98 protein-coding genes and 1 tRNA gene (1 of these 99 running past the window's edge) are annotated in these 115,343 nt (G+C 55.2%); 49 read left to right on the top strand and 50 right to left on the bottom strand.

The window, feature by feature from the left end; all coding sequences use genetic code 11:
* The 3 genes from NC979_RS21150 to ntcA form a co-directional block, all read right to left on the bottom strand.
* A protein-coding gene (locus NC979_RS21150) for a PadR family transcriptional regulator (RefSeq protein WP_190521409.1) crosses the window boundary here: on the bottom strand, positions 1–209 show its 5' portion. 181 nt of this gene lie to the left of the window's left edge; the window shows 209 of its 390 coding nt (coding positions 1–209); its start codon is at positions 207–209; its stop codon lies beyond the left edge, outside the window.
* A 241-nt stretch (positions 210–450) separates the two neighbouring features.
* Positions 451–1,854 carry a DUF3084 family protein gene (locus NC979_RS21145; protein WP_190521407.1) on the bottom strand — a complete coding sequence of 468 codons (1,404 nt, stop codon included), beginning with the start codon at positions 1,852–1,854 and terminating at the stop codon, positions 451–453.
* Between the two features lie 117 nt (positions 1,855–1,971).
* Positions 1,972–2,643: a global nitrogen regulator NtcA gene (gene ntcA / locus NC979_RS21140; protein WP_073607508.1), complete on the bottom strand. Its 672-nt coding sequence runs from the start codon at positions 2,641–2,643 to the stop codon at positions 1,972–1,974.
* 500 nt (positions 2,644–3,143) lie between these two features.
* On the opposite strand from ntcA, the gene thrC reads away from it, so the two are divergent.
* Positions 3,144–4,448 (top strand): threonine synthase, encoded by a 1,305-nt coding sequence (thrC, locus tag NC979_RS21135; RefSeq protein ID WP_190521405.1) that lies wholly within the window; start codon positions 3,144–3,146, stop codon positions 4,446–4,448.
* Positions 4,449–4,566: 118 nt separating this feature from the next.
* Positions 4,567–4,842, top strand: coding sequence for a MoaD/ThiS family protein (locus NC979_RS21130; RefSeq protein WP_073607741.1), 276 nt, complete (start codon positions 4,567–4,569; stop codon positions 4,840–4,842).
* Positions 4,843–5,278: 436 nt separating this feature from the next.
* On the opposite strand, the gene NC979_RS21125 is transcribed toward NC979_RS21130, so the two are convergent.
* Positions 5,279–5,821, bottom strand: a complete 543-nt coding sequence (locus NC979_RS21125; protein WP_190521402.1) for a type IV pilin-like G/H family protein — start codon at positions 5,819–5,821, stop codon at positions 5,279–5,281.
* Positions 5,822–5,905: 84 nt separating this feature from the next.
* A complete protein-coding gene (locus NC979_RS21120) occupies positions 5,906–8,464 on the bottom strand; it encodes an O-antigen ligase family protein (RefSeq protein ID WP_190521400.1) in 2,559 nt (852 codons plus the stop codon).
* 154 nt (positions 8,465–8,618) lie between these two features.
* On the opposite strand from NC979_RS21120, the gene NC979_RS21115 reads away from it, so the two are divergent.
* Entirely contained in the window at positions 8,619–9,428 is an 810-nt protein-coding gene (locus tag NC979_RS21115) for a hypothetical protein (protein WP_242024103.1), read from the top strand.
* A 7-nt stretch (positions 9,429–9,435) separates the two neighbouring features.
* Here NC979_RS21115 and NC979_RS21110 read toward each other — a convergent pair whose 3' ends face one another.
* Together NC979_RS21110 and pruA are read right to left on the bottom strand one after the other, a co-directional pair.
* Positions 9,436–9,960: a peptidylprolyl isomerase gene (locus NC979_RS21110; protein WP_190521398.1), complete on the bottom strand. Its 525-nt coding sequence runs from the start codon at positions 9,958–9,960 to the stop codon at positions 9,436–9,438.
* Positions 9,961–10,347: 387 nt separating this feature from the next.
* On the bottom strand, positions 10,348–13,350 hold the full coding sequence (gene pruA / locus NC979_RS21105) for an L-glutamate gamma-semialdehyde dehydrogenase (protein WP_190521396.1): 3,003 nt from the start codon (positions 13,348–13,350) through the stop codon (positions 10,348–10,350).
* 151 nt (positions 13,351–13,501) lie between these two features.
* Here pruA and NC979_RS25435 point away from each other — a divergent pair, with 151 nt between their 5' ends.
* From NC979_RS25435 to NC979_RS21080, 6 genes are all read left to right on the top strand, one after another.
* Positions 13,502–13,837, top strand: coding sequence for a Uma2 family endonuclease (locus tag NC979_RS25435; RefSeq protein ID WP_431191104.1), 336 nt, complete (start codon positions 13,502–13,504; stop codon positions 13,835–13,837).
* A complete protein-coding gene (locus tag NC979_RS25430) occupies positions 13,740–14,102 on the top strand; it encodes a Uma2 family endonuclease (RefSeq protein ID WP_431191102.1) in 363 nt (120 codons plus the stop codon). Before NC979_RS25435 ends, NC979_RS25430 begins: the two co-directional genes overlap by 98 nt.
* A gap of 69 nt (positions 14,103–14,171) precedes the next feature.
* A complete protein-coding gene (locus NC979_RS21095) occupies positions 14,172–14,702 on the top strand; it encodes a tetratricopeptide repeat protein (protein ID WP_190521395.1) in 531 nt (176 codons plus the stop codon).
* Between the two features lie 109 nt (positions 14,703–14,811).
* Positions 14,812–15,762, top strand: coding sequence for a putative selenate ABC transporter substrate-binding protein (locus tag NC979_RS21090; protein WP_190521393.1), 951 nt, complete (start codon positions 14,812–14,814; stop codon positions 15,760–15,762).
* Between the two features lie 8 nt (positions 15,763–15,770).
* Positions 15,771–16,517: a phosphonate ABC transporter ATP-binding protein gene (locus NC979_RS21085; RefSeq protein WP_190521391.1), complete on the top strand. Its 747-nt coding sequence runs from the start codon at positions 15,771–15,773 to the stop codon at positions 16,515–16,517.
* 143 nt (positions 16,518–16,660) lie between these two features.
* Positions 16,661–17,398 (top strand): endonuclease/exonuclease/phosphatase family protein, encoded by a 738-nt coding sequence (locus NC979_RS21080; protein WP_190521389.1) that lies wholly within the window; start codon positions 16,661–16,663, stop codon positions 17,396–17,398.
* A gap of 3 nt (positions 17,399–17,401) precedes the next feature.
* Here NC979_RS21080 and surE read toward each other — a convergent pair whose 3' ends face one another.
* Positions 17,402–18,085 carry a 5'/3'-nucleotidase SurE gene (surE, locus tag NC979_RS21075; RefSeq protein WP_190521387.1) on the bottom strand — a complete coding sequence of 228 codons (684 nt, stop codon included), beginning with the start codon at positions 18,083–18,085 and terminating at the stop codon, positions 17,402–17,404.
* Between the two features lie 144 nt (positions 18,086–18,229).
* On the bottom strand, positions 18,230–19,210 hold the full coding sequence (gene hemB, locus NC979_RS21070; RefSeq protein WP_190521384.1) for a porphobilinogen synthase: 981 nt from the start codon (positions 19,208–19,210) through the stop codon (positions 18,230–18,232).
* Between the two features lie 352 nt (positions 19,211–19,562).
* Between hemB and NC979_RS21065 the strand changes: the two genes are divergently transcribed.
* From NC979_RS21065 to NC979_RS21055, 3 genes are all read left to right on the top strand, one after another.
* Positions 19,563–19,634 (top strand) — tRNA-Lys (locus NC979_RS21065).
* 248 nt (positions 19,635–19,882) lie between these two features.
* Positions 19,883–20,962 carry a class II fructose-bisphosphate aldolase gene (fba, locus tag NC979_RS21060; protein ID WP_190521382.1) on the top strand — a complete coding sequence of 360 codons (1,080 nt, stop codon included), beginning with the start codon at positions 19,883–19,885 and terminating at the stop codon, positions 20,960–20,962.
* A gap of 212 nt (positions 20,963–21,174) precedes the next feature.
* On the top strand, positions 21,175–22,053 hold the full coding sequence (locus tag NC979_RS21055) for an inositol monophosphatase family protein (protein WP_190521381.1): 879 nt from the start codon (positions 21,175–21,177) through the stop codon (positions 22,051–22,053).
* Positions 22,054–22,125: 72 nt separating this feature from the next.
* Here the strand turns inward: NC979_RS21055 and NC979_RS21050 are convergent, their stop codons facing one another.
* The 3 genes from NC979_RS21050 to NC979_RS21040 all read right to left on the bottom strand — a co-directional run bounded on the left by NC979_RS21050 (position 22,126) and on the right by NC979_RS21040 (position 28,174).
* Positions 22,126–26,067: a hypothetical protein gene (locus NC979_RS21050; protein ID WP_190521379.1), complete on the bottom strand. Its 3,942-nt coding sequence runs from the start codon at positions 26,065–26,067 to the stop codon at positions 22,126–22,128.
* 88 nt (positions 26,068–26,155) lie between these two features.
* Positions 26,156–27,121, bottom strand: coding sequence for a hormogonium polysaccharide biosynthesis glycosyltransferase HpsN (gene hpsN, locus NC979_RS21045; RefSeq protein ID WP_190521377.1), 966 nt, complete (start codon positions 27,119–27,121; stop codon positions 26,156–26,158).
* A 135-nt stretch (positions 27,122–27,256) separates the two neighbouring features.
* On the bottom strand, positions 27,257–28,174 hold the full coding sequence (locus NC979_RS21040; RefSeq protein WP_190521375.1) for an NAD(+) kinase: 918 nt from the start codon (positions 28,172–28,174) through the stop codon (positions 27,257–27,259).
* 295 nt (positions 28,175–28,469) lie between these two features.
* Between NC979_RS21040 and NC979_RS21035 the strand changes: the two genes are divergently transcribed.
* Positions 28,470–28,730: a DUF3146 family protein gene (locus tag NC979_RS21035; RefSeq protein ID WP_190521372.1), complete on the top strand. Its 261-nt coding sequence runs from the start codon at positions 28,470–28,472 to the stop codon at positions 28,728–28,730.
* Positions 28,731–28,750: 20 nt separating this feature from the next.
* On the opposite strand, the gene NC979_RS21030 is transcribed toward NC979_RS21035, so the two are convergent.
* Positions 28,751–29,188: a RuvC family protein gene (locus NC979_RS21030; RefSeq protein ID WP_431191101.1), complete on the bottom strand. Its 438-nt coding sequence runs from the start codon at positions 29,186–29,188 to the stop codon at positions 28,751–28,753.
* Positions 29,189–29,460: 272 nt separating this feature from the next.
* On the opposite strand from NC979_RS21030, the gene smc reads away from it, so the two are divergent.
* The gene (smc, locus tag NC979_RS21025; protein WP_190521370.1) at positions 29,461–33,162 is read left to right on the top strand and encodes a chromosome segregation protein SMC; all 3,702 of its coding nucleotides are present in this window, start codon (positions 29,461–29,463) and stop codon (positions 33,160–33,162) included.
* A 269-nt stretch (positions 33,163–33,431) separates the two neighbouring features.
* Positions 33,432–34,355 (top strand): PRC-barrel domain-containing protein, encoded by a 924-nt coding sequence (locus tag NC979_RS21020; RefSeq protein WP_190521368.1) that lies wholly within the window; start codon positions 33,432–33,434, stop codon positions 34,353–34,355.
* A gap of 53 nt (positions 34,356–34,408) precedes the next feature.
* Here the strand turns inward: NC979_RS21020 and NC979_RS21015 are convergent, their stop codons facing one another.
* The 3 genes from NC979_RS21015 to bchD all read right to left on the bottom strand — a co-directional run bounded on the left by NC979_RS21015 (position 34,409) and on the right by bchD (position 39,485).
* Entirely contained in the window at positions 34,409–35,401 is a 993-nt protein-coding gene (locus NC979_RS21015) for a pentapeptide repeat-containing protein (protein ID WP_190521366.1), read from the bottom strand.
* A 17-nt stretch (positions 35,402–35,418) separates the two neighbouring features.
* The gene (locus NC979_RS21010; RefSeq protein WP_190521363.1) at positions 35,419–37,311 is read right to left on the bottom strand and encodes an adenylate/guanylate cyclase domain-containing protein; all 1,893 of its coding nucleotides are present in this window, start codon (positions 37,309–37,311) and stop codon (positions 35,419–35,421) included.
* A 131-nt stretch (positions 37,312–37,442) separates the two neighbouring features.
* On the bottom strand, positions 37,443–39,485 hold the full coding sequence (bchD, locus tag NC979_RS21005; protein ID WP_431191100.1) for a magnesium chelatase ATPase subunit D: 2,043 nt from the start codon (positions 39,483–39,485) through the stop codon (positions 37,443–37,445).
* 338 nt (positions 39,486–39,823) lie between these two features.
* Here bchD and NC979_RS21000 point away from each other — a divergent pair, with 338 nt between their 5' ends.
* Positions 39,824–40,423: a hypothetical protein gene (locus NC979_RS21000; protein WP_190521358.1), complete on the top strand. Its 600-nt coding sequence runs from the start codon at positions 39,824–39,826 to the stop codon at positions 40,421–40,423.
* 107 nt (positions 40,424–40,530) lie between these two features.
* Complete coding sequence (locus NC979_RS20995) at positions 40,531–40,929, top strand: allophanate hydrolase-related protein (protein WP_190521356.1); 399 nt, start codon at positions 40,531–40,533, stop codon at positions 40,927–40,929.
* Between the two features lie 80 nt (positions 40,930–41,009).
* On the opposite strand, the gene selD is transcribed toward NC979_RS20995, so the two are convergent.
* Positions 41,010–43,283 (bottom strand): selenide, water dikinase SelD, encoded by a 2,274-nt coding sequence (gene selD, locus NC979_RS20990; RefSeq protein ID WP_190521354.1) that lies wholly within the window; start codon positions 43,281–43,283, stop codon positions 41,010–41,012.
* A 187-nt stretch (positions 43,284–43,470) separates the two neighbouring features.
* On the opposite strand from selD, the gene NC979_RS20985 reads away from it, so the two are divergent.
* On the top strand, positions 43,471–44,118 hold the full coding sequence (locus tag NC979_RS20985) for a PRC-barrel domain-containing protein (protein WP_199308925.1): 648 nt from the start codon (positions 43,471–43,473) through the stop codon (positions 44,116–44,118).
* 190 nt (positions 44,119–44,308) lie between these two features.
* Here the strand turns inward: NC979_RS20985 and NC979_RS20980 are convergent, their stop codons facing one another.
* The gene (locus NC979_RS20980) at positions 44,309–45,439 is read right to left on the bottom strand and encodes a cob(I)yrinic acid a,c-diamide adenosyltransferase (protein ID WP_190521350.1); all 1,131 of its coding nucleotides are present in this window, start codon (positions 45,437–45,439) and stop codon (positions 44,309–44,311) included.
* Between the two features lie 146 nt (positions 45,440–45,585).
* On the opposite strand from NC979_RS20980, the gene fraC reads away from it, so the two are divergent.
* From fraC to NC979_RS20965, 3 genes are read left to right on the top strand one after another with little or no spacing between them, the layout of a single operon-like run.
* Complete coding sequence (gene fraC / locus NC979_RS20975) at positions 45,586–46,179, top strand: filament integrity protein FraC (RefSeq protein ID WP_190521348.1); 594 nt, start codon at positions 45,586–45,588, stop codon at positions 46,177–46,179.
* Positions 46,173–47,195 (top strand): DUF5357 family protein, encoded by a 1,023-nt coding sequence (locus NC979_RS20970; RefSeq protein ID WP_190521346.1) that lies wholly within the window; start codon positions 46,173–46,175, stop codon positions 47,193–47,195. Before fraC ends, NC979_RS20970 begins: the two co-directional genes overlap by 7 nt.
* Positions 47,196–47,212: 17 nt before the next feature.
* Entirely contained in the window at positions 47,213–48,004 is a 792-nt protein-coding gene (locus NC979_RS20965) for an ABC transporter permease (protein WP_431191099.1), read from the top strand.
* Positions 48,005–48,161: 157 nt separating this feature from the next.
* On the opposite strand, the gene NC979_RS20960 is transcribed toward NC979_RS20965, so the two are convergent.
* From NC979_RS20960 to NC979_RS20950, 3 genes are all read right to left on the bottom strand, one after another.
* Complete coding sequence (locus NC979_RS20960) at positions 48,162–48,653, bottom strand: hypothetical protein (protein WP_190521343.1); 492 nt, start codon at positions 48,651–48,653, stop codon at positions 48,162–48,164.
* A gap of 441 nt (positions 48,654–49,094) precedes the next feature.
* Entirely contained in the window at positions 49,095–49,496 is a 402-nt protein-coding gene (locus NC979_RS20955) for a DoxX family protein (RefSeq protein ID WP_190521341.1), read from the bottom strand.
* Between the two features lie 101 nt (positions 49,497–49,597).
* The gene (locus NC979_RS20950; RefSeq protein WP_242024102.1) at positions 49,598–49,885 is read right to left on the bottom strand and encodes an acetyltransferase; all 288 of its coding nucleotides are present in this window, start codon (positions 49,883–49,885) and stop codon (positions 49,598–49,600) included.
* 208 nt (positions 49,886–50,093) lie between these two features.
* Here NC979_RS20950 and NC979_RS20945 point away from each other — a divergent pair, with 208 nt between their 5' ends.
* A complete protein-coding gene (locus NC979_RS20945) occupies positions 50,094–51,077 on the top strand; it encodes an SDR family NAD(P)-dependent oxidoreductase (protein WP_190521339.1) in 984 nt (327 codons plus the stop codon).
* A gap of 314 nt (positions 51,078–51,391) precedes the next feature.
* Positions 51,392–51,859 carry a DUF3592 domain-containing protein gene (locus NC979_RS20940; RefSeq protein ID WP_206755267.1) on the top strand — a complete coding sequence of 156 codons (468 nt, stop codon included), beginning with the start codon at positions 51,392–51,394 and terminating at the stop codon, positions 51,857–51,859.
* An 11-nt stretch (positions 51,860–51,870) separates the two neighbouring features.
* Here the strand turns inward: NC979_RS20940 and NC979_RS20935 are convergent, their stop codons facing one another.
* From NC979_RS20935 to NC979_RS20915, 4 genes are all read right to left on the bottom strand, one after another.
* On the bottom strand, positions 51,871–52,926 hold the full coding sequence (locus NC979_RS20935) for an NAD(P)-dependent alcohol dehydrogenase (protein ID WP_190521335.1): 1,056 nt from the start codon (positions 52,924–52,926) through the stop codon (positions 51,871–51,873).
* A gap of 389 nt (positions 52,927–53,315) precedes the next feature.
* The gene (locus tag NC979_RS20925; protein WP_190521333.1) at positions 53,316–54,092 is read right to left on the bottom strand and encodes an SDR family oxidoreductase; all 777 of its coding nucleotides are present in this window, start codon (positions 54,090–54,092) and stop codon (positions 53,316–53,318) included.
* Between the two features lie 33 nt (positions 54,093–54,125).
* Positions 54,126–55,214: an alpha/beta hydrolase gene (locus tag NC979_RS20920; protein ID WP_190521331.1), complete on the bottom strand. Its 1,089-nt coding sequence runs from the start codon at positions 55,212–55,214 to the stop codon at positions 54,126–54,128.
* 96 nt (positions 55,215–55,310) lie between these two features.
* The gene (locus tag NC979_RS20915) at positions 55,311–55,814 is read right to left on the bottom strand and encodes a (R)-mandelonitrile lyase (protein ID WP_190521330.1); all 504 of its coding nucleotides are present in this window, start codon (positions 55,812–55,814) and stop codon (positions 55,311–55,313) included.
* Positions 55,815–56,166: 352 nt separating this feature from the next.
* On the opposite strand from NC979_RS20915, the gene NC979_RS20910 reads away from it, so the two are divergent.
* From NC979_RS20910 to NC979_RS20880, 7 genes are all read left to right on the top strand, one after another.
* Entirely contained in the window at positions 56,167–57,150 is a 984-nt protein-coding gene (locus NC979_RS20910; protein WP_190521329.1) for an AraC family transcriptional regulator, read from the top strand.
* Between the two features lie 371 nt (positions 57,151–57,521).
* The gene (locus NC979_RS20905; protein ID WP_190521328.1) at positions 57,522–60,311 is read left to right on the top strand and encodes a hybrid sensor histidine kinase/response regulator; all 2,790 of its coding nucleotides are present in this window, start codon (positions 57,522–57,524) and stop codon (positions 60,309–60,311) included.
* The gene (locus tag NC979_RS20900; RefSeq protein WP_190521327.1) at positions 60,286–62,934 is read left to right on the top strand and encodes a two-component system response regulator; all 2,649 of its coding nucleotides are present in this window, start codon (positions 60,286–60,288) and stop codon (positions 62,932–62,934) included. Before NC979_RS20905 ends, NC979_RS20900 begins: the two co-directional genes overlap by 26 nt.
* A gap of 266 nt (positions 62,935–63,200) precedes the next feature.
* Entirely contained in the window at positions 63,201–63,443 is a 243-nt protein-coding gene (gene nrtS, locus NC979_RS20895) for a nitrate/nitrite transporter NrtS (protein WP_190521326.1), read from the top strand.
* Positions 63,444–63,472: 29 nt separating this feature from the next.
* Positions 63,473–64,015 (top strand): GNAT family N-acetyltransferase, encoded by a 543-nt coding sequence (locus NC979_RS20890; protein WP_190521324.1) that lies wholly within the window; start codon positions 63,473–63,475, stop codon positions 64,013–64,015.
* Positions 64,016–64,081: 66 nt separating this feature from the next.
* Positions 64,082–64,690, top strand: coding sequence for a Uma2 family endonuclease (locus NC979_RS20885; protein ID WP_190521322.1), 609 nt, complete (start codon positions 64,082–64,084; stop codon positions 64,688–64,690).
* A 418-nt stretch (positions 64,691–65,108) separates the two neighbouring features.
* Positions 65,109–66,230, top strand: coding sequence for an SNIPE associated domain-containing protein (locus NC979_RS20880; RefSeq protein WP_190521320.1), 1,122 nt, complete (start codon positions 65,109–65,111; stop codon positions 66,228–66,230).
* A gap of 145 nt (positions 66,231–66,375) precedes the next feature.
* Here the strand turns inward: NC979_RS20880 and NC979_RS20875 are convergent, their stop codons facing one another.
* The 4 genes from NC979_RS20875 to NC979_RS20860 form a co-directional block, all read right to left on the bottom strand.
* Positions 66,376–68,430 carry an SUMF1/EgtB/PvdO family nonheme iron enzyme gene (locus NC979_RS20875; protein ID WP_190521318.1) on the bottom strand — a complete coding sequence of 685 codons (2,055 nt, stop codon included), beginning with the start codon at positions 68,428–68,430 and terminating at the stop codon, positions 66,376–66,378.
* Positions 68,431–68,432: 2 nt separating this feature from the next.
* The gene (locus tag NC979_RS20870) at positions 68,433–68,804 is read right to left on the bottom strand and encodes a Pepco domain-containing protein (protein ID WP_190521308.1); all 372 of its coding nucleotides are present in this window, start codon (positions 68,802–68,804) and stop codon (positions 68,433–68,435) included.
* A gap of 227 nt (positions 68,805–69,031) precedes the next feature.
* A complete protein-coding gene (locus NC979_RS20865) occupies positions 69,032–69,616 on the bottom strand; it encodes a Uma2 family endonuclease (protein WP_190521306.1) in 585 nt (194 codons plus the stop codon).
* Positions 69,617–69,749: 133 nt separating this feature from the next.
* A complete protein-coding gene (locus tag NC979_RS20860; protein ID WP_190521304.1) occupies positions 69,750–70,034 on the bottom strand; it encodes a hypothetical protein in 285 nt (94 codons plus the stop codon).
* Positions 70,035–70,997: 963 nt separating this feature from the next.
* On the opposite strand from NC979_RS20860, the gene NC979_RS20855 reads away from it, so the two are divergent.
* The 3 genes from NC979_RS20855 (at position 70,998) to NC979_RS20845 (ending at position 77,051) form a co-directional block, all read left to right on the top strand.
* Positions 70,998–71,357, top strand: a complete 360-nt coding sequence (locus NC979_RS20855) for a hypothetical protein (protein ID WP_190521302.1) — start codon at positions 70,998–71,000, stop codon at positions 71,355–71,357.
* A gap of 343 nt (positions 71,358–71,700) precedes the next feature.
* Positions 71,701–74,106, top strand: coding sequence for an alpha/beta hydrolase family protein (locus tag NC979_RS20850; protein ID WP_190521300.1), 2,406 nt, complete (start codon positions 71,701–71,703; stop codon positions 74,104–74,106).
* Between the two features lie 392 nt (positions 74,107–74,498).
* Positions 74,499–77,051 carry a glycogen/starch/alpha-glucan phosphorylase gene (locus tag NC979_RS20845; protein ID WP_190521298.1) on the top strand — a complete coding sequence of 851 codons (2,553 nt, stop codon included), beginning with the start codon at positions 74,499–74,501 and terminating at the stop codon, positions 77,049–77,051.
* Positions 77,052–77,092: 41 nt separating this feature from the next.
* Here NC979_RS20845 and NC979_RS20840 read toward each other — a convergent pair whose 3' ends face one another.
* Entirely contained in the window at positions 77,093–77,560 is a 468-nt protein-coding gene (locus tag NC979_RS20840) for a PIN domain-containing protein (protein ID WP_190521296.1), read from the bottom strand.
* Positions 77,544–77,807: a UPF0175 family protein gene (locus tag NC979_RS20835; RefSeq protein ID WP_242024100.1), complete on the bottom strand. Its 264-nt coding sequence runs from the start codon at positions 77,805–77,807 to the stop codon at positions 77,544–77,546. Before NC979_RS20835 ends, NC979_RS20840 begins: the two co-directional genes overlap by 17 nt.
* On the opposite strand from NC979_RS20835, the gene NC979_RS20830 reads away from it, so the two are divergent.
* The gene (locus NC979_RS20830; RefSeq protein WP_190521294.1) at positions 77,791–78,327 is read left to right on the top strand and encodes an AAA family ATPase; all 537 of its coding nucleotides are present in this window, start codon (positions 77,791–77,793) and stop codon (positions 78,325–78,327) included. The genes NC979_RS20835 and NC979_RS20830 overlap by 17 nt on opposite strands.
* A gap of 46 nt (positions 78,328–78,373) precedes the next feature.
* Here NC979_RS20830 and guaA read toward each other — a convergent pair whose 3' ends face one another.
* The 3 genes from guaA to NC979_RS20815 form a co-directional block, all read right to left on the bottom strand.
* Positions 78,374–79,987, bottom strand: coding sequence for a glutamine-hydrolyzing GMP synthase (gene guaA / locus NC979_RS20825; protein WP_431191098.1), 1,614 nt, complete (start codon positions 79,985–79,987; stop codon positions 78,374–78,376).
* A 302-nt stretch (positions 79,988–80,289) separates the two neighbouring features.
* Positions 80,290–81,414: a cobalt-precorrin-5B (C(1))-methyltransferase CbiD gene (gene cbiD, locus NC979_RS20820; RefSeq protein ID WP_190521291.1), complete on the bottom strand. Its 1,125-nt coding sequence runs from the start codon at positions 81,412–81,414 to the stop codon at positions 80,290–80,292.
* Positions 81,411–82,421, bottom strand: a complete 1,011-nt coding sequence (locus tag NC979_RS20815; RefSeq protein WP_190521289.1) for a hypothetical protein — start codon at positions 82,419–82,421, stop codon at positions 81,411–81,413. Before NC979_RS20815 ends, cbiD begins: the two co-directional genes overlap by 4 nt.
* Before the next feature lie 50 nt (positions 82,422–82,471).
* Between NC979_RS20815 and NC979_RS20810 the strand changes: the two genes are divergently transcribed.
* Positions 82,472–83,032 (top strand): hypothetical protein, encoded by a 561-nt coding sequence (locus NC979_RS20810; protein ID WP_199308924.1) that lies wholly within the window; start codon positions 82,472–82,474, stop codon positions 83,030–83,032.
* Positions 83,033–83,116: 84 nt separating this feature from the next.
* Here NC979_RS20810 and NC979_RS20805 read toward each other — a convergent pair whose 3' ends face one another.
* Together NC979_RS20805 and NC979_RS20800 are read right to left on the bottom strand one after the other, a co-directional pair.
* Positions 83,117–84,460 (bottom strand): TldD/PmbA family protein, encoded by a 1,344-nt coding sequence (locus NC979_RS20805; protein WP_190521287.1) that lies wholly within the window; start codon positions 84,458–84,460, stop codon positions 83,117–83,119.
* Between the two features lie 153 nt (positions 84,461–84,613).
* The gene (locus NC979_RS20800) at positions 84,614–86,098 is read right to left on the bottom strand and encodes a TldD/PmbA family protein (protein WP_190521286.1); all 1,485 of its coding nucleotides are present in this window, start codon (positions 86,096–86,098) and stop codon (positions 84,614–84,616) included.
* A 420-nt stretch (positions 86,099–86,518) separates the two neighbouring features.
* On the opposite strand from NC979_RS20800, the gene NC979_RS20795 reads away from it, so the two are divergent.
* Positions 86,519–86,947 carry a response regulator gene (locus NC979_RS20795; RefSeq protein ID WP_313887248.1) on the top strand — a complete coding sequence of 143 codons (429 nt, stop codon included), beginning with the start codon at positions 86,519–86,521 and terminating at the stop codon, positions 86,945–86,947.
* Between the two features lie 12 nt (positions 86,948–86,959).
* Here NC979_RS20795 and NC979_RS20790 read toward each other — a convergent pair whose 3' ends face one another.
* Positions 86,960–87,355, bottom strand: a complete 396-nt coding sequence (locus NC979_RS20790; RefSeq protein WP_190521284.1) for a Na-translocating system protein MpsC family protein — start codon at positions 87,353–87,355, stop codon at positions 86,960–86,962.
* Positions 87,356–87,470: 115 nt separating this feature from the next.
* Positions 87,471–88,187: a response regulator gene (locus NC979_RS20785; RefSeq protein WP_190521282.1), complete on the bottom strand. Its 717-nt coding sequence runs from the start codon at positions 88,185–88,187 to the stop codon at positions 87,471–87,473.
* A gap of 217 nt (positions 88,188–88,404) precedes the next feature.
* Here NC979_RS20785 and NC979_RS20780 point away from each other — a divergent pair, with 217 nt between their 5' ends.
* The 4 genes from NC979_RS20780 to NC979_RS20765 all read left to right on the top strand — a co-directional run bounded on the left by NC979_RS20780 (position 88,405) and on the right by NC979_RS20765 (position 93,418).
* The gene (locus NC979_RS20780) at positions 88,405–90,576 is read left to right on the top strand and encodes a PAS domain-containing sensor histidine kinase (RefSeq protein WP_190521280.1); all 2,172 of its coding nucleotides are present in this window, start codon (positions 88,405–88,407) and stop codon (positions 90,574–90,576) included.
* Between the two features lie 212 nt (positions 90,577–90,788).
* Positions 90,789–91,397: a CPBP family intramembrane glutamic endopeptidase gene (locus tag NC979_RS20775; protein ID WP_190521278.1), complete on the top strand. Its 609-nt coding sequence runs from the start codon at positions 90,789–90,791 to the stop codon at positions 91,395–91,397.
* A 364-nt stretch (positions 91,398–91,761) separates the two neighbouring features.
* Positions 91,762–92,247, top strand: a complete 486-nt coding sequence (locus NC979_RS20770; RefSeq protein ID WP_190521275.1) for a GNAT family N-acetyltransferase — start codon at positions 91,762–91,764, stop codon at positions 92,245–92,247.
* Positions 92,248–92,347: 100 nt separating this feature from the next.
* The gene (locus tag NC979_RS20765) at positions 92,348–93,418 is read left to right on the top strand and encodes a 3-deoxy-7-phosphoheptulonate synthase (RefSeq protein ID WP_190521273.1); all 1,071 of its coding nucleotides are present in this window, start codon (positions 92,348–92,350) and stop codon (positions 93,416–93,418) included.
* 218 nt (positions 93,419–93,636) lie between these two features.
* Here the strand turns inward: NC979_RS20765 and NC979_RS20760 are convergent, their stop codons facing one another.
* The 7 genes from NC979_RS20760 to NC979_RS20730 form a co-directional block, all read right to left on the bottom strand.
* Entirely contained in the window at positions 93,637–94,704 is a 1,068-nt protein-coding gene (locus NC979_RS20760; protein WP_190521271.1) for a hypothetical protein, read from the bottom strand.
* Between the two features lie 386 nt (positions 94,705–95,090).
* Positions 95,091–95,372 (bottom strand): hypothetical protein, encoded by a 282-nt coding sequence (locus tag NC979_RS20755; RefSeq protein WP_190521269.1) that lies wholly within the window; start codon positions 95,370–95,372, stop codon positions 95,091–95,093.
* 66 nt (positions 95,373–95,438) lie between these two features.
* The gene (locus NC979_RS20750; RefSeq protein ID WP_190521267.1) at positions 95,439–96,404 is read right to left on the bottom strand and encodes an aldose epimerase family protein; all 966 of its coding nucleotides are present in this window, start codon (positions 96,402–96,404) and stop codon (positions 95,439–95,441) included.
* 110 nt (positions 96,405–96,514) lie between these two features.
* Positions 96,515–97,249, bottom strand: coding sequence for a phosphonate ABC transporter ATP-binding protein (gene phnC, locus NC979_RS20745; RefSeq protein ID WP_190521265.1), 735 nt, complete (start codon positions 97,247–97,249; stop codon positions 96,515–96,517).
* 4 nt (positions 97,250–97,253) lie between these two features.
* Entirely contained in the window at positions 97,254–98,096 is an 843-nt protein-coding gene (phnE, locus tag NC979_RS20740) for a phosphonate ABC transporter, permease protein PhnE (RefSeq protein ID WP_190521263.1), read from the bottom strand.
* Entirely contained in the window at positions 98,096–99,031 is a 936-nt protein-coding gene (locus NC979_RS20735) for a phosphate/phosphite/phosphonate ABC transporter substrate-binding protein (RefSeq protein WP_199308923.1), read from the bottom strand. The genes phnE and NC979_RS20735 overlap by 1 nt, the downstream gene beginning before the upstream one ends.
* Before the next feature lie 172 nt (positions 99,032–99,203).
* Positions 99,204–99,545: a cupin domain-containing protein gene (locus NC979_RS20730; protein WP_190521261.1), complete on the bottom strand. Its 342-nt coding sequence runs from the start codon at positions 99,543–99,545 to the stop codon at positions 99,204–99,206.
* Positions 99,546–100,233: 688 nt separating this feature from the next.
* Between NC979_RS20730 and NC979_RS20725 the strand changes: the two genes are divergently transcribed.
* Complete coding sequence (locus NC979_RS20725) at positions 100,234–101,346, top strand: alpha/beta fold hydrolase (protein ID WP_190521259.1); 1,113 nt, start codon at positions 100,234–100,236, stop codon at positions 101,344–101,346.
* Between the two features lie 321 nt (positions 101,347–101,667).
* Here the strand turns inward: NC979_RS20725 and NC979_RS20720 are convergent, their stop codons facing one another.
* Positions 101,668–103,647: an acetate--CoA ligase family protein gene (locus NC979_RS20720; protein ID WP_190521256.1), complete on the bottom strand. Its 1,980-nt coding sequence runs from the start codon at positions 103,645–103,647 to the stop codon at positions 101,668–101,670.
* A gap of 271 nt (positions 103,648–103,918) precedes the next feature.
* On the opposite strand from NC979_RS20720, the gene NC979_RS20715 reads away from it, so the two are divergent.
* Positions 103,919–104,188 carry a hypothetical protein gene (locus NC979_RS20715; protein ID WP_190521255.1) on the top strand — a complete coding sequence of 90 codons (270 nt, stop codon included), beginning with the start codon at positions 103,919–103,921 and terminating at the stop codon, positions 104,186–104,188.
* Between the two features lie 121 nt (positions 104,189–104,309).
* A complete protein-coding gene (locus tag NC979_RS20710) occupies positions 104,310–104,999 on the top strand; it encodes a phytanoyl-CoA dioxygenase family protein (protein WP_190521254.1) in 690 nt (229 codons plus the stop codon).
* A 93-nt stretch (positions 105,000–105,092) separates the two neighbouring features.
* On the opposite strand, the gene NC979_RS20705 is transcribed toward NC979_RS20710, so the two are convergent.
* Positions 105,093–106,103 (bottom strand): carbon starvation CstA family protein, encoded by a 1,011-nt coding sequence (locus NC979_RS20705; RefSeq protein WP_348253806.1) that lies wholly within the window; start codon positions 106,101–106,103, stop codon positions 105,093–105,095.
* A 322-nt stretch (positions 106,104–106,425) separates the two neighbouring features.
* Here NC979_RS20705 and NC979_RS25425 point away from each other — a divergent pair, with 322 nt between their 5' ends.
* Entirely contained in the window at positions 106,426–106,569 is a 144-nt protein-coding gene (locus tag NC979_RS25425; protein ID WP_431191103.1) for a DUF6891 domain-containing protein, read from the top strand.
* Positions 106,570–106,695: 126 nt separating this feature from the next.
* Here NC979_RS25425 and NC979_RS20700 read toward each other — a convergent pair whose 3' ends face one another.
* Together NC979_RS20700 and NC979_RS20695 are read right to left on the bottom strand one after the other, a co-directional pair.
* Positions 106,696–108,051: a chloride channel protein gene (locus tag NC979_RS20700; RefSeq protein WP_190521252.1), complete on the bottom strand. Its 1,356-nt coding sequence runs from the start codon at positions 108,049–108,051 to the stop codon at positions 106,696–106,698.
* 137 nt (positions 108,052–108,188) lie between these two features.
* Positions 108,189–109,712 carry a NarK family nitrate/nitrite MFS transporter gene (locus NC979_RS20695; protein ID WP_190521248.1) on the bottom strand — a complete coding sequence of 508 codons (1,524 nt, stop codon included), beginning with the start codon at positions 109,710–109,712 and terminating at the stop codon, positions 108,189–108,191.
* Between the two features lie 445 nt (positions 109,713–110,157).
* On the opposite strand from NC979_RS20695, the gene NC979_RS20690 reads away from it, so the two are divergent.
* Together NC979_RS20690 and NC979_RS20685 are read left to right on the top strand one after the other, a co-directional pair.
* Entirely contained in the window at positions 110,158–110,361 is a 204-nt protein-coding gene (locus NC979_RS20690) for a hypothetical protein (protein ID WP_190521247.1), read from the top strand.
* Positions 110,362–110,462: 101 nt separating this feature from the next.
* Positions 110,463–110,876: an MAPEG family protein gene (locus tag NC979_RS20685; protein WP_242024099.1), complete on the top strand. Its 414-nt coding sequence runs from the start codon at positions 110,463–110,465 to the stop codon at positions 110,874–110,876.
* Between the two features lie 112 nt (positions 110,877–110,988).
* Here NC979_RS20685 and dinB read toward each other — a convergent pair whose 3' ends face one another.
* The gene (gene dinB, locus NC979_RS20680; RefSeq protein WP_190521246.1) at positions 110,989–112,083 is read right to left on the bottom strand and encodes a DNA polymerase IV; all 1,095 of its coding nucleotides are present in this window, start codon (positions 112,081–112,083) and stop codon (positions 110,989–110,991) included.
* Positions 112,084–112,212: 129 nt separating this feature from the next.
* Between dinB and NC979_RS20675 the strand changes: the two genes are divergently transcribed.
* The 3 genes from NC979_RS20675 to NC979_RS20665 all read left to right on the top strand — a co-directional run bounded on the left by NC979_RS20675 (position 112,213) and on the right by NC979_RS20665 (position 115,031).
* Positions 112,213–112,719, top strand: a complete 507-nt coding sequence (locus tag NC979_RS20675; protein WP_190521243.1) for an Hsp20/alpha crystallin family protein — start codon at positions 112,213–112,215, stop codon at positions 112,717–112,719.
* Between the two features lie 90 nt (positions 112,720–112,809).
* On the top strand, positions 112,810–113,163 hold the full coding sequence (locus NC979_RS20670) for an antibiotic biosynthesis monooxygenase (RefSeq protein WP_190521241.1): 354 nt from the start codon (positions 112,810–112,812) through the stop codon (positions 113,161–113,163).
* 764 nt (positions 113,164–113,927) lie between these two features.
* Positions 113,928–115,031 (top strand): C2 domain-containing protein, encoded by a 1,104-nt coding sequence (locus NC979_RS20665; RefSeq protein ID WP_190521233.1) that lies wholly within the window; start codon positions 113,928–113,930, stop codon positions 115,029–115,031.
* The last annotated feature ends 312 nt before the right edge of the window (positions 115,032–115,343 follow it).

The raw sequence follows: 115,343 nt of genomic DNA, 5'->3' as shown, positions 1-115,343 counted from the left end.
TTTTCGTCTTCCAAAAACTTAAGTGCTCCGTAAAGCACCGTATCTGATAGACGATAGTGGGGATACTGATGGGTTAACCGCTGGATCAATTCGGTGCCGTAGGAATCTTGCTGGAGCAATACCGACAACACGTAGCAAACGGCAAGCTCTTTGTTCAGGTAAATTGGCGGTGGATCCTCGAAGAACTGATAAATATCCTCAAATTTCATGGGATCGCTCCAGGTGTATTTAAAGTTTGCCTGCCTTGAGACAAGCCAGAGTTAAAAGCAACCTATTAGCAGCCGACAGATTTGTAGGTTAATTCTAAGCACAGGTGATCCCCACAGTATCGAAGTAGGGGCAGATGGTAACTATCTGCAAATTTTTTTAGACATTATTAAATATTCGCCACCAAAGTTAATTCGACCTGGATCCTTTTTACTTAATTTTCTTGAGAGAAAGTGCTCCAAGCTATTCGCTTAGTAAGTCAGTGCTATCGTCCAAAGGATTATTGAATTCACTCGTTTGAAACAGAATGCGCCCGTCGCGCACTGCTGCTAGATGAATTTGAACCGGCCCTACCGTGAAAATATCAGTGGCAGCAATAGCCTGAAGATCGACAGCCTGCCCCGATTGCTGAACAGTCTCTAAGAAGTTGAGCACCGTTTCAGGCCGGTTATCGGCTACTTGTAGCGTGTCGCTGACAACGCCGTCCTGTCGGGCCCGAAATTGGGCGGCTGCCAACAGAAGGTTGAGTCGCTCAACTAGCTGGCGATCGCCCAAAGGAGGGGGATCTAGCGTAACCGTTGCCAATCGCTCGCCCAGGGCATAAACCTGTTGATTAGGGGTGGCATCGATAAAGACCTGCACACAGGGTTCACCCTGCTGCACCACGCAGGGCTCGCCCGTTACATAGTTAGCCGCAGACAGCAGGCGCACTACGTAATCTTCACCCGTGGACAGACGCTCAATCAACGCCTCGACCTCGCGATTACCAATCAGCAAAATTTGCTGGTCGATCAAAGCCCCGGGGGCAATAGCTCGAGACACCAAGCGGTTGGCCTCAAGTAAAAAGCCTGTGACAAACTCTTCTGCCTGCTCTCGATTTTCGGCACGACCTTGACCGACTAGAATCTCTTGGTTGCGGTTGAGGGCAATATTGCCCCGAAACAACCCTTGATACTGCGTTTGCAGAACGGCTACCTGCTGCTCTAAAAAGTCTTGCTCGCCCTCTAGGCTAGCCAGCCGCTGCTCTCGCTGGGCGATCGCCCGATCGCGACTGGCAATCTCCTCATCTAAGTTGGCAATTGCCCGATCGCGGTCGGCAATCTGTTTGCCAATAGTGGCTTGCTGCGCCAGCAGGTTATCACGCTGAACCCGCAGAGCGTCCGTCGATTGGCGCAGCGCGGCAGCCTGCTGTGATACGGCATCTAGCTGGCCTAGAGTTTGGCGTAGTTCACCCTCAGTCGCTTCCTGCTGAACCACCGCCTGGTTGAGCGATTGGTTAATTTCTTGTAATCGAGCTAGCGCCCGCTGCCGTTCGTTAGTCGCCGACTCCAGATCGGTCTCTACGCTCTCTTGGGTAGATTGAGCCTGGGCCAAATCAGCCTCGGCGTTGGCTAAATCAGCCTGAATTTTACTCAACTCGAACACCCCAGTGCGCAGCTGACTGCTCACTCCAAATAGCAGGGCCAGTGTAGAGGCTGAAATGACGCTACCCGTGGCAATGCTGACTAAGGTAGCCGTTTGCCGGGGGCGTAGATTGAACAAGCTTAGACGTGCTTTGCCCACCCGCGTGCCGACGCGATCGCCGAGGGTAGCAATAAAGCCCCCCAAAATTAAGACCGCCAAAATCAGTACGTAACCAGAAACCATGCACCAGCCACAGGGGAGTTTGCACTTACTCTACTGCATGGGTTGAAGCCTCGTACGCCCCAATATTGTCGATTGCTGGTTTGGCTACCAAAACCACCCCACCTAGCCAAACCTAAACTAAGTAAACTGCTGACTCAGATTGACCGGATCATGCACAGTAATCTTCTTTTTGTAGATGGAGATCATACCTTCCTGGCGCAAATCTCCCAGCAGGCGAGTCACAGTCACCCGAGTGGAGCCGATGGCCTCAGCAATGGCCTGATGAGACAGTTTCAGATCAATAGTGATGCCATCCTGGCTAGGCACCCCAAAATCGCGACAGAGAATGAGTAAGAAACTTACCAGCCGCGAGCCCATGTCTCGATGAGCTAAGGTTTCAATCATCATCTCGGTTTGCAAGATGCGAGAGGATAACCCCCTCAACATCAGCAAGGCCAGTTCAGGATTTTCCTCCAGCGCCTGCTCAACCTGCTCAATTGGAACAGACAATAGCTCTACCGGAGTAAAGGCCACGGAGTGATAAAAGCGATCAGAACGGTTGCCCGTAATTAGCGACAAGACCCCAAACACACTGTTTTCGCGCAGCAGGGCAACTGTGATTTCTTCTCCAGCCTCGTACACTCGCGACAGCTTCACTGCCCCTTTTAACAAGAAGTACACCCGTTCGGCCGGGTCTCCAGGGAAAAAGATTGTTTTCCCCCGCTCGTAGGATTCGACTACAGGGGGAAACGCTCCTCCAGATAGCTGACGAAAAACATTAGCAAGGGGCTTATCTTGGGTCACTACCATAACGTTCTGCTAAGAGCATCACAGAGAGCATCTGCACTGAATTTACTGGTTTGCCGTCGCTATGACAGCTAGACCCACAGCACAGATCACCTTGGGCATAAAGCATAAAGCAGTCTGATTGGTCTGGCACGCTAACCAATGCAAACGTTCCATGACTTTAGATCACTTAACCTCAACTGTAAGGCAAGCGTTTGTATAGCAAGTTACTTTATTGCTCCCGAAGCTAATCTTGAGCCCATTTCAGGGGTTCCAAAGTAGTCATTCAGGGATAAAAAAAGCCGCAGATGAGGCTGAGAGCGACAGCAAACTCAAAACAACTCGGACCGTCGCTCTTAACTAAGAAGTAGGTCTCACTAGCGCAAAACACTGGCAGAAGAAAGCTCAGCTATATCCGACCAAAAAAGTCGGGTATATTTGACCAAGTATTGTCTCCAGTGTTACGTTCTGGATAACTTAGCGAAGTTAACAACTGCTCCTCAGAAAATCTCAGAGAAAACGCCATGACGCAGTCTATCGAACAAGCGATCGCCACCAAGCCCACATTTTCAGCATTGAAATGCCGAGAATGTGGTGAGACCTACGACCTAGGCGCCAAGCATGTATGCGAAGATGTGTGCTTTGGCCCATTAGAGGTAGCCTACGACTACGACGAAATTCGCAGGCGGGTCACCCGCAGCAGCATTCAAGCCGGGCCGCTGTCAATTTGGCGCTACAAAGACTTTCTACCCGTCAGCACCGACAACCCAATTGATGTGGGAACCGGCATGACACCCCTAGTGCGCGCCAACCGACTGGCGCGGCAGCTAGGGCTAAAAGAACTCTATATAAAGAATGACGCTGTCAACATGCCCACCTTGAGCTTTAAGGATCGGGTGGTGTCGGTGGCGCTAACCCGAGCGAGAGAGTTAGGGTTTACTACAGTGTCTTGTGCCAGTACAGGTAACTTGGCCAACTCTACGGCGGCGATCGCAGCCCATGCTGGCCTTGACTGCTGCGTATTCATTCCAGCTGACCTAGAAGCCGGCAAAGTACTTGGCACCCTAATCTATAACCCTACAGTAATGGCTGTGCAGGGCAACTATGACCAGGTCAACCGTCTGTGCTCTGAGGTAGCCAACACTCAAGGTTGGGGGTTCGTCAACATCAACCTGCGCCCCTACTACTCCGAAGGGTCTAAAACCCTGGGCTACGAAGTAGCTGAACAGCTAGGCTGGCGCTTACCAGACCACATCGTGGCGCCGTTGGCATCGGGGTCACTATTTACCAAGATCTACAAAGGCTTCCAAGAATTTGTTAAGGTCGGCCTCGTCGACGATAAGCCTGTACGCTTTAGCGGTGCCCAGGCCGAGGGATGCTCTCCTATTGCCCAAGCCTTTAAAGAAGGCCGCGATTTTGTGACTCCAGTCAAACCCAATACGATTGCCAAGTCTATTGCCATTGGAAACCCCGCCGACGGTATCTATGCTCTCGATATAGCTCGTAAAACCAACGGCAACATTGAGTCAGTAACCGATGCCGAGGTCATTGAAGGCATGAAGCTACTGGCCGAAACCGAAGGTATCTTCACCGAGACTGCTGGCGGCACCACCATTGCAGTGCTCAAAAAGCTGGTTGAAGCCGGTAAGATTAACCCTGATGAGTCTACAGTCGTCTACATCACCGGCAACGGATTGAAGACCCAAGAAGCTGTACAGGGTTACATCGGCGAGCCCTTTACCATTGAGCCTAAGCTCGACAGCTTCGAGCGTGCTCTAGAGCGCTCTCGAACCCTCGACCGATTGGAATGGCAGCAGGTATTGGTCTAGGGATTAAGGTATGAGGTTCAAGGTTTAAGTAGCTGATTTTCAGTTTAAACCTTGAACTTTACTCTCTATACTCTTACTGACAGATTGCTCTTATTTTCTTGATTCATTTATTACACCCATGGCTGTTAAAGTACTAATTCCAACTCCACTGCAAAAATTCACCAACAACCAGGCTGCCCTTGAGTGTAGTGGTGGCAATATTGTAGATCTGCTCAATGATTTAGAGAGCAACTGCCCTGGCATCAAAGCCCGGCTTTGTGACGATTCTGGTGAGCTACGCCGCTTTGTCAACTTCTACGTTAATAGCGAAGACATTCGCTTTCTCGATGGCAAAGAGACCGCTCTTAACGATGGCGACGAAGTCAGCATCGTCCCTGCCGTAGCTGGAGGCTAACGCTGGAGCCAGAGACGGGTTATTAAACTAGAAAACGCTGAACAAAGCTTTTGTTCAGCGTTTTTTAGCAGCGCAGCAAATTGGGTCGATTAATCGCCTCTGTTTTCTTTTCTTGCCGCTCGATAGTTTGTGCACATCCAATTTTCCACTTCACCGCAACAGCCATCGCCTAACAAATAACAAACAAATTTGGATAGGTTCTTAAGAAGTGAGAAATGCTACGAAAGTCAAAATATTCTGAGCGGCACAAATCACAAAACCCATTCTTGGCTAGCTAGCCTTTTCATCAAACCTAAGGGTTTGTATAACTCTCGACATTGAATTGACGGAGGCTTCTTCAAACTTTCTTTAAACGATTAAGGATCAGCTACACAAGAACAAGTAGCTGATCCCCGATTTGTTATTAGAAACTAAGAGTCAAGCGCTAGTCAATAACTTAGAGTTTCTTCCAGGTACCGGTTGTGCAAGAAGTAGCCGACTGGCTTGCAGAAGTGCTGAAGTTAGTGAGCGCACCGGCAGCAGCAGCCACGTTAGCTTGAGTCGATTCACAAATGAGTGCAATCGTGGTGGCTTCTGTGGTTGCGCTACCCGAGTTTAGCTGGGCAGCACCGACGTAGCTCTTCAGAGCAGTATCAACTCTGTCAGCAAAAGCCGTTGCGCCAAAGGGGCCACTAGCGCCAATGGTGTAGTTGTAGTAAGTAGTATTGGAAGGAATACCAATGGCTAGTTCTACAAAACCAGGAGCAAAGGTGGGGTTTTCTAAGCGGTAGGCTTGCTGGCCACGGTTCATGGAACCAACATAGGTTTTAGCTTCAGACTGACGAGCTTTGTTGGCCTGGTTAAGGAAAGAAGGCAAAGCGATAGCAGCCAGAATACCGATGATGATGATAACCACCAGCAGTTCAATTAGGGTGAAGCCGCCTTCTTCTTTCTTAGCGATGAAGTGCTTGAGCAGGTTGGCTTTGAGAGATGCTTTCATAGGTGTATGTCTCCTTGGGTTAGGCGGCGGTAGAGGTGTTATTTGCGCCTGGGTCTAACTTACCCACTTGCTCTGACTGAGCGATCACATCTGATTAAAAAAGTTTTTGGGCAGTGGAGGCAGGGGTGTAATTTCAAAGCGATTCTTGACGGCACTGGGCAAGTTAAGCTGCTTAGTTTGAATCGTTTCTATAGCTTGGTCTAGCGCCACAAACTCTCTGGGCAGCTCCCCAAACAACCCAAGTAAGTTAGGGATAGCCCACTGCTCCATTCCCTCAATGGGTGCAATAAAGTTAATGCCTTGAGCATATCGATTGCGATAGGTGAGCCCTAGCAAGCTACGGCCAGTTAGTTCAACCGGTTCTACTAAGGAAGTCAACCACGATCGCGCATCTCGAAATTGCCCCAGCGATTCGGTTAGCAGTGCCTTCTCAGGTGCAGGAAGCTCGGCTTGAGCAAAGTAGTTTTGGGCAGCGGCAGGCGAAAGCCATGCCTGAAGCAGCAATAGAGCCTGATCTTGGGGAGTTGCTTCTAGGGCTTGATTAACGATAGCTAGGGCTGCTTCGAGGCTTTGGTCTGTGGCTAAAAGCGCCTGCGTGATTGGTCTTAGCCTGTCACGGTTGGCGGTGAGAGGTTGTCTCTGCCACCAGCGAATCAGCGCTGTTTGGTCGTAAAAGGTGGAATATCCTGGGATCTTTGGCGATAGCCCATTGAGCATGGACTCGTGGTAAATTAACGCTTGATCTAAAACCTGCTGTTTAATTGGTGCTAGAGACTCTTGCTCCCACAGAGGCAAAGTCAAAAATTCGGGATTGCCAAGGCCTTGAAGGCTAAACGCGGTTACGGCGGCTTCGGTTTGGCCTTGGGCTAGGTAAGCTTGCCCCAGCACATAGCGGCTCAAGGCATTTTTTCTGGGGAGTAGCTGCACGGCACGGCGGCTATAGTCCGCTGCGGCAGCCGGGTTTTGAGGTAACAGCAGAACCGCCATGTTGTAATTAAACCAGGCATCGTTGGGGGCGATCGCAACAGCGCTATACAGATCAGTCAAGACATCGCGGCGCACAGCATCTTGCTCACCCGAGGACACAAGAGGCAGCAGTTGATAGATGATTTGTCCGGATAGGGCGGGGTAGGTTGGATCCCAAGGAACGAAAGTGGCAGCGGCAGATAGCTGTTGCAACGAGCCAGCTACATCGCCTCGTTCTGCACGGCTGAGGGCGCGGTGGGCAAAGAAGAAGCCTAGGTCGGTCACAAACCACAAATAGGTTGTGATCGCCAACCAGGCTACCAGGGCCAGGCTAAGATAGCGGCGGGTTCCTCCACTTAGGGTAGGCAGCGAGGGCAGCTCTGTTTGATTTGCTAGGCTGAGCAACAGGAGTAGCAAGGCCCCAAACGCCGTAGAAATGCCAATGTTTTCAAGCTGGTAGTCAGTGAGGCTAGATACCCCGTAGGCTAAGAAGCTACCGCCTGCGCCATACAGCAACCATCGACTAGCCGGCTCTTGTACAGTTTGGTATAGACGCAGCCAGAGCGCGGCGACAAGCACTAGCCATACTAAATACAGCCCAAGACCCAGTAGCCCCATCTCTCCTAAAAGCTGAAACGGCGTACTGTGAAGCTGCTGGGAGTGGTCTTGACCTAGGCCCGTTTCTATCGGGCGATATAGATTTGAGACACGGCTCATCACCCCTGGCCCCACGCCCACTAAGGGACGATGGCTAAGAATGTTAAGGGCAGTCTTAGCCAGGAAGTAGCGATCGAGCACCGGGCCATCTTGTACTACAAAGCCAGAAGGATCGTTGAAATCTAGGCCGCCAAACAAGCTGCGAACCCTTGAGTTGCTGGCTAGAGCGCTAATCGCGACGGCTAACCCCAGTCCGCCTAGCAACCAACGCTGGGTTCTGCCCTTAGCGTTGGGGTTGACAATGAAGGCAACGACTATAAGAAGCAACCACACCAAAATCCCCAACAACGCCCCCCGCGATCCGCTGAGGTAGAGAGCGATCGCAGCCAAGGCCGAGGCCGCCGCCATCAACCACCGCAGCCATCCCTTAAAGGCCACAGCATAGGCTGCAACAAACGGCAGCGCTAGAGCAAAGTAGCCACCCACGAAATTGTGGTGGCCAAAGGGCATAGCATTGCGCAGGGCAGCAGAAAAACTGTCGTCTAACTCTGCCCCTGACGTAGGTCGCCATAGAAGTAAGGAAATTAGGGTGGTGCCTAGCATCGTTGTGGCGATCGCTGCGGCTACCTGAGTAGCTTTGAGCTGGGCTTGGTTTATCCAATTGACGCCGCAGTACAACGAAAAAAAGTAGTACGTTGCTAAAACCACATTCCATAGGGCCACTGTTTTGAAGTCGCTGGCCAGGCTGCAAACCATTAAAACAATACCTGTGCCGGCTACAGCCCAATCGAGCCCGTAACCTAGGGGACGAAACGGCACGTGAAACTGGCGTAGCTGCCAGACCAGCCAGCCGCCAAAAGCTAGAAACCCCAGCTGCCACACCAAGGCCCATGGCCAACTCACCATGCGCAAGTAACTGTGAGGTAGCCAGGTCATGAAGACAACAGCTACCAGGCCGACCCCTCCCAGCCACCAACCTTTAAAGACAGCATTGAGTTGTTGAGCAGGGGTTTGGGCCATGGGAGCTGCCATTAGGTTACAGAGCTGCTAAGCAGACAAAGAGGCTAATTGAAGTGCCTCAATTGCGATCGCAGCCACGGTGGGTAGACTTATTCTAGAACCACCCTAAAACCTGAAACCCGCTCTATAGGTTTCTTACCCTTGCGCCCACATCATGCAGCTCTCTTCAAGTAAACGCCGCCCGCCCTTGCTCTGGGCCAAACATTTGGTAATTTGGGTACTGCCCGCTGCTTTGCTGCTGGCCTTAGTGCCCTTACAGCAGCAGCGCCTAGCTAACTTACAAGACCGCAGCATTACCGATCAAAGTCTTGAGCAACAAGACCAGGCAACGGCAGCGACCCTGGCGTTGGCGCAGAAAACGCCCACCTTTGGGTTTGACAATCTGGCGGCTGACTGGTTTTTTCTGCGATTTTTGCAGTACTTTGGCGACGATGAAGCTCGAGCTAAAACGGGTTACGACCTAAGCCCAGAGTTCTTTCGGGTTGTTATCCCTAAAGACCCGTATTACCGAATGTTTTATCTGTTTTTGTCGGGCAGCACTAGCAATTTCGCCGCCCAGCCGGAGCAAAGCGTTGCGATTACCGCCCAGGGGCTAAAGCGGTTGACCCCAACGGTGCCATTTGACGGGTTTTATATCTGGCGCTATCGCGGTGTAGATGAGCTGCTCTATCTGGGTGACGGGAAGGCGGCTCAACAATCTTTTCAAACCGCTGCAGAGTGGGGACGGCAATCACCCGAAGCAGAGGCCCCAATAATTGCAGAAAACTCTCAGCGTACAGCCGATTTTTTGGCCAATAACCCCCTGAGCAAGCAGGCCCAGGTCAATGCCTGGGCCAGTGTTTTGGCCAATGCCTTTGACGATGCGACTCGCCAAAAAGCCATTGACCGAATTGAAGCCCTCGGTGGCAGCGTTATGATTAGCGAAACCGGCGAGCTTGGTCTACGGTTTCCGCCCGACGATTAGCGCCTGCTTACAATTGGCCGCAGTCGGCGATTACGACGGGCTCAGAGGTTTGTCCGCTACGACTACCGACTTGCTCTATGGTGCTGACCACATCCATGCCTTCGACCACGCTGCCAAAGACCACGTGCTTGCCGTCGAGCCAGGGGGTGGCCACGGTGGTTAAAAAGAATTGTGACCCGTTGGTGTTAGGGCCAGCATTGGCCATACTCAGGAGCCCAGGGGTGGTGTGCTTGAGAGTAAAGTTTTCGTCAGCAAATTTCATGCCGTAGATCGACTCGCCACCGGTGCCGTTGCCGCGAGTAAAGTCGCCGCCCTGACACATGAATTCAGGAATGACGCGGTGAAAGCTAGAGCCTTTGAAGTGCAGCGGCACACCGGAGGTACCCATGCCTTTTTCGCCAGTGCATAGGGCGCGGAAGTTTTCGGCGGTTTTGGGAGTGACATCGGTACGCAGCTCCATAACAATGCGGCCTGCGGGAGTGCCGCCAATGGTGATGTCAAAAAATACTCTGGGATTAGTTGCTTCAGTCATAGCTAATTCTTAAAGTGCAAGACACAGGGTTGACCCTGCCATTAACCCATAGTTTGAGCCAGGTGAATACCTGCTCGTTAGGGCAGGGCAGGATGCTGTTTCACTATATCCATGAAACGCTTTGCTATGTCAGCGGCAGGGCAGGCTGTGCCTTGCGTGCACCATTGCATCCATGCCGCAACTTTGTGTCGATGGCCTGCGACACTGAGCCTAGGGCTGGAGATAAGGTGCGGTTAACTGGTGCTGTGGTGCGATCGCAACACAGCGATATATTCAGGAGGCATCGGGGTTACAGCCCATCGCTGATACCTCCGGTGAGGAAAACCCTTTTTGTAAACCGCTCTTCGGGTTCTTAATAAAACCCGAAGAGCGGCTCTGCTACAGGATTTAATCTACACCTTCAATCGGAGCAAAGCCCTGGCGCTGGACGTTTTCGCTAACGTGGCGAGGTTCTAGAAATTGCAGCAGGTAGTCTGGGCCGCCCGCTTTAGAACCAACGCCCGACATCTTGAAGCCGCCGAAGGGCTGGCGAGAGACGATCGCCCCCGTAATCCCTCGATTAATGTAGAGGTTGCCGACGGCAAACTCGTTTTGCACCCGCTCAATGTGGGAGGGAGTGCGGGAGTAGAGTCCGCCCGTTAAGCCGTAGTCGGTATCGTTGGCGATGCGCAGGGCATCGTCGAAGTCTTGGGCTTTGATCACGGCTAGAACCGGGCCAAAGATTTCTTCTTGGGCGATCGCCGCATCGGGTTTCACATCGGTAAACACCGTGGGGCCTACGAAGTAGCCGTCGGCGGGAGTTGGCATTTCTAAGGCCAGAGTGGCTTCGGCCTTGCCCTTCTCAATGTACTCCTTGATTTTGGCTTGGGCGTTGGCGTCGATCACCGGGCCGACCTTGGTGCTGGGTTTCACCGCTTCGCCCACGTTGAGAGAGCGGGTGGCTTCTACCAAGCGATGGATAAAGGTGTCATACACCGAGGCCACCACGATCGCCCGGGAGCATGCCGAGCATTTCTGGCCGCTGTAGCCAAAGGCAGAGTAGACCACGCCCTGCACTGCCTGGTCGAGGTCAGCGCTTTCGTCAATGATGATGCCGTTTTTGCCGCCCATTTCGGCAATCACGCGCTTCATGTGGCGCTGGCCAGGTCGCCATTGAGCCGCGTCGGCGTAGATGCGGCAGCCCACTTCGCGGGAACCGGTAAAGGCAATTAGATGCACGTCGGGGTGGTTGACTAGGTGAGCGCCCACGGTAGAGCCTCGGGCCGGGAGGTACTGGAACACGCCAGGGGGCATGCCCGCTTCGATCAAAATTTCGGCGATCTTGGCGGCGATCACAGCGGAATTTTCGGCGGGTTTGAGGATGGTGCAATTGCCGGTAACCAAAGCAGCGACGGTCATGCCGGTGGCGATCGCTAGGGGAAAGTTCCAAGGCGAGATCACGACTGCAATGCCGCGTGGGAAGTAGCGATAGCGGTTGGTTTCGCCGGGGTAGTCGTAGGCGTACCCAGCGTCAAGCCGCTCCATCTCGTCAGCGTAGTAGCGGCAGAAGTCGACCGCTTCGGAGACTTCAGGGTCGGCCTGACCCAGGGGTTTGCCAACTTCGTACACCATCCAGGCGTTGAGTTCGTGGCGGCGCTCTTCCATAAGATCAGCGGCGCGGCGCAGGATAGCTCCGCGCTCCTTTGCAGGTGTGGCAGCCCAGGCAGGGAAAGCCGCTTTGGCGGCGGCGATCGCCGCATCTGCCTGCTCTTGACTGGCCAATCCCAGTTTGCCAACCAGTTCCGCTGGCTTTGAGGGGTTCACCGAATCTGCCGTAGCTTCGGTATCAACCGCTGCGCCGTTGATGATCGGGTTGTAGCGACGACCGAGCTGGGCGTGGACGGTTTTGAGTGCTTCGGTGGCTTGGGAGCGTTTGGTAACGATCGCGAAGTCGAGGTCGGGGGCGTTGGGGTATGGGGTATGAGGTAGGGGATGCGCGGTGTTGCCGGGAGCATCTTCTGGAGCAAACTCTGGTGCCGCCAGCAGGGTCTCTACAGGCACGTCTTCCTGGTTTTGCCGCAGGAATGAGCTGTTGGCGGTATTTTCCAGCAGGCGGCGAATTAGGTATGACATCCCCGGAATCAGCTCGCCAAAGGGAGCATAGACTCGTACCCGGTAGCCTTTGTCAGCCAAAGTTTTGGCCAGCTTGTCGGCCATGCCGTAGAGCACTTGCAGCTCAATGTTGCGGCGGGGAATGTTGAGTTCTTCGGCGATCGCCATAGCGTGGGCCTGCGATCGCACGTTATGGCTGCCAATTGCGGCATAGAGATACTGATGGTTCTCCAGCAGCAGCCGGGTCATGCGCTCAAAGTTGGCGTCGGTAGAAACTTTTTGGCTATAGACCGGGCTACGCCAGCCGTTTTGCCGCGCGGTGATGGTTTCCTGATCCCAGTAAGCACCCTTCACTAAGCGCACGGTGACGGGGGTGCCGCGATTTTTCGCCCAAATCACCAGATCCTTCAGATCGTTGTAGCTGTCTTGTAAGTAGGCCTGAAGGGTAACGCCTAGGTCGTCGCGCTGACGAAACTCAGCTTCCATCAAAATGTCTTTGAGAATAGCCAGGGTGAGAGCCTTGTAGCGGTACTGCTCCATATCAAAGTGAACGGCGACACCTAGTTCCTGGGCGCGGCGCAGCAGGGTGCGAATGTGCTCGCTCACCTTGGCGCGGCTGCCCTCAGCGTCCAATGGGTCGAACTGGGAGTAAAAGGCAGTGAGCTTAACGGAAACCTGAACTTTGGCTAGTTCCTTGCCATCTGCCAGATCGATCGCGTCGACGGTCTTCCAGTTTTTCGCCGCATTGGATAGCTGCGCCATCAAATCCAGGTAGCGCTGGAGATAGGCCTGGGCTTCTTCCTCAGTGATCACCGCTTCACCCAGCAGATCCATGGTGAAGGTGAGCTTATCTTTGCGCATGCGCTCGATCGCCCTGATCGCCTTCTCAATGGTTTCGCCCGAAATGTAGCGATAGGCGAGGGTTTCCACCGCTGGGGCAACGGTGGTGGCGGCTAGTTGACCAGGCACCGAATCGGGATTGGTGAAGTTCAGCAATCCCTTCAGCGCGTTGGGCAGTTCTACTTCTTCCGCCGACAAATACTCTTGCAGGTGGCGGGCGATCTCAGGTTTGCTGCGCAGGGCAGGCAGCGCGTCGATGAAGCGAAACAGCTGCACCTTCAGCCCAGGGTTGCCCATGGCGAAGTCCATAATTTTGTCGTCCCAGCGCATTTGGTCGCGCATTTGGGCGAAGAGGTTTTTCTTCTCGCGGGTGGCGCCGAGCAGGGCGGTGGCGATCGCGAGGGTCTTGGCCTCGTACTGTAGTGAGTCGGTCTGAGGCTTGATTGCTGGGGCTACCACGGTGTATGTCTCCTTATTCCCTTACTCCATCTTGAGCGAAAAAAGTCGGGTTAAGGGGCCGTGTCAAGATTCTATGGAAGACGGAGAGACAGGTTCGCAGACGGCTAACGGCAAAACTTCGCTCAGCCGACTTCTACGATGAAAATAGCCAATTCTCTGCCTGGGTTCTGTAACGACGGCTTACACCATTAAGCTCCAGCCCGCTCTGACCCTGACCGATGACCAGTTTTACCAACTGTGCATCACCAACCCCGACCTCAAGCTTGAGCGCAACGCCCAGGGAGATCTGCTAATTATGTCACCAACGGTTGGAGAAACCGGCAACCGCAACGTAGAGCTAGCCACAGAGTTCGTGTTGTGGAATCGGCAGCATCGGTTGGGTGTAGTTTTTGTCTCATCTACCGGGCTTAAGCTACCTGGGGGCGGCGAGCGATCGCCCAGATCTTGCCTGGATCGAGCAATCTCGTTGGGATGCCTTTACGCCTGAGCAACGGCAAAAGTTTTCACCCATTGCCCCTAGCTTTGTGCTGAAGCTGCTATCGCCCAGCGACCGCCTCTCAGTCGTGCAAACCAAAATGCAGGAATACATGGTTAGTGGTGTGCGCCTCGGTTGGCTGATTAACCCCAGCAGCAGACAGGTCGAAGTTTACCGTCAGGAACAGGTCCCTGAGTTGCTAAACAATCCCGCCCACCTCTTAGGCGAAACTGTCCTGCCTGGTTTTGTGCTGAATATGAACTTATTAATCTGGTAGCCAACAGTCCATTCCGGCAGAATGGAAGTTCGGCAGTAATTACCCGGCTGTAGATAGTTTTCTTGACCCATGACCGAAGACCCACGCGAGTTTGCCAAAACCCAGTACGCCTACGGCCAAGCCGCCTTTGAGCGGGGCAGCTACCGCGAGGCCGTAGAGTTTTTTGAGGAGGCCGTCAAGCTGGCCAAGGCCACCACACCCCTAGGCGGCGAAATTCAAACCTGGCTGGTGAATGCCTATAGTGCGGTGGGGCGACAGAATGATGCGATCGCCCTCTGCCAGGCCCTAGCCCGCCACCCCGACCTAGAGACCCGTAAGCAGGGCAAGAATCTTCTTTACATTCTGCAAGCGCCCCAGCTCCAGCGCCCGACGAACTGGATGACCGAAATTCCCGCTTTAGACAATCTGTCTCAAGATGGCTCCCAGAGTTCAGGCGGTTCGGGTTATTCAACAGCGGCAAAGGCGGCCCCGCGATCGCGTCCCAAGCCTGAGCCCACTCCCCTTGACCCCAGCCAAATCAATACTAAAGACAACGGCTTTTTGTGGGCTGCGCTGGTGGGGGTTGCCCTAGTGCTGGGCGGGCTGCTCTGGTTGAGCTAGAACCTGGCAGCGTTGACCTAAGTCCTAGACATTCCCCAGGGAGAGCATTGCTTTGGGGGGGATCCGACCCGTATGATTTAGTGCTGCTGTTTAGGGCACTACTCAAGTCATGGTAAGCATTCGTCGTTCATGGATTGCAGGGGTATCAAGCCTGCTGTTGCTGCTGCCTTTGGGAGCCTGTGCGCCCTCTGAACCGGGGCAAGAGGCCTCTGGAGAAGGCGGTGCGGCGACGGAGCAGAGCACCCTTCCCTTAACCGCCGGAGCTATTCCTGACCAAGATCCTGAAGTGCTTCAGCGGCTTTACACCAAGCTGGCCGACTACCTAGAGGCCGAATTGGGTGTTCCCGTCGAATATAAGCCTGTAACTGACTACGCCGCTGCCGTCACCGCCTTCAAAGTAGGGGACTTAGATTTGGTCTGGTTTGGTGGGCTGACGGGGGTGCAGGCGCGGTTGCAGGTGCCGGGGGCCGAGGCGATCGCCCAGCGCGACATTGATGAACAGTTCCACAGCGTCTTTATTGCCAACACCGCTACTGACCTTAAAGAATTTTCGGACATCCAAGACCTGACCCAAATCAAAGGCCGCACCTTTACCTTTGGCAGCGAGTCTTCCACCTCGGGGCGACTGATGCCCCAACACTTTATGGAAGAGGCAGGCTTGGACACTACCCAAGATTTCAAAGGGGAAGTGGGCTTTTCGGGCAACCACGATACCACCATCAAGCTGGTGGAAGCGGGCACCTATGAAGTGGGAGCTCTTAACGAGCAAGTATGGCTCGATCGCGTTGCCGAAGGAGCAGTCGATACCACCAAAGTCGACATCATTTGGCGCACTCCGCCCTACTTTGACTACCACTGGGTAATTAGCCCCGAAGTTGACGAGCGTTACGGCGACGGTTTCGCCGACAAGGTGCAGGCCGCCCTGATGGCTCTCGACCCCGCCGTGCCTGAACACAAGGAAATTCTCGATCTGTTTGGGGCTGAGCGCTTTATTGCCACCGACAACGACAACTACGCCGAGATCGAAGCGGTAGGCCGCAAGATCGGCAAGATTCAGTAGTGCCTGCGATGGGAGCGGGACCGATATTTCAGTTGGAGGGGGTGAGCTGTCGGTTTGGAGCGGTGGCGGCCCTCACCGATTGCAGCTTAGCGATCGCCCCTGGCGAACGAGTGGCGCTAATCGGCCCCAGCGGCGCGGGCAAAAGCACGCTGCTGAGCCTGCTCAACGGCAGCCAAGCACCCACTACCGGGCGAGTGGTGATTCTTGGGCAGGAAGTTAATCGCCTTAGCTCCAAAAAGCGGCGGCGGATCCAGCGGCTGGTAGGCACGGTCTATCAGCAGCACCACCTGGTGGGCAACTTGGCGGTAGTTCACAACGTCAATGCTGGGCATCTAGGGCGATGGCCGCTGCCGAAGGCGCTGTGGTCGCTGGTGTGGCCCCAGCAGGTGCAGACTGCGGCTCAGGCGCTAGCCCAGGTGGGCATTGCCGACAAGCTCTACGTCCGCACCGATCGCCTCTCGGGCGGCCAGCAGCAGCGGGTGGCTCTGGCGAGGGTGCTGGTGCAAGACCCTGCCGCTATTCTGGCAGATGAGCCGATTTCAAGCGTGGATCCAGAGCGATCGCGCGCCCTGATGAACTTGCTGCGCCAGCTTAGCGAGACCACCGGCAAAACCCTGGTGATTAGCCTGCACGAGGTGGAATTTGCGGTGAAATACTGCGATCGCATCGTTGGCCTGCGCCAAGGTCAAATTCTGTTCGATGTCCCAACCACAGAAGTCAGCGAAACCATGCTGACTGACCTCTACCGCCTTTAGCCCAGCACTATCCCCGCTAAGAGCTTTATTAAAGGCAGCAGCCAAGCAATTTTGTATTAAAGAATATATGCAAGAGGCAGACTTCCAAGATTAAGTAGTGGTTGCTACAGAGCCTCTCTGTTACGCCTGTCTACTGATCCTGAATGAAAATCGCCACTTGGAACCTTGAGCGCGCGCTACCTGAGTCGGGGCGGGCTGAACGCCAGCGACAATGGCTCAGCCGTATCGATGCCGACATTTGGATTTTGACCGAAACTCACCTGGGCATTACCCCAGGGGCAGATTACTACTCTGTGGCCAGCGGCCTGCCCGATCGCCCCAGAGCCGACGGTGAGCGCTGGGTGCAAATCTGGGCCAAGACCGGGGTGCTAACCCCGTTAGAAACCTCTGACGAGGCTCGCACCGCCGCCGCCCTGCTGACGCTGCCCGACAGCCAGCAATGGGTGCTCTACGGCACAGTGCTGCCGTGGTTAGGAAGCGGCTGGCGAGCCCACCCCGCCTCCAAAGGCCAAGCCTTTGCCGCTGCCTTAGCCGCACAGCAGGCCGACTGGCAAAAGCTGCGGACGATCTACCCAGAGGCAGCTTTGCTGGTCGCCGGCGACTTCAACCAAGATCTGGACAATCTGCACTACTATGGGTCACGCCAAAACAAGCAGGCCCTGCGACAGGCATTGGCCGATGTGGGGCTAGACTGCCTCACCGCTGGAGAAAACGACCCGGTACATCAGTTGATCTGCGGGCAGCATTCCAACATCGACCACATCTGTCTATCCCAAAATTCACCTGGGCAGTTCCAACGTTCCTTTGCCTGGCCGCCTCGCCTCGAAGATTTGCGCGGTCTATCCGATCATTTTGGCGTCGGCGTAGACATTCACATCTAGGCGCTACCACAGGCAAATTTTGGTCACGGCAATGTTGCCGCCAAAACAGACGGCCACGTCTGAGTCAGGGTCGTGACGGCGATCGCCATACTTGCCCGTGTAGTAAAACTGGCCCTGATCAACCTTAAACTCGGTGGGTAGGGGCTGGGTGCAGAGGGTGCAAAAAACAATCTCAGGATCGGCATCGCCCGGCCGCAAGTGAGGCAAGTTCACATTCCAAAAGCATCCCGGCGGCAGCGCCTCAGCCATCAGCACCTCGATCACCTGGGTCGCCAGGCGAGTCGCCAACCCCCAGTCCACCGGACGACGATTCTCAATGTAGTGGGAAATTGCCACCCCCGGCACCCGCAGCAGCGCCGCCTCCCGTACCGCAGCCACAGTGCCCGACAGGTGAATATCGGCCCCCATGTTGCCCCCCGCATTAATCCCCGAGAGCACCCAGGTAGCTTCTGGGCACAGATAGCTAAGGGCAACGCGGGTGCAGTCGGCGGGGGTGCCGCCAATGGCAAAGGCGCGATCGCTGCGCTGATCGATGGCGATCGGGCCACCCCGGTTCATTTGATGGCTACAGCCCGAGAGATGCTGGTCAGGAGCCACCACCCAGGTGGGATAGTTGGCCAAGGCATTTCGTAACGCCTGAATGCCTGGCGCATCAATGCCATCGTCGTTGGTGAGCACAAAGGTCATGGGTGCAGTAGCAGAAATTCTCTGCCTAAAATTTAGAGCGTAGCCCTGACATCATAGGACTACGCTCTAGGAATTTTTAATCTGTAGCGGAGACCGACCAAGCAGGCCTGACTGCAGCTCCCTTGGCCGTCCTATAGCAGGGGTTTAGCCTAGCCAGCGGGCCACGTCTTTGGCGTGGTAGGTCAAAATCAGATCGGCCCCGGAGCGCTTGAAGCTGGTCATGGTTTCCATCACCACCTTTTGCTCGTCAATCCAACCGTTGAGGGCGGCGGCCTTGACCATGGCGTATTCGCCCGACACGTTGTAGGCAGCTACGGGCAAGTTGGTGGCCTGCTTCACCCGCCAGATAATATCCATGTAGGCCAAGGCGGGCTTCACCATCAGCATGTCGGCCCCTTCGGCGATGTCGAGCTCAATTTCCTTCAGGGCTTCGGTGCCGTTGGCGGGGTCCATCTGGTAGGTGCGGCGATCGCCAAACTGGGGCGCACTCTCCGCCGCATCGCGAAACGGCCCGTAGTAGGCCGAGGCGTATTTCGCTGCATAGGAGAGAATCGGCAGGTCTTCAAAACCGCTCTCGTCGAGCCCAGCGCGAATCGCTTGCACAAAGCCATCCATCATCCCCGAGGGCGCGATGATGTCAGCCCCGGCGTTGGCCTGGGCCACGGCAGTTTTCTTCAGCAATTCCAGGGTGGGATCGTTGAGCACCCGGCCGCTGAGATCGCCCACCTCTAAATAGCCGCAGTGGCCATGGGAGGTGTACTCGCACAGGCAGGTATCGACAATCACCATCAGGTCGGGCACCGCCTCTTTGACGGCGGTGGTGGCCTTTTGCACAATGCCGCAGTCGTGCCAGGCCCCGGTGGCGTCGGTGTCTTTCTCGTCAGGAATGCCAAACAGAATAATGGCGGGAATACCCAGGTCGTAGACTTCCTTGGCTTCTTCTACGATCTTGTCGATCGAAAGCTGGTAGACCCCCGGCATCGACGAGACTTCCTTCGCCACCTGGTCGCCCGGCACCGCAAACAGCGGGTAAATCAGGTCAGCCTGGGTCACCAGGGTCTCTTGCACCATGCGGCGGAGTTGCGGATGCTGGCGCAGACGGCGAGGGCGATGGGTGGGAAACATAGCCTGTAGTGTGATGAGGTTTTATCTAAAAATGAAGCTTCATTAAACTAAAGCTCTATTCAGGGCCTAAAACAAGCGCTTGGTAACGTTCCGTAACTAAGTTTGAGCTGGGCTAAAGTTCACCCGGCAAGTGGTGAAGGGGTAGGGGGGATCCCACTGATGAGTGCTGGTCCAAATCGAATGGGGAAACTAAGGGCACAGGCGATCGCCCCACAATCGTTCTGCCCCACCAGACAACCAAGCCAGTCAAAGCCGCAAGTTTTTTTGAAAGCATGTTGCAAAATCCCCACGGCGGTATGCTATGTTTATAAGCCGTGTCTGGTTCATAACCAAACACCACTTCCCCTCACGGGGGTCGCTAGCTCAGCGGTAGAGCACTCGGCTTTTAACCGATTGGTCCTGGGTTCGAATCCCAGGCGACCCATTTTTATAGTTTGAGTTTTGTCTGCCTTCCGGTAACAGAGTTCACGGTTCCTGTCCCCCAGTGTTTTATGATGGGTCAAACAGCAGGGCAAACACACCCCAGCTGGGTGGGGAGTTCTTTTTAAGCTTGACTTTAGCTTGTCCAAACATTTCGTTATATATCCATCGATCTATCCTAAGATTGATGAGTAAGGCTACCTACTAAAACGTCTGAAGGCCTAACGGCGAGAACACACTAGGAGGATTTTTATGGCGCTTGTCTCACTGAGGCTACTGCTGGATCACGCGGCTGAGAATGGCTACGGCATTCCGGCTTACAACGTAAACAACCTGGAGCAAATTCTGGCCATCATGAAGGCGGCGGATGACACCGACAGCCCCGTGATTTTGCAGGCCTCTCGCGGTGCTCGTTCCTACGCTGGCGAAAACTTCCTGCGCCACCTGGTGCTCGCTGCGGTCGAAACCTACCCCCACATTCCCGTGGTAATGCACCAAGACCACGGCAACTCCCCCGCCACCTGCTACTCGGCGCTGCGCAACGGCTTCACCAGCGTCATGATGGACGGATCCCTGGAAGCTGACGCCAAAACCCCCGCCAGCTTTGAGTACAACGCTGCCGTTACCGGTGAAGTGGTGAAAGTAGCCCACTCCATCGGTTGCAGTGTAGAAGGCGAACTGGGCTGCCTCGGCTCCCTCGAAACCGGTGCCGGCGAAGCAGAAGACGGTCACGGCTTTGAGGGCACCCTCAGCCACGACCAGCTGCTCACCGACCCCGACGAAGCAGTGCAGTTTGTAGAAGCCACCCAAGTGGATGCTCTGGCTGTGGCCATTGGCACCAGCCACGGTGCTTACAAGTTTACCCGCAAGCCCACCGGCGAAATCTTGGCTATCAGCCGCATCGAAGAAATTCACCGCCGCCTGCCCAACACCCACCTGGTGATGCACGGGTCTTCCTCCGTGCCTCAGAAGTGGCTCGATATGATCAACGAGTACGGCGGGAATATTCCTGAAACCTACGGTGTGCCCATCGAAGAAATTCAGAAGGGCATCAAGAGCGGTGTGCGCAAGGTCAACATCGACACCGACAACCGTCTGGCCATCACCGCCGCCATCCGCGAAGCGGCCTTTAAGGATCCCGCCAACTTTGATCCCCGCCACTTCATGAAGCCCTCGATGAAGTACATGACCGAAGTCTGTGCTGAGCGCTATGACGCCTTTGGCACCGCCGGTCAGGCCAGCAAGATCAAGCAAGAGCCCGTGGAAGTTTACGCTGCTAAGTACGCCAAGGGCGAACTTGACGCTAAGGTTTCCACCACCGCTGCGGTCTAGTCACGAGCTATAGGTCAAATCCTTCACAGAATTGACCTCACCTGAACCAACCCAGGGCTTCTTCGTTTGAGGAAGCCCTATTTTTTTAGATTATTTTGCTATTCCGGCGCTGGTATAGCCGGTAAAGTCTGGGTTAGGCCCAAAATACCAAAACTCAAGCCTGTCGGGCGTTTTTTTCGCTCTTCTATTTTCGTTCTTTTGCTGCATCTCCTATGGCCCCCACTACTCCCCGGCAAATTTTGGCGGCGCTGCTGCCCTTCCTCAAGACCGCTGGGGCCTATGCCCAGCAGGTTCAGGCCCAGATTGCGGCTCAGCCCGACAAAGACGGCAAGGGCGACAACTTTTTTGCCTCGGCCCTCAGCGATGCGGATCTGTCGATTCAAACCATGATGGAGGTGGTGCTGCTGGGGCTGTTTCCCTCGGTGCGCTTTTACGGCGAAGAGTACGAGCAGACCTATAACACCAAGTACTTTCGCGCCATTGACCTAGGGCCGCAGGGCGACTACCTAATCACCCTCGACCCCATTGACGGCACCCAGTTTTACCTGGATGGCCACTCAAACTACCAGATTATTCTGGGGATTCTCAACGCGGATGACTATGAAGCGGCGATCGCCATCACTCCCAGCCAAGACCTCTATTACTACACCCTGCGAGGAGAGGGCACGTTTATGGGGAGCCTGGCTCAGTCCCTCGATGACTGCACCCAGATCAAGGTGCAAAGCCCCAAGCCAGCTATTTGTCTGGGGTGGCAAATGGGAGATTTAGTGCCCTACTTGAGCGATCGCTACCGGGTCTACCACACCAAAACCGACTATTCCAAAGAGACCCAGATTCCCAACTTTAACGGCCTGCTCAGCGGCGATTTAGCCGGGGCTGTGCTGGCCAAAGGGCAGTTTATTGACGGAGCCGTGCTGGCCTTTATGGCCCAGGAAATGGGGTTTATTGTCACCACATTTACAGGCGAGCCGCCGCCGCCGCTACACACCTGTAGCAACTACCTGAGACCGGGCATGGTGATCGGCAGTTCTAAGGCTGTGCATAGCGATCTGCTGGCGGCGGTGACAGCGGCCAGAGTAGTTGGCTCCTAAAGATTCAGCAGCTTAGAAAGAGAGTCTATTGAGTTTTGAATTGCTCGGTTAACTCAAAACTTGTCCCCTCCACTACTGCCAGGCATCCAAGTCTTGCCCCCAGTTTTGGGTAAGCTGCAGCCACTGACCGCGGCGACGCTCTACATCGGCGGCAATCCAGATCAGGGCGATGCCGACTAAAATGCCGGCCACCCACTTAATGAAGGGAAAGGCCGCGTTGAGCACTACCAGCTGATTGAGGGCGTTGAGGACAAAAACAACGGTGCCCACGTAGAGCAGAGCGCGAATGCGCAGCAGGAGCCCGGCGGCGATCGCCCCCAGGGCCATAGCCCCAGTTGGCAGTCCGGTCCATCGCTCCGTAATTAGGGCGGTGAATAAGATGAGCGCCAAGGCTATCATCCGAAGCCAATGCCGCTGTTCTTTGCCCTCGGGCCGCTGCAACGCCGGGTCTAGCTGAGCAACGTAGAGCAGCAATAGCCCCAGGGGCAGCAACCAGGCCAGGCCATCGCGAATCGCTGCCCTTTCTAGCCAAATCCAGATCGCCCAAGCGGCACAAACTACGGATAGATAAGAAACGCGAATTTTGCCGCTGTGCCAGGCCAGCCAGCCGTAGAACCCTACCAGCACCCAGAGCGTTGGGATGTGGTCAACGCCGCCCGTGAGTAGCGTGATGGCCAGGGGTACCCCAACCGCCATTACTCGCCAGGGGCGCTGAGGCCAGCCCCAGGTGGCCCAGGGTAGCCAGTACACCGGCACCGCCACGACACAGGCCACCACGCCCCACCAGTTGTCGAGAAATGCCAAAAATGGGAACAGCGATCGCCCCAGGGCAAACCAGCCCACCAGCTCGACCAGGCCAGCGTAGACCCAGGCATGCTGTACTTCACCAGAGGCACCCAACCGGCCCTGGCTGAGGGCGTAGAGCACTAGGGCGGTAGCGATCGCCAACCCCAACCACCCTAAAGTCGCCTCGGCAAACCCAAGGCCAATGCCGCACCCCAGCATGAGCAAACTACCAATGAACCAGTGCAGGTGGGCTGCCCAGACTAGTTCCACCTGGGGCAGACCCAGGGTGCGATCGAGCTGCCCTGCAGCCAGGCGGTACAAGATCATGATCAATGCGGCAACTCCTGCCAGCACCAGCAGAGCATCTGCCGCTTCGCCGCCAGAGCCCTGCAACATCTGGTAGATCACCAGCTCATACCACCCCACTGACAGCAGCCCCAAGGCTAGCCAGCGAGCCAGGGCCGTTTGGGAACGTCGCCCCACTTCTAGCACTAGCAGGGCCGCGACTACGACTAGCCAGCCTGTCCAAGCCGTGGCCGTATAGGCGCGTAAAGCTAAGGCTAGGCCGGCATAGAGCAGCGTCAGGTTTTGTAGGGCAGGAGCCAAGGCCGGGCGAGAACGTCCCACAACTGCGGCCAGGACTAGGGCGATCGCCCCCAGTCCCAGAGTTGGCACTGCCAAAGAAACCACCGCAGGATAGCGCTCTACTGCGATCCCAGCTACCAGCAGTTCTATCCCCCAGCCTGCCAGGTAAATAGTGAGAGGCCGTAAGGTTCCCCAAAAGCGGAGGACCAGAGTCATCAAGAATGCAGCTAGGACAGCAACGATCAAGGGGCGAGGTTCTCGCCAGTCGAGGTAGTAGAGAGAGACGGCAATGGTTGAAAGGGTCAGTAAGCCAATGGCCAGGCTGTGACCCCAGCGATCGCAGGCCACCCGATACAGCCCACGTAGCGAAGGCATTTCAGTATCCTGGGGCGCGGGCAGCAATCGCCAGGCGACCCACAGCGCTGCCATCAGTCCTACCGTCACCAGCCCCCAGTCGGCCAAATGGCGGGGAAAGCCCGTAACCCAGTCTGCCAGGCTGCTATAGACCCAGCCCAGGGCAAAGCCCACCGCCACAAACGCCACCCCCGGCCGCCGATAGAACGTGCTGTTTACCCCCGTTAGAACCGTTGCCGAGCTCAGACCCACTAGCCGAGTCCACGGCAGCCCCAGGGTCAAGGGCAGCGCAATACCTGTGGTCACCACGCTGGCGCGGTAGCGACCGATCAGCAGCAGCACCAGCGGTATCACCACCCCCACCCAGCTCGAGCTGACCTGCCAGCCGCTATCGATCAGGTCTGCCCAGAGCAGCGCGTAGCTTAGAGCAGATAGGCCAATCCCGTAAAGCCAGGCCGTGCTACCCCAGAGGGCGCGCAGAGCCTTGCTCAGCACCAGTGCCACCGTTGCCAGGGCCACTATGACCACAACCCAGTAACTCAAAGGCAGATTTGGCCAGCGATCGCCAATGGCTGCCACAATGCTCCCCAAGGCCAAGCCGTAGGTGACGACAATGCGCCACTGGGCTAGGGAAGATCGCCGTAGCGTTACCACCAGCGTTGTGATCGTAGAAGCGATCAAATTCACCACCAGCACCGGGCCGCTGGCCAAGCTGATCAGCGTCAGTACAAAATTGCTGGACAGGGCAATGCCGTCGCTAAATTGGCCTAGCTTCAGCTTGTCTCGCTGCCGATACCAGTCGGCCAAAGCCACCATCCCCACCACGTAGGGAAATAGCGAAATCCCCAGCAGTGGCCAGGTACCAGCCGCAAATTCATCCAACCTAGCCAGGGGGGCGAGCATGGACTGCCGCAACGACAGGGGCAGCATCTCCCAGCCGACGAAGCCGAGCTGTACGGCGATCGTATAGGCAATCAGCAGATCTCGCCGCTTGCCCAGCTTGCCTAACGCCTGAATACGCAGCGCCAGCCCGAGCAGACCGATCCCAAACGCTTGAATGAGCCAGTCTATAATCGCTAGCAGCCAGCCCCACCACAACAGTCCGCGCCCTGCAGCAATGCCCCAACGGGAGGTGCGATCGGCAGAAGACTCAGCCCCAGGTGATACCTCTAGACTGGCTTCGCGCTGGGGCTGAGGCACCAGTCGCCGCTGCCCCAGCCATACCCAGGTCGCGCCATACAGTCCAAAGGCCAAGCCCAGTTGCCCCAGCTGTTCAGCGTCTAGGACACCTAGACCCCTCGCTAGCAATAGCCCCAAGGCCGCTGTGATAGCTACCGTAGACCAGCGCAGCCCGGGCGCTCTGCCCTGCTGTTGCTGACCATAGACCATGGCCGCAGCAGTACCTAAAACCCCGGTATAGACCGCTAGCAACGGCACCCCGCCCCACCCACTGCTTAAGCCCCAGCCGGTGTGTAGGTAAGCCAATCCCAAAGCATTGGCCTGCTCTAGGGGAGTGCTTTGCTGCTGGCGCAGTACCTGCAAAGCCGTTAAGGTCAGCAGAATGGCGGCGATCGCCCCCACCAGCACTCCGCCCCCACGCCACACCCCCAGTCCATCCAACGCCCAAAAATTCAGCGGCACCAGCAGCAGGGTAATCATTTGCAGGGTTTTAGCCGTCAGCTGCAAATTCGGGCGGCGGTGACACCACAGTCCCGCCGCCCAAAACACCAGGGTATAGGCCAGTAGCACCAGGTATTGCCCCACTGCGTTAAACCTGGCCCATTGGGTCGCCGCCAGCACCGCCGACGACAGCACGACTAAAAACACCCCTAGCCCCAGCAGCCACACCACGCTCAGTTCGCTCATCAAGCGGCCAAGCCAGAGGTTTGTAGGGGATGGGCCCTGGGCCTGTCGAGGGGTAGATTGGCGGGGGCGAAGCCAGGGCGATCGCGGTTGACGAGGGCGACTAGCGGGCTCAGCAGGGACAAAATCCCTAATGGGAGCTTCTCCAGCAGGGACAACCTCTGGGGCCGGCATCTCCCCCGCCGCCCAGGCGGCTTCAGATTCTAGGAAAGGGTTGACCGCATCAGCCGTGTCTAATTTTGGGTCGGCTGTGGTAGCGGTCTCCGGCAGCCAGTTACAGCTAAGGCTAGCCTGCCCCAGGTCACGCACCTGCTGGTCAGTGATTAGCCCTAGCCGCAGCCAAGTGTCTAGCCCTTCTAGCAGTCCCGGCTGATCGGGCGACAGGTTTAGCTGTAATCGAATAATGGGGTCTCGATCGTCAGCCATACTCTGCCTTGGGGGACGGTTCTAAAATTATGGGCGTTGCCACAACAGGTAGATTCTCAATCCTGAGATTCTTAACCTTGGGGTGGATCTACTCCATATCGGCATGAAGTCGCCCGTGCTTGCCCACAGTAGTGGCCAGTGTGTAAACCGTATAGAACCAGCCCAACCCAAAGAACAACCCTCGGCTTAGAATCTTCAGCGGATGGCCGCTCTTATTGCAAGGGGGGTGCCCTAACACGTGGCAGTCGAACAGGCGACCGTAGAGACGCAGGTTTTGCCCCAGGGTAAGATTTTTCAGCGCCAGCAGAAAATGGTTGTGGTAAAAGTTCATCTGGTAGCTGAGCGATCGCGTCGTAATGTCGTGACAGCCCCCTGTCTCTTCTCCCAAATGCACTAGGTGCGCCTCCGGGTTGTACCAAATGATGTAGCCGGTGGCGCGAATGTGGAGGCAAAAGTCAGACTCCTCGCGCACGGCACTGCCGTAGAAGCGCTCGTCAAAGCGCAAGCCGTGCTTGTCGAACAATTCTCGCCGAAACGACATGTTGCACCCCCGCGCTGTCAGCACCCGCTGGGGCTGCGTGGTGTGCACCAGGTCGATGTGGTACCAGGCAATTCCTGGATCCATCGCCTGGGGAGGCAGATAGTCAATTTCCAGATCCGTCTGCTCTGCGAGCTTCATGCGGTCAAACACACGCCCCGCCACCGCCCCGACCTCAGGCCGCTCCAGAAAAGTGCGGGCGTGGGCGTAGAGGTAGCCCGGAGGCAGCACCACATCATCGTCGATGAAGAGGACGAGATCGGAATGCGATCGATCTATGCCCCAATTTCGCGCCGCCGGTAGACTCGCCCAGGGCACTGAGTACCAAGTAATGTCCCCCGCATTCTGCCAAGCCTGAAGCTGCTGCTGGGTCTCCGGCTGGTGGGTTTGAGTTTGGTCTACCACTACCACTTCGTAGGCCGGGTAATCTTGAGCCAGCACGCTGCGCAGCGTCTCACACAGCACCGCCTCCCGCTGATAGGTAGGAATGATTACAGTAATGGTGGGCCAATCCATGGCAACAGGGAAGTGTAGGGCTCAGACCAGTATTCCCACCGATTTACCCCAAGTCGTCCGTCTACCCATTGACAGAACGCTGGTAAGACACAGGGATCTGTCCCTTACCCACCCACCCATCCACCTGCCTACCCCTCAGGGAAGCTCTACCGACGTTGGCTTAGCGATATGAGGCAGTCCCCAGCCCAGTTTTTCGCGCAGCACGGTAAAAAATTCCGGCGGTTTTAGCCGAATGAACCGCGCTGGGTAAGGGGCGCGGCAGGTGCTCACCTCGTCTTTAGTCATGACGTAGCAGCCCGCGTTACCGTCCACAATCAGCACCAGAGGGTCGGGGTTAGCTGAGCGAATCACCACCTGCTCGTGGTCAGGAAATACCAGCCCTCGGGACGCCAACGAGTGCGGGCAAATAGGAATAAGCTGAGTAACGGACACCCCAGGGGTGATCACCGGCCCACCCGCCGAGAGCGAATAGGCTGTAGACCCTGTAGGCGTCGACACAATAATGCCGTCAGCCGCAATATCAACTGGGGAGTGAGAGCCGATCGCCACTTCAAAATGACACATGCTGGTCAGGGGCTCACGGTGCAGCACCATCTCGTTTAGACAGAGAGCTTCCCATACGAGGCTAGACTCGTGGAAAAGGCGCACCGCTAGCATGCCCCGCTCTTCGACTTCGTAGTCGCCCGCCAGTACCTGATCGATGGCTTGGGGCAACTGGTTCAGATAAGCCTCAGTCAAAAAGCCCATGTGGCCTGTATTTATCGTCAGCAGAGGCACCCCAATCGGGGCCAGTTGCCGACAGGCCGACAGCACCGTGCCATCGCCCCCCAGCACCACCGCGAAACTCATATCGGCATCGAAATTCGGCGGCACCAGACTGTCAAGGGGAGTATGGCAGACGGGGCGCTCAGGATGAGAATAGCCTAAAATGCCGCCCATGCCGGTGGCCAGGCTGACGGTGTAGCCTCGACGAGTCAGTTTTTCCTCCCATTCGAGAGCGACCTGGCAGGCCACAGGCTTAACGTCGTTGTAGATAATGCCAACCTTGGGCACAGGCAGGGTCCAACCTTACAATCGGGGAAATCAGGTAAACAAAACGTGCCCTACACCCGCTAAGATGCCGAACACGCTGGGGATCACAATTTAGCTTCTCCCTAGGCTACCGTTTTTTCGTCTAGGGTAAAACAGCCCGTGACCGAATTGCTCGATCGCGGGGTGCTGAGCCGTATCGTTGCCCACAGTATCGGGGTAGACCACAGCCTACGCTACGGTTATCTTACCTGTGGGGGTGTTGCCTAGCCCTTAACCTCGATCACGATTGTTTTGTTATCGCTTTGCTTTTGCCGCCGTGACCCGTCGCCCCTCTGAAACCACTGCCTACGTTCGCATTACCCACCAGTCGTGGAGCCAGGGCCGCATCGAAGGCGAAGTGCGGGCCAGCACCTACGAATGGCAATTTCAGTGGCGCTTTCGCCAGGGCAACCTTCGAGTAGAGCCATCCCTGGGGCGTGCCCTGATCTGCGAACCCCTCAGCCGCTTTCTAGAACGCTTCGACTACCAGCTCGAACCCGGCGGTGACTACTCGTTCACCATTCGGGCAAAGCTCTAGGCAAAAGGACAGATCATGCCCTACTCGCCTGTCAAGCGGTTTAGATAGCGCTCGATCAGCAAAATGGCCACGATGTCGTCTATGGGACGAGAAATTTTGCGCAGCGATTGGGGAATTATCCCTGCTAGCCCCGATGGGGGATACATCTGCCAGTAGCGATCGCGCGCCTCTAACGTGGTATATCGTTCATCCACCAGCATGATCCGAGGCGGGTCAGGTAGCTGGCTGAGGGTATCTTTCCAGTTCCCCGAGGCGGTTTGGTCACCCAGCACAATGGTTGAAATTGGAAATCGCTGGCGCAGGGCAGCAATCTCATCGATCACCGCATCGGCGGCAACCACCTGCTGATAGCACAGTAATCGGTCTAGCCCCATGACGGCCAAGCCACATTTTTGCCGTCCGGGGTCAAAGCCTAAAATCATCGGCTGGGACAGAGGGGGGGGAGTGGTCTGGCTCACGGGGGCTGGGGGTAGATTTTCCCCTTCATTGTGCCATCCTGGATTAGTTTTCTTGGGAAGGTGCAGTTCTAGCTGCAAACCCAAGAAGCTCGAGGCGGCTTGCCCAGAATGTGAATGCCTTCTTCACTATCTAGCGTACAAATCCTTTTCTTTGCACTAAACTTAGGCGGCATCAGCCTAGCTAATAGGTGTGGATCCTAGCTGTCTAGGTTAGATAGCCAAAATCTCTGCCCTGTAGTACACTTGTTTCAATCTTGAGGTAACGCTGGCCAGTGCACATCAAGCGTGTTGAGCTGTCCCACTTCAAATCGTTCGGGGGTACGACCCAGGTTCCATTGTTGCCTGGGTTTACTGTCATATCTGGGCCTAACGGCTCAGGTAAATCGAATATTTTAGACGCGTTGCTGTTTGGTTTGGGGTTGGCCAGCTCTAAGGGCATGCGGGCCGATCGCCTGCCCGACCTGGTGAACCAAAACCAGATGAGCCGTCGCGCGACCTCCGAAGCCAGCGTCACCGTGACCTTTGACCTCAGTGATGTGGCTGCCGACTTGATGATCGATAGCGACGAGGGCACTGAGTCCCATGGGAATAACCTCAACGGCCATCGCAACGGCAACGGTAACGCCAGCACCAATAGCCGCAACGGCAACTCTCCCACCCTCGAAATTTCCGAGTCAGACGCCGCCAATGTGGTCACGTTACCCACGGGCCGCGAGTGGAGCATCACCCGGCGGCTGCGGGTGACCAGCCAAGGCACCTACACCTCTAATTACTACATCAACGGCGAGCCCTGCACCCTCAACCAGCTCCACGAGCAGCTGCAGCGGTTCCATGTCTATCCCGAAGGCTACAACGTGGTGCTGCAGGGGGATGTCACCAGCATTATTTCGATGAACTCCCGCGAGCGCCGGGAAATTATCGACGAGTTAGCTGGGGTCGCCGCCTTCGATCGCAAAATTGACCAGGCTCGGGGCAAGCTGGAGGCCGTGCGCGACCACGAAGATCGCTTTCGCATTGTCGAGCGCGAGCTGCAAACCCAGCTTGAGCGCTTGGCCCAAGACCGACAAAAGGCCGAGAAGTACCAGCGGCTCAAGGAAACCTTTCAGACCAAAAGTCAGTGGGAGGCCGTGCTGCTGTGGCAAAGCCAGCAGCGGGCGATCGCCGCCCTGCACCAAACCCTAGAGCAGGGCGAGGTCAAGTCGACTCAGCTAGCCGAGGCGATCGCCCAGGGGCAGGGGGCGATCGCCGCTCTCGAAGCCGAACTCGCTACCCTCAATGCCCGCATTCGAGCTATGGGCGAAGACGAGCACCTGGCCCTGCAATCCCAAGTGGCCACCCATGAAGCTGAGCTGCGCCAGCTTCAGCGCCAGGAACAGGAGAACCGCAACGCTACCAACCAGGGAGCTGCCCTGCGTCGCGACACCGAGATCGTCCAACTGCAGCAGCAGCGCGATTTGGAGCAGGTGCGGCAATCCATTGCCTCTCTAACCACGGGAGAGCTAGTCGCCCTTACCGAGACCAAGAACCAGGTGCAGCAGGCCCTAGAAGAACGCCGCCAGGCAACATTGGCGATCGCCTCTGAGTCCCAAGCCAGCATTCAGCAGCAGACCCAGCTGCGCCAGGCGATCGAAACGTTACGGGGCGATGTCGAACCCCAGCGGGCCGAGCAGATTCGCCTGCAAGAGCGCCTACGCCAGCTCGAACAGCAGATCGAGACGTTAAGCGAGCAGCGCCGCGCCTTGGGATCTGCGCCAGCTGCCTCGGAAGCCGATACTGGGTTCGCCCAACGTTTAGCGACAGCGGAAAAAGAAATTCAGGCGATCGCCGCCAAGATTGCCGCTGCCGAGGCAGAACTCTCTGTCCAGCGCGACACCCAAACCCGCTTGCTCAAAGAACAGCGCGATAAGCAGCGCGAACTCGATAAGCTCGAAGCCCAAACTCAGGCTCTGCAAGAGAGCCAGGGTACCCACGCCACCAAGCTGCTGCTCGACAGCGGCCTAGTGGGTATCAGCGGCTTAGTAGCTCAACTGGGCAAAGTAGACCCCAAATATCAACTCGCGCTAGAAATTGCTGCCGGAGCGCGCCTCGGCTACCTAGTGGTCGAGAACGACCAGGTAGCCGCTAAAGGCATTGAGTTTCTCAAGCAGCGCCGGGCCGGGCGGGCTACTTTTTTGCCCCTGAACAAAATTCGCGCCCCCCGGTTTACCCCCGTGCCCGACTGGAAGCGCCCCGACGGATTACTCGACTACGCCGTCAACCTGATCGATTGCGATCCCCGCTACCGCGATATTTTTGGCTACACCTTTGGCAGCACTGTGGTGTTCGACAGCCTCACCTCAGCCCGGCAGTACCTCGGTGACTACCGCATCGTCACATTGGAAGGGGAAATTCTCGAAACCAGCGGAGCGATGACCGGGGGAAACGTGTCGTCGCGTTCCGGCGGTCTGCACTTTGGCACCGTAGAACCGGCAGAATCGTCAGAAGCCCAGGCCCTGCGCCAGCGTCTAGGCGATATTGAGGTGATGCTAGAGCGCTGCGATCGCGACCTCAAGACCACCTCCGAAACTCTACAAACTCTCACCCAAAACTTAATTGCCCAGCGCCAGCAGTACCGCGAACTCCAGCTAGCGAACGAGCAGCAACAGACCCAGCAGCAGCAGCAGGCCCAGCAGGAAGCCCAGCTCGAAACCCAGCTCAGTCAGCACCAGCAAGAATTGACCAGCACCCAGGAGCGCCTGCAAGAACTCGCAGAATCTTTGCCCGCCCAGGAAGCTGAAATCGCCCGTCTACAGCAGGCTCTTAGCGAGCTAGAGCAGTCCCAAGCCCACAGCGAGTGGCAAACTGCCCAGGCAGCGGTGGGACAGCTGGAAAGTCAGTTGAGCGATCGCCAGCAGGCCCTCCAAGATGCCGAGCGCCACCTGCAAGATCTGCACAACCAGCGCCAGCAGCTTGAGCTAGCCCTTACCCAAGCCCAGCAGACCCTCACCACCCAAGCCCAGCAGCAGACTGAGCGCGACCAGCAGCTCACCCAGCTCCAGCAACAGCAGGGCAGGCTGAATGGTGAAATCGCCCAGCTGCGTCAGCAGATGGCCGCCCTTGACCAAACCCTAGCCGCTGAAAAAGCCGTTCGCGACGAGCTAGAGAGCCGTCTGCGCACCCAGCGTACCCAGACCCAGCAGCAGGAGTGGGAGCGGCAAAAGCTGCTCGAAACCCAGCAGGAGCGCCGTCAGCAGTTGGCCGAGGCCCAGGAATTGTTGTCAACCCAAGCGGCCGAGCTACCCCACCCACTGCCCGAAATTCCCGCCGAGACAGATTTGGAGGAGTTGCGGAAAGAGCTGCGATCGCTCCAACGTCGCATGGAGGCTATGGAACCAGTCAACATGCTGGCCCTTGAAGAATACAACCGTACCGAAGAGCGTCTCACTGAGCTGACTCACAAGCTCACTACTCTTGAAGAAGAGCGCACCGAGTTGCTGCTGCGCATCGAGACCTTTACCACCCTGCGCCGCCAAGCCTTTACCGAAGCATACGACGCCGTCAACCTCAACTTCCAGTCAATTTTTGCCGAACTCTCCGATGGCGACGGCCACCTCCAGCTCGAAGACCCCGAAGACCCGTTCAACGGCGGCCTCAACCTAGTCGCCCACCCCAAGGGCAAGCCTGTGCGCCGCCTAGCCTCCATGTCCGGGGGCGAAAAATCCCTTACGGCGCTCAGCTTTATCTTTGCCCTCCAGCGCTATCGCCCCTCTCCCTTCTACGCCTTCGATGAGGTTGACATGTTCCTCGACGGGGCCAACGTGGAGCGACTGTCGCGCATGATTAAACACCAGACCGAGCAGGCCCAATTTATTGTGGTCAGCCTGCGTCGTCCAATGATTGAAGCCGCCCAGCGTACCATCGGCGTCACCCAGGCCCGTGGAGCCTACACCCAAGTACTCGGCATCGATCTGGAGACCCAAAGTGCAACGCTATAGTCTTAATCAAGATAGACACAATATGTAGCAAAAAGCATGTCAGGTTTAAACATTTCTCCGTTCCCCTAAACCTTAGATTTACAGAGCAAATCAAGCTAGTAGACCAACCGAATCCGTCTGGTAGTTCGGTCTTCCCTCCTGTAGAATTAGACGATTCTGGTTAAGATAGCTATTCAGGTTAAGGAATCGTTTTACCCCGGTAACGCGGTCTGCCACCGGCCTGGCTTGTACCAGCGCTCTGTTGTCTCGGTCCACGAGATGGATTAAACATGACCTTAGACAAATATCGTCTTCGCTCCGACTTCTTGGGTACCCAGGTAATTACCCGCAACTCAGGCCAGCGACTGGGAATTGTCAGCCAGGTTTGGGTCGATGTAGACCAGCGAGAAGTCGTGGCCATTGGCCTGCGCGAAAATATTATGTCTGGGCTGGTATCAAGCACCCAGCAGGTCATGGCTCTTACCAACATCCGCCAGATTGGCGATGTCATCTTGGTAGATGACGAAGCCGTTCTAGACGACGAAATGAGTGTGGCCCCCTACAGCACGCTGGTCAACTGTGAAGTTATCACCGAGACTGGGGAACCCCTGGGCCGAGTGCGTGGGTTTAAGTTCGACGTCACCACTGGACGGCTAGAAACCATTGTGATCGCCTCCTTTGGCCTGCCTCAGATTCCCGACCAGGTGATTAGCACCTACGAACTTTCCATTGACGAAGTAGTCAGCAGTGGCCCCGATCGCCTGATTGTCTTTGAAGGTGCCGAAGAAAAAATGGTGCAGCTCAGCGTTGGCTTGCTAGAGCGCCTAGGCATCGGCAGCGCTCCGTGGGATCGCAATGACGACAGCGAGTACATTATGCCGGTGTCAACTGCCAATCAGTTGCCCTCTGGGGTGCAGGTACCCGCCGAATTTAGCAAAGCCCGTCCGGCTACCACCGAAGAGCGCTGGAGCGACGATGACTGGGGCGAACCCGAGCGCGTTGAAGCCCCTCTCCAGGCCCAGCAGCCTGCAGAACGCTACCAGGCCGCTACCCTAGACGACCAGAGCACCTACAAGGCCTACGACGCCGACTTCCAAGACGTCACCGAAGATGTTTGGACAGAGGAAGACGAGGGCGCACCCTACGAGGCCAAGCCCCTCAACATCCCCCAAAAGAAAAAAGTCACTGAGTACGAAGAAGAACTGGACTATTGAATACATATGGGAGCGACTGGCGCCGTAGTTCACCAGGAACAGAGGCGCTCCCGTCACTCATGAATACTGCCATCAGGCATGGTAGTTCCCGCTAGCATGACATTGACTAGGGTGGTGCTGCTGATTTCGGCCCGCTCTAAAATAGCTTCGCTGAGGTCGGCATCGGTGAGATCGGCCCGGCCCAAATAGGCTTCAACTAGCAGAGCTTTAGTGAGAATAGAACGGCGCAGACTCACGCGAGATAGGTCAGACCGACTAAAGCGAGCGCTGGCCAAGTTGCAGTCATCCATCTGAGCTAGGGCCATGGTGGCCTCAGTGAAGTCGACCCCTTTGGCGCTGACGCGGTTAAGATTAGCCTGGCTGAGGTTGCTACGGGGGAAACGGCTCTGGGTGAGATCGGCAGACTCTAGGCAGCTTTGGCTAAGGTCGACATCGCTGAGGTTGGCATTGCACAGCAGCGCCCCCTGCAAATTAGCTCCCTTGAGGTTGGCATCGCGCAGCACCGCCTCGCTGAGATTAGCGCCGCTGAGGTCAACGTAGGCCAAATCGGCCCCCGAGAGATTGGTGCCCCGTAAATCAGCCAGGTGTAACTTAGCTCCCCGCAGATTGGTGGCGTACTTGCGGTTTTCTTGGCGTAGATTAGCTCCACGTAGGCAGGCCCCGGTGAGGTTAGCGCCGCTGAGATCAGCGTTGCGCAGGTCAGCTCCGGTGAGATTGGCATCGAGCAGATCGGCCAGGGTCATATTGGCGCTGCGCAGATCGGCCCCCTGTAGGCTAGCCCCGTGCAGATCAGCATCGCGCAGCATGGCAGCCGACAGATCGGCCTGGTTGAGGTTAGCTCCCCCCAGGCGCGCCCGCGACAAATTAGCCTGGCGAAAGCGCACCCGCGTTAAAAACGCCAGCATGAGGTTGGCATTCTCGAGATCTGCCTGCATCATATCGGCCCCAATCAAATCAGCCCCAGCGAGGTCGATGCCCACCAGGGTCTTACCCTTAAAGTCCATATCGCCGCGGGCATAGGCGTCGAGCAGTTCGCGGGCATTCATATCGAAGACCAAGGGGCTTAGGCAGAAAATCGGGCGGATACAGGGGCAGCCACAGCGGAACGATCGCCAGCGTTAGACGTCTCAGAGACAACTTCAAGATGGGGGGTTGGGCTTTGGGCCACTGCCTCTGCCGACTCTAGCAGACCATTGGGGTCTTGGGGATAGTAGGCGCGCATTGCCTGAGCAATGGCGCTGGCCACCTGCCCCCCGTCGCCGACCCGGCCGAGACAGTGGGCAATAATGGATAGCTTACTGTCTAAGTCAGAGTAGGTGGGACAGTATTCGAAGGTTTGCTGCAATAAGTCGTCGAGAGTGCGTCGGCTGAGGCTAGACCAGTCTTGGGTTGTGTAGCCGAAGGGGCCGTGGAGACAGGAGTACAGCAAAATTTTGGCCCGCAGCGGATTGGCATACTGAACAATCTCGCCCCGCAGGTCGAATAGGGACGAGCGATCGCGCCTCGGGCCTCCTGGCTCAGACCCGCCACCTATGGGGTTAGAGAGGGTGCCATGGAGAGTGGTCAAATCTGCTGGCTGGTCATAGCCGCCGCTGGACAGGGTGGTATAGGCTTCGGCGATCGGACTGGAGGGTCCAGAGGGCTCAGCCAGGACGGTGGCCTCAGCCAAAACCGTTTGTTCTACTAAGGCCGTGGCCTCGGCTAGGGCCTCAGGCTGGGTTTGGTAGAGGGGCTGGAACCCTACCATGATCTGGTTAGCCAAGCGAGTGTACTGCTGGCGTCGGTTGAGATACTTGACAACGCGGCTCAACCGATAGCGCAGGTCTTGGGGCCTAGGGGCCAGGGTAAGCGTCTGTTGAATTAGCCCCGGCAAATAGGTTTCGCTGAGACGGCTGGGGTCATTTTCCCAGCCACCGTGACAAAGACAATGCAGCAGCTTGCGTAGTCGCAGGGCCTCAGGGCTGCGGTCAAACTGGTCGGCAATGGCCTGGCAGCGCTCCTCTAGAGAACGCGGGGTGAGCTGAGTGAAAACTTCGGAGGTAGCCTCAGGGTTTTGAAACAGCGATCGCCCGTACCAGGGTTGGAGCTGTTTGACGATGGTTCCGGCAATTTCACTGTAAAGATCTTGGCGGTTGAGCCCGGCCACTACCCGCTTTAGCTGATCTTCAAATTCAGCCAGGGTTGGGTAGCGATCGCGCAGCGACAGCAGCAGCGATCGGAGGTCAAATTGATCTAGCACCGTAGGGTCATTTTCCCAGGCCTGCTGATAGGTAGCAAACACCAATTTCTTGATGCGCAGGTTATGGGCGTGGGTGCCCAGATGGCGCAGGGCATTGTCTAGCAGAGCCTCCGTGGTCATAGGTAGGGTGCAGGTGTGGTCCTCAGATCCTTGGGGGCCAGACTCAGTGTCTTCAGCGTGGAGCGCCAGCTGGTAGGCAGGTACTGCCTCCTCAATATTCTTGAGTTGCAGGGGGCCTAGAAAGGTAGCGTGAAGATTGAGCCGCGCCTTGACCACATCGTAGATAGTGCGCGACACGCACAGGCCGCGAGGTTTGGCAAAGGTTTGCAGTCGGGCGGTGATGTTGACCCCATTGCCCATGACATCCTGCTCACTGACCAGGATATCGCCGAGGTGCACGCCAATGCGGTGATCGAGATACTGGTTGGGCTCCAGGCCCTCAGCTAGATCGACTAGCCGCCGCTGCATCTCTAACCCGCAGGAGACCGCTTCTACAGCGCTGAGAAAGTAGATTAGCAGACCGTCGCCGGTCGATTTGAGCACAGTGCCACCAAACTCTCGGCAGATATCGCCGATCAGCGTCAGGTCGCGATCGATCAACCGCAGAGTGCATTCTTCATCGGTTGACATGCGGGTGCTAAAGCCTACCGCATCAGTAATCATGATGGCGGCCAGCAGGCGTTGCCCCTGGGATAGCGATGACACTCGACGTTCCATGGCGACTCGCGATGGTGCACATTAGGGATAGGCTGACTCTAGAGCGGGGACCTACCTCTAGAGATTCATACCTTACATATTGCCCGTCTAGACCTTAAGATGCGCCAAATAGAGGCCGGAAGTCGAACGGTTCACCCAGTCTTCATATCTGCGATCGCCCCTCGGGCCATAGAAGCAATGGCCTGATCGGTAGCTTTAGGCAGTTGGTAGTAGCGGCCTCCGGCAGTCTTAGCCAACTCTTTACCAAACCCAGTCGAGACAAACTTGCGCTCGGTGTCGATAATTAGCAGCTGATAGCCCACTCCACGTATGCGCCCGGCGATCTCTAGCAGCTCCTGCTTGATGTCGGGCTTAGAGGCATCGGGCTCAGGAATGTCGCCCAGGGAGCGCGAAAGCGGCACGTTGCCCCGACCATCGGTAATCGCCACAATCACCACGCTGCCCACATCCCCCGACTGCTGGGCGTTGATGCCCACCCGCACCGCTTGGGTGAGGCCATGGGCTAACGGCGAGCCGCCGCCGCAGGGCATGCGCTCTAGCCGCCGCCGAGCCATGGCGATCGAGCGGGTAGGCGGCAGCAGCACCTCTGCCTGCTCGCCCCGAAAGGGAATTAGCGCCACCTGGTCGCGGTTTTGGTAGGCTTCGGTTAGCAGCTCTAGCACCGCCCCCTTAGCACTCTGCATGCGGTTCAGTGCCATAGAGCCCGAGGCATCGACCACAAAAATAATTAGCGAACCGGCCTTGCGGGCCAACCGCTTGGCGCGAATATCTCCCTGTTCAACAATGACTCGGCGACCGGGCTCGCGCTCGCGACGGGCCTTTTGGTAGGGGGCGGCGGCCCGTAGGGTGGCATCTACCGCAATGCGGCGCACCGGCCCCTGGGGCAAGAATGGTTTGATATAGCGGCCCCGTTCTTCAGAAAAAATTAGGTTGGCATTGCCTGATTTGCCCTGGCGGCCCATGGTCTGAGCGAACAGCAGCATGGAGGGATCAATAATGACGCCCTCGGGGTCGAAGACAAACTCCTCTGGAATGCTGGGGGGGCTGTCATCCTCGTCAGGGGTATCGTCCTCCTCCTCCTCGTCCTTGTCTTGATCTTCTGTGTTGTCCTGGGGCTCGTCTTGATCCTGATCGGAGGGCGGCGGTGGCGGCGGTGGCGGCGGCTCTTCGGGCATGTCTTGGGGCAGCAGGGAGCGAGGCACAATCACCAGCTCCACCGCTACCCGCAGGTCGTCGGCGTTGACCTCAGCGCGCCCCTCTAGGGCGGCGTGGGCCTTGGCTACTCGCACCGCAAACAGCTCGGCCCGGTGACCCTGAATGCCACCCCGCAGAGCCTCGGTCACCAGGTACTGGATCTGCTCTCGGCTGATGGTGACCTCTTTGAGCCACTCGCGGGCCAGAATAATCTGGGTTCTGAGGGCATCGATCTCGTCGGCGTAGGCAGCAATCACCGCCTGGGGATCGTTGGCGAACTGGGTTGACTGTTCGACAGCGGCCACCCGGTCTTCGAGAGCCATAGCGCTATCGGCTGACAGGGCGATCGCAATGCGATCGAGCAGGTGCTGCCGCAGCGGCCCGGCCTCTGGGTTGTAGGTGGCGATCAGTAAGGGCTCACAAGGGTGCTGAAAGCTCAGGCCCTCGCGCTCGATCTGGTTGCGGCGGGCGGTGAGGGCAGCCAGCAGCAGGTTGGCCACCTGGTCATCGAGCAGGTTGATGTCATCGACGTACAGCACACCCCGGTTTGAGGCGGCCAGCAGCCCCGGCTGAAACACGCTCTCCCCCGCCTGAATCGAGCGAGCCACATCCACTGAGCCCAGCAGCCGATCTTCGGTCACCCCCAGGGGAATTTGCACAAAGGGAGCTGGCACCACGCGGGTGGGCAGGTCGGGGTAACTATTGGAGTCACCGAAGCGATCGCGGGTTTGGTCATCCCACAGCTGGGGGGCAGCCGGGTCAGCGTTGCAGCAGGAACCCTCGACCACCTCAATGGGGGGCAACAGCTGGTGCAGCGCCCGCGCCATAACAGATTTTGCGGTGCCGCGCCGCCCAGCAATCACGACCCCACCCAGGTTGGGGTCTACCGCCGCCAGCAGCAGGGCCATTTTGATCGCCCCCTGTTCAACAACCGCCGCCAGGGGAAATACAACCGGAATTGGGGAATCTACTGTGGCCATCATGGCGTGGTCAACGTACTCAGAAGGGGCAATGGTTCAGTCCTTCACCATATCAGGAATTGCCAAACCCTAGCCCGGCATGGCTTACCAACGGTGGAGTATTCTGCCCTGACGCGCGATCGCGCCACTGCCACCGTCGCCATTTTGTGTTGCATTTTGTTGCAAATCGCAGAAAGCGTCCGTATTTTCCCCGGTCGATGCTCTTTTTAATCGGACAAACCTCCGTTATTTCAACATTGGGAAAATACTGACCATCCCCCATGCTATTGAGTAAACCTACTGTGTTACTGGGGGCAATCTCCAGTAACGGCCCCACCCACTGCAACTTCTACTGCCCTATGAGCGTTTCCCCTCGCCTCGATCAGGTTTCTCTGGCCCCCGCCCCGGCCATGGCCTGTAAGCTGCTGTTTGACCGCGACCTGTACACCCCCTGCCATGTTCGGGTGCCCGATATCGACCATCGGCTGTCAGCGATCTATGTCGACAACCAGTTCTACAGTTTTCTCAAGATTGTGCCTGAGGCTCGCAAGGCTTTAAATGTGGTAGCCCGCCTAGGGAAGCGAGACTATACGGCGGCAATTACACAAACTCGGCAGGGCTACGCTGTGTGGGCCCACGAGCCTCAGGCTGTCTACGCCGCCCCAGCTAGAAAGCCGGGCTACACGATTCGCCCAGTGTTCGGGCCTCAAGCCTGCCTAGTAGTGACGGACGAAACCACCTATCAAACCTGTCGGTTGCAGGTGCCCGACGTGACTAAACCGCTGATGGCGCTTACCCACAACGATCGCTACTACAGCTTTTTTAAGCAAGATACCGATGCGGCGAAGGTGCTCGACATTGCCGCGAAACTAGCCCGTCGCGGCGATGAAACCCTGCTGGTGATTGAGCCACCGACGTTTACGCTGGCGCTGCTAGAGCCCAACGGCCGATTGGTCTAGTCAACGGTGGTGGACTGTATACAACAAACTGTGTTGGGGTGGCGTGATCCTCTAAGGTGATAACTTGAAAACCTTTTTACGCTCTCTCTGGCACTGGAATGCTCGCCATGACTGACAATACCGAAAACGTTACGGTCTTTATTTGTGGCTCGGCCCTGCGCGGTCAGCCCGACAACCAAAACCTCCAGGATGCAGACTTTCTTGGAGCAGCGGCAACGGCTCCCATCTATCGGCTGCACGCGGTGAAGGATGGCTGGCACCCAGGCATTTACGAGGTTGAGACGGGGGGGATTTCGATCCCCGGTGAGCTGTACGCGATGACCCCAGAGCAGTACGCCTATTTGAAAGACAATGAGCCGCCGCACATGTATCCCCACGAGGTGCAGCTGGCGGATGGGGGGACGGCGATCGCGTTTCTCTACCCCAAAGCACTGATCGACGAGCACGGTTGGCCCGATATCTCGGCCCACGGTGGTTGGACGGCCTATAAGGCAGCAGAAGCCTAGGTCAACCCGAGATTTCTAGACTAAATCTTTGGAAGCGGCATTGTTTAAGACCACTTAGGCAGTGCCGCTTCACTCTAAAATCACCCTTCTTCAAGGTTCAGCAATAGGGCATGGGCAGTATCAGCGGCGGGTGTCACGCGACCCACCACCGCAGCGGTTTTATAGCCCTGTCGGTGTAGTTCGGCTAGGCAGCTGTGGGCAGCAGCATTTGGCACGGCTGCTAAGAGCCCCCCGGCAGTTTGGGGATCGAACAGCAGGGGATAGAGCGGGTGGTTGCTCCAGGTTTGATCGACAAAATCCGTAGCTTGGAGGTTTTGGGGGTGGAGGCTGCTGAAGAGGCCCGCATTTAGCATTTCGATCGCACCAGGCAGCACCGGCAGAGCATCAAGGGTTAGAGCAGCGGCAACACCCGAGGCTCGCACCATTTCGAGCAGGTGTCCGGCGAGGCCAAATCCAGTGACATCGGTGCAGGCAGTGGCTCCGTGGGTGCGAAAGATATTGGCAGCAGCCTGGTTGGGGGTGAGCATGTGGGCGATCGCATCCTCAATCCACCTCCCCTTAGCTTTGCCCTGCATATCGGCCGCGAACAACGTCCCGGTCCCCAAGGGCTGAGTGAGAATTAGGGCGTCACCGGGCTGCATGCCACCTTTGCGCAGCAGGGCGTTAGGGTTGGCGATGCCGTTGCAGGCAAAGCCTAGGGCCAGTTGAGGCCCAACAACGGTGTGGCCGCCCACCAGCGGGGCATTGGCGGCCAGCAGGCCTTTGAAGGTGCCGGCTAAGATTTGGTAGAGCATTTCAGCCTGTTTGGTTGGGGTGGCGTAGGGCACCTGCACTAGGGCCAGTACCGTGTGGGGTTGGGCACCCATAGCGTAAAGATCTCCAAGGCAATGCTTGAGGCAGATCTGGGCAAAGGTAAATGGGTCGTCTATTAGCGCGGTGAAGTAATCGACGGTCTGCACCATAACCTGCCCCGGCGGCACGGTAACTACAGCCGCGTCATCGGGGGCATTCAGGCCAATCAAGACGGCCTCGCTGGCGACTTCAGGAAAGTCTTGGCGCACCCGGCGAAGGGCTTCGGCCAGGGCAGTGCTGCCCACCTTAGAGCCACAGCCCGCACAGGGGGGCGAGGGGGGAACGGTAGGCGCTTTAACCGCAGCTTGAGCCATTCCCCCAACCGGTAGGTTGCGGAAGCGGTCCATGAACTTGCGATCGATGTGGTCTTTCCAACGGTGGGCCAGGGGAGACTCGATCGCGAAAGGACCCCGGTCGGCAATAGCTTTGCCGTTGCCGGTTTCGATCAGGCTGAGAAACTGGTGCTGGGGGCGAAAGGGTTTGAGCAGCTGACCCTGTACAAAGCAGCGCAGGTTATGGGCTAGCGGCGGTCCCTGGCGCACGGCAAATACCCCGGCTTTGGGGCGGGGGTGACGCGCCATAGTGGCTACATCCCCAGCGGCAAAGACGTTGGGGTGGGAGAGGGTTTGCAGGGTATCACCTATCTGAATAAAGCCCTCGTCAGTGAGGGATAGGCCAGACTCTTGCAGCCAGGCGGGGGCACTGGCACTGGTGACCCAGAAAACGCGATCGCACTTTACTGCCAGCCCCGACGAGCCCCTCACCACCCGCTGACCGCTGCCTTCATCCAGGCAAATTTCCTTGACTGCTTCGCTGAGGTGGAGGTGAATGCCGCGATCGCGCAACACCCGCTCCAATCGGCGGCGCGTCCACCGATTGCGCTCGGGGGCCAGTTCGTCGCCCCGGTGGAATAGGTGCAGCGCCAGGTTAGCCGCCGGTTGGCCCAAGGTGTCTAGTAGGTTCACAAGCCGTTCGTGTATGCCGATAGCCAGCTCCACACCCCCAACGCCCCCACCTACCACCGCCAGGGAGACTGGTTCTTGAGGATTTGCTGCGACATTTTCAACTAGCTGTTGCCACTGGCGCAGCAGAGCAGGCACTGGCTTGGCGGCAATAGCATATTCCGCTGCCCCCGGCACTGATAACGTCGCGGGGGTGCTGCCTGTATCAACAGACAGCACATCGTAAGCCAGGGGCGGATGGTTGGCACACAGCACTCGCTGCTGGGCTAAGTCAAGCCCCACAGCGCGATCGACTACTAGGCGGCACTGGGCAAAACGAGTCAGCGGCCGCAGGTCAATGTGAGCCTCGTCGAAGCTATAGCGCCCAGCCACATAGCTAGGCAACATGCCCGAGTAGGGCGTATCAACTAGATCGGTCAGCAACGTCAGCCGCACCCCCGGCAGTGGAGCCATGCCCCACTGCCGCAGCACTAAGGCATGGGTGTGGCCCCCACCCACCAGCACCACATCCATCACAATTGTCGGTTCAGCCTGCATCATGCCTATGTCCACCCGTTCCCTTAATGTATGCCTACTGGGGTTGTAGCCCTCCCCCTATTGAGCGATGGGGAGGAAGATTACTTTCGTTAGTTTTTGAGTAAGACGAATTAAAGGAGGCGTTAGAATGCCTTTACATCGGCTTAAAGACTATTATCCTAATTACCGTGAGACTCTTGCTGACGGCCAAATGGATAAAATCAGTTCTTACACTGTCTACGCCCAAAGCGAAGACAAAGTAGGTTCTGCAAAAGATTTGTTAGTTGATGATTCTGGTCATTTTCGCTACTTGGTAATTGATACCGGGCCGTGGATTTTTGGAAAAACTGTCCTGCTGCCCGTTGGCTTAGTCCGGTTTGACTATGACAATACCCGTATCTACGTCGATGGCCTGACCAAAGCCCAGGTCGAGCATCTGCCAGAATATAACGACGATATGGTGGTAGACGAGCATTACGAAGAGCGCGTTAGAGGAATTTATCAACCGATTGCTCAAGGGCGTTCTAGTCGTCAATTTCTAGGCAACACCACCTACTCCACTGAGGCTCAAAACGACTCTCGTGCTGGCGATTTGCGACGCATGCCCCCCATCGGCAACATGGCTAGCGCGACGGCTACCCGCAATGACTCCGTAGCAGGAGACCTACGGCGTATGGGTCCGATCGGCGCTCCTGCGGGCACGCTGACAGAAAACCGTCCTGGCAGCCCTAACCACAGTGCCAATATTTACGACCAAGAAACTGGCTTCTATGGATTGAGCGACGAAGACAACCATGGCTTGCTTCGCTCCTACGAGGAGCGTTTAGCCGCCCATCGTAGCCGTAACTGGGTTGAGTAGAAACGGTTAGCTGTCCTAGAGCAGACTAATAGATTATGTAGTTGCGTTACCCCAGATTATGAGGTGATCTCAACTAAATTCTAGAATGACAAAACACTGATTGAAGCGGTGACTTTGATCAGTGTTTTGTGCTCTAAATTGCGAATTTCTGCTTTATTTCTTCCTTGAGTCTTGATGGAAATAAACTTCTTTAAAAATCGACGCCGCGCTTCAAATCAATGCCTTTTTCGGCATAGTGTTTGTGGTTGAACACCTCCGAGTGGGTACTAGCCAACTCAAAATAGGCGGGGCGATTTTTGCAGCGCCCGGTGATAATGACTTCAGTGCCGCGAGGCTTACGTAGCAGCGCCTGGAGAATTGGCTCCTCGGGTAACAACTCTAGATCGACTGTGGGGTTAAGCTCGTCGAGGATGATGGTTTTGTAGAGACCTGAGGCGATCGCCGTCCGAGCAATTTCCCACCCCCTTTCGGCTTCTACATAGTCAATTTCCTGTTGCTGTCCGCGCCAGACAATGGCATCGCGGCCACAGCGCTGGTGGTCAACCAGGTTGGGGTAAATTTTGCGCAGGGCGGCGATCGCCGCGTCTTCGGTATAGCCATTGCCTCCCTTCAGCCACTGAATAATCAGCACCCGGTGGGAGAGATCTTGGCTGATGCCTCGGCCGATAGCCTGGAGAGCTTTGCCCAGGGCGCTGGTCGACTTGCCCTTGCCCGAACCCGTGTAGATCTCAATGCCCTCAATGCCCTCAATGCCCTCGGGCCGAGGTTGTGGCTTCATTTCTGAGTGCAGGTTGGCTACGTCGAGCAGGGGCTGGGGGGCACCGCGCCCGGTAGCAATGATTTCCAGGTGGTCGGGTTTGTTGAGCAGGGTTTTGGCCACCTCATTGACATCGAGCAGACCCAAGTCGAGCACCGGGTTGATTTCGTCGAGCACCACGACAGAGTAGAGGCCCGAGGCGATCGCTCCCTTGGCCACATCCCAGCCTCGTTGGGCCTCCTGCTTGTCGAATTTAGTAATCTCCTCGGGGCCAAAAAACTCGGCCCGCCCGGTGCGCACCTGGTCAATCAGATGGGGAAAGCCTCGCTGGAGCGCCTCAATCGCGGCATCTTCGTCGTAGGTACGGCCCGGTCCTTTCAGAAACCGCAGCAGCAGCACCCGGCTCTCCAAAAAATTCTGAATGCCCAGGCCAATGGAGCGCAGCACCACCCCCAGGGCCACCTGGGACTTACCCTTGCCCTCGCCGTCGTAGACGTGAATCTGCCCTGTGATCCGCTCGTTGCCCTGCTGGGCGGTGCGGATGCCGATGCCGGTTCTAACCATGGATGTTGCGGATTGCGTACTAGGTGTGCGTATTCTTGAGCGGCCCGATCTAAGATCTTAGCGAAAGCCGGGCCGAGGTTATACCCTTGAGAGTGCACCGGGAACCCCCCATCAGGGGTCGAGATTGCGACCCACCCTCAGCGCCCATGCCCATTAACAATTTGCTATCAGAACTTGGCATTTTGCCGCTGCGGGCGATCGCCGTGCAGAGCATGCTGCTCATGGTGGCCATTGTGCTAGAAGCCATGGTGCTGCGCCAGCAGCTACGCCTGGGCTACCGCACCAGTATGCAGTATGCCGCCACCCTTAACCTGCTGGCCACCAGTTTGGGCTGGATTGCGTTTTTGGCCCTTGAGGCGGTGCTGCCCTTGGCGCTCCGCAGCCAGGTGATTAGCTACGTGCTGTTCAACCGGTTTTACACCAACAGCTGGCACGACGCGCTGCCGGTGGTGGTGGTAGTGGTAGCGATCGCCGCCTTCTTTGTCACCTACTGGATTAAGCTCCAAGGGCTGCTTTGGCTGCTGCAACTGCTTGGCCAAAAGCCTGCAGAAAACACCCCAGAGGCGATCGAAGGCGATCGCCGCCAGCGCTACGAGCGGGCCCGGCGAGCCCAAATTGAAGGACGACAGGGCGGCACCTCGCCTCGGGCGTTGGCCATGCTCCAGGCCAACGCCGCTAGCTTTACCGCCATCTTGGTGCTGCTACTGCTGATCAACCAGAGCGGAGTACTGGGATGGTAGGTTTTTTCGGTTTTTTGCGTCAGACCTTGGTTGAACTGTGGCAAGCGGTGCTGCCGCCGCGCTACTTTTCCTGGCAAACCGTCATCTACATGAGCTTGTTTTCGTGGCTCATGTCGCTGCTAGCGCGCCTTTTGGCAGCTACACCCTTTACTGTAGGGCTGCTGGCCACCATCAGCTGGATCTGCTTAGCCCTGGGGGTAGGTTGGGCGCTAGAGGCCAATAAAGTCCGATTTTTTGGCATTCCCGTTGCCCCCTGGGTATCGGGGGCCATTATATGCATCTTTTTGTTTGGGTCGTGGGGCGGGCGTTGGTTACAGCCCGCCCTGGTATCCTGGCCCCTAGTGTCCTTTGCGGTAATTGCTGTGCCCAGTCTATTGAGCTGGGATTTTGACCTAAAAACGCCGCCGCCGATGGTACGCCAGCAGTTGGCGCTGCTGTTTTGCCTCAGCCTGCTGTTTAGCAGCTGGTTTCAGTTCTACTTCCGCATTCAATCCTGGGTGCGCGACTACCCCAGCCTAGTGGCCGACAGCGTTGACAACAGCGCCTTTGTCTACCGCTTTCCGGGCCAGGAGGTGGCCCTGCCCGCCGGGGTCACCCACCTCACCATTGCCGAAGAAGTGCTGCGGGAGCAGATCGACAACAAGCCCTGGCCCTCTGTAGAGCGATGGCTACTCAACCTTGAAGGCCAGCGTCAGGCTCTGCAACGGCGGGTACAATCCCAGATGGGTCGCGGCGCCTCCTTAGAAAATTCGCTGTGGCGGCTCGATTTTCAGCCCCTGTCTAACGCCGATGGCTACACCCTTAAGCTGTGGGCAATTTGGTCAGGGCCAGCCGCCAACCAAAACGGCTACTACCTAGAAAAAACCTGCTTACTGATGCCAGTCAACCGAGGCGGCCTAGTAGACACTGAAAACGCCACGCCCGGGTACACCAACACTCAGTGGTCTACCCTCACCTGCGACCTGCAAACGCCGCGGCAGGCTGGGCATCCTAGGGGCACACAACAGCAAGGCTAATTTTGAGAGGTACAGAAGTGGTTAAGCCAATGGTGCTATCGCGGATAGGGGTCATTGCCCGCACCGTGTTTTTAGAGGTAATTCGCGATCGCATTCTGTACCTGGTGGCCCTGTTCGCCCTGTTGCTAGTGATCGCTCGGGTGCTGCTGCCCGACATTTCTGCTGGGGCCGAAAACAAAATTTTGATGGACCTGGGTCTGGCGAGCATTCACCTGCTGAGCGTGGTGGTGGCTGTGTTTGTGGGCACTGGGCTCATCAACAAAGAAATCGAAAAGCGCACGGTGCTGGTACTGATTGCCAAGCCCGTCAGTCGAGCCGAGTTTATCGTGGGCAAGCATTTGGGCCTCACGGCGGTGCTGGCGGTGCTGATCGCGGCCCTCGGAGCGATTTTTGTGCTGGTGTTGGCCGCTAGCGGCGTGCCCTTTTCGTTGGGGAGCCTGGTGCTAGCGCTGCTCTTTACAACTTTGGAAGCGGCGCTGCTGGTGGCCGTAGCCATCGTATTTGGAGTATTCACCAGTTCGCTACTGGCCACAATGCTCACCTTTGCGGTGTATTTGATGGGCCACCTGAGCCAGGACTTGGTAGCCTTTGGCAAACTCAGCGAAACCCCAGCAGTGCAGCGGCTCACCAACGTCCTATACCTGGTGCTGCCCGACCTAGAACGCCTCAACCTGCGCAATGCCGCCGCCTACGGCATAGAACTATTGCCCACCCCTCCAGAGCTTTTTGGCCATGCCCTCTACGGCTTACTTTACACAGCGCTACTGCTGTCAGTATCAATCCTAATTTTCTCGCGCCGTCAGTTTTAAGAGGACGGTTGAAAAGCCCTACTTTGGGCAGTAAAAGCGAAGAGCTCCCTAGTACACCTTTTAAGGGTTATTAGGAAGCTCTTCGCTTAAGGGAAGCAGAGGGGAGCAGCAGGAGACTAAAGCTACAGGAAACGCGTATCAGACGCCCTCTAAAACCCTACATAGCGGCAGGGTTGATGCCAAACACAATTACCGCTGCCATCGTCCCAGCCAAAACGCCATAGCAACAGGCCACCAACGCTTTAAATTGGCCTCGATATTTGTAGCGCCAGAGCATGGCGGCCAAAGTCAGGGAGTAGAGCAGTTCTTCGATTGGAAAATAAGCGGTTTCATTAGTAATATCAACACCGAGTACCAGCATCGTCCACAACAGGAAGACGATAAAGCTGTTAATAATGGGAGCGCGACTCTCCCGAGTAGGGATTTGAATTCGCGCAATGAACCCCAGATAAATTAAGACTGTTAACGGAAATAGTGCTGCAGCAAGACTTCGGGCTCCAGCGCCAGAGGAGTAACTCATGGCAAACAGCACGCTAGAAGAAAGCTGGTACAGCAAAAAGCCAACGGCTAAAAAGAGCACAAAAAAACTGGCTATGCCCTTTGACCCTTTAGTCCAGTCATTAGAAGGTTGCCTTCGACGAGTTTGCATAGAGACCCCAAACGTGAATTCGTATATTAAAGATGCCGTCGCTGCGGGCCACGCAAATGTTTGGCGCTGCGTCTAGGGCAGATTTAGGCGGTGAAAATTTTGACTGGGGCGCAATCGCCGCCAACCGGCGTCAAGACACCCTGTTTCACCCACCATCACAGTCCAAACGGTATAAGTCAACTCTGGACTTGGAAGAATAGCTTATTACCTAATTTGATTGCTTAAGATTATCAGCGCTGTAGGAGCACCTCAATCGCCCCCAAGAAAGATTTTTCTCCTACTAGCTCGTTCTCAAGGCTGAAAACAAGCTGTTGGAGGGTGGGGGCAAAGCCAAATTCTGTTCTTTAGAATGCCTCCAGCGGGGGTGACGCCTCGCATAAAAAATATTTCAGTGCCATCGGCCCTAACGCTGCACGCAATGCCAGTAAACAACCGAAATGATTACTGAGAAGTTTGCGGTTGCTCTGGGCGAGTATACCAATAGGCCCAGGCAATCAACACAAACTGAAACGGCAATCGAATTGCCTGAAACCACCAGGTGTTGGGGATGCCCTGGATTTCAATGTGATTGATGGCCATGTTGAGGTTGGCCGGAAACACCGCAATAAATAATGCAACCAGCCCCCATGCCGAAGCTTGACGTAGGGCGGGCACCAACAGGCCAATGCCCAACATAATTTCGATCACGCCACTGATGTAGACCAGAGCAGCCGGGGCAGGCAAAAAGTCCGGCACGATCCGAATGAACGGCTCTGGCTGGGCGAAATGCAAAACCCCTGCCACTATTATGCAGACGGCCAAAATGCCCCGAAGGGTAGTTTTGCTGTGCTCAAGGCGGTGCATAGGTTAGAGAGCGATTGCTGGGGGACAAGATGAGGGCCACCCTCTTGGGGGGTGGAGGAATCGCGATCGAAATATATCCGTGCTCTGGTGCAACGGATTGGCTATGCCTGGGGGGTTGGGCTCTGTTGCAGTTTGTAGTCTGGGTTGGTCCAGCACTCGGGTAGGGCCTCGCCAGAGGGAAACTGAAGGCGCGATTTTTCGTAGGCTTGGGGTGGCTGTTCTTCTTCACCAGCCTGCTGCTGACCCTGAATCTGGTTGTTCTGCGGATCAATTAAGTCAGTGACGTCGAGTACTTTAATTAACGTTTGATCTTGGGCGTCTTTAACAAACATAGTTTCACAATTGAATTGGGTAGGGCCGACATCTAAGCCGACGCCGTTTATGGCCATAGGTTATCTAATTAGAGGAGCTGATGCTTCTGTCTAAATAAGTAACTATTGCCCGGCTGCGATTCTTCCGGGGCTTACCCACAGGCGGTGGGGCTGTTAGAACAAAGTTGTTGGAACCGATAGCTGACTCGCAGCTACGTTGGGGATGGCCGGTTAGGCGATCGCTCTGTTACAGGCTGCAAGTCGCCGGTTTAATTAGGAGATATCTATGGCACGGCTAGACGGACAGGTGGCGGTGGTGACTGGGGCCACTAGGGGGTTGGGGAAGGGCATTGCCACTGGACTGGGGGAAGCTGGAGCGGTAGTTTATATCACCGGGCGCACCCTCACTGCCTCGACCGACTCGATGGGGTCGTTAGAAGAAACTGCGGCGGCGGTGAACCAGGCGGGCGGAACGGCGATTCCGGTACAGGTAGACCACAGCGACGATGACCAGGTCAAAGCCCTCTTCGATCGCATTCAAACCGACCAAAATGGCCAGCTCGATCTGCTGGTAAACAACGCCTATGCTGGGGTGTCGGCGCTCAAGTCCGCCTACGGCAAGCCCTTTTGGGAGGTTGACCCCGCTGAGTTTTGGGATGCGTGCAACGCCGTGGGACTGCGGAGCCACTACCTGGCCAGCGTCTATGCCGCTCGACTGATGGTGCCGCAGCGGCGGGGGCTAATCTGCACCCTGTCGTCGTGGGGCGGGTTGTCGTACATTTTTGGGGTGCCCTATGGGGTGGGCAAAGCAGCCTGCGATCGCCTGGCCGCAGACATGGCAGTAGAACTCAAACCCCACCAGGTGACCTCGCTCTCGGTTTGGCCGGGCATCGTCGGCACTGAGCTAATGACCCAGTTTGCCGCTGAGATGGGGCTAGGGAATGGTCAACCTTCTAGCACTGGGGAAGATGGTTCAACACCCGACCACTACAACTGGGAAACACCACTGCTCACTGGCCGGGTAATTGCGGCGCTAGCGGGCGATCGCAACCTGCTACGCCGCACCGGGCAGGTGCAAATTGTTGCTGAACTAGCCAGGGAGTACGGCGCAGTCGATGCCGAGGGCAACCGGCCGGCATCGCTCAGGTCGCTGCGGTTTGTGCTGCCCTACGCGGTGCCAGGGCTTCGACCCTATGCTGAGCTGGTACCCGATCTAGAGCTGCCCTGGCCGTTTTTGCTGCTGGGACCGCTGGGTTCTCCCAAGGCTTAGAAGAGGAGAACCACAAGGTTGTTTCATGGTTGAAAAGGAGTATTGCCTATATGAGCTTTTGCCCCCAAACCCCCGACTTTGGGGGTTTCAGATTCCCTCAGAATTGGGGGGCGGGGGGCGAAGCTGTGACATAGCTTTCTTCTCACAAACATGAAACAGCCTAGAACCGTGGCTGTGTAGGCAAAAGAACGAGAATTGAAGAGCTGAAGAAAAAAACGCCCAATAGGCTTGAATATCGTACTTTACGTTGAGAAGTTGTGCGTAAGCTACTGCTGGTTCTTAGCCTCGCTGCCTTCAATTCTGGTGGTGGGATGATGACTGTGTTGACGGTCTTTGTGGCTATTGTTTCTCTCTCAGCATCGGTGGACAACTTGGCTTACAGGAACTGGCTTTCGGCCTCAGCCACAGTGGTGCAGGTAGACAATTCGGAGCAATCCGCAACCTCCAGCAGTTCTAGAAGCATCACGTCTTGCCCAGTGATTCGCTTTAGCGATCGCACTGAGCAAGCTCATGAGGTCAGCAGCGCTTGCGTAGAAACAACTCCCTCTGGCGATCGCCGCCGAAGTAATAGGCTAAACCCCGCCTTCTGGCGCGGTCAAACCGTCACCGTTTGGTATGACCCAGAGCATCCCTCGCGCACTTTAATTGCCGAACACAAGCCCCAGTTCAATCCGCTGGTTGCTGTCAATACCACGTCTTTGTTTTTAGGCAGTATGGCGGCAGGTTTTTGGGTAGGGGCTAAGCTAGTTAGGGATGAACTACGGCGATCTAATTTAGATTGACCGATTGCGTATTAGTCCTTCAAGGAAGCCATATCGATCACAAACCGGTACTTCACGTCGCTTTTCTGCATGCGTTCATAGGCTTGATTGATATCTTGAATGTCGATCACTTCCACATCTGAAGTAATGCCCTGGTCACCACAGAAATTGAGCATTTCCTGGGTTTCGGCAATGCCGCCAATGAGCGACCCCGCCACCGTCTTCCGCCCCATAATCAGCGGCACCGTGTTTAACGTCGGCATCAAATTCCCCAAAAAACCAACCAGTACTAGCGTGCCATCAAGCGCCAGCGCTGGCAGATAAGGGTTGAGATCGTGCTCAATGGGTACGGTATCAATAATCAAGTCGAACTGTCCCTCTACGGCTTTCATTTGCGCTTCGTCGGTAGAGATCACGATGTGATCTGCTCCCAGACGGCGGGCATCTTCCTCCTTGCCGGGGGAACGGGTAAACAGCGTGACATCTGCGCCCAAGCCCTTGGCCAGTTTCAGCGCCATGTGCCCCAAACCGCCAAGACCAACAACAGCCACCCGGCTACCCTCACCCACCTGCCAGTGACGCAGGGGTGACCAAGTGGTGATTCCGGCGCACAGCAACGGCGCGGCCCCTTTGAGGTCGAGCCCGTCGGGAATTTGCAGCACAAACTTATCTGACACGACGATGTTCTGGGAGTAACCGCCAAAGGTGGGCGTGTGATCTTGGCGATCGCTGCCGTTGTAGGTAAACGTGGCAGGCCCCTCGCAATATTGCTCTAACCCCTGTTTGCAGGGTGCACAGTGCTGGCAAGAATCGACCATACAGCCGACACCGACGTGATCGCCAAGCTTGAACCGTGTCACCTCTGCCCCCACGCCGACCACGCGACCAATGATTTCGTGGCCGGGCACCACTGGGTACATAGTTCCCCCCCAGTCATTGCGAGCCGTGTGCAAGTCAGAGTGACAGACGCCACAGTAAAGAATTTCGATCGCCACATCGTCAGCACGGGGGTCACGACGGGTAAAGCGATAGGGGGCTAGATCATCTGTAGCAGACTTTGCGGCGTAGCCAAGTACATTTGTGGTCATGGATTTATCTCTACTATTAGTTGCGTATTGATGAGGTTGCTTTGTTTCTATACGGCATTAGCAGGTTCCAAAAAAGCATCTAAGGAACCATCTTTGCCGTTTGGTAACCGGTGATATGCTCTAATTTTTCAGAATACTGAGCCCCTTACACCGTGATCTTGTTGGTGGCGGTCTCAATAGCGCACAGATCGTCAGGCTTGAGTTCGAAGGCGACGACCCGATGTTTTCCTCTAAGTGATGTAGCTTCGTGATGCCTGGAATTGGCACACTCCAGGGCTTTTGGGCCAGCAGCCAGACGTCGCGATCGCTAGAACGAACCGTCCGTAGACTTAGACAGCGCCTCATGGTCTTGGATCTCTTGCAGCCGCGCATCAGGTTGGCGACAAACATCACTGCACCGTTTGTCCACCATCGATGACCATCGCGTGCCCAACCACGAAGGCCGCCGCGTCCGAGCACAGCCAGACGACAGCCGCTGCAATCTCCTCAGGCTTGCCCATCCGTCCAATCGGCTCCTCCGCAATGACCTGCGATCGCCCTTCGTCCGTGCCACCCGTGAACCGACCCATCATCGGGGTGTCAATGTAGCCGGGACAGACGGCGTTGATGTGGATGTTCTGCGCGGCGTAGTCGAGGGCTGCCGCCTTGGTAAGACCAATCACCCCGTGCTTCGCGGCAGTGTATGCAGGACTGCCCTTGATGCCGATGATTCCAGCCCCAGATGAGGTGTTGACGATCGCACCGCCTCCCTGCTCAAGAATTAGCGGGATCTCGTGCTTCATGCATAGGAAAACGCCGCGCAGGTTGATGTCGATGATCCGGTTCCACTCCTCCTCGTCATACTCCGCAGTCGGAGCCGGATTTCTTGGCTCGATACCTGCATTGTTGAAGGCGAAGTCCAACCGACCAAAAGCCTCAACGGTCTTATCCAAAGCTGCCTTTACGTCTTCGCTTCGTGTTATGTTGCACTGGACAGCGATCGCCTGTCCGCCCTGATTTTCGATTAGGTGTACCGTTTCTTGATTACCCTGTTCAGAAATGTCAGCAGCTACGACCTTAACGCCTTCACGGGCAAATGCCAGCGCCGTCTCGCGACCAATACCGCTTGCTGCTCCAGTCACAAACGCAACTTTTCCTGTGAAGCTTCCATTCAAGTTAGACAGCATATTTTCTCCTGCATTAAAACGACAGTTTTTGGCTTACTGACTGAGGTGCTGATTGAAAAAGGACGCAAGCCTATCGAACGGGATCAGGTTCACGCGATCGTACAAATCGACATGTCCCGCGTTTGGCACGATGTAGAGTTCCTTTGGTTCGGCGGCGCGTTGATAGGCGTCTTCGCTGAACTCTTTTGAATGGGCATTGTCGCCGGTGATGAACAGCATGGGACGAGGCGAAATCGTCTCAATGTCATTGAACGGGTAGAAGTTCAGAAACTTGACGTTACTGGTCAGGGTCGGATGGGTTGTTAGTTGCGGCGACGAGCCTTCGGGGGTGTATTCGCCCCTGGAAGTGCGGTAGAAGTCATAAAACTCACGCTCGATCGCGGTGGAGTTTTCATTCAGTTGATGCACGGTGCCGCTTGTGTATTCGGTCTCTCCACCTGTGAACTCCGCGTAGCGTTGCCCAGCCGCCGCTGCAATAACTTCCTTCCTCTGTTCGAGGGTCGCAGAATGTCTCAGCCCATCACGGTTGACGGCCCCCATGTCATACATGCTGACCGTTGCGATCGCCTTCATGCGCGGGTCAATCTTGGCGGCGCTGACGACGAAGCTACCGCTGCCGCAAATCCCCAGAACGCCAATTCGCTCTCTGTCAACGATTGGCTGGGTGCCCAGAAAATCGACTGCCGCACTGAAATCTTCAGCATAAATATCTGGTGCAACAACGTTGCGGGGCTGCCCTTCACTCTCGCCCCAGAAGGACAAATCGAGGGACAAGGTGATGAATCCCCGCTCAGCCAGCTTTTGAGCATACAGATTTGAACTCTGTTCTTTGACCGCGCCCATGGGGTGCCCAACAACAATGGCCGGATGATTAGTGTTTTGATCCAAGTCTTTAGGAATGAAGAGATTCCCAACAACCTGCATGTTGTACTGGTTTTTGAACGTAACTTTTTGCATAGTCACCTGGTCACTTTGATAGAAATTGTCTGCCCCCTCTACCACACCAGACTGCTGCACAGGTGCTTGGGGGCTCTGACCCAATACGTGTGTTTTATCGAGTGCGAATGCCGCCGTTGCGATTGCACTCATCAAGAGAGTTGGTATGAAAATGCGGTGTTTCATTGGTTCTCAATCCGTGGTTTTACTTGGTGGGTTTAGCTTCGGTTCAATGCCTTTGCGTTCAGCGAAACCCGATCAATCACGAAGCGTTACTTCACTTCATATGGGTGCTTGGTATTGCTCGTCGCTGACCTGTTCCATCCAGTCCACAGGGCTGCCGTTGAGCGCCTCCTGAATGGCAATATGAGTCATGGCTGTCGTGGCGGTAGCGCCGTGCCAGTGTTTTACGCCGGGTGGAATCCAGACGACATCACCAGGTCTAATTTCCTGAATTGGTTCGCCCCACTGCTGAACCCAGCCAATTCCATCCGTCACAATCAGGGTTTGCCCCAAAGGATGCGTGTGCCATGCGGTGCGAGCACCAGGCTCAAAGGCAACATTTGCGCCAGATGCCCGTGACGGCTCGTGTACTGGAAAAAGAGGATTAATGCTTACAGAACCCGTGAAATAGTCGGCTGAGCCTTCAGCGAAAGGCTGCGAACCGTTCCGCATGATTTCTACACTCTGTGGGCGATCGCCCGATGGAGCTTGGGCATGCCCTGCCTGCGCCAACCCTAAAGCCAATAGGGAAAATGTTATGGCAGGTATTGTGAGTCGTTTCATTGCTGTTCCTCCATATGGGTGCAACGCCCATGCAAAACTTTTCCGCAGCGGGCCGCTGCGAATTTGATGATGCTTCTCGTGCGATCGTGAGAAGCGCTTGACTAAACAAACTTGAGCTTTCTCTTGAATAGAAATCCAGACGCTTACAAGCAGCCGGAATTGCTCTTCATCGCTTTAACCACATTCTAGGCATCCTGAAAGGCAAGCCATAGGACAATCGTCTAGGATGGTTGTACAATCCTGCAAACTTGCACTAGCTTCCACCTAAGTCACGCTAGATTCTTATAGAGGCTTAGTGGCCACCCCTTTTTAGACCTCGATGGTCTAGAAGTTGATTTGAAGGGCATTAGAAATGAACGCGGCAAGAACGAGTGAAAAGTCTAATCGAGCTTTAATCAACAACCCACAGGCAAGGCGCGAGGTGGCGCGATCGCAAGCCGACCGAGAGGAACTGACTGAGCGAATTGCAGGGGCGATTGCTCACGATGGCGTGATCGAGCCGCTGAAAGGATTGTTCTTCTATCGCACCTCCTTCCCTTCAAAGTGCTTGCACAGTGTCTCAATTCCGTCCTTTTGTGTCATTGCTCAGGGCAGTAAAGAAGTGCTGTTGGGCAGCGATCGCTATCAGTACGACCCGATGCATTATTTGCTGGGGACGGTCGAACTGCCGATTGCCAGCCGAATTTTAGAAGCAACCCAGGAAAAACCGTACCTGGGGCTTCGTCTGGATCTCGACCCCACCCTGGTGGGCTCAGTCATGGTTGAGGCAGGCTATCCCTCAGCCCAGAGGGGAGTGAGTGTCAAAGCGATCGATGTCAGTCCATTAGATACAGATCTGTTAGATGCCACCGTGCGGCTCGTCAGGCTGCTCGATTCCCCAGCTGAAGCGCTTGTGCTCGTACCCCTGATTAAGCGGGAGATTATCTACCGGCTGCTGATAGGAGAGCAAGGGAAGCGGCTGCGTCAGATTGCCGTTTTGAGAGGCCACACCCACCACATTGCTAAAGCGGTCGATCGCCTGCGGAAAGACTTTAACCAGCCGCTGCGGATTGAAGACGTTGCCCGCGAGTTGGGTATGAGCGTTTCAGGCTTTCACCATCACTTCAAATCGGTCACGGCCATGAGTCCATTGCAGTTCCAAAAGCAGTTGCGGCTCCAAGAGGCCCGCCGTCTAATGCTGGGGCAAAACCTGGATGCTAGCAGTGCGGCCTACCAAGTGGGGTACGACGATGCCTCGCACTTTAACCGAGAGTATAAGCGGCTCTTTGGTAACCCTCCCCTACGCGATGTGGAGCGGCTGCGAGAAGCAGCGCGGGAGATGGCTAATTCAGTCTAACGCCAGATCGGTTAGGACAGTCTCACCCTAAGTAAAGGCTATAGGCTAGGGCGGCTCTTCATTTCTACTAAAATAGTGACCTTTTGAGCACGGTGGCTGTGGCTATATCACCTGTGTTCAAAATCACAACTTGTAAACCGGTAGCGATTGTCTCAGCCTGGCTGGGCATTTCTACGGATAACGGCATCTCTTTAATTAATTGATGCCAGCCCGGAAATCTCGGCGATCGCGCCCTTGTTTGCCCTAGGACACACGAGGCCTTTGCCGATTCAGCCAAGACTTTGCGTTGCTAGGAGGATGCTTCTACAAATTATTGCCTAAGCCGCAGCTTAGGGACAGTCCTTCTTCACGCCTTTGGAATCGGTTTAGCGATGAAAATTCCCCTTCGGTTGTTGCTGATTGTGCCGTTCATCCTCGAAATTGGAGCGGCGGTCGGGTTGACGGGATGGCTCTCGCTCCGCAACGGGCAAAAGGCGGTGAATGATGTGGTCTCGCAGCTGGAACAGGAAGTCACCAACCGCATTCAGGTGACGCTGGACGAGTATTTGACGGTGCCGCACCGCATCAATCAAATCAACGCGGATCTGTTTGAGTTAGATCTGCTGAGCTTTGAGCAGCAAGCTACATTTGAGCGCCACTTCTGGCAGCAAATGCAGGAATTTGAAGAGGCCAGCTATATCTATGTCAGCAGCGAAACCGGCGGATTTTGGACGGCGCACCGCAATGCTCAAGCTGGCCCCATCACCTACTACGTGACAGATAACCCTGGCGACGGGGTGATGGTGCATTTTGGCGTAGATGCCCAAGGCAACCGCGCCCAGCAGCTCGACGTCACCACCGACTACGACCCCCGCATTCGGGACTGGTATACCGACGCCAAAAAGGCGGGCACTGCCCGCTGGACAGAGGTCTATCAGCTGGTGCCAGAACTCACCCTGGCAATTACGGCCAATGCGCCGATTTACAACGCCGCCGGGCAGCTCGAAGGCGTGCTGGGGGTGGACCTGGTGCTAGCGGATATCGGCGACTTTTTGAGCACGCTGAAAATTGGCCAAACCGGGCAGGCGTTTTTGATCGAAAAAGACCAGTCGCTGATTGCCAGCTCGACCCAAGAGAATCCGTTTGTCAAACCCAGGGCGGATGGGCCGGAGGAGCGACTGCATGCGATCGCTAGTAATAACCCCATGATCGCCGCCACCACCCGGCATTTGCTAGATCAGTTCCAAACCCTGGAGAGCATTGAGGCCTCTCACCAGCTGGCGTTTCCCATCGATGGGCAAAAGCACTTTGTGCAGGTGACACCCATTGTGGATGAGCTGGGAATTGACTGGCTGTTGGTGGTAGTCGTCCCCGAATCGGACTTTATGGCGCAGATTCAGGCCAACACCCGCACCACAATTTTGCTGTGCTTGGTGTCGTTGGCGATCGCCACCGGGCTAGGCATCGTCACTGCCCGCTACATCGCCCGCCCCATCCAGCAGCTGAGCGATCAGTCAAAACAGGTGACTGAGGCGCTGCAAAAAAGCCACACCGCCCCGATCGAATCCCTGGCGTTGTCTACCCATCAGCTTGGCCCAGTGCAGGAAGTTGCCACCCTATCCGACTCCTTTCGGCGCATGGCCACCGAGCTGAATCAGGCCTTTGATGCCCTCCAGCACACCAACGAAGAATTAGAAGAGCGGGTGCAGCAGCGCACCCTCGATCTAGCCCAGGCTAAGGAGCAAGCCGAAACCGCCAACCACGCCAAGAGCGAATTTTTGGCCAACATGAGTCATGAACTGCGCACGCCCCTGAGCGCCATTTTGGGCTTTGTGCAGCTGATGAATCGCAACCAGGTCTCAGCCCAAACCGAAAAAGAATATTTGGAGGTGATCAACCACAGCGCCGAGCATCTGCTGGAGCTGATCAACGATGTGCTAGATCTCTCAAAGATTGAAGCGGGCAATATCACCCTTAATCTGACTAACTTTGACCTCCACGCGTTGCTCAATCGGCTGCAGGAGATGTTTTTGCCCCGCAGCCAGAGGCAGGGCCTATCGCTGCAAATTGAATGGGCTGACGAGGTGCCCCAATACGTTTGCAGCGATGAAAAGAAAGTGCGGCAAATTTTGATCAACCTGATTGGTAACGCGCTCAAGTTTACAAAAACGGGAGGCATTACGGTGACGGCCTTGGTGCTGTCTCAGTCCGATCAGGTATCCGCGCCATTTTCCCCAAATGTTCCCAATATGCCGTCCGTGTGGCTTCGTATAGAGGTTCAAGACAGCGGCATGGGCATCCCCCCCCAGCAACTGGAGGCGATTTTTGCCTCCTTCAACCAGGTCCACCCCGAGAGCGAAGGCACCGGATTAGGCCTGACCATCAGCCGCCAATTTGCCCACCTGCTGGGCGGTCAGCTAAGGGTGCGTAGCCGGCTGGGCCAAGGCAGCACCTTTACCCTAGATGTGCCGATGCAGCCCGTGCCTGCCACGGCGATTCCAGCCGAGGTGCTGCCCCAGCGGGCGATCGCCCTTGCCCCCAGCCAGCCCACCTACCGCATTTTGATCGTGGATGACCGCTGGAGCAACCGCCAGTTTTTAGTCAAACTTTTGGAGCCCTTTGGCTTTGAGCTGCGAGAAGCCGCCAACGGCCAGGAAGCCTTTGATATCTGGCGAGACTGGCAACCGCACCTAATCTGGATGGATATGCGCATGCCGGTGATGCATGGCTATGAAGCGGCCCAGCGCATCAAATCTTACATTGACGGCCAAGCCACGGTGATTGTTGCCCTCACCGCTAGCGTATTTGAAGAACAGCGGCAGGTCGTGCTGGCCTATGGCTGCGACGACTTTATCCGTAAGCCCGTTAAGGAACATGTGATTTTCGATAAGTTAACTGAGCACTTGGGTATTGTTTTTGTATACGAAGATACTCCTTTGCCCACTAATTTTCCCTCTAGCGCACCGCTACAATTCGCAGCTCTACAGGTTATGCCTGCGGACTGGCTACAACGGTTGAAGCAGGCAGCGACCATTGCCAAACCCGGCGCCATCATGGATTTAATTGGTCAAATTCCATCCCATGAGCCGGTTTTGGCGGCTGAGCTCAGGCGTATGGTTGACCAATATCAGTTAGAAGCCATTATTCATTTAGTCGATGCGGCAACCCACCATGAGTCATGAGCTGTTTGCCGATCGCATTCCCGAGATTCTAGTCGCCGATGACACCCTAGATGCGCTGCGGCTGCTGTCAAATGCCCTCTCCACCCATGGGTATGACGTTCGCAGTGTGACCAGTGGTCTGATGGCGATCGCCTCGGTGCAGGCCGCTCTGCCCGACCTGATTTTGCTCGATATCAAAATGCCCGACTTGACCGGCTATGAGGTGTGCCAGCGGCTCAAGGCTAATCACAAAACCCAAGAGATTCCGGTCATCTTCATCAGCGCCCTCGATGAAACCTTTGACAAGGTCAAGGCCTTTCAAACAGGCGGGGTAGACTACATCACCAAGCCGTTCCAAATCGAAGAAGTGCTGGCGCGGGTGCAAAACCAGCTTGCCCTGCGGTTTTCGGTCACTCAAATTCACCGGCTCAACGCCCAGCTAGAGCAGCAGGTGCAACACCGCACCGCCCAGCTGCAAGCGGTCAACCAAACGCTGACCCAAGAAGTGCTGGAGCGGCGGCAGATTGAGCACGATCTGCGGGAGAGCGAAGAGAAGTTTCGCCAAATTTCAGAAAACATTCGGGCGGTGTTTTGGCTGACGGACTTTGACAACCATATGGGGCAAGAGACCCAGACGCGCTACGTCAGCCCGGCAATAGAGAGCATTTGGAGGCAGCCCCGAGAGCTGTTTTATCAAGATCCCCAGGCCTGGACGAACAGTATTCACCCCGAGGACCGCGATCGCGTCATTGCTGCATTTCTAACCCAGGCCCACCTCGGCCAGTACGACGAGGAGTTCCGCATTGTTCGCCCCGATGGCACGATTCGCTGGATCCACGATCGCGGCTTTCCCATCCACGACGAAACCGGTGCGGTGTACCGCCTCACGGGCGTCAGCGAAGACATTACGGACCAGGTGCAGGCCGAGCTAGAGCGCGATCGCTTTTTCAACCTCTCCCTCGATCTGCTATTTATTGCCGATCGCCAGGGCCAGCTCAAGCGCCTAAACCCAGCCTGGCAATCCATAATGGGCTACCCCTGCGACCAGCTGATCGATCAGCCCTTCACTACCATCGTTCACCCCGAAGACCTGCCCCTAGCCGAACAAGTCCTGCAGCAGCTGTGGCGCGGGGAAGAAGTGAACGAAGTCGAAATGCGCTGCCGCTGTGCCAACGGCAGCTACCTCTGGATTGCTTGGAACGGCGTGCCTTTTTTGCAGGAGCACCTGATCTATGGAGCGGGGCGCGATATTTCCCAGCGCAAAGCTTCCGAGTCGCGGCTCATGCATGAAACCCTCCACGATGCCTTGACCGGGCTCGCCAATCGCCCCTGCTTTATGGAGCGCCTGCAGCTGGCGATCAAACAGCAGCGGCGGCATCAAACTAGCTGCTTTGCGGTGCTCTTTATTGACTTAGATGGCTTCAAAAGCGTCAACGATACCCTGGGACACGGGGTTGGCGATCAGCTCTTGATTCGCGTCTCGCAACTGCTGCTCGAAACTGTGCGCGAGGTCGATTCGGTGGCCCGCTTGGGGGGAGATGAGTTCACTATTTTGCTGGAAAACATTCAGCATCCCGAAGAGGTGGTTGACATTGCTGAGCGCATTCAACAAAAGCTCGGCCCTGCCCTCGCCATTGGCCACCACGACATCTTTACTAGTGCCAGCATTGGCATTGTCATCGGCGCACCAGAGTATCAGCAGGTGGCCGATATTCTTCGCGATGCCGACATTGCCATGTATCAAGCAAAGGCTAACGGCAAAGCGCGCTATGAGGTGTTTAACAGCGCTATGTATGCCGCTACCCTTCAACACGTCGAAATTGAGACGCACCTGCGCCATGCCATTCTCAACAACGAGCTTGAAATTCACTATCAGCCCATCGTCAGTCTTCAGCCTGAGCGCGGGCTAGAGGGCTTTGAAGTTTTGCTGCGGTGGCGGCATCCTCAAAAAGGGCTGGTTCCCGCCGGCGAGTTTATCCCTATCGCCGAAGAAACGGGACTAATCAATGCGATCGGGGAGTGGGCGCTGCAAGAAGCCTGTATGCAGTTCAGCCATTGGCAACAGCTCTGGCCCGATTTTGCCAAGCTATATCTGAGCGTCAATATTTCTGGCCGCCAGCTGCGCGAACCGTCTCTGCTGCAAACCCTAGATCGCATGCTAGAGGAAACTCACATTCCGGTCCGATGCCTGCGGTTTGAAATTACCGAAAGCAGCCTGATCAAAAATACGGCGATCGCAACTCAGCTATTAGAACGCATGCAGATCCGAGGCATTCAGGTCAGCCTAGATGATTTTGGCACTGGCTTTTCCTCCCTCAGCTACCTGCATCAGTTCCCCATTAACACCATCAAAATCGATCGCTCCTTTGTCAATGTGATGCTGCATGGCGAAAAAGAACGCAGCATTATTCAATCGATCGTGGCGCTGGCCAAGACCTTGGGCCTGGCCACGATCGCCGAAGGCATTGAAACCCGACAGCAGCTCGAAGCCCTTCAGTCTCTGGGATGTGAATCGGGGCAGGGCTTTTTCTTTGCCCGCCCAATGCCCCCTGCTCAACTGGAGGCGTTTTTAACCCAAACTTGCCAGCAGTGCCCGGTTCGCCATATCTGCTTTACCGATTGCCATCGGGTAGCTGCCCACTAAGGCGCTGCTGCATAGAGGTATGAAACAAAACTGCAACGTCTTTAGGGGCAAACAGACGTAAAGCCTTTGGCTTGGCTGCGCCTATGCCCTATCCACATTCATGCTCCGATTCAGCAACACCCCCGCTAATCAGCAGGTGAATCTGTTGATGACAGGCGTTTGACGGGGAAATGGGCTAAAGAAGAGTATTGGCTGCCATGTGACGGAACCTCGACCAGTCGATACGATAGAGTCTTTCACTGGAGACATGGTTCAAAAGCGAGAAAATGGAAGCAGTCTATGGCTACTTGAGGGCATTAGTAACGCCGTCTATGGCCAGCCGTGCTGTGCGAGTGGCCGTTGTGATTGGTACGCTGCTGTTTGCCATTAACCATGGGGCAGCGGTGCGGGCCGGCACTATGACCCGAGCCCGCTGGTACTCGGCTGGGCTCACGTATTTGGTTCCCTATGCCGTCAGCATTCACGGACAGTACTTGGGACGAGGGGGAAGCAAAGGCACAGGCAAGTAGGTCAGGGTGATTAGTTCTAACGTTTAACCATGGAAATACGATTTCTCAACTCTGAGGATATCGCGGCCTATCGCGATCTGCGTCTCCACGCTTTGAAGGAGTCGCCAACGGCCTTTGCCTCTAGCTATGAGCAGGAAGCGCAATTCTCGCTGGCCGATTTTGCTGCTCGACTGCGACCTAACAACGATGCGGCTGGCGGCATTTTTGGTGCTTTTAGCGATCGCACTCAACTCATAGGGATGCTCGGGTTTTCGCGCGAGCACCGCCCAAAGCGAGCCCACGTTGGCTCTCTCTGGAGCATGTATGTTTTGCCTGAGTTCCGCGGTCAAAGGGTAGGCTCAAGCCTGCTCGATCGCGCTATTGCCCATGCCCGAGGTCTAGATGGCCTGCGGCAGATCGTGCTCAGCGTCACGGCGGGCAACGTTGCGGCTAGCGCTCTCTACCAGTCGCGCGGCTTTGAGATCTTTGGGCTAGAGCGTGATTCTCTGTGTATTGACGGCACCTATTTTGATGAGGAGTATCTCGTACTACGCCTGACCCCCGATGTGGAGCCAGCATCCTTAGCGGGCTGATGATGTAAGGCAGCTCCTAATTCCCTACTATTGTTCTATGACCGCTCAGCTCTGGGAGTCTTCTCTATGACTCAGACCTCTTCGTCGCTGGTACTTGGCGTTGACGAATTTTTGACCCGCTATGGCGACAACCCTCGCTACGAACTGGCCGACGGAGAACTCATAGATATGGAACCCACTGGCTTCCACGAAACTACTGCCGGAAAAGTCGCCAGCCAGCTCAGTATTGAAATCGATCGCCAGGGCCATCCGTGGGTTATTCCTCGCACTTGTTTGCTGCGACCATTTGCTGATGTTGCCACGGCTCGCCGCCCGGATGTGGTGGTGCTCGATGAACCGGCCTTGGTACATGAGCCGCTGTGGGAACGAGAGCCTGTGATTACCTTGGGCACTTCGGTAAAGCTGGTTGTTGAGGTGGTGAGCACTAATTGGGAAACGGACTATGCCCGCAAGGTGGAAGAGTATGCCCTATTTGGCATTCCAGAATATTGGATTGTGGACTATCGAGGTTTGGGTGGGCGGGTGTTTATTGGTAGCCCTAAGCAGCCTACGTTTACGGTATGTCGGTTAGTTGGCGAAGACTATCAACAACAGCAGTATCGGCTGGGTGAAGCGATTGATTCGCCACTGTTGCCTCAGCTAACGCTACGGCTGAATGATGTTATGCCGCGCTAGGCTGGTTAGTATTGGTAATCAGAGGGTGGCATTATTTGTTCAGACCCTAAATTCAATTTTGAGGAGCGTACCAAAGTTTCAGAAGCAAACATCAGCAATCAATCGAATGACATTTGCACAATTCAAGGCCTGATAGCATTTTCAATTTTGCCTTAGGAATTGTAGAGTTATTGTTCACTCAACTTCACACCCGCCTCTTGAAGAATCTTTATTCAATGTTGAATATAAACGTGTTTGACCTATCCTAAGACCACTTTTCTGAGTCCACAAATATTTTACACTTAATAAAATTGACTGAATTCAACCAACTTTAAAACTTCAGCAAATGCTACCTAACGCTTTCCTTTTTCTTGTATTAACTGCTTTGTGTTGGGCAACAGTTTGGCTGTACCAGGAAAATCAAGCTCTGTTGAAGAAGATGGGTAGATACAATACCCTTGTTTCTAAAGAAGAAAAAGAAAGAGAGTTGGATGCAAAGATAGAAAGCAAGAAGAGATATATAGAGAGTTTACATAGCAGAGAGCGACAAATGGCTCTTTATCTTGCTGATGTTGAAGAGAAAACAAAAGTTGTTGAAGAAGAAAATCATCTTCAACAACTTGGTTTTCATGAGCCTAAATATAGTTTTGTTAGATCTGAAGATTATAAGCTGAGATTTGATCAAATTACTAACGAAAGAAAAACAATGATTTTGTCGGACCAAGCAGTCTTTTGCAGAAATCCTTGGCCCTTAGGAAACGACTTAAAAAAGGGTGAAAAAGCTATCCGTAGTCATCTCAGAGTAATCCGTGAAGCGTTTGATAATATTTGCGACTCAGCAATCGACAACGCAAAGACGGGTAACGTCAACAATCTTAAGAAGAGGATATTAAGGAGCTACGAAAGTCTAAATAAACTATCAAAAAATTTGGAGTGCGAAATATCCAGAGAGTATTATGAGTTAAGAATCAAGGAGTTAGAAGTAAAATATGAAATGGAACTTAAAAAAGAAGAAGAGAGGGAGCAAAACCGCTTTATTAGGGAACAATTGAAGAAAGAGAAAAAAGAAAGAGAAGCTATTGAAAAAGCTAGAAAAGAAGAAGAGGAAGCTTTAGAGAGGCAAACAAAATATGAGCAGGAAAGAGAAGCAATAAAGGTGGAAATGGAGAAAGCAGTTGGAGTAAAGCTAAGAGAATTAGAATCAAGGAAGAGACAATATGACAATCTCATTAGTAAAGCTCAGGAAGAAAGAGAAAATGCTGTTTCCCGTTACAGGTTGATAAAATCAGGAAATATATATGTGGTTTCTAACGAAGGTTCGTTCGGTGAAGATATTTATAGGGTATTTATGACGCAAAGTGGTGAACCAGAAAAATATATCAAGACAATGAATCCTTTTGTCCCTTTTCCCTTCATTATTCATATAAGAGCATATTCTGAAGATGCAGCAGACTCCTTAGAGAAAATCCAAAACAAGTTTTACGAAAAAAGGATTAATAAAGTCAACCAAAGACGAGATTTTTTTCCAAGTTCCTTTGATCAGCATAAAAGAAGCAATTAAGCAGGTTTCTGAGGAAACTGGCTTTATTAAAAATATCGAGTTTTTTGAGCACATACCTATTGAAGATGAGTATGTTCGTTCTTTAGGAACCAACAAGACTATCTAATATACTACTGATGTTTAAGTGGTTTTAAAGAAAGGATTTCTAGGAGCTAGAGGAGCTGATTTCTCGCACAACTCTAAATCCTGTATTAGTAGACTTATGTTCAGCATCGCCTCTCTGACGGCATGCAGAGCGACATTTTATAGCTTCGTTAACCCATGAACCTCCCCGTAGAACTCTACTACCTGTGTCTCCATCTTCTTGCCATGGATTTCCATTATACGGAGCATTGTTATAGTTATCATGCCAAGAGTCTTGACACCACTCCCAAACATTTCCATGCATATCAAAAAGTCCAAACGCGTTAGCATACCGAAAATTTCTAACGTCTGTAGGATTTTCCCGAAATATGCCCTTCAAGTCTAAGTTGCAAGGATAATTTCCATCATAGTTTGCAATATTTGATGTAATAGCTTGGCCAAAATGATAAGGCGTCAAGCTACCAGCTCTGCAAGCATATTCCCACTCGGCCTTACTAGGAAGTCTATAAAGTTTTCCTGTATATTTAGATAATCTTCTGCAAAACTCATTTGCGTCTCCCCAAGAAACTTGTGTTACAGGGTGCCACATACCGCCCTTTCTTAAGGGTAGCCTTTTTAATTCTCGTTCTACTTTTGGTAGGTTTGCAATAGTCTTCCACTGTCCCTTGGTAATGGGATACTTTGCAAACAAAAAACCTTCGATTTCAACTTCGCGAACCGGCAATTCATCTTGAAAAGATTTTTCCTCAAATGCACCCATTAAGAAGCGACCTGAAGGAATGACCACCATGTCCAAATACATGCTTGAACCAATATTTTCAGTTAAGCAAAATGATTTAGACTTTTTCTCTAGTACTTTTTCGCCATAAGAATTAAGAAAAACATACTCAAATTCAAACTCTTTCAGAGCATCGTATAAGAATGGATACAACTCGGCCAGTTCCTTAGGACCAATACTACGTTCCAGTAGCTTGTTCCAAGAATGACTGAGGTTATTGTAAGAGCCAACAGTGATTGACTCTAGGGAATCTCCACTGAGCTGAGCGCTAGCGTGAAATGGTGTAGCAGGACCGAGCTCGGAGGTAACTGCGAAATTTTCTGCTATAGAGTTCTTGACTGTTGTATTTATAGCCTTAGCCGATCTTGCAACAGAATTTTCCACGTCGCAGTTTTGATTGACCCTGGGTTCATTGAAAGTTTGTTTTCTGATCTGACTACGAATTTCTGTTAGCAGATTGATTGTTTCTAGGTCTTCCCCCATGGCTAAAGCGTTTAGCCTAATGCAGATTTGTTCGGCTAGAATTAGATTCTTATCCTTAAGCCGAAAAACATCTAATTTCAACTGATTAATATCTGCTTCTCGCGCATGCTTTGGAAGCAAAATAAAATGCTGTTTCTCAATTGGATCAACACTGATACGTGGCGTTTGGGCAGGAACTTTTCCATACTGCTGACAGAGATTAGGTACTCGACGTTTTAGATAACTACTGAGCCGCTCTACTGTGGCACAGTTCTGTTCCTCAGGTAGTTGTAAAGCTTCCAAAAAGGCAAAAGTAAAAGCCCCTTGCTCTAACTCTTCAATTTCCCATGATTTTTGTGTAGGCTGGCAGGATGAGAAGGTAATCAGACCTTTTTGAATATCTCGGCCGATGCCAGTGCTATTTCGACTACCTTGACTACGGCAAGCATCGATAATCATAATTACGTTATCAGCGCCGCAGCGGCTTAGGCGTTCTTGTACATAATTAACTTCTAAGCCTATAATTTTTTCGCCACGAGAATTAGCATCCTCGGGCATCAGATAATCGCGATCTCGATGGCGTTCACCATGGCCAGCGAAGAAAAACCAGCAATTATCACCTGTATTCAAAAAAGGGCGCTCGAAGCGGTCTTCTAAAAAAGTTGTCAAGTCACCACAGCTTGGCTTGGTTCGAATAGTATGACCATCACGCAAGTTTAAAGGCGGGGAGTTGTCAGCAAAAAAACACACCTCAAAACCAGCTTTTTCGAAAAAGTCTTTTACCCGTTCAGCATCTTGTCGAGCATACCTCAGCGGTGCAAAGTTCACCGGGTTGTAGTCATTAATGCCAATAACCATTGCCCAGTTTTTAGCCATTGCTATTTATTAAAATCAAGAAGAGGTTTTTTCTTGAAATGCAGCGTCATTGCGCCGCTACCACTTACTTTTGTGCCAGATCCCAATAAGCTTAACTGCCCTTCGCCACTAACTTGCACTGATAGTTCAACTTCGTCTAGTTCCATACTGCCTAGTTCGGTAGCACGTTCTTGAGCATGTTGGATAACTCGACCCATAGTTTGAAGAAATTCTGCCATTCCCTGCTCTAGCTTTTCAGCTGAAACAGGAACACCAAACCGTCTAGCCTTTGGGTTAAGAGGTGAACTATCGTCAAAGGGATTTTGGGGAGCATTGCTATCGCGTCCGCCGGTAGGAAATGTGTCAGTAATAACGTAGATATAGTCGTCAGCCATTTGTGAAGTAAAGTTATTGGAAGAGGTGGCAATCTAAACAGGCTTAATTCGTTAACTCTCTCACTGCTGGGTTCAATATATTCGCAAACTAGGTTTCCTTGGATATTAAATGATACTTTGTCTCATTCGCAACAAATCTTGGTCTATAGGACACTGATTTTAAACCGCATGTCAATCCCACCTTAACAATCGAAACATCTCTCCCTGCTCCAGGGTAATCAAAATCTCTACCCCTCCTCCGCATTTTCAGCAAACCGCACATCTTCATAGAGCAATTCAATGGGGGCTTGCCAGTCCACACTAGCGAGGCTTAGAGTTTCTGACTCTATGTAAGTTTGTAAGTCCCAATGGCGAGACGAGATGCGGCGATAGCGATCAACACTAATGGTGTCAGCACTGATTAAAACGTATTCTTGCAGGGTAGGTATTTGGCGATAGTGGGTAAATTTGTCGCCCCGATCATAGTCGGCAGTACTCGGCGACAGCACCTCCACAATCAGACTGGGGTAGCGGATAAGTTTAATCGCATTGCGATCGCGTCTATCGCAGCTCACCATCACATCAGGGTAATGGTAAGGCCCGTTTTGAGAAACCTCCACCTTGACATCGGCCATCACTACCAGACAGCCCTCACCCCGCAGATGAGCTTTAAGCGCAGAGGCTAAATTCAGCGCAATTTGGTTATGGGGAATTGTCCCCCCCGTCATTGCAAAGACTTCCCCGTTCACATAGGCGTATTTGATGTCTTGGGTAGATTCCCATTCCAGGTACTCCTGGGGAGCCATCGGAGTGAAGTTGAGCCTTGCGATCATAGGTTTTGCCAATCCTTCGTAGGTTGAAGGGGAACAGGGTTTAGCCTTGCTCTCATTGTGGCACGGGGTTTAACCCTATCCAGAGGGCAGAAGAACCCTGGGCTTTTGCAGAACCCAGGGTTCTAATTCGTCGCTAACTCAACTGTCGGTAGCGCAGTAGGTAGCTAAACACCTCCCCCTGTTCCGGCGTGATCAAAATCCCTGAGGCGGGGATGGTAAACAGGCGGCTCCACTCTAGGCGCTCGGCATAGTTCAGCAGATGCAAGTGGTTAATGGCCCCCTGTACGCCGTCGCTTGAGCCAATCACCAGATGGCGCAAGCGCTCGCGCCCCGGCTGAGCAGCCGGATTTGATAGCAGCAGCGGACTGGTCGCCTCCCGGTTCTGGGACGACGACACCAAATATGGCAAACACAACATAATCGGGTTCCTTGCCGATGAAACAACGGGGAAGAAACCCAAAAACTTGGCCGCCCCAGACATGTGCAGTTCAGGACGGCCAGGTAAAATCTCCTTAGCCTCCGAGACAGCTAGTACCTGTCAACGGGGTTAGCCGCTGGTTGGTGTTGGTAGCACCTTCCAGTGGCGTTAGACCAAATTTTTGGGAAACGCAGACTGCACTCACACAGCCTTAGCTCAGTAAAGTACTCTATTCAGATCTCTAAATCAAGTCAAAATCGCTACAGAGCCTAGAACGCCGGCTCAGTATTTGCTGCCCCTTCGTTCCGTAGGGGTGATCATTGAGTCAGCACGTTAGACACCTTCCCCTGCGCTGGTGCGATCGCCTATTGCAGCACTTCACCGCTTGATTGTCAGAGCTGCATCCTTTAGTGTGAGGCCGCAATGCTTTAGTGCAGCGGCGCAACATTCGATTGTCAGACTGCAATGCTTTAATGCAATCGCGCAACATTCGATTGTCAAGCGGCAACATCTTAAGTTGCGGCGCGCCAATGCTGCTGCGATCGCACAACATCTTAAGTTGTCAATACACAATGCTTCTGTCATAGAGCAACTTCGAATAGTCGCTCGCTGCACGCTTACCTGCTCAATGCACAATGCTTCTGTCATAGCAGCGAATCGCTCATTCCCGCGCTGCATCACCATGGTTGTGCCAAAACTCGCTTCGACCTGCGGCAACATTCATCCAGGCTTTATCAAAACCGCTGGTGTTGGGTCAAAATCTTTCAAATTGAGGCGGCGATCGGCTTGTTACACCGGGCAATCTTGGCAATAGACGAGACAACGCCTCGCCCCAACCGTGTCTTCCGTCGCCTGCCCTGACCTTCGTCGCTCCCCCAAACCTCCGTCACCATTCCTGAACTCTCCTCAGGCAGGCTATTTGATCGTGCCCGTATATAAACCATTAACCCAAGGTGTATTACCATGCCCGTTGTCAACATCACCCGTCGGCTGCCTGTTAAAACCATCAGCAACGACATTGACTCCCTCAATGGCCTCGGCACCGTCGCCGGCTATCTCCCCGTCCGCACCGATGCGTCGCCTGAAGCCCTCAAAGCTAATTTCAACACCATGCTGGCCATGCAGCAAAAAGAAACCGAGCTGCAAGCCATGGTCAAAGCCGCCAGCGATGCGGCCCGCCAAGCCGAATGGGAGTTTCACAACTCAATTCTGGGCATGAAAGAAGCCGTGCGGGCTCAGTTTGGCCCCGACAGCAACGCCACCCAGGCCATTGGCTACAAGAAGAAGTCAGAACGCAAGCGCCCTCGCCACCGCAGCGCCTAATTCGCCAGCGTTTTGTAATTCGTTTCCCCCTGATGTCTAGCCCGTGGGTTCTCCCCCACGGGCTTTTTTTGATGGGTAGTTTCTCAGCCGCCCTCCCTCACCCCCTGCCCCTCTCCCCCTCCCCCAGCCCCTCTCCCTAAGGGAGAGGGGAGCCAGACACACTCAAAGTCCCTCTCCCTGAGGGAGAGGGATTTAGGGAGAGGGGCTAGGGGAAAGGAGCTGAGAGAGGGGATTTAGAAAGAGGAACTTTAGAGCCAAGAAACAGAGACGCCGCGTATGCCATGCTTGGCTTATCCCGAACTCAGGTTGGGCTAACAGTCTTGGATTAATAACGGCAGCACTTATGACAGCAGCAAGCGTAGGGGCATTGGATGACCAGTTGAAGTCGGCAACAGGGTGGCAGACTCCCCCAAAAGACGTGCTAAAGGTGCTCCACGCTCCGCAACTCCCCTACGTGTGGACGGCACCAGGGGGAGCGCATTTGCTCCTTGCCGATCCGGTGCTCTACCCCCCCTTGGCCGAACTAGCCGCGCCTATGCACAAGCTGGCCGGCATCCGGCTCAACCCCCTGCTCAACGATCACCATGGCCGCCATGGGGGAACCTGCCCTCGCTTAGTGCAAGTCGAGAATGGAGCCACAACCCGGCTCGACCTGCCCGAGGAGACCGAGATTTTTGCGGTGAAATGGACGGCAGATGGCCAGCGCTTTGCGCTCACCGTCAGGCATAGCGATCGCATTGGGCTATGGGTCGGCTCGGTGGCAGGCGACGTAGTCGAGATCGAAGGGCTAGCGCTCAACCCACTGCTGGGCAGCGCCGTGAGCTGGCTACCCGACCAGAATCGCCTGCTGGTTCGCCGCATTCCGGCGCGGGGGCCTGCGCCTGAACCGTCAGCCATCCCAGCAGGGCCAGAGATCATGGAAGGGGCAGGGGCCTCATCGCGATCGACCTACGAGGCCCGCAACCTGTTAGAGACAGCCCATGACGATGCCCTCTTCGAGTATTACGCCACCTCCGAGCTGGCGATCGTTGATCCGGCCACTGGCCAGGTAGAAGTCATTAGTGCCCCGGCTCTTTACACCAAGGCTAAGTTCTCACCGTCTGGTGAATATCTCCTCGTCAAGCGTTTGGTTGGTCCCTGGTCTCACGAGGTAGCCTGGTGGCGCTTCGCCAACGAGATCGAAGTGTGGAATAACCAGGGCGAGTTTGCCGCCCCGATCGCATCTCTGCCCGTAGCCGACGCAGTCCCGGCTCACGGTGTGCCCATTGGCCCGCGCTCTGTGGCCTGGCGTTCCACTGCGCCGCATACGCTCTTTTGGGTTGAGGCGCTTGATGGTGGCAACCCCGTGGCTGAAGTGCCCCACCGTGATCGCCTCATGCGTCTAGAGGCCCCCTTCACAGCGGAGCCCGAAGTCATTTTCAAAGCCGAGCACCGCATTCAGCCCCAGCGCTGTGGTTGGGGGGCAGACGGCGGCACGCTTATGCTCACCCAGCGCGAGCGCATTCGCCGCTGGCGCTACGTCTGGCTGCTGGATGTGGACAACGGCACATCGCGCCTGTGGTTCGATTTAGACGAGGACGATCGCTACGGCAGTCCGGGCTTCCCGATGTTTCGCACGTTGCCCAACGGTCGCCAGGTGCTGCGCCAGCAGCGAGATGCTGTCTACTTCAGCGGCAGCGGTGCCACCGACGAGGGCGATCGCCCGTTCCTCGACCTGCGCCACTTGGTTACCGGGGAGACTGAGCGCCTGTTCCGCTGCGCGCCCGATCGTTACGAGTACGTGGTGGCCTTTGCCGGCGGCAAAGATCGCGTCGTGTTGCGCTCTGAGTCAGCTGTAGATGTGCCCAACTATCATCTGGCCACCTTTAGCCAGCCCATCGAGGCGGCTGAGGGCGAAGCCACTCGCGCCCTAACACGCCAACCAATCACGCAGTTTGAAGACCCCACCCCTCAGTTGCGCGCGATCGAAAAACGCATTGTGCGCTACGAGCGCAACGACGGCGTTCCGCTCAGCTTTCACCTATATCTGCCCCCCGGATACCAGGAGGGCACACCGCTACCCACGGTGCTCTACGCCTATCCCATGGAATACTCTGGGGCAGCTACCGCCGGACAGGTTAGCGGCTCGACCCAGCGCTTCATGCGCCTATACGGAGCCTCCCACCTCTACTTCCTGCTCCAGGGATACGCCGTACTCGACCAAACCGCCATGCCGATCCTCGGCGATCCGGAGACCGCCTACGACACCTTTATTCCTCAATTAGTGGCTGATGCGGAAGCTGCCGTAGCGAAGGCCGTCAAAATCGGCGTGGCCGATCCCGAACGCATCGGCGTTATCGGCCACAGCCACGGCGGGCTGATGGTGGCGGACCTCTTGGCGCATACCGATCTGTTTCGAGCCGGCATCGCCCGCAGCGGCTCTTACAACAAAACAAACCAGCCCTTTGGCTTCCAAGCCGAGCGTCGCCCCCTCTTCGAAGCAAGGGATGTTTACGTTCAGCTCTCACCGACCTTCTTCGCTGACCAAATCAACGATCCGGTTCTACTCATCCACGGTAACGACGACTCTAACCCTGGTACCCCACCGTTCCAGTCCCAAGTCTTCTACGAAGCCGTGCGCGGTGCGGGAGGCACTACCCGGCTGGTGCTGCTTCCCTTCGAAGACCACGGCTATCGAGCCAGAGAGAGTGTAGAGCACGTGCTCTGGGAGCAGTTTCGGTGGTTCGACCAGTATGTGAGGGGGAGCTGAGACGGCCAAGAGGATGTTTGAAAAGTCCTATTTCTTGCAGCGAAAGTGGAGATCCCCTCAATACCCCTTAAGAAGTGGGACTTTTATCCCCCTTTTTAGGGGGGCAAGGGGAATCAGCCGGTGACTAAAGCTACGGCGACTCACGTTTCAAACGCCCTCAAAGTCAACGCTCGCTACGGCAGGAAAACTACGGGCTGGGACAGCCCAAAACGCTGAACCTTCAAATCTGTCGAGCGTTTTTTGCGTTTCGCTCTTCTATACTTCTTTCTTTTGCGATAGATTTCGCCATTCTTTAACTAAGGTTAAATCGTGCCTTAGGCCACACTGTGCGATCGCCTAATTTCCTTTGATCAATAGAGTCACTCACTGCCCTGAGCCAGGATCGATCACCTATGGATACTCCTTCCCCCGTAGACGTTGCTGTATCCACCGCCCTAGCCAAAGAGCGCACCGCTACCGATATCGAGAGCATTAAACGGGCGTTTCTCAACAATCTGTTTTATGTGCAGGGCAAGCCGGTGTCGCTGGCCACCCAGCACGATTACTACATGGCCCTAGCGTATTCGGTGCGCGATCGCATGCTGCACCGCTGGAATGGCACCGCCGAGAGCTATACCCAGCACCGCACCCGCACGGTCTGCTACCTGTCGGCAGAGTTTTTGATGGGGCCGCACCTGGGCAACAACCTGATCAACATGGGCATCTACGAGCCGGCCAGGCAGGCTATGGAAGAGCTGGGCCTCGACTTTAACAAGCTGCTGGCCCAGGAGGAGGAGCCGGGTTTGGGAAATGGCGGCCTGGGACGGCTGGCGGCATGCTACCTCGATTCTTTAGCGTCGCTGGAGGTGCCCTCGGTGGGCTACGGCATTCGTTATGAGTTCGGCATTTTTGAGCAAGACCTGCGCGACGGCTGGCAGGTAGAGCGCACCGACAAGTGGCTGCGTTACGGCAACCCCTGGGAGGTGGTGCGGCCCGAATGGTCGGTAGAGGTCAAGTTGGGCGGCTATACCGAAACTTACACCGACGACAAAGAGCGCTACCGGGTGCGCTGGGTGCCCGATCGCGAAGTGTTGGGGGTGCCCTACGACACGCCAATTTTGGGCTACCAGGTCAACACCGCCAACACCCTGCGCCTGTGGAAAGCCGAGGCGATCGAATCCTTTGACTTTGCGGTGTTTAACCAGGGCAACTACTACGGCGCGGTCGAGCAAAAAGTTGCCTCAGAAAACATCTCGAAGGTGCTCTACCCCAACGACGAAAAAACTGCCGGCAAGCAGCTGCGCCTCGAGCAGCAGTTTTTCTTTGTCTCCTGCTCCCTGCAAGACATGTTTCGCATTTTGAAAGGGCAGGGCATGGCCGTGGAGCAGTTCCACGAAAAGTTTGCCATTCAGCTCAATGACACGCACCCGGCGATCGCAGCCCCCGAACTGATGCGTCTGCTGCTCGATGAGTACGGCCTAGATTGGACTCTGGCCTGGGAGATCACCCAGAAGACCCTGGCCTACACCAACCACACCCTGCTACCTGAAGCGCTAGAAAAGTGGCCCGTCAGCCTATTTGGCCAGCTGCTGCCCCGCCATTTGCAGATTATCTACGAGATCAACAACCGTTTTCTTGACCTAGTGCGGATGAAATTTCCTAAGGATGCGGAGCGGCTGGCCCGCATGTCGCTGATTGACGAATCTGGGGAGCGCTATGTGCGCATGGCCAACCTGGCCTGCGTCAGCAGCCACACCATCAACGGTGTTGCCGCCCTCCACAGCGAGCTGCTCAAAGAAACCGTGCTGCGCGACTTCTACGAACTCTTCCCCGAAAAGTTCTGCAACAAAACCAACGGCGTCACCCCCCGCCGCTGGATGGTGCTCAGCAACCCGCGCTTGAGTACCTTGATCACGAGCCGAATTGGCGATCGCTGGATCAAGCACCTCGATGAACTCAAGGCGATCGAACCCCTGGCCGACGACGCCGGTTTCCGAGCCGAGTGGCGGGCAATTAAGCAGGCCGTCAAGCGCGATCTGGCTAGCCGCATCCACAGTCAGCACGGCATTTTAGTCGACCCCGCCTCACTGTTTGATGTGCAGGTGAAACGCATTCATGAGTACAAGCGCCAGCACCTCAACGTGCTGCACATCGTTACCCTCTACAGCCAGCTAAAGCAGAACCCTAATCTGGAGATCACGCCGCGTACGTTTCTATTTAGCGGTAAGGCAGCCCCTGGCTATCACATGGCCAAGCTAATGATCAAACTGATCACCGCCGTGGGCGACATGGTCAACAAAGACCCCGACCTGCGCAACCAGATCAAAGTAATCTTCTTACCCAACTACAACGTCACCAACAGTCAGCGCATTTACCCGGCCTCAGATCTTTCTGAACAGATTTCTACTGCGGGCTTTGAGGCCTCGGGCACCGGCAACATGAAGTTTGCCATGAATGGAGCGCTCACCATCGGCACTCTCGACGGGGCCAATGTGGAAATTCGCGACGCCGTCGGCGCTGAGAACTTCTTTCTCTTTGGTCTCACCGCCCCCGAAGTGGTGACCCTTAAGGCCGAAGGCTACGATCCCTACAGCTATTACCACCGTCACCCCATGCTCAAGGATGCGATCGACCTGATTGCCTCCGGCCACTTTTCCCACGGCGATGGCGATCTATTCAAGCCCCTGCTCGACAAGCTGCTGTACCACGATCCGTTCATGCTGCTGGCTGACTACCAGGCCTACATTGACTGCCAAGAGACGGTGGGCCGCGCCTACAGCGATGCCGACAGCTGGACACGCATGGCGATTCTCAACTCGGTGCGGATGGGGGCTTTTTCAAGCGATCGCTCCATCGCCGAATACTGCAGCGACATCTGGAAAGTCACCCCCTTCCCCGTCGGCCTAGTCGACTATGGAGAAATCGGCGGTGAATCCGATGGCAAGCTCACCTGCAAGCTGAGTTAGGTCTAACGGCCATCCTACGACTCACCGCTTTCCTTCAGGAGTTAGGCCCGCAGCGCTGGTGCCACCCAAAAATTAGCCTCTTGTTGTAAGCGGTCTATTACAGCTTTGAGGGAAGGTATGCTTCCCTCAAAGCGCCCTCTGAGCAGGACGCCTAAAATTCCTGTAACGCCTAGCTCTAATGCTCTAGCCGCTCGTCGAACCTCTTTCTTGTCGAGTAAAATTGTGTCGGCAGCTAGTTCAACAGCTAGGGCAATGGCTTCAGATTCACCTTGGTGCAGGTCTTGTCTTAGGAGGCTAACCAATGCGCTATCTTTCAAAGTTTGGGGGATCAGCCAACCATCCTTAATGGCAGTTTGTAGAGCACCAGAACGGCGTAGATTATCGTTAATCTTTAGCTCTGAGAGAACGGCTGGGGGAATGTGGATTTGCCCAAATTGCTGAGGTAGTAGGAACAGATGATCAATGATTGCCAGGTTTAAGAAGGGCAAGGTGTTACTGACGACGGGCATAGTCCAGATCTTCGTCGAGTTCAGATGCTGAATAATGTTGAACGTTCTGGCGATCGCCTAAGAGTTGGCTGAATTGACGATGATCGAGGTTGGCAAGTTCGCGGGCTTTGCCAAAGGACAGCAGCTCTTGGGCATAAAGGGCAAGGGCAAGTTCTTTCAAAAGCTCTGCTTCAATGCGGCTTTCGGGCAACCGGATAGATTGAACAATGGATTCGGGAATGGATAATTGCATGGAGCGAATAGCCATCGTTGGCACTACCGGATCTGGCAAGACAACTCTAGCGCGGCGGGTGGCCCAGCGCTGCCTGATTCCCCATATTGAGCTAGATGCCTTGCAGTGGGAGCCAAACTGGACACCTGCGGAGCCTCAGGTCTTTCGCGATCGCGTCAGGTTGGCGTTGAGCGGCGATCGCTGGGTAGTAGATGGCAATTACAGCGCCGTGCGCGACATTGTTTGGAGTAGAGCCGACACGGTCGTATTTCTGGATTACCCGTTTGGGCTGGTGCTGAGGCGGCTTTTGCGGCGCACCTGGCGGCGATCGCTTCACCAAGAAGAGCTTTGGAACGGCAATCGAGAGACGTTTCGTCAATCGTTTTTCAGCCGCGATTCAATTCTGGTCTGGCTGGTGCGCACCTACTGGAAAAAGCGTAAGCAGTATCCGGTCCTGTTTCAGCAACCGGAGTATGCCCATCTGTCTACCGTGCAGCTGCGATCGCCCAAAGCAGCCGAGAAATGGCTGCTCTCCTGTAAGCAGCATCGAGTGTGAGCCGAGCCCATGCACTGCCCGGCTCACACCAAATTTGAATTGAGATCTACTCCCACTCGATGGTGCCAGGCGGCTTCGAGGTGATGTCGTAAACGACCCGGTTAACCCCTTCCACCTCGTTGACGATACGGTTCGAGATTGTCTCTAGCAAATCGTAGGGCACCCGCGACCAGTCGGCGGTCATGCCGTCTTCGCTGCTGACCAGGCGCAGCACAATCGGGTAGGCGTAGGTGCGCTGATCGCCCATCACGCCCACGCTGCGCACCGGCAGCAGCACCGCAAAAGCTTGCCAAAAGTCGTGATACATGCCCTGCTTAGCGATCTCATCGCGCACCACAAAGTCAGCGTTGCGCAGAATCTCCAGCCGCTCTTTGGTGATTTCGCCGATGATGCGAATCGCCAAGCCAGGACCGGGAAAGGGCTGACGACGCACGATCTCTTCGGGCAGACCGATAGAGCGGCCCACCTTACGGACTTCGTCTTTGAACAGCTTGCGCAGGGGTTCCACCAGCTTAAATTGCAGGTCCTTGGGCAGACCGCCGACGTTGTGGTGGCTCTTGATCTTCACCGCCACTCGCTCCCCGGTCTTGGGGTCCACATTGGTATCGGCGGACTCAATCACGTCTGGGTATAGCGTGCCTTGGGCAAGGTAGTCGAAGGGGCCAAGGCGCTTCGACTCTTCTTCAAATACGCGGATGAACTCGTGGCCGATGCGCTTGCGTTTGACCTCGGGGTCGGTGACGCCCTCAACCTGAGCGAGGAAGCGATCGCGCGCCTTAACGTGAATCACCGGAATGTGAAACTGCTCAGCGAACAGCTTCACCAAACGCTCGGGCTCATCTTTGCGCATGAAGCCCTGGTCGATAAACATGCAGGTGAGCTGGTCGCCAATCGCCTGGTGCAGCAAAAAGGCCAGGGTCGACGAGTCTACCCCACCCGAGAGGGCCAGCAGCACGCGCTTGTCTCCTACCCGCGCCCGCACCTCGCGAATGGCGTCTTCCACAAAGGCTTCAGTGGTCCAGGTGGGCTGGCACTCGCAAATGTGGTAGACAAAGTTGCGAATCAGGGCAATGCCCCCTTTTGAGTGCACCACCTCGGGGTGAAACTGCACCCCGTAGAGCTTGCGAGCATGGTCAGCAACGGCGGCGCAGGGGGTGTTGTGGGTGTGGGCCAGCACCTCAAAGCCATCGGGGAGGCGGGTCACAGAGTCGCCATGGCTCATCCACATGGTGGTGGCGTCTTCGACGTTGGTGAGCAGGTCGGTGGGGTCGTCAATGAAGAGATCGGCCTTGCCATACTCGCCCCGCTCGGCGCGCTCGACCTGACCGCCGAGCTGCTGCACCATCAGCTGCATGCCGTAGCACACCCCTAGCACCGGAATGCCCATATCCCAAATAGCGGGGTCGCAGTGGGGGGCGCCGTTGTCGTATACCGAGTTGGGCCCGCCGGAGAAAATAATGCCCTTGGGGTTGAGCTGCTTAAGCTGCTCGGCAGTGGTGCGGTAGGAGAGCACCTCCGAGTACACCTCGGTTTCGCGAATGCGGCGAGCAATTAACTCAGAGTATTGGGAGCCAAAGTCTAGAATCACCAGCATTTGGCGGTTGAGATCTGGGAGCGAGGCTTCCCCAATGTCGGCAGTGGATTCGGTTTGAAGGGTCACGATGGGTTAATCCTGCAGGTGATGGTGAATTCGAGTGCGGTGCGATCAGGGTTAGGCGTCTACTGGCTTAAAAAGTTGAGGGTACCTAAGGATGCCATAGGATACGCATTCTACAAATGCTGCTGGGTGAGACGGATTACAAAGCCAAGGCTGGCTTGGCTCTTAGATAACTAAACTGAACAACCCTGAATGCTTTTGGGGTAAGAAACGTCTAAAAATGGCAGCCGCGCCTTGCCCGAGCACGGCAGGAGGAATAGATAAGTAAAAGGCTGCTATAGGATTTTTGTAAAAAAATATTCCTTCTAGTCTATCAAAACTTGATTGAACAGAGTCTGACCGCGATCGCTTCTAGCCACGATCTGCCGCTGGCGATCAAACACCATTGACCCCACCGTTAGAGAACTGCCCGTATGGGCATGGACGTAGGTGGCAGACCGCTCGTCAATGCGCTCCACCATGTGCTGATAGACGCGCCGGACCAGCTCGCCATCCTGCTCTCTCAAAATTTCTAGTCCGGCCTCCACCGTTTTGGCGTTGAGAATCTCTTGAATGATGGGCAGCGGCACATTTTGCCCAGCGCAGCAGGCGGCGAGAATCTCTTGGCGACCGTCGGCGACGTGGTGGTGGGTGTGAAAGATCCCCCCAGCTAGCTTGATTAGCTTGCCGTGATACCCCAGCAGCAGCACCCCAGCCACCCCCAGCTGCCCTGCCTCCACCAGCATTGGCCCCAGCCAGTTGGCGGTTTTCACCCGACAGTCGGGGTTGATCCCCAATTTCACCGCCAGATCCAGCCCGTTTTCGCCCAGGCAAAACACTAGGTAAGCGTGCCGCGCAGCCTTGCCCCGCAGAATTTCTCTAGACTGATCGAGCTGCCCTGGTGCGCTGAGAGGTTCAGAGATACCGGCGGTACCGAGCAGCGAAAGCCCTTCTACTACCCCAAAAGCAGCGTTGGAGGTGCGTTCTGCCAGAGCGCGACCCTCGGGCAAAATAATCGTAACGCGGAGGGTCTTTCCCAGTGGCAGTAGGGGCGTTAGGTGATGGGTAATTAACACTTGGGCGTAGCGATAGATGGCTGGTGCCCCATCCTGATCGCGCTGCTTGCCGATGCCCTCGCCCCCCTCTAGCTGAATGGGGTCAGTCTGATCGTCATCCCCCCAGGCCACCACGGACCAAAGCGGGGTATGACGGGTGAGGTCCAGGTTATCGCCGGGATCGCTGTGGGTAATAGCTAATACTGAGCCATCAGGTAAGGGAGCCAGCTGGGCAATGGGGATGTCGGCGGGGCGGGGTGGATTGAGCAGATCAAGTGTGATGATCTGGGGGCGATCGCAACTATCCACCAGTTGCCGCAGGGCAGCCACTGCCCCGGCACAGGCAAACACTGGCAGTGTATAGCCAGAGCGGGGAGAGGACGTAGCGGAGTTCATAGCGCACCGTCGGTCGTCGAGGTGGGCCAGAGGGGGAGGGCCTGAACCTGCTCTAGGGTAAGGTCGAGGTAGGTGGTGCCTTTGCTGACACTACCCTCTACGGGGCCTTGGCCAAAGTAGCCGCGATCGCCGTCGTGGGCGTGGGGGCCGCTGGCGATCGCCTCATACTTGCCGGCCCGCAGCGCTCGGTTATATGGCGATCCGACAGTCCAACCCCAGCGCGATGGAAACAGAATTAGCCCCAGGTTATCAATGCGATCGCCCTGACCGTGGAAGTGGTAGACCTGCTCAACCGCGTCAAAGCCCTCCTCACCGTCAAAGACACCGCCAAAGGAGAGCACCGTCACCTCAACCGACAGCCACTCTTTTAGATAAGGAGCTGCCCCAAGGGCGACCTGGGCTCCACCGCTAGTGCCCGCCAGCACCAGCTGAATAGGTTCCTTGCTCTCCAGGGAAACAGCCTCTGTTGCGGCCATACGCTCTAGAATGGTGGCCGCCGCCCCCCGGTTATAGGCCTGTCCGTAGCGGTTGTCGGCGGAGAGGGCCAGCCGCCACAGGTTGCGAATTTTGATCACCAGGCGGGCTAGGCTGTCTTCCTGGCCGGGGCGCTCGCTGAGCTGCCACAGCCAGCGAAAGAGGGGCTGACTACCGACATTGTCGCTCACCGCCGAGTAAGGAAACACCCCCCGCACTACAACGCAGCCAGGCACCGCCGCCGCCATCTGGTTCAAAAAGGCCTCTTCCCCTGGGTCGAGGTCAACATCGGCGACATTGCCCACCCCAGCCAAAAATACTAAATAGCACTGCGCCCCTCCCTCGGTCGTCGTGGTTCCATCAGGCAGGCTGGGGCGCTGCTCAGCCAGGCCGTTGCCATCCCGCAGCCACCACGACAGGGTACTAATCGGAGAGATCGTCCCCCAGGCCAAGAAGAATATTCCCAGGGCGGCCAACAGCTTACTGGTGTCGCCCAGCGATCGCGATATCAGAGTTTGCAGCAGAGATTTCATTGGTAGCGGCCCCAGGGGTAGACTGGGCCAGGCGATAACGGACACATTCTATGGGTCAGCGGCAGACAAGCAGGGGGCTACGGCGGGTGCTAGCCGATGCCCTAACGCTAAACCAAGATTTTTATGAGCACAGCCACCGCTACCCAAAAGCGGCACGGTTTGCCCAGGGCATTGTTGGGTTCGCCGCCCTCTCCCACGGACTGGGCAGCGGCCTCATTTTACTGCTTTACCGCCCTTCTCTGCCGCAGCTAGTGGCTGGAGTGTTGATCAACACCCTGACTGTGCTGGCTGGGTACTATTTCTGGACCTACGCGCTCTGGAAGATCAACACCTACCTAGCACCAACTACGCCTCCCTACCGAGAATTGTCGATCGCGGTGGGGTTTGCCTACACCCCACAGGTGCTAAACCTGCTGACAGTGATTCCGCTGTTGGGGCGACCAATCACGCTGGCCCTAGCGGGATGGACGCTGCTGGGGGCGATCGCCGCCGTCCGCGCCGGGCTCAATATTGGCTTGGTCAAAGCGGCCCTGCTAGCGGGTACGGGCTTTACCCTGGTGCAGGTGGGCATTGGCCTAGTGCAGGCGGGCGTGCAAAACTGGGTGGCCTGATCCGGACGTTGAACAGGTGCAAGGTGTCGGGTCCAAGAGATGACCTAAACCTTGCACCCGAAACCTTAGACCTTCAACCCTGATTTACCCCTCTCCCGTAATTGACAGCGCATCGACCCAGATGCGTGGGCACAGACCACCGGGGGTAATTTCTGCTTCGGGCTCGATATGAACAATCGCCTTGAGCAGCTCGCGGAAGTCCCCCGCTACGGTGGCCGACTCAATGCTGGTGCGATCGCCCCCATTCACCAACCACCCATCAAAGGGCAGCGAGAATGATCCCTGAAGCGCATTTACCCCAGCGTGGAGCGCCTGCAAGTCGTCGATGAAAATCACGTTCTCGGCATTCTCTAGACTAAACTCGGTCGAGGCCTCGGCCCCTGGCAACACCTGGTAATAGCTGGGGCCGACGGAAACCTTCGCGCCAATGCTGGCGTGGCCCGTAGGGCTAGCCCCCATGCGCTTGGCCGTGCCCGCGCTGTGCAAAAACTGAGTCAGTACGCCCTGCTCAATAATCGGCACCCGGCGAGTAGGGGTGCCCTCGCCGTCAAAGGTTTCGGCGCTGACATTCTCGGGGTGCAGGGCATCGTCGTACACCGACAGCAGCGGCGAAGCTATCACCGTCCCCAGCGAATCCACCGTAGACAGGCTGCGGTTGTCCAGCACGCTCTGAGCGTTGTACAGGTTTGAGAACGCTCCCAGCAGACTCAAAAACGCCTCCCCAGAAAACACCACCCGATACTTACCTGAGGCCACTTTGTTGTAGTCGAGGTGGCTGATAGTTTTTTCCGTGGCTTCCTTCAGGCAGCCCTCAATATCGAGCAGAGGCAGGCCCCGGTTTACCCGCATGGCCCCGGCAGAGCGAGGTTTGCGGCCCTCCTGTTCGGTTTTGCTATAGAGATACAGCGAAGCGTAGGAGCGGGCCTCCTGGCGCAGCGCCCCAGCGCTGTTGAGGTAAAAGCGATCGATGCTGCGCTGGGATAGACCGTTGTAAGGCACGCTGGCGATCGCCGGATGGGCCGCTAACAACTGCTTTTCGGCCTCTACCAGGGTCGAAATTAAATCTCCCACCGGGGCTGGCGGCACCGTTTCCACCTGCACATCGGCAGTAGGAGCCACGGCTTCAGGGCTAAAGTCGGGAATGTGGTCATCGACTCCAAAAGCGCTCGCTTCCTGGGCCGTTTGCAGCGCCAAATCCATACCCAGCGGGTCGACGTCACTGGTGGAGGTCACCCCCACCTTGCCGTCCGGGTTCCACACCCGCACAATCACGCTGGAGCGGTTTGAGGCCTTGACCTGCTTGGGGTCGCCCTTATCAACCTGCACGCTGGTCTCGTCTACAGAAGACCCGTACACGTCGTATTTAACGATGCCGAGCTTCTTCGCGCTCGACTCGGCGTAGGCGGCGATGTCTTGGATGGTGGGCATAGGGGAAAAGAGTGGATGGGTGGATGGGTAAGGGGTGGATGGGTGGATGGGGTGAATGGGTGAAGGAGGAAACCATTTAACGAGGATGAGTGGATGGCTTTGGCAGCTTGCCCAACTCATCCACCCATCCACCCCCTTCACTCATCCACTCTCCTAACGTCCGCCGACGGTGATCGAGTCAACCTTGAGGTGCGGCTGACCCACGGTGACGTAGATACTGCCGCTGATGGAGCCGCAGAAGCCCGCCGCCAGATCTAGATCGTTGGAGCACATGGAGATTTTGTCCATGATTTCGGTAGCTTCGCCGATTAGGGTCGCGCCCTTGAGGGGCTTGGTGACTTTGCCGTTCTCAATTAAGTAAGCCTCAGAGACAGAAAAGTTGAACTGGCCCGTGGGGCCAACGCTGCCGCCGCCCATCTGCTTGCAGTAAATGCCTTTCTCAACCGAGGCGAACAGCTCGTCTAGCGAGTAGTCGCCGGGGGCGATGTAGGTGTTGCGCATGCGGCTGGCGGCGGCGTAGGTAAAGCCCTGACGACGACCGCTGCCGGTGCGGGGATGGCCAGTGCGCATCGAGCCAGCGCGATCGCTCAAAAAGTTCTTCAGAATGCCGTTCTCAATCAATAGGGTGCGCTGGGCGGGCATGCCCTCATCATCCATGTCAATGGTGCCAAAGGCGTCAGTCGTCAGCCCTTCATCCCAGGCGGTAAGACTTTCGTGGGCGATCTTTTGGCCTTTTTTGTCGATGAAGGGGGTAGTGCCCCGCTCAATCTGGGTGGTCTCCAGCAGGTGTCCACAGGCTTCGTGGAAGATCACGCCGCCAAACTTGTTGGCCATAATTACTGGATAGCTGCCCGACTCGACGTAGTCGGCATAGAGCATCTTGCCAGCAGATTCAGCCACATCGGCGGCGGCAGTGGTGTAATCCCACTGGCGCAAAAAGGCCGGGTCGCTGGTGTCGCCCGCCCGCTGGCCAATGGAGGAGCGATGCTCACCGTCGGCGCACAGCAGGTTGTAACCCACCGACTGGGTAAGGCGAATGTCACGGGCAAAGGTGCCGTCGCTGGCGGCCACCAACACCTCTTGCCAGTCGCGGAAGTAGACGGCGCGACGTGACTGCACGTGACTGGCCTTTTGGCCCAAGGCACTGTTGGCGGCCAGCAGCACGTCGCCCATTTCCTGCATCGAGCTACACTGGCTCAGCCAGTCGTCTTTGCCTTTGGCGGTAGCGTAGTCGCGCAGCAGCTCCAAGTTAATTTCGGCCAGGTTGGTGTGGGGGCCGGGCAGAGTCAGCCCCATAATGGCAAGGGCTTTGTCGAGGGCAGCCTTGAGTCCATTAAAGGTGAGATCGTTGGTGCTGACATAGCAGTCGGCTTGGCCACGAAACACGCGCACCCCGGCACCGGTCACCAAGCGGGGCGACAGGCTAGTGATAGCGTCGTCTTCGGCTTGACAGCTAATGTAGTTATTGCGCTCTAGGAAAAACTCAACAAAGTCGGCCCCAGCGGCGCGACCTAGCCCAAGCAGGGTCGATAGGGTGGCCTCCCAGGCGCTGTCGAAGCGATCGCGAGGGGCGGCATAATCCCGCTGAAGCAGGTCATTGGTCTTAAGCAGCGGGGTTGGGAAGGGTGCAACCGTCATGCCAGTGAATCCTTGGTGGGGTGAGGGATCGTCCCGTTGGAACCTTCATAGTCTAACAAACCTGCCGAATTGAGGCCGAGCAGGCCTACCTGTAGACCGGCAGTGCGCGGCAATGTTGACTCGGCAGCCTAGATCAACTGTTAACCTCTGTTGCCGAAAAATTAATTATTGTTGAAAGCTGTAACCATAAAATGGCTGTGCTAAGATAGCTCAAAGATTAAGAAAAACAAAAGTTTTTTGTTTTTCGCGGCTCTGTTACACCTTGCCTCCAGCTTTTGTAGGCTAGAGTTTTGGGCAGACCTCAAAATCCTCACAAAGCCAATCCCTTACGTGCTCTGTTGACCACGGGCGGAATGCCTCTCTAGCAGCTTCTAGTGTCGACTAGCCTGCACCCTTAGGCCCCAACAAGGAGATAGTCCTGTGGTTTTGCAAACAACAGCTCCCGTGTCAAACCCTGTGCAGTCTCAAGTACCCCTGGTGCTAGTTGTCGATGACGACGACGATAGCCTCACGCTAATGGCCTACATACTAGAGCAGCTCTCGTGCCAAGCCTGTTTTGTCGCCGATGGGTTTGCCGCTTTGGCAGCGGCTCAGCAACATCATCCCACCCTGATATTGTCCGACATCCATCTGCCTGAGGTAGATGGCTACAGCTTACTGCGTCAGCTGCGAGCCGACGACAATACCCAAAACATTCCGGTGGTCGCCGTGACTGCCCTAGCGGGTAGCGATAACCGACACAAGATCTTAGCGGCTGGGTTCGACGACTACATCAGCAAACCCTTTTTGGTGAAATCTGTTGAACAGCTCGTCGGTCGCTTCATCGGTCTAGGACAGCCCGTTGGCTGAGCAGGGCCAAGGCTAAGATGCCTTAGCGGCAGGGCGAATCTCTGGCGGGCCAGACAAGATGATGACAATGCCGGTGCGCCCTGTCTCCAGGGTCGCATCGGTCATAATGTCGACCACTTCGCGCTCGAGAGCCTGCTCGGTGATTTCAATGATCTGAGGGCGCAGGGCCATCGATAGGTCAGCCCGCACCTGTTCAGCGAGGGCTGTATCTCCGGTTTCAACCAGCAGCTGTTCAGGCTTAGTCACGGAATCTTCGAACACCAGCAGCAACTTGTCATCGATTAGTTGGCAGGTGATTTTGCCGATGGCATGGTTGAGCTGTTCGCGATAGAGCCGCTGGAATTGCTGAGTTAAGTGACGCTGAATCTGACCGGCCGTTGGCAGCAAAGTTGAAGGAGTGGTGTCCATAGAACGCTTTAAAGTTGACGGTCGACTATAGGCCCTGCTTCAAGGGTATAGCCAACTGTGAAACTCTTGAAGCAGGGCTCATTTGCTTGGCACCGGGCATACCTAGGGGCGCTACCTAGGTTACAAGCCCCGATCGCAAAGCGCGCACGGCCGCCTTAGTGCGATCGTCTACTCCTAACTTGTTGAGAATGCTGCGCACGTGGGTCTTGACCGTGCCAACGGTGATGTAGGAACGCTCAGCAATCTCAGCATTGCTGCACCCACCCACAATCAGCTCTAGAATTTCTAGCTCACGCTCAGTCAGCGGGTAGGATTCTAAAATTTGCTCAAATTCAGGCTCGATCGCCTCAATAGAGACAGTGCGGTTGCCGATGGCCATGGCCCCTGCGGGGGTTTTGCGCACCTGGCGTAGCACCACACTTGCCACAGCAGGGTCAATCCAGGAATTCCCCTCGTGGGTCTCACGCACCGCCACGATTAGGTCGTCAAGCTCGGTCTGCTTCATACAGTAGGAGTCAGCGCCGGCGGCAAAGGCAGCCATGACTGCGGCTTCGCTATCGTGCATAGTGAGCATCAGCACACGGGTGGGGTTGCCCTCAAGGCCGCTTTGGTTCTGGCGCAGGCGCTCTACTAGCTCAATGCCGTCGATGTCGGGTAGGCCAATATCGACGATGGCGATGTCAGGGCGCTCGGTCTCAAGCAGGCTCAACCCGCGAGCACCGTTGGCGGCTTCACCCACAACCGTCATGTCAGGCACCCGCTGCAGGGCTGCCTTGAGGCCTAGTCGAGTAAGGTCGTGGTCTTCAATGAGTACAATGCGGATGTCTGTCATTAGATGGCCTCCTAAACGAGGCATTAGAAACGGTTGTGGGCGGCTCGTCATCGCCCAGGGTGCCATGATTATGGACTAACTATAGGGCATCAGCACATACCCTTGGGCAGACCTCGGTTAGGCAGGGACTATATCCCTAGACAGACTTTGCTCTATCAAAGGGCTATGGGTCAAAATCACCTGCGAAATCAATACTTCTCACGATAGGGATAGAGCCATGGACGAGTACTGGCGGTCTTTGCTATCGGGGCCCTACATTCCCCACGGGCACTGCTATCTGTGGCAGCCTGGCCTGGTGTGGCTGCACCTGCTGTCAGACGCGCTAATTGCGCTGTCGTACTGGATGATTGCGGGAGCCCTGGTTTATTTTGTAAAGCGGCGGCCCGACGTTCCCTTTAGGCCATTGTTTTGGCTGTTTGCGACCTTTATTGCGGCCTGCGGTGCTACCCACCTGCTCGCGGTATGGACGCTGTGGTTTCCCACCTACTGGGTGTCGGGGACGATGAAGGCGCTGACGGCACTGGTGTCGCTGGCCACGGCGATGGAGTTGGTGCCTCGGCTGCCGTCGGCCCTGGCCCTGCCCAACGCCACGCAGCTGATGGATATGAACCGGGCGCTGCAGGATGAAATTAGCGATCGCAAGCAGGCCGAAGCCGGCCTGCGCACAGCCGAGCAAGAAGTGCGCCAGCTCAACCAGACCCTAGAAGACCGGGTGCAGCGCCGCACCGCCCAGCTCGAAGAGGCGAAGCAGCAGATCGAAACGCTGCTCGAGCAAGAGCGCCAAGCCCGCGTTACCCTGCAAAGCACCACTACCGATTTGCAAGAGACGGCGGAGCGCCTCAATCTAGCCCTAAGTGCCGCCCAGATGGGATCTTGGGATTGGCAGCTCGACACCAACACTCAAGTTTGGTCGCCGCGCACTGAGCAAATTATGGGCTTTGAGCCCGGCACCGTTTCCCACACTGCTGAGGTTTGGGCTGAGCGGGTGCACCCGCAGGATTTACCGGAGATCCAGGCGTTGGTGAATGACGCGATCGCCACCCAAACCGAGTTTGTGGGGCAGTACCGCAAGCAGTGGCCCGACGACACCTGGCACTGGATCAGCGTCTATGGTCGAGTGGTAGCGGTTAAAGATGGGCGCGCCCAGCGCATGGTAGGCGTAGTGCAAGATATCACCGTCGCTAAGCAGGCGGAGCTAGATTTGCAGGCCAGTGAACGGCGGTTTCGGGCTGTTTTTGAGCAGGCGGCAGTGGGCATGGCCCGCCTTGACTGGCAAGGGCACTGGATTCAGGTGAACCAAAAGTTCTGCGATATTTTGGGCTATCGGTCTGAGGAGTTGATCAATCGCTCCTTTCAATCAATTACCTATGAGGCCGATCGCCAGCAAGATGAGTATTATTACCACCAGCTGCTCACCGAGCACACCCCCTGCCAGTTTGAGAAACGCTACCTCCGCAAGGATGGTACTCCCCTCTGGACGCTGGTCACCGCGTCGGTCGAAAGCGACGAGGCCGACCGCCCCTTAGCATTCATTGCCATCGTCGAAGATATTGAAGACCGCAAAGCAGCCCAAGAAGAGCTCCTGCACCGGGCTGACGAGATGGCCAACACTAACCTGATGCTGGCCCACACCACCGCCATGCTAGAACAGCGCAACGCCGAGCTTGACCAGTTTGCCTACGTGGCTTCCCACGATCTGAAGGCACCGCTGCGGGCGATCTCTAACTTGGCCGACTGGATTGGCGAAGACTTGGAGGGGCAAATCCCGGCCGAAAACCGTCGTCAGCTCGACCTGTTGCGCAGTCGAGTCCAGCGGATGGAAGCCCTAATCAACGGCCTGCTGGAATACTCACGGGTGGGCCGTCGCCAGCGCAGCATGGTAGCCGTAGACCTGAACTTGTTGCTAGACAACGTGATCGATTCTCTCGACCCACCAGAGCAGTTTCGAGTGGAGGTGCCGACCGATTTACCTACCCTCTATAGCCACAAAACGGCCCTGGGTCAGGTGTTTGCCAACTTGATAAACAATGCTATCAAGCACCACCACTGCGCTAGCGAAGCTTGCCCAGAGGGCAATCGCGGCACCGTGCGCATTACCTGGCAAGACCAGGGCCAATGGCTCGAGTTTGCGATCGCTGACGATGGCCCCGGCATTGCCCCTCAATATCACGACAAAATTTTCACCATCTTTCAAACCCTCAAGGCCCGCGACGACTTCGAAAGTACTGGCGTCGGCCTGGCGGTGGTCAAAAAGATCGTCGAGGCCGAGAATGGTCGCGTGTGGCTCACTTCTACTGTGGGCGAAGGCACAACATTCTACTTCACCTGGCCCTTCATCAAAACTCCACCCGCCCAAGTCAATGAAGACCCAGCAGACCCTAACTCATAGCCGTGTAGCGATTGGGCTGCGCTAGTGACAGCGAAAGGAAGCCATTCAGCGATCGCCTATGTGCAGCAAAATGAAATTCGTAAGCAGCGATCGAGCTTCACCCTGCCTTGATTCCCGCATTCTTCTAGGCGGCCTGTCTTGCCGCCGACAATTAAAACGAGTTTCTGCGATCGCTTCGTTAAGATAACAATGCCCTCAGCATTGTTATCTCTGTGACCCAGCCGCCCTCTAGCCCAGACCCACAGCCCGATCCCCAGCTTGAGCCCCTGACCCGCGTGCAGGTGCTGGTGGCGATGGGCGTAACAGCGGTGGTGCTGCTGCTGATTTCTAAAGCCTGGCTGTACTTTGACCCAGCAGAACTGATGCCGGTGCAGCTGTCTTGGACAGATGGTCTGCTGGGAGTGGGATTGGGGTTAGCAATCACCGTAGCTAGCGGTGTGGTCTATCGTCTGTGGCCCGCCTACCGCCAAAGCGCGGATACCTACCTGACCCTGGTGCTTCAACCCTTGCAGTGGCCCGACATAATCTGGCTGGGGCTACTGCCGGGACTGAGTGAAGAACTGCTGTTTCGGGGGGTGATGCTGCCCGCGATCGGCATGAATACCCTGGGCATTGTTGTGTCGGCGGCCAGCTTTGGGGTACTGCACCTGAGCAGTTTGCAGCAGTGGACCTACGTGGTGTGGGCCACGGCCATTGGTCTGGTGCTGGCGATCGGGGCAGTGCTAACGGGCAACCTGCTAGTGCCGATCGTGGCCCATACGGTGACAAATTTGGTTTCTAGCGTTGTGTGGAAGCTGCGGCAGCAGAGCACGACGGCGTGATTTGGAATTTCGGGGTCTAAGGTTCAGGGAGCACCCCTAGACCCTATACCTTGAACCCTGCACCACACACCCTATCCTCCCTCTTGCATGCAGTTGTCAGGGCTTCCTAGCAATGTCAACAGAATTCGGGTTTTGGTATACCGTTATCCAAAAATTCTGTTTATTCTGTCTGAAGAGCATAGCGCTGGGCACACCCTCGACTTTGCTCTCGCAAATATGTAAGCCGGTAGAGCTTGATTCGGCTGTGAATTGTCTACCTTGGCAGAGTAGTTCTTCGCTAGCTAAGCGCAGAACCAGTGTAGTTTTTGCGATTAAGCTAACCCCACTGAACCTTAGCCCTGATTGGGATGTGAGCAGGTTGTTGATGGATTGCAGCGCTATTCAGTTTAAGTACGCTAATCAGTTTTCTACTGAGGATTTGAACCAGCTGGTAAGGCTGTTTCAGGCGGCGGCGTTTTGGGCCAAAGATCGCACGCGGGAGGATATGGAAACGGCGATCGCCCACAGCTACCCCGTCGTTACCGCTTGGGATGGCGCCACGCTGATTGGTTTTGCCCGCGCCACCTCCGACGGCGTCTTTCGAGCCACCATTTGGGATGTGGTGATCTCGCCCGACTACCAAGGCGGCGGGCTGGGCCGCAGGCTGGTTGAAACTCTGGTGGCTCACCCCCACATGAGCCGAGTCGAGCGAGTGTACTTAATGACGACCCATCAGCAGGGGTTTTACAAGCGCATTGGCTTTGAAGAAAATGCTTCCACCACGATGGTGCTCTACAACAGTGCCGAGATCGAGATGCTGCCTTCCCTCAGCCATCCCGCTGAAGCACCTACCGAAATCACGGTTGGTTAAGAACTCGCCCCCGGCCCATAACTCCTCTGAGGGGTAAGGTAAGCTACCATTTTATAGGCGGCTCCGGGGTGGAGCCGATATTTATTAGGCCAAAAATTCAATGCACCAAACCCAGGATCTTCACGTTGTTGAGACTCGCCCTCTAGTCAGCCCTGCGCTGCTGCACCACGAGTTTCCGATGTCGGCAGAGGCGGCAACGCTAGTGGCAGAAGCACGCGATCGCATTCGCCACATTCTCTACAACGAAGACCGTCGCCTGCTCGTCATCGTCGGACCCTGCTCGGTGCACGACATTGACGCCGCCTATGAGTATGGGCAAAAGCTGGCCAACCTGCGCCATGAGCTCTCGGGCCAGCTCGAAATCATCATGCGGGTTTACTTCGAGAAACCTCGCACCAACGTCGGCTGGAAGGGTCTGATCAACGATCCCCACCTCGACGGCAGCTACGACATCAACACCGGCCTGCGCCTAGCCCGCAAGCTGCTGCTCGACCTGGCCCACCTGGGGCTGCCCGCCGCCACCGAACTGCTCGACCCGGTGACGCCGCAGTATATTGCCGACCTGATTGCTTGGACTGCGATCGGCGCTCGCACCACAGAAAGCCAGACCCACCGCGAGATGGCTTCGGGCCTTTCGATGCCCATCGGCTTTAAGAACAGCACCGACGGCAGTCTGCAAGCCGCGATGAATGCCATGGTGGCCGCCAGCCGCCCCCACCACTTTTTGGGCATCAACCAGAGCGGTCTAGCCAGCATTGTCACCACCACCGGCAACCCTGACGGGCATCTGGTGCTGCGGGGCGGCAAGGATGGTCCCAACTTTAGCGCCGACCATGTGGTCAAAGCCGCTGAAGAAATGGCCAAACTCAAGCTCAACCATCGCATGATGGTCGATTGCAGCCACGCCAACGCCAATAAAGACCACAACCGCCAGACCAATGTGCTGGATGACATTGCCGCCCAAGTCCGCGACGGCTCGCGCCACATTCTCGGGGTGATGATCGAGAGCCATCTGAAGGCAGGCAGTCAATCGATCCCCGACAATTTGCGGCAGCTCACCTACGGCCAGAGCATCACCGATGCCTGTGTTGACTTCGACACTACCGCCGCAATGCTGCGGAAGTTGGCTAGCGCAGTAGAACCATCGCTGCAAACTGCGCCTCTCAGCTAAGCTAACCATTCATAAGTTGGGTCATTGCCCTAATTGGCCAGCCCGACGTGCGATCCCCCACAACTGCGTAAACGGCATTGTTGAACTGAGGCACGAATTTTTGCAGGGGCGAATGGTCGTTCGCCCCTGCAAAAAAGGTTCAAATTTTTGGATTCATCCCTGTACTCAGCAACCCACAGGTCTTTTGTTTACTTTACTAGGCTGTTTGAGCAGATACCTTAATCTGCGTAACCCAAACTCAATAGAACGAACAGGAAAAAGTTTGTGGTTAGCGCTACTGAACCAATGCCGCTGCCCAGGGAGAGAAATTTTTTGATGGATTGATTGGTGTACAGCTTAAGCAAAATAGCAGCGGCAACTGCTAGAACAATTGAGATGGCTGTAGCAAGCCACATTAGTGGATACCCCTGCTGAACCAAGGCATTGTCTGATAAACCCAGAAAAGAGAGCACATGGTGTGAATTCCACATCAAAGACCGCCAGCAAAGACTAAAAATTCCAGCACTGATACTAATACTGATTAGAATCCTGGTGAATTGATTCAACCTTTGCCAAAGTAGAAAGGCGGTGGCCAGAGCTGTTCCGGCACCCAAAGCGATCGCTCCTCCATTGACGACCCAATCCCAAGTGTTAGGCGTAAACCCGTACGGTGTTACCAAGTCGTATTGCACACGACCGAGGAAACCCCAAACTAAGTGATACACACCAAATCCACAGGCAAGACTTGTGAAAGCCTTGCTCAATCTTCCGGGTTTCACCCAGGTCGAAAACGCAGCAACAATACCTGCTCCAATAGACAGTGCTGCGCTAATCCACATGATACGCAGTTCACCCAACTGCATGAGAGCATTGATTCCCCAATAGTCTTGCTTGACAGCCTGTAGTTGCTGAGAGCTTAATCCTAAGTCGGTAATCTCATAGATATCGGACAATATAGGGGCATAGGTTTGCCCTGTTCTTTGACAGTTAACCGATCGCCCATCATATAAAGCACGACAATCACTAAAGTAGTATTGATCGTCGTTTCCTTTGGTCAGGCTAAGGTCTAGCGAACGATTTTGAATTTTTGTTTGGCACTGAAATTGCTGTTCTGTTTCTGTGCAGGTAAAACTCTTATTAGGCAAGTGAACGACAGCGCTATCTTCGCCTCTGATGGCTGCGCTGGCAAAAGGTGTGGTGCTAGGCACACTTGGAGCATTAGACAGAAGTAAAAATAGAAAAGCACCGGCTAGTGCTACCCATAAACTGGCTAAAAATCTTGATAGAAATAATGCCGCTCTACGCATTGCTCTTGATTCCCTAGAAGTTTGGCTGCTTGTATAGGTAAAAAGCCTTAATTAAACGATGGTGAAGGATGTGTTGCGGCAGTGATCAATACCAGCCGAAGCTAACCCACACACTGCTAGAGTCAGCTTCGGTTTATCACCAGTAGCGATGACACACCTACGAATAATTAGGTCTGCTTAGATAGATGTTCCCCACAACCTAGAAGTTTCAAGCAATCGGACTGGAATGGGCTACTTCATTCAATCTTTAAAGCTGTGAACCGTTCAGGATAAGCGAACCTGTTGGGGCTTAGGAACTGTGGCTCTATTTATACTGCAAAAGACTGGTTAGCTGACGGAATAAACGGTCTCTGAGTTGGCAACCAAACGCCAGCGGGGGCATAACCCTAAAAAGATTTGAGCATCAGCAGCACAAAGCCTGTGCCGTAGAGCCACGGCAGCGCAACTAAGCCGAAGATGATTGGTTGCGGCGACCGGCCATACGCTATTGCCACTCCGACCCCAGAGACGACAAACATGACGGGAACCAATAGCGCGGCGACCAGAAGTAAGTCGACCCAGGGCACCTTCATATTTGCAACGCTAATAATGCTTGCCACGGCAAACAGAGCACCAAGCACGGTTGCTACCACACATACCAAGCTGTTGATAATGACAGGTAGGGGCATCTGGGAACCTCCGGGCAATGAAGCCGGTGATGAAACGGCCGCAAGCCGCAAACTATAGCAGGGGCATTATTTCAGTTTTAGGCTCTCGGGTTCATGCCCCTGCTCGCGCTGTAGCTGCACCGTGAGACTGCGGCGCTGGTTCTCCTGGGGTTTTAGCACCGCCGCTGTGCCGTTGCGGCAGGCCTCTTCTAGATCAGAGGGTAGAGTTGTGCAGGGTTCTACCACAACCACATAGTGGCCTTGCCACCCGCCATAGCTCTGAAACATCCACACATAGGGAAAGTCGGCTTGATCAAAGGTCATCAGCAAAGACGACTGGCTGCGCTGATGACGAATGCCGCAAAACCCTTGCGCTAGCTCAGACGTATAGTAAAACTCTTGCAGCTGCGACGAGGGCGGCGGCATAACCCGCAGATCAACCGCTTCGCCGTTGGCACCGATCGCATGAGGAAAGCGCGTTTTGCCCGGCTGACCAATGATTTTGCTGAACTCTAAAAACGCCGGTTCGACCCAGCAGTCGGGCAGTAATATCTCATCGCCAGCTTCGATCGCGATCGCAGCATGGTGCTTAAACAAAAACGGAATTTCTGCCTCAGACTGATTTTGAAACGAGTAAATCAGTCTGGCCTCTGGCTTCTCGGCATCGAGCTGAATCGTTTTTTCGACCCGCACGGGCACGGTTTGGCACTGGTATTCCAGCTTGAGGCTGAGGGGTGAGCTGTCCAAAATTTCCCATTGCTGCGACCACAGCTCGCCGTGGTCAGCCAAATTTCGTCCCTGAAACTCTCCAGCGGCATCGTTAGGGAACACCTCATCCCAGCCGCCTGTCCACTCATCGTCAAAAGAAGCCCCAACGGCTAGCGATCGCGTTGTTTCAGGCGCGTAGCCAGCTGGGTGCCAGAGCCAGGCATGCCCTGTTTGCAGGTCTTCTAGCTGGTCGATCCGTCCCCCTAGGTCAGGGCGAATCGTTAGCTTAATGTGAGAATTTTCTAGGATTAGAACCTGAGCTTGCTCTACCGTTTCCAGTGCCATTCCTACACTGAGTCCTTATTGACTTGCTGCCCCTAAAGGCTACAGGGCAGTCCCCAGCTGTTTACTGCATCCAAAGAGAGATTTTGCATTGTTCAGCAGAGGGCGCCCGTTTAGGACTTGTAGATCAAATCTAGGCTGGTTGCACTGACCTGGCTGGTGGGGCGATCGAGCACTAATTTCCCTGCCTGGATGCCGAGGATGCGATCGCCATATTTCAGCGCCAGATCGACCTGATGCAGGTTGCACACCACGGTCAGGCCTTCGTTGCGGCAGAGCGATCGCAGCAGCCCCAGAACCGTGTGAGCCGTTTCGGGGTCTAGGCTAGCCACCGGCTCATCGGCCAAAATCAGGCTGGCCCGCTGGGTGAGGGCACGCGCGATCGCCACCCGCTGCTGCTGTCCGCCCGAGAGCCGATCTGCCCGTTGAAAGGCCACATCCAAGAGCTGCACCCGCTCTAAAGCCGCCATTCCCTCCCGCAGCAATTCTGGCGGAAACTGGTTGAGCCAACAGCGCCAGAGGGAGAGATCCTGTAGGCGTCCGCCCAGGCAATTTTCCAGCGCTGTGCGGCGTCGCACCAGGTTGAACTGCTGGGCAATGGTGGCCATTTGGGTCCGAGCTTGCCGCAGTTCACGGGCAGAGCAAGTGGTTAGGTTCTGGCCCTGAAAGTAGACCTGGCCCTCCGTCGGCTTGATCAGCTGTAGGATGCAGCGCATCAACGTCGATTTGCCCGCCCCGCTCGGTCCCAAAATGGCGGTGAAGGTGTGTGGCTCAATTTGAAAGCTAACGTCGTCGAGGGCAGTGCGGTTGCGGTCGTAAACCTTAGAAAGGTGTTCAATGCTCAGCATGGTTTCATCCTAACCGCTGCCGCAGCCGGGCACTTAGAGCATCAATCAGCGTGACCATGGCCAAAATCAGCAGCAAAATAGTGCAGAGCCGCGGAAAATCTAGCAGCTTTAGGCTGACCAGCAGCTCGTAACCAATACCGCCCGCACCTACAATCCCTAAAATCACCGACGATCGCACGTTGAACTCCCACAGATAGAGGGTGATGCCGATCAGCCCTGGTAAGGCTTCGGGCAGTACAGCAAAGGTAAAGGTGCGAATGCGATCGCACCCCGTCGCCTCTACCGCTTCGATGGGCTCGGGCGGTAGGGTCTCTAACACCTCGGCATAGAGCTTGGCCATCGACCCGGTGGTGTGCAGTGCTACCCCCAGTGCCCCGGCGAAGGGACCAAGGCCCACAATTGAGACAAAGAACAGGGCAAAAATGGCCGTGTCAATGCCCCGCAGCAGGTTGAGTAGGCTCCGCAACGGCAGCGACAGCAGCCTAAACGGGGTGACGTTGCGGGCCACCATCACGGCCAGAGGCACGGCCGCGACTATGGCCGCGCCCGTGCCGACAATGGCGATCGCCAGCGTCTCCCAAATTGCCCCTAAGAAGCTGGGCAGCTCTGAGAAATCGGGTGGAAACAGCCGTACCAGCCATTCGCCCAGCTGAGGCAGCCGCGCCCAAAACTGCTGCGGATCGACCTCGGCTCCGTGGGCACTAGCGATGACAACCGCCACCGCCAGTACTCCCCAAAAGCCCTGCTGAAGCATGCGCCACAGTCCACCCTGCCGCTGCCACTCGCGCTGCAAGAGCGCGTCAAAATCGGTACCAGGGCTATTGCCGTTATTGGAGGGTGGCTCCATCACTCCAGCTTGCCAACAGATTTGCCAGCCGCCTCAATCGGGCTGTAGTTGCTGCCGTCTGAGACCTCAAAACCGGTATAGTTTTTGGGCAACAAGGTTTGGGTCTGCTCTGGGGTGAGGTTAACCAGCGCATCTTGCAGCCTAGTCTTTAGCTCGGTAGGGAAGTCGCCCCGCACCACAATGGGGTCATTGGGTAGCGGCTCTGATTGCCAGATGATCTTGAGCTGGCTTTTGTCGATCTTGCCCTGCTCAGTCAGCACGTCCAAGTTGCGATCGTAGTCAGAGGCAATATCGGTCTGGTCGCTCAGCACGGCGATCGCCTGAGCGGCATGGCTAGCCCCTTCGCTATATTCAAATACCGTTTCAGGATCCAGCCCCCGCCGCTTAAACTCCGCTTGGGGAATCAGCCAGCCCGAGGTTGAACCCACATCGGCCAGACTGAGCTTGAGCTTTTGCCCCTGCTGACTGAGCTCAATGGCCTCTTCGAGCGTGTCAAAGGGCGCGTCGGCTTTAGCCATCAGTACCGAGTAGTAGGTCGGTTTGTCTTTGTATTTGACGGTTGCGATCGCCTCCAGGGCAGGCTCGTTGTGGTGGGCCAGTACATAGCCCCAAGGCCCCAGCCAAGCGACGTCCAAGGTGCCCGATCGCAGCGCCTCAGAAATGCCAATCCAGTCGTCGGCCACAGTCACATCGGCGGGTAAATCTAGCTGCCCGGCCACTTCCTCAAACAGCGGCTCAAACTGCTTGCGGTTCTCATTTGGGGTTGGGAAGTAGGGGCCGACACCAAACTTGAGTTCTGTCAGCGTCGCCTCAGGAGCGGCTGAATCAGTAGTAGTTTGATTGTCAGATTGGGGTGCACAGGCGACTACAACGACCAGAGCCAGCAATCCGATTAGCCAAGCGCTCAGCCAGCCTTTGAGGCGAAGTCTATTCATACACATCTTCTTTGGGGGCATTTTTAGCTTGCTAGAGACTATTAAATCGCCTCACTGGCTGCTTTTAATCAAAAGAAAATGAGTAAGTTAGACGCATCATAATGTCCCCTTAGCCCCAAAAGGGTCAGGAACTAGCCATCGACTTCAGTGGCAACACCTTGGGCAACCAGCATTAAGCCTGATCGCGACCGTGCACCACAGCCGGGGGCGTAGTCACCTCAACAGCGGTGAAGGGTTCCAAAATTTTGTAAGTGTGAGACGCACCTTCGGGGACAACCCAAGAGTTGCCAGGTTCTAACACCACCGTCTGACCTTCGAGATGTAGCTCAGCCCGCCCGCTGATCACGTAGCCGATCGCCTCGTAGGGGCGCTGGGTCTCGGGCTTGGCGTCGTCGGGCTGCTCATTTTCCCACAGCCGCATGGCCAATTTTTTGCTAAGGGCCAGATGCTTTTGCCCCATGGCACCAATCGGTGCCGCTTCAGAGGTGACTTTGATAACGGTTGTATCGCTCATAATTTTATGCCTTAGCGGTTTCAGCTAGATTCAGCAAGTAGGCATACATGAGCCAAGGCCACAGCGTTGGCGCGGGTTGTGCGCTGCTAGGCAACCCTGGCAATACCTGGCTAAATTCTTTGCAACCGCATTCTAAGAAACTTAAAGTAAGGCAGCATCTTTCTAATGATGGAGCCTGGTTTTGGCTGCTGGGCGACTTCACCGTTAAGCCAAGTCTGTTCCAGTCTTCTTTAGACACGTGCAGATAAAGTGTTCTGTGCCACCTAATCAGTATTACTAAATTGGCCTCTTTCGGTGAATAGAGGCATTTTTATTCTCTCGGATAACTATAGTCGAATAGGGTTAAAGAAGTCATAGCCAATAAGGGTTTTTGCAGTGAGAAAATTTTCCGTTTTGTTTGAATTATCTAGACAGCTATGTTGTTATCGAAATAGTAGGGCGGTGGGTATAAATGTCTTTCACTTGAGCCAAACTTGACTTTCTTGGTTCATGCCCATCCTATAGCTTGCCATAAACCAGAATGAAGTCATAAACATGTTGAATACGAGACTTTTTCAACTTTGAGCCTGAAATCTGATTAGTGCTCAATCCCAAAAAGCTTCATTTCTAACCTCGGAGTCTTGTGCCTGGTTAGATCTTCACTTAATCTCATACACGTTACCTCAGAAGGTTGAACTCTGTCATGTTCATGCCCCTCGATTTTTTGTTGCGTTTGCTGTCTAATCTGGGAGTAGTTGCCATTCTTGGAGGTGGATCTTACATTCTCTATCAGTGGTACGAAGGGAATTTGGTCAGCGATCGCTGGCTATATTTGAGCATAGGACTATTACTGTGGTCATTTCTAGGATTTCTGCCCCTTCTGCTAATGCACCGTCCTGGAAAGGATGAACCTACACCGCTGCGCAGCAAACGAGTGCAACGTTTAGCTCGACCAGATGGTAGCGAAATTGAAGTCGAGTTTTACGGGCCCGATCGCGCTCCGACCCTGATTCTGACCCACGGTTGGGGACCCGACAGCACAGCTTGGTATTACGCCAAAAAACAGCTCACCGATCAGTTTCGCGTGGTTGTTTGGGATCTACCGGGTTTAGGAAAATCCCAAAAGCCGAAAAACCGAGACTATTCCCTAGAGAAGTATGCCCGCGACTTAGAGGCAGTGCTAGCTCTAGTAAACGATCAGCCGGCCATTTTAGTAGGGCACAGCATGGGGGGTATGATCCTGCTGACTTTTAGTCGCCTGTTTCCAGAACGCTTAGAGCAGCAAGTTGCCGGCTTAATTCTTGTCGATAGCACCTATACTAATCCGCTTAAAACCACTACTTTCAGCAAACTGCTAATGGCGCTGCAAAAACCTCTGCTAGAGCCGTTGCTACACCTGGCGATCGCGTTCTCCCCTCTGCTATGGCTCACTAGCTGGTTAAGCTATTTGAACGGTTCAGTGTTGCTCACAACTAAAATATCTGGCTTTACAGGTACAGAGACTCGTGGACAGCTTAATTTTTCTAGTTTAATTGGTATTAAGTCATCACCAGGAGTTTTGGTCCGAGGAGTTCTAGCGATGTTTAAGTTTAATGAGACAGCAACGTTGCCTAAAATTTCTGTTCCCACGCTTGTTGTTGTTGGCAAGTCCGATATTGCTACACGACCTTTCGCTAGCAAACATATGAGTGCGGAAGTACCTCAATCGGAATTGAGCATGCTGTCGCCAGGAGGGCACATGGCGCTAATGGAACGCAATCAACAGTTTTCAGATATTGTTCGGGCGTTTAGTATTGCTTGCTTGAAATCAAAACAAACCTAACAGCATAATTATTATGCTGCACTCGGACGCGTTTAAGTCGCCAGAAAGGGCTGTAGCTTTCTAGGGTTGCCAATGCTCTTAGTACTTAGCTAAGTTGAACTCTAATGAGCTCTGCCAACAAAGGTTTAGGGTTATAAGGTTCAAGATAGGCCATAAACCTAGAACTTTATACCCTCCTTTGTCTCCTTCGGCTTGGCAAACTACTAGGTTGAATTAAAACTAATACTGAATCCCACATACAGAACCTTGATTCAAAACTGACACCCTGTAGGGGCATTGCAGTGCAATGCCCCTACAAACTAGGGGTTATACAGATTACCGTTAGGCCAAAATTGTCCCAGTTTCCTTTAAATAAACGCGGCTAAAGGGCTCTGATCCGCCCAAACGGTATTGCTCAATCAGCCCCTCGCGGCGAATCGAGACATTGTTGCCCTCGCGTACCACAATGGTTGAATGGGGTAAGACGTCGCGGGTCAGCAGAGTCTCGGTTTCGGTGGGATTGTCTAAAACGACCATATCGCTGCCCGAGTAGAACATACCGTCCTGCTCAAAGATATCGCCTCGATATTCTGCAATCAGCATGTCGAGCCTAGGGTTGCGCAGCAGGTTGCGCACATTGACGTTGTAGTTGGGGCTCAAGGCCTTTTCAGAACGGTTGATGAGCACACCTTCTCGACACACCGCACCGATTACCCAGTTGGGATATTGCAAGAGAAGATGGTCAATCAGCTCTTGCAAATCGCGCATTGAAACCCGATTAAACGTGATGATGGGAATGCGGATTTTGGTGTCTTCGGGAAAGAAGGTTTCCAGAATGGGGGAAGTGACATCGACGCGATCGCCCACAGAGGGGTTGAGGTGCATCGAAATCCCTGGCGCAGAGTTGATCTCAAGAATGCCGAAATTCCCGTCCTTCCACGATCGCGATAGGTCACGGGTAATCACGTCAATGCCCAAACAGGTCAACCGAAAGTGTTGAGCAATGTCCTGGGCCAAAATCACGTTGTCAGGGTGAATGGTGGGCGTGGCGTCGATGCTGACCCCCCCGGCAGAAAGGTTCGCTACCTTTCTCAAATAAACGGTTCGATCGGCTTCTAGAACGCTTTCCAGATTAAACCCCTGCTCAGCCAGGTACATTTCCATGGCACCATCGGCCTTGATCTTGCCCAGCGGAGACATGGGGGTGTCGCTGCGGTTAGCAGCTCTATTAGCGTCGCGAATCAGTTCACTGATGGTGGATTCGCCGTCGCCGGTAACGGAAGCGGGGCGGCGCTCCATGGCAGCCACAAAGCGACCGTTGACACACAAGATCCGAAAATCGGAGCCCGCGATACTCTTCTCGACAATGACCTCTACCGGCTGGTCTTCAGGAATGGCCTCGACGGCGCGATCGAAAGCGACTTCTAGCTCCTCGTCGTCGCGCACGTCTGCGGTTACCCCTTCCCCCTTGTGCCCCGTCACCGGCTTCACCGCAATCGGATAGCCAACTCGGTCGGCGGCGGCTAACGCCTCCTTACGGGTCGCAACAATTTCTCCGTTGGGCACTGGAAAACCCAGAGTGCTGAGAAAGGCTTTGCAGTCGTCTTTGCGGGTCGTGAAGTCTGAGTCTAAGTGGCTATCGGTATCAAAGGTAGTCGCTACGCCGCGCACCAACTTTTTGCCGTAGCCGTACTGCATTAGTCCTTCATCCCACAGATAAAATGCGGGAATTCCCTTGTCATGGGCGGTACGCAGCAGCGCATACACGGTGGGACCGCCGTAGACCGACTGCCGAAACAGTCTTTGAAAGACTTCAACCTGGTCTTCGATATAGAACTGGTGGTCTTGGGTGATGGCCTCAAACCAGTCCCACACGGCGTAGACAACCGATCGCGTCGTGCGACCGTGGAGAGCTTCGATCGCAATGCAGCAGCGATCGCCCCGGTGGGTCACGCTCCAGCGGTGCAGGTATAGTCCGATGTCGAGTCGGTTAACCTCGGCGGACACCTGGGCAAAGAGGTGGGCAAAGGAGTCGTAGGTGTGCTCTTTGAGGTGAGGGTAGCGATCGCCTACCGCATCGATATAAACCTCCAATGGCAACGGATCGCTGTTTCCAGAGAGGGCAAAGTCGAAAACGAACGCCGCTGTATTGAGGTAAGGATTGCTGCCCTCACAAAACCGACTGTTGTGAATATCAAAAGCATCGGTGCTGCGAGCGTTCACGCGGGATACTGGAAGTTGATCGAGAATCACCTGCTCCTCCAAAGCAAATACGCCCCATTCTAGGCAGAGATTCCTTGCCACGACCTGTACCGCAGGCATGAGAAAACTTTAGATATTGCTATATGGCACCTTCAATTTGAGATACTGCGGCGTGTAGTTGGCAAATTGCCCTCTGATTGCGTTGCACCGCCGCGCCAGTGTGCTTCATTGCAGCCCCATTACGCTTTCTCGCAAGGTCCGTAAGCTTTACTGCGACTTCGACGTGCTTCACCGCTGTGTCAGCTTCATTGCGACCTGAAGTTTTAAACGGCTGCTCAATGTGCCAAGTTGCGGGGAGCAATAAGATGAGTTTGGGTCTAAAGATGACCCGATGCGATTGATTGCCTTTAGAGAGATTCGTCTTTGGCGTACCATGCTAAATGCTAACGATGCACTTGCTTTCATTGAAACAGCGCGGCAGCAGCAGCAACCAATTTTCGGTGTTGATTCGTTCGTAATCACCGAGACAACTACTCAACCGATGATGGAGCACATCCTCGATTTGTCAGTCGGTGGTTTGCCTGATGATACTTGGTCAGAGGCCCATCGCTTCGTACTGGAGAGGCGAGATTTAGGCTTCATGTTTGAGGTTGTTGTATGAGCGACGACCAAACTATGTGAGTAGCGAATAACAGAGAGCTGCCGGGGTTGCAATTCGTGCACTTTGCACCTTCGTCGATGAGCTTAAGTCGTTATGCCCCTTTGTGCATTCGAGTAAGAATATGACACCTGAACAGAAGTCTTTTTTTCGAGAAAAAGGGTATATCCTTCTAAAGAAAACTCTTGCGAAGAATCAAGTTGAACCAATTAAAGAGCATATTTTGGATGAATTAAAGAGGTTGAAGTTATGGTCTTCCGGTAAAAGCTTATCAGCCTCCGTTAAAAAGATGCCCGCCTTCCAGCAGATAGCAAAGCTGTCTGGGATGATAAAGCAAAATGATCTTCACGCCAAAGTAATTGCTCAAGCTGCATCTTCTGCCATAGCTTCATTGACTGAAGCAAAAGTAGCCCCAACCCAGAGCCAGCTACTAATCTCCCTGCCAAATCAGGGTGGCTGGACACTCAATGGATTGAATTGGCACACCGACATCTCTTCTTCAAACCCACATCGTATGCCAGGAATTCAAGCTTTTGTCTTGATTGATGATGTTAAACCCCATGGTGGTGCCACATTGGCAATGGCTGGGTCACACCTCCTGAGCAACCGCGGCGAGTTAAGTAGCATCCACGAAGTACTACGGGGAAAAGGCGATGTAGAGGAAGAATTGCGCAGTAGTGATTTATCGATTGTAGAAATGGCTGGCCAAGCTGGTGACCTGTACTTGATGGACATGAGGGTATTGCATACCCCTTCTATTAATTCGACGACAAGCATTCGAATGATGGCAACAGTGCGCTATCTACTCGAATGAAGCGACTGGCAGCGCGCGTGGCACATAGAAAAAGAAGAAATGAGTCAATGTAGCCAAAGTGGATGCGATCGCATGTTTACTGCCAATTGCCCTTTAGTCTGTGTATCCCAGATCGAGGAGAAGATACATGAACAGATGAGAGGCCAAGGCGGCTGCACCAAAACCACTGCCGAGACAGAGAAATTTTCGGATAGATGAGTTTGTATATATCCAGATCAAAATTACAGCCGCGATCGCTACAAGCGCCGAAAGGGATGTAAAAAACAGAGCCAATAGATGCCCTCGCTGTATTAACTGATTTGCCCAGCCAAACAGAGGCAGCACATAGCCAACATTCCAACTAAATGCCCACCAGGCAAGGCTAAAGATTCCAGCACCAGTAATTAGGCTAATTAAAACCCGGCCAAAGCGGTTCACTCGTTTCCATAGGAAGAGAGCTGTAAGCAGCATTGCGACAACACCAGCGGCGATCGCGCCTCCCCGAACAACCCCAACCCAGTCCTCTGGCGTTAGTCCATAAGGGGTAACCACATCAAAGGGCACACGACCTAAAAATCTTTCGACTAACTGATACACCCCAAATCCACAGGCAAAGCTAACAAATCCCTTGCTCCAAATTCCAGAGTGAAGCCAGGTAAAAAAGGCTGCACTGATCCCTGCGGTTATGGAAAGTCCTGCGCTGATCCAGATCAGCCGAATTTCACCCAATCGCATTAGGGTATTGATGCCCCAATAGGTTTGGCGAACTGATTGGGCTTGTTGCGGGCTTAAGTTCAAATTCGTAATTTCGTACAACTTTGCCAAAGTAGGCGCATAATTCTGTCCTGCCTCCCGACAATCGACTGCTTGTCCGCCATAAGACGCTCGACAGTTGCTTAAGTCGTAGGGATACCCCTGCCCTTTGGTTAGGTTGAGCGTCAACAACTGGTCTTGAATGTCAATATGGCACTGAAATTCCTGCTCCGTCTCGGTACAGCGGAAGCTCCGATTGGGCAAATGAAGCGGCCCACTCTGCTCAGTCTGGATAGATACCCCAGCAAAGGGACCGTTGTCCGGTACATCAGGAGCATTAGGAAGGAGCAACCATAGAAATGTCGCGGCCAATACAATCCATAAACTGAGTAAAAATCGTGAGAGGAAAAGTGTAGGTCGACGCATCACAGTCAAGTTCTGGATTGTTCAGGTGAAGTGATGCGTTTGAGCCGCCAGAAGTTCCAAAAAATTGAATAGACGGTGATGTCTTAGCCCTGTGTTTATCAACCTTGTACTAGGCTTTATCAAGAATGTTGGTATGGACTTCATACTTCAAGCCTTCTGCACGGTAACCGGTTTATACGAGCGGCTTAAGGAAAGAGAACACTACTACAAAAAAACCCCGTCAGTCCCATAGAAGCGGAGGCGTGGTCGATGAAAATTTGCTTAGAATATCTGCACTTCTGAGGGGAAAACTAAGGTTGGGAAGCTTGTTAAGGAAGAACTTGAGCACCAGGCATTAGAGGTCGAATGGGACGGCAATCCAGAAAAAAGAATCAATGTGCCGCAGATTAAGTGGCAACGACGTGCACCTTAACAGGTGATTGAACCCGACTGCTAATCCGCTTGAATCCCCAAAATTTAGCATCACAGGCAGCGGGTCGTGCAGAGCATTCAAGGGACTTATTTGTTGCTTCTTTGAACTAGCCCCTACAGCAGCAAGTTATCCCTGGGGCTGGAGTTGCGGCGCGGTGCTCTCAAGAGCACGATCGCCCAAGTCAGGCAGAGGGCGAGCCCGCTGAGTCTTAATCATATTCAAATTAATTGTCAGCAAAAAGCTGGTCAGGCTAGCGATTACAATAACCGGCACCATAGCCGTATCCGACAGCACGCTGAGAATCACTGTGGTACTGATCGGGGTTTTGGTAATTGCCACGTTCACCGCCGCCATCATACAGACCATGCCAATGGTGGGGTGCACCTGCGGGAATCCCAGGGCGATCGCCAGCCCCACCGCCGCCCCAATATAAAACAGCGGAAAGATAAAACCGCCGCGAAAGCCCGAGTGCAGCGTGCAGCTAATCGCCAGCATTTTCGCCAGGCCAATCAAGAGCAGCATAGTGATACCGAAGGTCGAGCCGGTTTTGATAATGGTCTCGATTTCGCGTTCGCCAAAAAACAGCGTTTGGGGAAACACTAGGGCAATTAGGCCAATAGAAAGCCCACCTAGGGTAGCCAGCAAAATAGTGCGATGCTCTAGGGGTCGCGTCAGCCAGCCCACCGTGCGAAACACCAGCACAAACAGCGCCGCCACCGCCGCCCCGATCGCCCCCAGCACCGCCCCCTCCGCCAAATTCATCAGCGTCAGCGGTGGTATCGAGGTGAAGTGATACATGCCACCGATGGAAAGCCCTGTGGTGAGGCGAAACACCACAAAGCTAAGAATCGCCGCTAAAGTCGCCGGGATCAGTGCTTCGTAATACTCCAGCCCTCGCCGATGGGGAATTTCTAGGGCAAACAGGGCACCGCCCAAAGGCGCGCCAAAGAAGGCTCCCAGCGCCGCCGCCATGCCGCAAAAAGTAAAAATGCGCGTGGTGCGCAGGGTGAGGCCCAGCTTTTGGGCCATCCAGCCGCCGACGCTGCCGTTGACCTGCACCAGCGGTGCCTCTGGCCCAGCGCTGCCCCCCGCCACAATTGAGAATAGCGAGGCCACCACCATCGCTGGCGTCTGCTTAATGTCGATGCGACCGGGGTCGTGTACCTTCTCGACTACAAAAGAAACCTCGCCGGGCAAGCCCATCAGATACAGTGTCAGCCCTACCAACAGCCCGCCAACGCTAGCGGCGATCCACACATAATTGATGGCGGGGAAGCTTTCGGTGAAGAAGGGCTCTATTTGTTCAGGGATGGTGTGCCACACCAGGTGCATAAATCCCTCCAGCACCAAATAGTAGATGGTGGCAACCATGCCGCCCACAATGCCAATGGCAGCGGCGGCCAGCATGGTTTGGGCGTAGTCAAGTTCGCGGGGGGCGGTTTCCTCAGCGGTCGTGCCCTCAAAATCCATAGATATCGTCATAACCTGGCCTCACGATTATGGTGGTGGGGTCGATTCCTCTTGGGAGATGCTGTGCGATCGCTACAAAATTCAGGTGGGCTAGGTAGGGGCGTAGCATGCTACGCCCCTACGCGGATCGTGGTTTGATTTAGCAAAAACTACCGGCGATCGCGCAGCGTCCCCAGAGGGGAATCACCCTGCTCCACGGGCACGCCTGCAGGGATCGGCACCCCATGCTCAGCATGGGATCCAACCACCTCCTTCAGGGTAAAGGCATTCAAGAAGGCGACAATCAGCGCCACACAGCCCAGCATTTGAAAGAACAGCTTGTCGCCCGCCACGCCCTGAGGTAGGAGGCTGTACACCGTCAGATAGATCACGGCACCAACATTGCCGTAGGCCCCCACATTGCCCGCAATCTGTCCAGTAATGCGGGGCTTCACCAACGGCACAATGGCAAAGGTGGCTCCCTCAGCAGCCATCACAAAGAACGACGCCACCATGGTCATCAGCACCACCAAGAGAATCGGTACGCCCTGGCCAAACATGCTGAACAGCAGGTAGCCTACACCCGTGCCCGCAATAGTCACCACAAGCGTCAGCTTGCGGCTGCCCAGTTTATCCGATAGCAGACCGCCGCCCGGTCTGGCCACCAGGTTCATAAAAGCGTACATGCCGGCCACAGCCCCAGCGATCGCGGCGGTGAGCCCAAAGCCGCGCTCAAAGTAGGTGGGCAGCATTGACACCACCGCTAGCTCAGAGCCAAAGCAGGCCACGTAGGCCATTTCCAGGTTAAACACTTGGGAAACCTTGTAGCGTTCCTCGGGCGGGTAGCGCTTGGCGCCGGTCATCAGGGGCTTGTTGGCCTGCCAAATGTTGTAGGCCTGAAACAGGTAGAGCCCCACTAAAAGCACCACAATCACCATGAGTGCCTGGTTGCCAATAAAACCTACCTTGGTTAAGCGCCAGGCAATCAGCCCGAGGACGCCTACTAGAGGAATATTCGTCGCCAGCAACAACCAAAAATCGCGCTGACTGGTGACTTCCATACCGGCGCTGCTGGGGGGGCGCTGGTAGACCTTGCCCGGCGGTGTATCGGTCACGGTGAAGTAGTAGACCACGCCGTAACAGGCGGCGGCAATGCCGGTCAGGGCGATCGCCAGTCGCCAGTTCACCTGGCCTGCGGTTAAAAAGCCTAGCGCGGCAGCGATCGACGGTAGCGTAAAGGCTGCCCCAGCGGAGCCAAAATTGCCCCAGCCGCCGTAGATGCCCTCGGCCAGGCCAATGTCGTTGTCTTCAAACCACTCAGCCACCATGCGAATGCCGATCACAAAGCCGCAGCCGACAATGCTCAGCGCCAGACGGGAGTAGACCATCTGCTCAAAATTTTGAGCTAAAGCAAAGGCGATACAGGGAATTGCTGAGTAGATCAGCAGGCAGGAATAGGTAATGCGTGGCCCAAAGCGATCGAGCACCATGCCAACGATGATGCGGGCAGGTACTGTCAGTGCCACATTGCAGATGGCGATGGTGCGCATTTGCGGGTCGCTCAGCCCCAGGTCGGCCTTGATAGCCGTAGTCAAGGGGGCGAAGTTAAACCAAATCACAAAAGTCAGAAAGAATGCAAACCACGTCAAGTGCAGGATTTTGTACCTGCCGCTAAATGACCACAATCCACCCATAACTACTCAACTCCAGATAGATGATTGCCCCAGAAACCCGATTTAGCCACATGAATTTGCGGCAGATAAGCGCGATCGCAGACTCAGCCATTTAGGCCGATGTCTCTTCACAAACGCGCTAACTATGGGTAAAGAACCTGGGAACTTTCGTCAGCATTAGGAAAAACTTAAACGCGGGCAAGCCTGAATCAGCGAGCCGAAATCACCGAGAAAAGGGCCGCCGACAAATAAATCTTTTTCATAGGCAAAGATTAATAGCGAACCTATAAGTGCTCTGTGTAAGTGCTTACAAAACACCTGCGCTAATGGCTTTTCTGCGTTGCCACGATGCGTTTGTTGCAACAGCGCAGGGCAACACAAAGGAAGAGTTTCTGGGAAATTTCTGTATCTTTAACTACAGAAACAGTAGAATGAAACAAGATAATTCACTTCTCTGTGCCGTCTGATGAGATTTCAGGATCCTGAAGTTGCGATCGCCCTCCACCGCCTAGAGATGCTGGCCACTGTGGCTGCTGTCCTTGCAGCGTCGATTTTTGTAGGCACTGCCACGACTCTGGTTGCGATCGAGCAGGCCGAACCGTCAGCCCAAGATTTGGTGATGCCTAGCGAAGCGGTGCTTTGGCAGGGGTTGGGGCAAAAAGCTGAGTAGCTGTACAAATTAAACCTATCGCAGGCCTTCCCTCTCCATGGCCAACGGCCTTTATAGTTTTGTGGTTAAATTTTGGCAGCTGCTCAACTGGGTGAGTCTGTATGGCTAGCCTCATTCCCATCTCAACTTTGTTTATTGGCTTGCATGGCCTCATGGCCCTGGCCCTGTCTTACCTAGTAGTGATGGAGCGGATCAGCACCCGGATTTGGCACGGAGCGTCTCAATCCGATGTGTCGAACCAGCCAGACTACCTAGAAAAATCAAGTAAATGGGCTGCTTTTGTCGAAGGCTACACGCAGAAATCTGTAGCTTCTAAGACTGGCGACGATGGCCTATTGCAGCGCAAAGTGTGGGCCTACGGCAATTTTGTTGAGCACGTTCCCCTCGCCCTGCTGTTCATTCTGGCGCTGGAATTGATGCAGGCTTCAGCCTGGCTAGTGTGGATGTTGGGCATTACCTTGTCCGTGGCTCGCATCGCCCACGCCTGGGGCCTCATCAAAACCTATGGGCCATAGCCGGGCCGGGCGATCGGGTTCTTTCTGACCTGGTTTGTCTACTTGGTCGGTGCCGGAGCCTGTATCTACATGGCACTGCTGGCGTTAAGCCAGGGGTAGCCTAAGTGGCGCCCTAAACTTCTAATGAAAGCTGCACATGATCGGGCTCTCCGGTCGGTTCTAGGTTAGAGAGGGTGAGGCCGAGCAGGCGCACGGGTTGGCTGCGATAGTCCTCTGGGGTCGGCCTTTGAGCATCGAGGTGAGCCAAGAGCATCTCTTCAGCCCAAGGCAAAATGGGCGATTCAGCGCCAATAGCGGCGACAAAGGTGCGGCTGCGGGTGATCTGCCGGTAGTTAGCGTACTTGACCTTGAGGGTGAGGGTGTGACCTCGACAGCGCTGTTCTTGCAAGCGGCTGATCACCTCAGCGGCGACGCTCCCTAATGCTGCGGTCATATCCGCTAGATCGGTGAGATCGGGCGAGAACGATCGCTCTGCCCCCAGCGATTTGCGAATTCGGTTGGGGTTGACGGGGCGATCGTCCTCGCCCTGGGCGACGCGGTAGTAGAAATGGCCTACCTTGCCAAAGTGCTGCACTAAGTCGGCTTCGGTTCGCTGGCGCAGGTCAGCCCCAGTGGCAATACCCAGGGCGCGCATTTTGCGGGCGGTTACATAGCCAATGCCGTGAAACTTTTCAATCGGCAGAGCGGCGACAAAGGCCTCGGCCTGCTCAGGCAAAATCAGGGTGAGACCGTCGGGTTTGTTTTGGCCACTGGCCATTTTGGCGAGAAACTTGTTGACCGACACCCCCGCCGAGGCGGTGAGCTGGGTGGTGCTGTGGATGTCGGCCTTAATAGCGCGGGCCAGCACCAGGGCCGAGGGCTCCTCTAAGGCATTGGTGGTGACATCCAGATAGGCTTCGTCGAGGGACAGCGGTTCGACTAGATCGGTGTAGCGGTGAAAGATGGCTCGAATTTGCTGGGAAACAGCTTTATAAACCTCAAAACGTGGTCGAGCAAAAATCAGGTTGGGGCAGCGCTGCTGGGCGATGCGAGCAGGCATAGCGGAGTGAATGCCATACTGACGAGCCTCGTAGCTGGCCGCCGCTACGGCCCCCCGCTGCTCAGGCCGACCGCCGACCACCAGGGGCTTACCCCGGTACTGAGGAAAGTCTCGCTGTTCTACGGAGGCGTAGAAGGCATCCATATCGACATGGATAATTTTGCGCATTGAGACGGCGATCGCGACATTACTAGCGAGGCATGGCGGTTATACCACCTTAGGACAGGGGGCTTTCCTCCCTGCGGAATAGCGGGCTTGCCGCGATGATTTAAGTATAGAAATTAGAGAGTTAGGGCTATGGCCACTTGGCAATCATCGTCTCAACCACCGAATGCCCAGTCCATGTGGAGCCTGGGTGCGGCACAGGCCCAGATGCAGGCGATCGCCGCGGCCCTAATGCCCGTGGGGCTTTCCCCTACAGGTCGAGTACAGCTACCCTCCATCGAGATTGAAGACACCGCCAACGCTTTGGTGGTAACGGCTTTTTTGCCTGGGGTAGAGCCTCAGGCCGTGCAGGTGCGGGCCACCAGCAAGTCGCTCACCTTTTCAGGCCAGCGGCAGTCGGGCTATCGCAGCTCGTTAATTCAGAGTTTGGGGATCAATTATTTTCAGCAGACGGTGCCGCTACCCGAGCGAGTGCTCGATCGCCGGGTGCAGGTGGCCTACCAGGGTGGGGCGATCGTGGTAACGTTGCCCAAAGCCAAAGGCTGGGGGCAGCGGCTCATGCAAGGTTGGCAGCGGGCACGGATGGAGTTGGGTCTAGCGCTCAAAGCCTGGGGGCAGCGTTTGTTAGAAGATCGGTAACAGAATCTAAAGCCTAGGTAAGAAAAAGAGTTGGGTGTCAACATCTGATCGACACTGGATCTACGATGAGACCTAGGACTGATTCCATTTATGACTGACTTCGACGATTTTTTGCGCCACAAGTACGCTTACGTAGCCATTGGGGAGTTCAAACCCGGCTGTTTTAGCGAAGCCCGCCAGCTCTACGAAAAGGCGGTATCGACCTACACCAAAGGTTTTCAAGGGGCCTACCTGCTTCAGGAGCCGGGCAGCGATCGCGGCATCGCTATCATTCTCTGGGACAGCATTGAGGATATGGACGACAACCAGAGCGAGGTCTATCAAAAGACCCTGGGCAAAATTGCCCACCTGTTTGAGACGCCGCCCGTGACCTCGTTCTACGAAGTGTGTAGCGAAATCGGCTTGCCCCAAATTTTGGCCGCCGCCAGTGCTGGGGCTAAATAGCGTAAGTCCTATTGGAGCTGAGTGTCTTGAGTGCGACCCCAAAAGTGCTCAGCTCTATCCTAGTAGTAGCCTGTCACTGAACAGCTGTTGTCTCTAAGGATGCAGGCTTCAATCTGGTTGCTAGCTCAATGAATGCGGTCTTGTAGAGTCGGGGTTAAACACCCACACCCGCTGGTTGCGCGACGATGTCGGCGAGGTAGGGTCACGGATGGTCAGCGACTCGACCTAGGACCATCCGCCTAAATATTAAGCCAGTCAATCAATGCTTGAGCCTCAGGTGACCTTTCGGCATCTAATTCCTTGAGGGAAACTCTGAAAGCGACATGGTGTCGAGGCCTGTTTCCCCAATTTGCTGGAGCTAAATGGACCCTCTCTAAGAGGTGAAGCAAGCTGGCTCCAAATTTTCTTATGTCTACAGCGTGATCAAGAATGAAGCGTAAGCAGTGGTTAGTCTTTTGACTACGCCTGTCCTGTGCCGAATTCGAGCCTGTCCTTCAGTTCAATCAAGGCAATACAGCCGGAGCATCGGCGTAGCCAAGCCGAAGGCTTCATAGTGTTCGCTCAGAGAGATATAGAGGCTCAAACAGCATTGACATTACGGCCATCTCAAAGGCTGAGTGCGTGTTTAGCCCGTTTGGAGCCGGCTGTCCAGATAGCGCTATGCCAAATTTTTCTCTGGTCTCAAATGGCATGTTGAGTCAGTAAATTTACGGGGCGGGGGTGAAGTTTTCAGAGTCAACTCATTCACCCTAAGGAATTTCCCCATGCGTCAATTGATTTTGGGCCAGCTCAAGTGCAATGAAACCGAAGACTGGGGCGCTGACGAGTGCCGTCTCGAAGTTCTCGTTGATGGTGCGCTGCAACCCCACCTCAAGCGCAACCTCAATGATGGCAATACCTGGTCTTTGAATCAGACTTACACCTTTAACGACGGCGTGGAAATCAAGCTCTGGGACGAAGATTCTCCCGACGCCGACGATTTTTTGGGCTCTGTTCACATCACCGCTGGGCTAACCTCAGGCGCTACCGCCGCGTTTACCCGCGACGGGGCCAACTACCAATTGCGCTACCAGGTCATTGATGTACCTGATGTTGACCCGGTTGCCAGTGCGATCGCTGCCTTTGAGCAATCCTCTCAACCAGGAGTGTGGCCCCAAATTACCAAAGCCGAGCTGATTCAAGACATTCGCGCTACGGTTGCCAACCCGCTCAAAATCAACCAAAACTACACCCCCTTCTGCGGCCCTACCGCCATTGTGTTTGAGCTGGTGTCTAAACAGCCCGCTCGCTACGTCGAGTTCTGCCGCTCTCTCTACGAAACTGGTCAGTTCCGCGGCCGCACTAAAACCGTACGGCCCTCCGACGGTCTGCGGCAGAGCAAAATTCGCTCCGGCATGTCCGCCGCCGATTGGATGCTGATTGCCACCCTGCGCGATACCGAAAACCTGATTTTTCCGGTCACTGGAGATTCTGGCAGCCTCGAAAACAACGTTGCTGGCATCACCACCCCCTGGGAAATGAAGGGCTGGATTTCTGAAGTCTTGGGCTACAGCCAGGTCGACTTTGAATCTACCTTTGTTTACGGCGAATTTGACGCCATGAAAAGCGCAGATGCCGCCCGTCGTCAGGGGGGTGTGGCTTTTGTCCTAATTGATGCCGCCATGCTTGGCGGCAGTGCACCCACCGTGGCCTTCCCCAACCACTGGGTCGCCTACCAAGGCGATCTCAGCATCGACAACGGCGTTTGGTATAAGCACGACAGCGGCCACATTCGCTTTAAGTGCTACAGCTGGGGAAGCATTTACTCCGTCGATCGAGGCGAAGGCTCCTTTGAAGACTATATGTGGGGCGTTGTGACTGGGCGATAGGGGTAGATGGGTAGGGGGTGGATGAGTGAGGGGTGGAGGGTCAAGGGTTTAGGGTTTAAGGCCTGCCTTAAACCCTAAACCCACAAACCTGTCACCGTTGGCTTAGCAGGCTACTCAATTGAAAGGCCGTAGCTAAACCATCACCTACCCGCTCGTTACCTACGGTTTGATTATTTGCCGCACTCCCACCATGCCGTGATGATGGGAGTGCGGCTCAGTGCTGTCGGGGCACTCTTGCCAGGTGATCACATGAGAGACGTAGTTGCCCATCCAGCTCCAGTGGGTAGAACAAGTCGCGGTTGAGGATAAAAG

The sequence above is a fragment of the Leptolyngbya subtilissima AS-A7 genome (genome assembly GCF_039962255.1).
Lineage (GTDB): Bacteria > Cyanobacteriota > Cyanobacteriia > Phormidesmidales > Phormidesmidaceae > Nodosilinea.
The sequence above is the reverse complement of the archived record's forward strand: the minus strand, read 5'-3'. Positions and strand labels throughout refer to the sequence as shown.

What these genes read in the sequence shown, in the direction of transcription:
- NC979_RS21145 (WP_190521407.1), bottom strand. Translation starts at nt 1,854, where the DNA reads ATGGTTTCTGGTTACGTACTGATTTTGGCGGTCTTAATTTTGGGGGGC.
- ntcA (WP_073607508.1), bottom strand. Translation starts at nt 2,643, where the DNA reads ATGGTAGTGACCCAAGATAAGCCCCTTGCTAATGTTTTTCGTCAGCTA.
- thrC (WP_190521405.1), top strand. Translation starts at nt 3,144, where the DNA reads ATGACGCAGTCTATCGAACAAGCGATCGCCACCAAGCCCACATTTTCA.
- NC979_RS21130 (WP_073607741.1), top strand. Translation starts at nt 4,567, where the DNA reads ATGGCTGTTAAAGTACTAATTCCAACTCCACTGCAAAAATTCACCAAC.
- NC979_RS21125 (WP_190521402.1), bottom strand. Translation starts at nt 5,821, where the DNA reads ATGAAAGCATCTCTCAAAGCCAACCTGCTCAAGCACTTCATCGCTAAG.
- NC979_RS21120 (WP_190521400.1), bottom strand. Translation starts at nt 8,464, where the DNA reads ATGGCCCAAACCCCTGCTCAACAACTCAATGCTGTCTTTAAAGGTTGG.
- NC979_RS21115 (WP_242024103.1), top strand. Translation starts at nt 8,619, where the DNA reads ATGCAGCTCTCTTCAAGTAAACGCCGCCCGCCCTTGCTCTGGGCCAAA.
- NC979_RS21110 (WP_190521398.1), bottom strand. Translation starts at nt 9,960, where the DNA reads ATGACTGAAGCAACTAATCCCAGAGTATTTTTTGACATCACCATTGGC.
- NC979_RS21095 (WP_190521395.1), top strand. Translation starts at nt 14,172, where the DNA reads ATGACCGAAGACCCACGCGAGTTTGCCAAAACCCAGTACGCCTACGGC.
- NC979_RS21090 (WP_190521393.1), top strand. Translation starts at nt 14,812, where the DNA reads ATGGTAAGCATTCGTCGTTCATGGATTGCAGGGGTATCAAGCCTGCTG.
- NC979_RS21085 (WP_190521391.1), top strand. Translation starts at nt 15,771, where the DNA reads ATGGGAGCGGGACCGATATTTCAGTTGGAGGGGGTGAGCTGTCGGTTT.
- NC979_RS21080 (WP_190521389.1), top strand. Translation starts at nt 16,661, where the DNA reads ATGAAAATCGCCACTTGGAACCTTGAGCGCGCGCTACCTGAGTCGGGG.
- surE (WP_190521387.1), bottom strand. Translation starts at nt 18,085, where the DNA reads ATGACCTTTGTGCTCACCAACGACGATGGCATTGATGCGCCAGGCATT.
- hemB (WP_190521384.1), bottom strand. Translation starts at nt 19,210, where the DNA reads ATGTTTCCCACCCATCGCCCTCGCCGTCTGCGCCAGCATCCGCAACTC.
- fba (WP_190521382.1), top strand. Translation starts at nt 19,883, where the DNA reads ATGGCGCTTGTCTCACTGAGGCTACTGCTGGATCACGCGGCTGAGAAT.
- NC979_RS21055 (WP_190521381.1), top strand. Translation starts at nt 21,175, where the DNA reads ATGGCCCCCACTACTCCCCGGCAAATTTTGGCGGCGCTGCTGCCCTTC.
- NC979_RS21050 (WP_190521379.1), bottom strand. Translation starts at nt 26,067, where the DNA reads ATGGCTGACGATCGAGACCCCATTATTCGATTACAGCTAAACCTGTCG.
- hpsN (WP_190521377.1), bottom strand. Translation starts at nt 27,121, where the DNA reads ATGGATTGGCCCACCATTACTGTAATCATTCCTACCTATCAGCGGGAG.
- NC979_RS21020 (WP_190521368.1), top strand. Translation starts at nt 33,432, where the DNA reads ATGACCTTAGACAAATATCGTCTTCGCTCCGACTTCTTGGGTACCCAG.
- NC979_RS21015 (WP_190521366.1), bottom strand. Translation starts at nt 35,401, where the DNA reads ATGAATGCCCGCGAACTGCTCGACGCCTATGCCCGCGGCGATATGGAC.
- NC979_RS21010 (WP_190521363.1), bottom strand. Translation starts at nt 37,311, where the DNA reads ATGGAACGTCGAGTGTCATCGCTATCCCAGGGGCAACGCCTGCTGGCC.
- bchD (WP_431191100.1), bottom strand. Translation starts at nt 39,485, where the DNA reads ATGGCCACAGTAGATTCCCCAATTCCGGTTGTATTTCCCCTGGCGGCG.
- NC979_RS21000 (WP_190521358.1), top strand. Translation starts at nt 39,824, where the DNA reads ATGAGCGTTTCCCCTCGCCTCGATCAGGTTTCTCTGGCCCCCGCCCCG.
- NC979_RS20995 (WP_190521356.1), top strand. Translation starts at nt 40,531, where the DNA reads ATGACTGACAATACCGAAAACGTTACGGTCTTTATTTGTGGCTCGGCC.
- selD (WP_190521354.1), bottom strand. Translation starts at nt 43,283, where the DNA reads ATGATGCAGGCTGAACCGACAATTGTGATGGATGTGGTGCTGGTGGGT.
- NC979_RS20985 (WP_199308925.1), top strand. Translation starts at nt 43,471, where the DNA reads ATGGATAAAATCAGTTCTTACACTGTCTACGCCCAAAGCGAAGACAAA.
- NC979_RS20980 (WP_190521350.1), bottom strand. Translation starts at nt 45,439, where the DNA reads ATGGTTAGAACCGGCATCGGCATCCGCACCGCCCAGCAGGGCAACGAG.
- fraC (WP_190521348.1), top strand. Translation starts at nt 45,586, where the DNA reads ATGCCCATTAACAATTTGCTATCAGAACTTGGCATTTTGCCGCTGCGG.
- NC979_RS20970 (WP_190521346.1), top strand. Translation starts at nt 46,173, where the DNA reads ATGGTAGGTTTTTTCGGTTTTTTGCGTCAGACCTTGGTTGAACTGTGG.
- NC979_RS20960 (WP_190521343.1), bottom strand. Translation starts at nt 48,653, where the DNA reads ATGCAAACTCGTCGAAGGCAACCTTCTAATGACTGGACTAAAGGGTCA.
- NC979_RS20955 (WP_190521341.1), bottom strand. Translation starts at nt 49,496, where the DNA reads ATGCACCGCCTTGAGCACAGCAAAACTACCCTTCGGGGCATTTTGGCC.
- NC979_RS20950 (WP_242024102.1), bottom strand. Translation starts at nt 49,885, where the DNA reads ATGGCCATAAACGGCGTCGGCTTAGATGTCGGCCCTACCCAATTCAAT.
- NC979_RS20945 (WP_190521339.1), top strand. Translation starts at nt 50,094, where the DNA reads ATGGCACGGCTAGACGGACAGGTGGCGGTGGTGACTGGGGCCACTAGG.
- NC979_RS20940 (WP_206755267.1), top strand. Translation starts at nt 51,392, where the DNA reads ATGACTGTGTTGACGGTCTTTGTGGCTATTGTTTCTCTCTCAGCATCG.
- NC979_RS20935 (WP_190521335.1), bottom strand. Translation starts at nt 52,926, where the DNA reads ATGACCACAAATGTACTTGGCTACGCCGCAAAGTCTGCTACAGATGAT.
- NC979_RS20925 (WP_190521333.1), bottom strand. Translation starts at nt 54,092, where the DNA reads ATGCTGTCTAACTTGAATGGAAGCTTCACAGGAAAAGTTGCGTTTGTG.
- NC979_RS20920 (WP_190521331.1), bottom strand. Translation starts at nt 55,214, where the DNA reads ATGAAACACCGCATTTTCATACCAACTCTCTTGATGAGTGCAATCGCA.
- NC979_RS20915 (WP_190521330.1), bottom strand. Translation starts at nt 55,814, where the DNA reads ATGAAACGACTCACAATACCTGCCATAACATTTTCCCTATTGGCTTTA.
- NC979_RS20910 (WP_190521329.1), top strand. Translation starts at nt 56,167, where the DNA reads ATGAACGCGGCAAGAACGAGTGAAAAGTCTAATCGAGCTTTAATCAAC.
- NC979_RS20905 (WP_190521328.1), top strand. Translation starts at nt 57,522, where the DNA reads ATGAAAATTCCCCTTCGGTTGTTGCTGATTGTGCCGTTCATCCTCGAA.
- NC979_RS20900 (WP_190521327.1), top strand. Translation starts at nt 60,286, where the DNA reads ATGCGGCAACCCACCATGAGTCATGAGCTGTTTGCCGATCGCATTCCC.
- nrtS (WP_190521326.1), top strand. Translation starts at nt 63,201, where the DNA reads ATGGAAGCAGTCTATGGCTACTTGAGGGCATTAGTAACGCCGTCTATG.
- NC979_RS20890 (WP_190521324.1), top strand. Translation starts at nt 63,473, where the DNA reads ATGGAAATACGATTTCTCAACTCTGAGGATATCGCGGCCTATCGCGAT.
- NC979_RS20885 (WP_190521322.1), top strand. Translation starts at nt 64,082, where the DNA reads ATGACTCAGACCTCTTCGTCGCTGGTACTTGGCGTTGACGAATTTTTG.
- NC979_RS20880 (WP_190521320.1), top strand. Translation starts at nt 65,109, where the DNA reads ATGGGTAGATACAATACCCTTGTTTCTAAAGAAGAAAAAGAAAGAGAG.
- NC979_RS20875 (WP_190521318.1), bottom strand. Translation starts at nt 68,430, where the DNA reads ATGGCTAAAAACTGGGCAATGGTTATTGGCATTAATGACTACAACCCG.
- NC979_RS20870 (WP_190521308.1), bottom strand. Translation starts at nt 68,804, where the DNA reads ATGGCTGACGACTATATCTACGTTATTACTGACACATTTCCTACCGGC.
- NC979_RS20865 (WP_190521306.1), bottom strand. Translation starts at nt 69,616, where the DNA reads ATGATCGCAAGGCTCAACTTCACTCCGATGGCTCCCCAGGAGTACCTG.
- NC979_RS20860 (WP_190521304.1), bottom strand. Translation starts at nt 70,034, where the DNA reads ATGTTGTGTTTGCCATATTTGGTGTCGTCGTCCCAGAACCGGGAGGCG.
- NC979_RS20855 (WP_190521302.1), top strand. Translation starts at nt 70,998, where the DNA reads ATGCCCGTTGTCAACATCACCCGTCGGCTGCCTGTTAAAACCATCAGC.
- NC979_RS20850 (WP_190521300.1), top strand. Translation starts at nt 71,701, where the DNA reads ATGACAGCAGCAAGCGTAGGGGCATTGGATGACCAGTTGAAGTCGGCA.
- NC979_RS20845 (WP_190521298.1), top strand. Translation starts at nt 74,499, where the DNA reads ATGGATACTCCTTCCCCCGTAGACGTTGCTGTATCCACCGCCCTAGCC.
- NC979_RS20840 (WP_190521296.1), bottom strand. Translation starts at nt 77,560, where the DNA reads ATGCCCGTCGTCAGTAACACCTTGCCCTTCTTAAACCTGGCAATCATT.
- NC979_RS20830 (WP_190521294.1), top strand. Translation starts at nt 77,791, where the DNA reads ATGGAGCGAATAGCCATCGTTGGCACTACCGGATCTGGCAAGACAACT.
- NC979_RS20835 (WP_242024100.1), bottom strand. Translation starts at nt 77,807, where the DNA reads ATGGCTATTCGCTCCATGCAATTATCCATTCCCGAATCCATTGTTCAA.
- cbiD (WP_190521291.1), bottom strand. Translation starts at nt 81,414, where the DNA reads ATGAACTCCGCTACGTCCTCTCCCCGCTCTGGCTATACACTGCCAGTG.
- NC979_RS20815 (WP_190521289.1), bottom strand. Translation starts at nt 82,421, where the DNA reads ATGAAATCTCTGCTGCAAACTCTGATATCGCGATCGCTGGGCGACACC.
- NC979_RS20810 (WP_199308924.1), top strand. Translation starts at nt 82,472, where the DNA reads ATGGGTCAGCGGCAGACAAGCAGGGGGCTACGGCGGGTGCTAGCCGAT.
- NC979_RS20805 (WP_190521287.1), bottom strand. Translation starts at nt 84,460, where the DNA reads ATGCCCACCATCCAAGACATCGCCGCCTACGCCGAGTCGAGCGCGAAG.
- NC979_RS20800 (WP_190521286.1), bottom strand. Translation starts at nt 86,098, where the DNA reads ATGACGGTTGCACCCTTCCCAACCCCGCTGCTTAAGACCAATGACCTG.
- NC979_RS20790 (WP_190521284.1), bottom strand. Translation starts at nt 87,355, where the DNA reads ATGGACACCACTCCTTCAACTTTGCTGCCAACGGCCGGTCAGATTCAG.
- NC979_RS20785 (WP_190521282.1), bottom strand. Translation starts at nt 88,187, where the DNA reads ATGACAGACATCCGCATTGTACTCATTGAAGACCACGACCTTACTCGA.
- NC979_RS20780 (WP_190521280.1), top strand. Translation starts at nt 88,405, where the DNA reads ATGGACGAGTACTGGCGGTCTTTGCTATCGGGGCCCTACATTCCCCAC.
- NC979_RS20770 (WP_190521275.1), top strand. Translation starts at nt 91,762, where the DNA reads ATGGATTGCAGCGCTATTCAGTTTAAGTACGCTAATCAGTTTTCTACT.
- NC979_RS20765 (WP_190521273.1), top strand. Translation starts at nt 92,348, where the DNA reads ATGCACCAAACCCAGGATCTTCACGTTGTTGAGACTCGCCCTCTAGTC.
- NC979_RS20760 (WP_190521271.1), bottom strand. Translation starts at nt 94,704, where the DNA reads ATGCGTAGAGCGGCATTATTTCTATCAAGATTTTTAGCCAGTTTATGG.
- NC979_RS20755 (WP_190521269.1), bottom strand. Translation starts at nt 95,372, where the DNA reads ATGCCCCTACCTGTCATTATCAACAGCTTGGTATGTGTGGTAGCAACC.
- NC979_RS20750 (WP_190521267.1), bottom strand. Translation starts at nt 96,404, where the DNA reads ATGGCACTGGAAACGGTAGAGCAAGCTCAGGTTCTAATCCTAGAAAAT.
- phnC (WP_190521265.1), bottom strand. Translation starts at nt 97,249, where the DNA reads ATGCTGAGCATTGAACACCTTTCTAAGGTTTACGACCGCAACCGCACT.
- phnE (WP_190521263.1), bottom strand. Translation starts at nt 98,096, where the DNA reads ATGGAGCCACCCTCCAATAACGGCAATAGCCCTGGTACCGATTTTGAC.
- NC979_RS20735 (WP_199308923.1), bottom strand. Translation starts at nt 99,031, where the DNA reads ATGAATAGACTTCGCCTCAAAGGCTGGCTGAGCGCTTGGCTAATCGGA.
- NC979_RS20730 (WP_190521261.1), bottom strand. Translation starts at nt 99,545, where the DNA reads ATGAGCGATACAACCGTTATCAAAGTCACCTCTGAAGCGGCACCGATT.
- NC979_RS20725 (WP_190521259.1), top strand. Translation starts at nt 100,234, where the DNA reads ATGCCCCTCGATTTTTTGTTGCGTTTGCTGTCTAATCTGGGAGTAGTT.
- NC979_RS20720 (WP_190521256.1), bottom strand. Translation starts at nt 103,647, where the DNA reads ATGCCTGCGGTACAGGTCGTGGCAAGGAATCTCTGCCTAGAATGGGGC.
- NC979_RS20715 (WP_190521255.1), top strand. Translation starts at nt 103,919, where the DNA reads ATGCGATTGATTGCCTTTAGAGAGATTCGTCTTTGGCGTACCATGCTA.
- NC979_RS20710 (WP_190521254.1), top strand. Translation starts at nt 104,310, where the DNA reads ATGACACCTGAACAGAAGTCTTTTTTTCGAGAAAAAGGGTATATCCTT.
- NC979_RS20700 (WP_190521252.1), bottom strand. Translation starts at nt 108,051, where the DNA reads ATGACGATATCTATGGATTTTGAGGGCACGACCGCTGAGGAAACCGCC.
- NC979_RS20695 (WP_190521248.1), bottom strand. Translation starts at nt 109,712, where the DNA reads ATGGGTGGATTGTGGTCATTTAGCGGCAGGTACAAAATCCTGCACTTG.
- NC979_RS20690 (WP_190521247.1), top strand. Translation starts at nt 110,158, where the DNA reads ATGAGATTTCAGGATCCTGAAGTTGCGATCGCCCTCCACCGCCTAGAG.
- NC979_RS20685 (WP_242024099.1), top strand. Translation starts at nt 110,463, where the DNA reads ATGGCTAGCCTCATTCCCATCTCAACTTTGTTTATTGGCTTGCATGGC.
- dinB (WP_190521246.1), bottom strand. Translation starts at nt 112,083, where the DNA reads ATGCGCAAAATTATCCATGTCGATATGGATGCCTTCTACGCCTCCGTA.
- NC979_RS20675 (WP_190521243.1), top strand. Translation starts at nt 112,213, where the DNA reads ATGGCCACTTGGCAATCATCGTCTCAACCACCGAATGCCCAGTCCATG.
- NC979_RS20670 (WP_190521241.1), top strand. Translation starts at nt 112,810, where the DNA reads ATGACTGACTTCGACGATTTTTTGCGCCACAAGTACGCTTACGTAGCC.
- NC979_RS20665 (WP_190521233.1), top strand. Translation starts at nt 113,928, where the DNA reads ATGCGTCAATTGATTTTGGGCCAGCTCAAGTGCAATGAAACCGAAGAC.